Raw genomic sequence first — 107948 nt, 5'->3', positions numbered from 1 at the left:
GTAATGCGTCTGCCGCCCCTCGTGGCGGTCGAGCACCAGCCCGGCCTGCCGAAGCACGCCGAGATGCTTCGACACCGCGGGTTGCGAGATTCCGGCGCCGCTGGTCAACGCGGCGACGGTCTGTTCGCCATCGAGGCAAAGCCGCTCGAACAGGCCGCGCCGGGTCGGGTCGGCAAGCGCCCTGAACAGAAGGTCGGGAGATGCGGTCATAATCCATAACTCCATGGCTATGGATTATTCATAATCGTATAGTTATGAATAAGTCAAGCGCCCGCGTCAGGCCGTGTCATAGGTCCGCCGCCCGCGCGTCGCGGTCATCCGATGCGAGTTCGTCAGCTTGAGGTCATGCATGCGCACCGGCGCAACGCTGTGCCAGTCGGCGGTTATGCGATCGGGCGTCAGCGCGACGGTCGCATAGCCGCGATCCTGGGTATTCGCCCAGCGGAGCTGCGGCGACGAAGCATGCAGCGCCGAAACGCGCCTATTGTCGGATATGCCGGGAGTATAGGCCTCGAACCCCGGCGAGGTGACGCTCTGCCCGCCGACCTCGACCCCCGCCGGCCGGCCGTCGTGCGCGAGATCGAACGCCCAGGCGTTGTGGCTATCGCCCGACAGGGTGACGAGATCAGCGTCGGCGCGCTGCGCGGCGGCGAGCAGACGGTCGCGCGCGATGGGATAGCCGTCCCAGCTGTCCATGTTGAGCGGCAGCCCCGCCTGCGCGGCGAGCTGCGCCACTTCGACGCGGCGCTTCACATAATCGGGCTGGTCGGCACCGAACCAGTCACGCGACTCGGGCGGCGTGAACAGCGATCCCATCACGATCTGCTGTGCGCAGACCTGCCAGCGCGTCCCTGCCTTCACCGACCTGGCGAAGCCGTCGAACAACCATTTTTCCTGCTCGGCGCCCATCAACTGGCGCTGCGGGTCGCGATAGGCGGTTTCGGCGAAGGTCTTGAGCGTCGCCGCGACGTCGCCCTTTCCTTCCAGCAGCGCGCCGAGATCGAACGGCTCGTCGCGCGCGGTAACGCGTGTTTCGGGAAGGAAGATCGTCGCGAGGTCGCCGACCTGATAGTCGCGCCAGCGGGTCTCGGCGACCGGCATCCATTCGCTGTGGGCGCGCTCGGCGGCCGCCTTGCGATCTTCCCAGCTTCCCTCGCCCGCATTGTGATTCTCCGCCCCGCCCTTCCAGGTGTCGTTGGCGAATTCATGATCATCCCACTGGGCGATCATCGGGAAGAGCTGATGTAGCCGCTGCAGATCGGGATCGGCGCGATAGGCGGCATAGCGGAGCCGATAGTCGGCAAGCGCGATCAGTTCCTGCGGCGGCTGCACCAGCCGTCCTGGCACCGCTTCCTTCGCCGTGGGATAATCGCCGGCCCGATATTCGTAGAAATAGTCGCCGACATGCGCGACGAGATCGATGTCGCCGCGCGCTGCGGCATGGCCATAGGCGTTGAACCAGCCGAAGGGCATGTTCGCGCACGAAAAGAGCGCGAGCGTGAAGGCGCTCGCCGGCCCCTGCGGCAAAGTGCGGGTGCGGCCGATCGGCGACGTGGTGCCGTCGGGCGCGATGAAGCGGTAGAAATACCAGCGACCCGGCGCGAGCCCGTCGACGGTGACCTTGGCGGTATGGTCGCGCTCGCCCTCGGCGGTGACGCTGCCGCCGCCCGCCACGGCCGTGAAATCGGGCGTCGCGGACAGCTCGACCGTCAGCCGCGTGTCCGACGGCGCGGCGTAGCGGGTCCAGAGCAGGATGCTGTTCGCGCCCGGCTCGCCGCTCGCGACGCCGTGGGTAAAGCCCTGCGCCGCCATCGCCTTCGCTGCGCCGGGCAGCGCCATCGCCGCAAGCCCCGCGGTGCCGAGCTTGATGAGCAGGCGGCGGTCGATTTCGCCCCAGAGCTGGTGCATCGCATGTCTCCCTTTGCCGGGTCTTTGCCCGATCCGCGTTACAACTCCTCGTCAGCCGGCGGCGCCGAGCGCGAGCAGCAGCAGCATGAACATGATCACCGCGAACAGGCTGAAGAGCAGCAGCAGGCTCGTTCGCGCCAGCGCCCCGATCCGCGACGATCGATAGGCACCGCGAAGCTGGCGATACATGTGGAAAGGCGCATAGAACAGCGCGGCAAAGGTCGCGAGTTCGCCGAAGATCGTCAGGTTGAGCAAGCGCACGACCACGAACATCAGCAGCATGAAGCTGATCGAATAGGTCACGAAGACGAAATGGTCATAGGTGTGAAAGCGCCGGCTGAACGGATAGAGCAGCCACATAAAGGGCAGCGACAGCGGGATCAGCGCCCAGGCGAATTTATAGGCGTTCGCCTGCACCTTGTAGAGAATCAGCGCCGGGTTCGCGAGCGCCTTTTCCATGCCGTGATCGATGAAGGCGATGCCGGTATCACTCTTGTTGCGCGCGATGAAGGCGGCGCTCGTTTCGATCTGGTCGGTCGGATCGCTCAGCACCGGCGGCCCCAGCGCGCGCTCGGCATCGCGCTCGGCCTTGCTCCGGCTGCGCGCGACACCCAGATAGCCGGCGCTTTTCTGGAGCGTGTCGCGCTCGGCCTGTAATTCGCCGCGCCGCGCCGCGGGCAAGTTTTTTTTCGCCAGTTCGATGTCGATCCGGTCGACCTCGTCCTGCATACTGTCCTTGATCGCCGCCGCGCGCGTCTGTTCGGCGGCCGCCTTGTTCAGCTCCTGGCCGAGACCGCCGCCCGCGCCGACCATCGCGAGCACCGCATAGGTCAGGAACACCGCGAAAAGGAATAGCGCCAGCGGTGAGATGAAGCGCGCGCGCTCGCCATGAATATAGCGGCGCGTCAGATCGCCCGGCCGCCACGCGAGCAGCGGCAGCGTGTTCCACAGCTTGCCCTCGAAATGGAAGATCGCGTGGACGAGGTCGTGCCCGATCGCGCCGAAGCTGCGATGGACATCGGCCTTCTGCCCGCAGCGGTGGCAATGCGACCCGACGAGGCTCGTCCCGCAATTGAGACAGCGTTCGCCGCCGTGCCCGCCGGTGCCGCCGTGCCTCGGCTCGACCGCCGAGCCCGCCAGCCCAGCCGTGATCGCCGCTCCGATGCTTTCGATGTCCCCGCTCATGCGCCCCTGCCTAGTGGGGCATCGCGGTCCGCGCAACGGGGCTTTCGGGAGTCACGCGAAACGTGATACGGGCCGCGCCATGAACGCCGAAGCCCTCACTCCGCCGCGCCCTGCCGACGCCGACGCGCTGATCGCCGATATGGGCGCGCGCGCGCGCGCCGCGGCGAAGCGGCTCGCGGTCGCGACCACCGCCGAAAAGGCGGCGGCGCTGCACGCGGGCGCGGCACAGCTTCGCGCGCAGGCGGCGGCGATCCTCGACGCCAACGCCCGCGACATGGAGGCCGGGCAGGCCGGCGGACTGACCGCGGCGATGCTCGACCGGCTGCGGCTCGACGAGGATCGGCTGAGCGCGATCGCCGATGCGGTCGATGCCGTCGCGGCGCTCCCCGATCCGGTCGGGCGCGAGATCGACCGCGCGGTGCGTCCGAACGGCATGGAACTCAGCCGCGTTCGCGTGCCGCTCGGCGTCGTCGGCATCATCTATGAAAGCCGTCCGAACGTCACCGCCGACGCCGCCGCGCTTGGCCTGATGTCGGGCAATGCGGTGATCCTGCGCGGCGGCAGCGAGGCGGTGCACAGCAACCGCGCGATCCACGCGGCGCTTTCCGCCGGGCTCGCGGCGAGCGGCCTGCCCGCCGACGCGGTGCAGCTCGTGCCCACGCAGGACCGCGCCGCCGTCGGCGCGCTGCTGCGCGCGCAAGGCCTCATCGACATCATCATCCCGCGCGGCGGCAAGGGGCTCGTCGCGCGCGTGCAGGACGAGGCGCGCGTGCCCGTGCTCGCGCATCTCGACGGGATCAACCACCTCTATATCGACGGCGCCGCCGATCCGGCGAAGGCGCTGCCGCTGGCGGTCAACGCCAAGATGCGCCGCACCGGCATCTGCGGCGCGACCGAGACGATCCTGATCGACCGCGCCTATCCCGCGCCGCTCGCCATCGTCGACGCGCTGATCGCGGCTGGTTGCGAAGTGCGCGGCGACAAGGATGTCGCGGCGCTCAGCCCGCATGTCGGCCCCGCATCGGCGGGCGACTGGGACAGCGAATATCTCGACGCGATCGTCTCGATCGCCCTGATCGACGGCCTCGCGGGCGCGCTCGCGCATATCGACGCGCATTCGAGCCGCCACACCGACGCGATCGTCACCGAAGACAAGTCGGCGGCCGAGCGCTTCCTGTCGGAAGTCGACAGCGCGATCGTCATGCACAACGCCTCGACCCAGTTCGCCGACGGCGGGGAATTCGGCCTCGGCGCCGAAATCGGCATCGCGACGGGGCGACTTCATGCAAGGGGGCCGGTCGCGCTCGAAGGACTGACCACCTATAAATGGCTGGTGCGGGGGAATGGCCAGACGCGGCCTTGAATCATTTGTATACAAGTGATACGCTAGCCGCATGACCAAACCGACCGTCATTTCCACGCGCGTAACGTCCGATCTTTCGGCTCGAATCGACACACTAGCAAAAGAACTGGATCGCAGCCGGGCATGGGTGATTGCGAAAGCCATCGAACGCTATATCGAAGAGGAATTGGAGTTCATCGAATTCGTCCGCGAGGGCGAACGTGACATCGAGCAGGGCCGCTATTTCACACAGGAACAAGTTGAGGCCATGTTCGCCGAAAAGCTGGGCAAGCGCAACGCCGCATGAAGCGGGTGATCTGGGCCGAAGCGGCTATAAACGACCTCCACGCCATCGAGAGATATCTGGTGGAAACCTATAGTCCCGTCTTCGCACGACAGATCATTGCCAGCTTGATCGAGGCGGCGCACTGGCTGTTGGATCACCCTCATGGTGGATCGCCGCTGCAAATTGAGGGCTGGCGCAAGTGGCGGCCGCGTAAAAGTCGTCACATCCTGATTTATCGGACAGCGAATGACGGAATAGAAGTGTTGCGTGTGCGTCACGAGCGCAACGATTGGCGCCTGGTCCCTCAAGATTGATCACCACCGGCCTCCTCGGCGGCAGCTTCAACCCGGCGCATGGCGGGCACCGCGCGATCAGCCTCAATGCGATCGAGGCGCTGGAACTCGACGAATTGTGGTGGCTCGTCTCGCCGGGCAATCCGCTGAAGCCCGCGAAGGGCATGGCGCCGCTTCCGGCCCGTCTCGCATCGGCGCAGCGCATGGCGCGGCGTTCGCCGATCCGCGCGACCGCGATCGAGGCCGAACTCGGTACGCGCTATACCGTCGACACGCTCCGGAAACTCGTGCGCCGCTACCCCAACCGTCGCTTCATATGGATCATGGGGGCCGACAATCTGGCCCAATTGCCCCAATGGCGCGACTGGCGGGGGATCGCGCGATTGATGCCGATTGCGGTGATCGCGCGTCCGGGCTATAATGGCCGCACCCACGCTGCACAGGCGATGGGTTGGCTGCGGCGCTTTGTCCGGCCCGCGGACCAGAAACGTCAATGGACGGACTGGAGACCGCCTGCCCTCGTGTTCCTGCGTTTTTCGCCCGACGTGCGATCCGCAACTGCAATACGGCAGGCCGACCCCCGCTGGTTCGAGAGCTATGCAGGCCGCGCCTTGCGCGACCCGCTGACGCATTTGCGCCTGACCATGGATGAAAGGAATGAAACCGCTTGATAGCCGCCAGTAAGGATGCCGCGCCCGGCGCCGCATCCCCTTCAAAGTCTTCGGACTCCAGCGTGGACGCGCTCCACGCGCTGATCCTCCACCAGCTCGACGAGGATCAGGCCCAGGAAACCATCTCGATCCCGCTTGCCGGCAAAAGCAGCATCGCCGATCATATGGTGATCGCGAGCGGCCGGTCGACGCGTCACGTCTCGGCGATCGCCGACAAGCTGGCGCAACGCATCAAGCAGGAAGCGGGCCGCACCGTCCGCGTCGAAGGCCTCCCCAACGCCGACTGGGTCCTGATCGACGCCGGCGACGTCATCGTCCACCTGTTCCGTCCCGAGGTTCGCAGCTTCTACAACCTCGAACGCATGTGGTCGTTCGGAGACGCCCCGCCGGTTGCCGCGGTAAATTGACGCCTTTGCCTCGCTAACGTAGGCGAGGCGTCATGTTGCTGCACATCATCGCGCGCGGACGCATCGGGCGGGGGCCCGAGGCCGAGCTGGTCGAGCGCTATATGAAGCGCGTGACCTGGGCGCAGAAGATTTCGGAGCTTCCCGACACCGGCGGGCGCGTTCCCGCCGCGGCCGACAACAGCCGCACCCTATTGCTCGACGAGGGCGGCGAACAGCTTTCGTCGCTCGAATTCGCCAAATTGCTCGAAAAGTGGCGCGATGGCGGGGTGCGCGAGGCGCGCTTCTGCCTCGGCGCCGCCGACGGCTTCACCCCCGCCGAGCGCGAAGGCGCCGACCGGGTCATCGCCTTCGGCCGTGCGACCTGGCCGCACCTGATGGCACGCGCGATGCTCGCCGAACAATTGTGGCGCGCGACGAGCATCATCGCGGGGCACCCCTATCATCGCGAGGGCCGGCAATGAGGCGCTGGGCCTTTCCCCTGGCGCTGGGCCTTGCCGCCATCGGCACCACGTTGGCGGTCGCGCAAAGCGACGATGTCTTCGACCCTCAGGCGATCGCCGCGCGCGAGCGCGAGCAGCTCCTGACCGCCAAGCGGCAATCGGCCGACGCGATGGCGCGCAGCGCCGCGCTCGAGGCACAGGCGACCGCCGCGCACGACGAGGCCGAGCAGCTGAAGAAGCGCAGCGCAGCGCTCGCCGCGCGCATCCAGTCGGCCGAGGCCGACATCAACGCCGGCGAGGCGCGCGTCGCACTGGTGACGCGGCGGCTCAAGGCGCAGGACGCCCGGCTCGCCGAGCAGCGACAGCCTTTGCTCGAACTCACCGCCGCATTGCAACAGCTCAGCCGCCAGCCGCCGGTGAGCGTTCTTGCCCAGCCCGGATCGCTGACCGACATGGTCCACGCGCGCGCCGTCATCGACGCCGCCATGCCGGTGATCCAGCAGCGCACCGCGGGGGTGCGGCGCGAGCTCGCCGAACTGCGCACCGCGCGGCAGCAGCAGGGAATCGCGTTGCAGGCGCTGGCCGCGAGCAAGACCGAACTCGCCCGGCGCCGCGACGCGCTGACCCGGCTCGAAAATGAAGGCCGCCTGCGCTCGCGCGAGTTGATGAGCAGCGCCCAGCTCGAGGCCGACCGCGCGCTCGGGCTCGGCGAGAAGGCGCGCGACATCGTCGAACTGATGGACGCGCTCGAAACCGACGGCGCGGTGCGCGGCGAACTGGCCCAGCTTGCCGGACCGATTGCGCGCCCGCGCGATCCGACGAGCCCGGTCCTGCAGGCCGCGCCGCCCGCACCGGCCGAGGCCGAGCTCAGCCGCGGTGTCTATCGCCTGCCGGTCGTCGGGCGCATCGTCGCGGGGCTGGGCGAGGTCAATGACAGCGGCGTGCGCTCGCGCGGGATCACCATCGCGGCGCGCCCCGGCGGGCAGGTCGTCGCGCCCGCGCCGGGACGCGTCAGCTTCGCGGGCGATTATCGCGGTTACGGCAAGATCATCATCATCGACCATGGCGGCGGCTGGATTTCGCTGGTCACCGGAATGATCGCGCTGTCGGCGGGGGTCGGCGACACACTGGACGCCGGAGCGCCGATCGGCCGCGCCGGGTCCGACGACAGCCGGATCACCGTCGAACTGCGCCGCGCGGGACGGCCGGTGGACATCGCCCGGATGCTGGGATGATGTCATACCTCTGTCCTGGAACTCGCGCTTGACGCTCCCAAAATTCCGTAGGACGATGGCGCGCCGGGGATTATAAGGCAGGTTCACGCCTGCGCGATTGAAAGATGACCATGACCGAATCGATCCAGACTGCCTCCGCTTCCCGGCGCCGCTTCGCGCTGTGGCAGGGCGCCGCGGCGCTTTCGACCCTTGCGCTCGTCCCGCTCGCGACCGGGGCGATGGCGACCGTCGACGCCTCGACGCAGCAGGAAATCGCCCGCTTCATGGATGTCTTTCTCGAGGTCAAATCCAACTATGTCGAGCCGGTCAGCGACGACAAGCTGATCGAGGGCGCGATCAACGGGATGCTCGCCAGCCTCGACCCGCATTCGGGCTATCTCGACGCGCGCGACTATTCCAATCTGCGCACCCAGACCGACGGCGAATATGGCGGGCTGGGCCTGTCGGTCACGATGGAGGACGGGGTCGTCAAGGTGATCGCGCCGACTGCCGACACCCCCGCCGACCGCGCCGGGGTCAAGGCCGGCGATTATATCACGCACATCAACAAGCAGTTGATTTTCGGGATGACGCTCGACGAGGCGGTCGAGCAGATGCGTGGGCGTCCCGGCACCCAGATCGAGATCACCGTCGTGCGCGAAGGCCAGGACAAGCCGATCGAGATGACGCTGACCCGCGAGATCATCGACGTGAAGCCGGTCAAATGGGAAGTGAAGGACGATGTCGGCGTGCTGACCATCGCCAGCTTCTCCGCCGACGCGACCCGCGACCTCAAGGCCGCGATGATCTCGGTCGAAAAGTCGCTCGGCCACAAACCGCGCGGCTGGGTGCTCGATCTGCGCTCGAACCCCGGCGGGCTGCTCGACGAAGCGGTGGGGGTCAGCGACATTTTCCTCGACCGCGGCGAGATCGTCTCGCAGCGCGGGCGCAAGAAGAACGACATCGAGCGCTATTTCGCCGAACCCGGCGACCTTGCCGGCGGCGCGCCGATGATCGTGCTGATCGACGCGGGCTCCGCCTCCGCTTCCGAAATCGTCGCGGGCGCGCTGCAGGACCAGCACCGCGCGGTAATCATGGGCGAACGCAGCTTCGGCAAGGGATCGGTGCAGACGGTGCTGCCGCTGACCGACACCACCGCGCTCCGCCTCACCACCGCGCGCTATTACACCCCGTCGGGACGCAGCGTACAGGAAGGCGGGATCGAGCCCGACATTCGCGTGCCGCAGCTTTCGGACCCCGATTACAAGGACCGCCCGCGCTTCCGCGAAAGCGACCTGCGCCGCCATCTGATCAACGAGAAGAAGGTCGACAACAGCCTGCTCGAAAAGGATGAGAAGGACGATCCGCGCTTCACCGCAACCGCCGAGGAGTTGAAGGCCAAGGGCATCAAGGATTATCAGCTCTATTATGCGCTGCAGACGATCGGGCGGATCGGTCCGGCGACGCCGCGCATGGCGCAGGGCGGCAAGCCGCCCGCGAAGCCCGCCGCGCGCAACTGATTTGTTCAATCCGTCGTCCCGGCGAAGGCCGGGACCTCGCCTTCTGTATCTGACGCACCGGCGAGATTCCGGCCTTCGCCGGAATGACTATAGTTCAAGGTAAGTGTTGATGCTCCAATCCCGCCTTGCCGCGCCGCTCGTCGCGCTCGCCGCCCCGCTGCTCCTCTATGGCGGCGCGCTCGTGTCGCAGTTCGGCTTCGGCCTCCATCCGTGCGAGATGTGCTATTGGCAGCGCTGGCCGCACCAGGCAGCGATCATGCTGGCGCTGCTCGCGCTGCTCCTCAATCGCAACGACAAGGCGATGCGGTCGCTGACCTGGCTCGCTGCGATTGCCATCGCGATCAGCGGTCTAATCGGGATCTTCCACGCCGGGGTCGAATATGGGCTGTGGGAAGGGCTGACGACGTGCAGCACCAGTCATAGCGGCCCGATTTCGCTCGACGAGATCATGGCGGCGCCGATCATCCGCTGCGACGTCGCGCAGTGGCGGCTGTTCGGCATCTCGCTCGCCGGCTTCAATGCGATCTTCTCGCTCGCCGCCGCCGCGCTCGTCTTGACCTTGCTGCGCCGCCGGACCACATCGGCGGCATGAGCAAGCACCGCACCGCCTCGATGATCCGCGTCGACCAGGCCGGCGAATATGGCGCGACGCGCATCTATGCCGGCCAGCTCGCGGTGATGGGCGACCGCCACCCGATGGCGCGCGAGATCGCGCATATGGCCGAGCAGGAAGAAAGACACCGCGCCTTCTTCGACGCGATGGTCGCGCGCCGCGGGGTGCGGCCGACCGCGCTCCAGCCCATCTGGAACGTCGCGGGCTTCGCGCTCGGCGCGGTGACCGCCGCGATGGGGCCGCGCGCCGCGATGGCCTGCACCGCCGCGGTCGAGACCGAGATCGACCGGCATTACCGTCACCAGATCGACGAACTCGGCGACAGCGACCCCGAACTCAGCGCCGCGGTCGAGGATTTTCGCGCCGAGGAGCTCGAACACAAGGAAGCCGCGCTCGCCGCAGGGGCCGAAAGCGCACCGGGCTATCCGCTGCTCAGCCTCGCGATCCGCGCGGGCTGCCGCGCAGCCATCGCGCTGTCCAAGCGTATCTGATAAAGAATATCCCTCGTCCTCGCCGGGTGCGACGGATGACGGGATGTTCATGGACTATGCAGAGAGCGCGTGCCATTCCGGCCGAAACGCAATGAAGGAAAAAGTGATGACCCGCCTGCCGTTCGCCGCGCTGTTCCTCGCCAGCAGCCTCGCCGCTTTCCCTGCCGCCGCGCAGGAAACCAACACGGTGAACGCCGACAAGATCAACCAGGTGATCATCTATGGCGACGACAAGTGCGAGCAGTCGAGCCCTGACGAGATCGTCGTCTGCAACCGCCTGCCCGAACAGGACCGGTATCGCGTCCCCCAGATTTTCCGCGGTGGCGATCCGCTCGACCCGCGCAATCAGGCGTGGCTCAACCGCGTGACTTCGATGGAGCGCGTCGGCCGTTTCGGCACCGACAGCTGCTCGCCGGTCGGGCTCGGCGGCTTCACCGGCTGCACGCAGGCGCTCCTCGCGGGCGCCAAGGCCGAGCGCCAGGCAGCCGACAAGACCGACTGGCAGGCGATGATCGCCGACGAACGCGCCAAGCGGCTCGCCGGTATCGACGCCGCGGCGGACGAGGTCGAAGCCGCGGTGGTCGCCGAGGAGAAAGCGCTCGCCGAACGGCAGAAGGCGGCCGAGGAGCTCGAACGCCAGGCCAGCGGACAAGCTCCGGCGCCAGAGACGCCCGATGTTGACGCGGGCGACCTGCCGGTTCCGCCGAAGAAATAAGCGAAAAAGTAGCTGTTCCCCCGCGAAGGCGGGGGCCCATCTCCGGTCGGCGCTATTTTGAACCAGCGGGAGATGGGTCCCCGCCTTCGCGGGGACACGGTTGATTTAGGAAACCGGGCCGCTCACCCCTCGCGCGGCGTCCACGGCGCCGGGCCGCGTCCCTTCCACCAGCGCAGCAACAGGCCGAGCGCGACGCCGACGCCAATCGCGACCGTCAGGTCGGCGAACACCGTCAGCACCAGCGTCAGCACGAGCAGCAAGAGTTCGTCGCGCGGCAGCGCGAGGTGACCGCGCCATTTCTCGACCTCCGCCATGTTGAGCGCAGTGACGAGCAGCACCGCCGCGAGCGCCGGCAGCGCCAGCGCGCCGGCGAGCTTTCCCGCGACGAGCAGCACCGCGAGCATCACCAACGCGTGCACCATCCCCGCGATCGGGGTGCGCCCGCCGGCGCGGACGTTGGTCGCGGTGCGCGCGATCGCGCCGGTCACCGGCAGCCCGCCGAACAGTGGCGAGACGATATTCGCATAACCCTGCGCGAGCAGTTCGGCGCTCGGGCGGTGATGGCCGCCGAACATGCGATCGGCGACGATCGCCGACAGCAAGGATTCGACCCCCGCGAGAAAGGCGATGGTGAAGGCCGAAGGCAGCAGTTCGATCAGACGATCCGCCGTCACCTGCGGCCAGTGCGGCGCCGGAAGCCCCGATGGCAGCGCGCCGAAGCGCGATCCCACCGTATCGACCGGCAGGTGAAAGGCGGCGACCGCCAGCGAAGCAAGGCCGACCGCGATCACCAGCACCGGCCAGCGCGGACGCCAGCGCCGCAGCAGCAGGATCGCGGCGACGGTCGCCGCGGTGACGCCCAGCGCCGCGGGGCTGAGCGTCGCGCGCGCCGCCCATAGCGCCTCGATCTTCGGGATCATGTCGGCGGGAACCTTGCCCGCCGACAGGCCGAGCGCATCCTGAAGCTGGCTGGCGGCGATAATCGTCGCGATGCCGATGGTGAAGCCGTCGATCACCGGTTCGGGCACCAGCGCGATCAGCCGGCCGGCGCGGAAGAAGCCGGCGATCGTCAGAATAATTCCCGCCATGATCGTCGCGACGATCAGCCCGTCCATCCCGTGATTCTGGATGACGCTATAGACGACGACGATGAAGGCGCCGGTCGGCCCGCCGATCTGCACCCGGCTGCCGCTCGTCGCCGAGATGATGAAGCCGCCGATGATCGCGGTGACGAGCCCGACGAAGGGCGTGCTGCCCGACGCAATGGCGATCGCGATGCAGAGGGGTAGCGCCACGAGCGCGACGCTGACCCCGGCCAACGCATCGGCGCGAAACAGCGGCCAGCTGTAATCGCGCATCGTATCCAGCAGCTTGGGCCGGCGCATCGCATCTCCTTGAGCAAGGGTCCGCCCGATGCGCTAGGCCCCGGCCCGCGCCGGGGTCAAGCGTCAGTTCAGCAGATATTGCTTCCAGAAGAGCAATGAGGCCCAGAAGGTGTAATCGACATTCTCCTTCTTGCCCCACTGATGCCCCTCGTTGGTCGCGACCAGATGCCAGGCGGTGCCGCCATTTTTTCGCACGGCGGCCACGACCTGCTCGGCCTCCGATGCCGGGACGCGCGGGTCGTTGGCGCCGGTAACGACGAACAACGGCTTCTTGATGTCGGCGACGCGGGTGAGCGGCGAGATTTCCATCAGCTTCGCCCGCTGCGCGGGATCGCGCTCGTCGCCATATTCGACGCGGCGCAGGTCGCGGCGATATTCCTGCGTATTCTCGAGGAAGGTCACGAAGTTCGAAATGGCGACGACGCACAGGTTCGCGCGCAGCTTGTCGGCGAAATGCGTCGCGGCGGCATAGCACATATAGCCGCCATAGCTGCGCCCGGTCAGCCCGAAGCGCGTCGCGTCGAGCCCCGGATCCTTCGCGAGCGCGTCGAGAAACACGCCCATGTCCTTGACGCTGTCCTCGCGCTTGAACGGCCCGTTGTCGAGGCCGACGAAGCGCTTGCCATAGCCGGTCGAGCCGCGGACGTTGGGGTAGAAATAGGCGACCCCCAACTCGTTGACGATATAATTGGTGCTGCCCAGATACTCGGGGCGCCACTGGCTTTCCGGCCCGCCGTGGACATGCATGATCAGCGGGCGCTTGCCGGGGAATTTCGCGGGGTCGGGGCGATAGAGGAAACCCGACATCTCGAGCCCGTCGAAGCTCTTGATCGTGACCAGTTCGGGCTCGATATTGCGCGCGGCGTCGAGGCCGCCGGTCTCGCTTTGCGTCCAGCGGGTCACGGCGAGCGTTTCGGGATCGACGCTATAGGCGTCGGCGGCGCTGCGCGCCGAGGTGAAGCCGATGCCAATCGCGCCCCACGGCGCGATCTCGAGATGGCCGATCACGCCCGCGGGCAGCGCATCGACCGTCCGCGCGGCGCCGCTCGCGACATCGAGCACGCGCAACCGGCTCACCCCCGCCTCGTTGATCGCATAAGCGATGAAGCGCCCGTCGGGGGAGATGTCGAACGCCTCGACGTCCCATGTCTCGGCCGGGCCGCGCGGCGTGAAAGCGCCGGTCTTCGGGTCGAGGGTGCCGAGGCGCAGCACGTCGCTGCCGGCGTCGCTCGTGGCCCAGATCGTGCCGTCGGGCGCGAAGGAAACGCCCTCGAAAGCGATCTTCTTCTTGTGATCGCCGATCGGGGTCATCTTGCCGCTCGCGAGGTCGAGGCGGAACAGGTCGGTCTTTTCGATCGAGGCCGATCGCGTGGCGAGCGCCCAGCTCTTGTCGGGCGCAAAGCCGGCGACCGACCAGCCGTTGCTGTCGACCTGCGCCGCCAGCCGTGTAGACGCCGGATCGCGCGGGTTCATGACGTAAATATCGTTGTCGCGGCCGTTACGCCGCGTCGAGGTGAAGGCGACGAGGCTGCCGTCCTTGCTCCACGCGTCGAGCGAATTGCGGCTCTTGCCGTCGGTGAGCAGGCGAAGGCGCCCGTCCTTCATCGCATAGATCTGATAGAATTCGCTGCCGCCGACGTCCTTCTGGACCAGCATCATGTCGCCGCTCGACGGCGACCAGCCGCCATGCGCCACCGGTTCCGCCTCGAAGGTCAATTGCTCGCGCGCGGCCATCGGGCGGGCGACACGGTGAAGCTGCGTCGTGTTGCCGAAGCGCGTCGCGATCAGCATCGATTTGTCGGCGGGGTTCCAGCCGACGAAGGCGGCGCCGCGATATTCCATATAGGGACGCGTCGCGGCGGTCAGCTCGGCGGGCACCGCGGGCACGCCGTCGGCGACGAGCGCCGCGGGCTTCGGTTCGACCGCCGCGTCGCCCTCGGCGGCGATCGCCGGCGCGAACGGAAGGGTCAAGGCGGCGAGAGCGGCCAGATAACGCATCGGTGATTTTCCCTATTGCTGAAAGACGAGCGGCAAGACTTACCCGCCCAGCCATTCGATGCAAGGTTTCGACGGAAACCGGTTCACCAGCGGCCAGCCAGCGCCATCCATCGCGAAATGGTCATAAAACACGACGAATGACGCCGATATGGCAGCGATTCAGGCACTCCAACCCGGATTCGTGGCGAATCCGCGACGAAGCGAATGCAAAAATTAACGAATCGCTGGCAGAGTGTCTTGACTTGGGAATTTTTGGGGCAAAACGTGGCGTTTCTGGGAATCGCCAGCCGGAGGGGCTGAAAACATGGCATCGACGTTCGGACCGCGCCTCTGGCGCCGATCGACTGCAAGCGTACCGCCTGCGCGCAGCTTGGGCCGCCGCATGACCGTTCACGCCGCCGCCGCCCTCATCGCCTTTGCCGCCTTGCAGATCTGGCTCGTGACGAGCGCGGTCGCCGCCGGAGCGCCGTCGGCGCTGATCGCGGTGGCGCTCGTCATGCTCCTCGCGCTCGCCGTCCCGATCGCGCGGATGACCGAACGCCATTGGTATCACCTCAGCCGCCAGGCGCTGGCAAGCTGGGGCCTTCACGCGCGTTTCCGCCGCGACGTCCGCCGCCTGTGGGCCGCCGCGCTGACTTTGCCCTTCCTGTGGGTCAGCGGCGCGATGGCCGCGACCGACGCCATCGCCGCGATCGCGCGCTGACTCCATCTTTGCTTTCGTCATGCCGGACTTGATCCGGCATCCATTCACGCGACGCCGCTTATAATGGACCCCGGATCAAGTCCGGGGTGACGAAGGGAAATCGGTTCGACGCCCTTCGGTTTGCCGACATAGATTTTGACGCTGGCCCGCGCGCCGTATAGGGCGCGGACATGCTGACCGTTTCCGAAGCCCTAGACCGCGCGCAGATGCTCTGCGACGCCGCGACCAAGGCTGGCGCCGATGCCGCCGACGCGCTCTATTACTGCAATGCCGCCACCTCGGTCTCGATGCGCCTCGGCGCGCTCGAGGATGTCGAGCGGTCCGAAGGGCAGGACATATCACTGCGCGTCTTCGTCGGCCAGCGCAGCGCCAGCGTGTCGACCGCCGACATGGATGCCGGCGAACTCGCGAAACTGGTCGAGCGCTGCGTCGCGATGGCACGCGAGGCGCCCGAAGACCCCTATGCCGGCCTCGCCCCCGAGGACCGGCTCTTCCGCGGTCCGGTCCCCGATTATGATCTCGACGACGGCAGCGAAGCCGATCCACAGGCGCTGCGCGAAGCCGCGCTGGCAGTCGAGGAAGCGGCGCGCGCGGTCGCGGGGGTCACCAACAGCGAGGGCGGCAGCGCGAGCCACAGCCGCACCCGCTTCGCGCTCGTGACCAGCCACGGCTTCGCCGGCGGCTATGGATCGAGCGGGCACAGCCTGTCAGCGAGCGTCATCGCAGGCGAAGGCGCGGCGATGCAGCGCGACTATGGCTGGCACAGCGCGCACCACCTGTCCGACCTCGAAAGCGTCGAAGACATCGGGACGCGCGCGGGCACCCGCGCCGTGGCGCGACTGAACCCCGGCAAGGCGCCGGTCGGCAAGGTGCCGGTGCTGCTCGACCCGCGCGTCAGCGGCGGCATCGTCGGCCATCTTCTCTCCGCGATCGCCGGACCCGCGGTCGCGCGCGGAACCAGCTTCCTGCTCGGCAAGGAAGAGCAACAGCTTTTCGACCGCGCCATCGTCATCCGCGACGACCCGCACCGCCCACGCGGCCTGCGCAGCCGCGCTTTCGACGGCGAGGGTCTGCCGACCGCGCCGCGCGATATCGTGACCGGCGGCCGGATCACCGGCTGGCTGCTCGACACGGCGTCGGCGAAACAGCTCGGCCTCCAGCCCACCGGCCATGCCAGCCGTGGCGGCGGCGCGGCGGGGGTGACCGCGAGCAACCTCCACCTCGCGGCGGGAACGCAAAGCCCCGAAGCGCTGATGGCCGACATCGAGGAAGGCGTCTATCTGACCGAGCTGATCGGCCAGGGCGTCAATCCGGTCACCGGCGACTATAGCCGCGGCGCGTCGGGCTTCCTGATCCAGGGCGGCCGGATCGCCGGGCCGATCGCCGAGTTCACCGTCGCGGGCAATCTGGTCGATATGTTCGCCGCGCTCGTCCCCGCCGACGACCTCGAATTCCGCCACGCGGTCAACGCGCCGACGCTCCGCATCGACGGCATGACCGTCGCGAGCGCCTAGGGCGCTCCGCCGTGCCCGGCCGCAACCTCGAAGCCGTGATCGCCGCGACCCGCGAGGTCGGCGACATGGCGATGGCGCGCTGGCGCGGCGAGGGCAAGGCGGTCAGCGTCTGGAACAAGTCGCACGACAATCCGGTCAGCGACGTCGACCTGGCGGTCGATGCGCGGCTGAAGGCGGTGCTCGGCGCGATCGAGCCGCGCGCCGGCTGGCTGTCCGAAGAGACCGCCGACAATGAAGACCGCCTGGCGTGCCGCGCGATGTGGTGCGTCGATCCGATCGACGGCACGCGCGACTTCATCCGCGGCCGCCCCGGCTGGTGCGTGTCGGTTGCGCTCGTCGTCGACGGTGCGCCCGAACTCGGCGTCCTCTATGCCCCCGCGCTCGACGAATTGTGGGTCGCGCAAAAGGGGCATGGCGCGACGCTCAATGGCGAGGCGCTGCGCGCGAGCCGGCGGATGATCTTCGACGGGTCGCGCGTTCCCGCCGACAGCCTGCCCAAGATCGACCGCGACCTGATCATGGTCACCAAGCCGAACAGCATCGCGCTGCGCATGGCGCTCGTCGCCGACGACCGGGCCGACCTGGTCGCAACGCTGCGCTGGGGCTTCGAGTGGGACGTCGCCGCCGCAGCGCTGATCGCGACCGAGGCGGGGGCGATCGTCACCGATGCCTTCGGCAAACCGCTCGCCTTCAACACCCCGCGCGCACAAGCCTTCGGCGTCATCGCCTGCGCCCCCGGAATCCATCGCGCCGTGGTGAGCCGCTTGCACGACCGCGCGGTGGCGCTTACATCGTCGTCCTGACCGTCGATCACCCCGCGCGAACCGCCGCAGTCCGCTTGACTTTCGGCCCGACTCACCTTAGTTGCGCATCCATTCCAACAGCCTGACCGGACGGCGAAGCGCGGCAAGCGCATTCGTGGTCCGTTTTTTGCGTTGGAAATCAGACGCTTTGAGATAGGACTCGTCTGCCAGCGAGTCCTGTGGAGCAGGAGAAAGAACAGCATGGCACGTATCGCGGGCGTCAACCTGCCCACCAACAAGCGCGTTATCATTGCGCTCACCTATATCCACGGCATCGGCCGCAAGACCGCCGTCGACATCGCCGACAAGCTGGGCATCGACCACAGCCGTCGCATCCAGGATCTTTCGGACGCCGAAATCCTCCAGATTCGCGAAACGCTAGACGCCGACCATACGGTCGAGGGTGACCTTCGCCGCAACACGGCGATGAACATCAAGCGCCTGATGGACCTCGCTTGCTATCGCGGCCTGCGTCATCGCAAGGGCCTTCCCGTTCGCGGCCAGCGCACGCACACCAATGCGCGCACCCGCAAGGGCAAGGCGAAGCCGATCGCCGGCAAGAAGAAGTAAGCCGGTTTTTCCGCGCCGGTGGCCGCCCTTTGACGGCTGCGCCCCGGCCCGCTTTACGGATTTAGGACAGGATTTCATCAATGGCTCGTGAACCGCAGCGCCTTCGTCGGCGCGAACGCAAGAATATCTCGTCGGGTGTGGCCCACGTCAACGCGACCTTCAACAACACGATGATCACCATCACCGACGCGCAGGGCAATGCGATTGCCTGGTCGAGCGCCGGCATGATGGGCTTCAAGGGCAGCCGCAAGTCGACCCCTTACGCCGCGCAGGTCTGCGCCGAGGACGCGGGCAAGAAGGCCGCTGAGCACGGCGTCCGCACCCTCGAAGTCGAGGTCAAGGGCCCCGGTGCCGGTCGTGAATCGGCGCTCCGCGCCCTGCAGGCGGTCGGTTTCCACATCACGTCTATCCGCGACGTGACGCCGATCCCGCACAATGGTGTCCGCCCGGCCAAGCGCCGCCGCGTCTGACGCCTTTTCGGGCGCACCCCGCCGGGGTCCGCCCGCACCAAATCTCTCGCTGGATGGGTAGCCGACCCCTGCCCGTCCCGCCCAAAGCAAAGGGAAGTCCATGACTGTCAATATCCGGAACTGGCAGGAATTGAAGAAGCCCAGCAACCTGGAAATCAAGGCCGGCGGCGACGGCAAGCGCAAGGCGACCTTCGTCGCCGAGCCGCTTGAGCGTGGTTTCGGCCTGACGCTCGGCAACGCGCTGCGCCGCGTTCTGCTCTCGTCGCTCCAGGGTGCGGCCATCACGTCGATCAAGATCGAGAACGTCCTGCACGAATTCTCGAGCCTGGCCGGCGTGCGCGAGGATGTCACCGACATCGTCCTCAACGTCAAGCAGATCGCGCTCAAGATGGAAGGCGAAGGCCCGAAGCGGCTCCAGCTTTCGGCCACCGGCCCCGCGACCGTCAAGGCCGGCGACATCATGGTGTCGGGCGACATCAAGGTGATGAACCCGAACCATGTCATCTGTCACCTCGACGACGGCGCGACGCTGAACATGGAACTCGTCGCCGACAGCGGCAAGGGCTATGTCCCCGCGACCGCCAACCGTCCGGCCGACGCGCCGATCGGCCTGATCCCGGTCGACTCGCTCTTCTCGCCCGTCCGCCAGGTCGCCTACAAGGTCGACAATGCGCGTATCGGCCAGGAACTCGACTTCGACAAGCTGAGCCTGACCGTCGAAACCGACGGCACGGTAACCCCGGAAGACGCCGTCGCTTACGCCGCGCGCATCCTCCAGGACCAGCTTCAGGTCTTCGTCCACTTCGAAGAGGCGATGAACGACAGCGGCATGATCGGCATGGCGGCGCCGTCGACCACCGCCGACGAGTCCGACGTCAACCAGCTCAACCGCTTCCTTCTCAAGAAGGTCGACGAACTCGAACTGTCGGTCCGCAGCGCCAACTGCCTCAAGAACGACAACATCATCTACATCGGCGATCTGGTCCAGAAGACCGAAGCCGAAATGCTTCGCACCCCGAACTTCGGCCGCAAGTCCCTGAACGAAATCAAGGAAGTGCTGTCGTCGATGGGCCTGCGCCTCGGCATGGATATCCCCGGCTGGCCGCCGGAGAATATCGAGGAAATGGCGAAGAAGCTCGAGCAGGAACTGCTTGGGTGAAGATAGGCGTCGCCCCAGCGAAAGCTGGGGCCGCTATCGCGGTGAGACACCGCTAGCGATTCCGGCTTTCGCTGGGATGACGATTTCGGGAAATGGGTCGGCCCGCAAATCGACCTGGTCTGGGCTACCTCACACGGGCCCTTAACGAACGAAGGACAAAATCATGCGTCATAAATCGGGTGGCCGGAAGCTTCAGCGCACGAGCGCGCATCGCACGGCCCTGTTCCGCAACATGTCGGCCTCGCTCATCAAGCATGAGCAGATCACGACGACCGTCGCCAAGGCGAAGGAACTGCGTCCCTATATCGAAAAGCTGGTCACGCTCGCAAAGCGTGGCGGTCTGGCCAATCGCCGTCTGGCGATGAGCCGCCTGATGGACGACACGCAGCTCGTGAAGCTGTTCGACGTCCTCGCCGAGCGCTACAAGGACCGCAACGGCGGCTACACCCGCATCATCAAGGCCGGCATCCGCGCCTCGGACGCGGCGCCGATCGCGATCATCGAATTCGTCGACCGCGACGTCGATGCCAAGGGCCAGGATTCGGGCCCGGTGTTCAGCGACGAGGAACTGGAAGACGCGTAAGACGCGGATTTCCAGCGACACAGGATCAAGGGCGGTGCCGCGAGGCGCCGCCCTTTTTCTTTGCGGAACGCAGCGACAGGACCGGCATCAAATCCGCTTGCCCCACCCTTTTCCATCCTTACAGTGCGGCGCACGAATATTACTCCGACGATGAGGATCGCCTTGCCATGCCCCCTGCCCCTTTTCGCGCGCCGCTGGCGCTGGCCCTGCTGATGACCGCGCCCGGCGCCGCCCACGCAGCCCCCCTCGCAGCCGATGCCGCGGCCGCCGCCGCGCCGGCGCCCGCGCTTGTCTATCCGGCCACCACGCGCGGCGACACGGTCGATCCGCAGTTCGGCGTCGATGTCGCCGATCCCTATCGCTGGCTGGAGGATGATGTCCGTGTCGACCCCAAGGTTGCGGCGTGGGTCGCGGCCGAAAACAAGGTCACCGACGCCTATCTGGCGACGCTGCCGGGGCGCGAGAGCTTTCAGAAGCGGATGACCGAGCTTTATAATTACGAACGCTTCGGCCTGCCGCGCAAGGCGGGGACGCGCTATTTCTACAGCCGCAACGACGGGCTGCAGCCGCAATCGGTGCTGTTCGTCCGCGACGGGCTGAAGGGCGAGGGCCGGGTGCTGATCGATCCCAACGGCTGGGCAAAGGACGGCGCCACCGCGCTCGCCGAATGGGAGCCGTCGGAGGACGGCACGCACCTCCTCTATTCGGTGCAGGACGGCGGCACCGACTGGCGCATCGTCCGCGTCAAGGACGTCGCGACCGGCGAGGATACCGGCGACGAAATCCGCTGGGTGAAATTCTCGGGGCTCGCTTGGGCCAAGGACGGCAGCGGCTTTTACTATTCGCGCTTCCCCGAACCGAAGGAGGGCGAGGCCTTTCAGTCGCTCAACGAAAATCACGCGGTCTATTTCCACCGCCTCGGCACCGCGCAGAGCGCCGACACGCTGATCCACGCGACCCCCGGCAAGCCGAAGCTCAACAACAGCGCCGAGGTAACCGACGACGGCAAATATCTGCTCGTCACCGGGTCCGAGGGCACCGACGAACGCTATGCGCTGACGCTCTATCCGATCGGAGCGAAGGGCGCGGGCAAGCCGATCGCGCTCGTCGACGATTATGCGAACAATTGGGAATATGTCGCCAACCAGGGGACGCGCTTTACCTTTCTGACCAACAAGGATGCGCCGCGCGCGCGGCTCGTCTCGATCGATATCCGCAAACCCGGCGAGCTGACCGAGCTGGTCGCGCAGCAGGAGGCGACTCTGGTCGGCGCATCGCGGGTCGGCAATCGCATCATCCTCTCCTATCTCGGCGACGCGAAGTCGGAAGCCGAGATGATCGGGCTCGACGGCAGGCCGATTTCGGCGATCCACCTTGCCGACATCGGGTCGGCTTCGGGTTTCGGCGGCAATCCGAAGGACCCCGAAACCTTCTATGCCTTTTCGAGCTTCGCGACCCCGACGACGATCTATCGCCTCGATACCGTCACCGGGAAAAGTGACGTGTTCGCCGCACCCAAGCTGACTTTCGACCCCAAGCAATTCTCGGTCGAGCAGCGCTTCTACAAATCGAAGGACGGCACCGAGGTGCCGATGTTCATCGTCATGAAAAAAGGCCTCGACCGATCGAAGGGATCGCCGACCCTGCTCTATGGCTATGGCGGCTTCAACGTGTCGATGACGCCCGGCTTCTCGCCGACCAAGCTCGCGTGGATGGACGCCGGCGGCGTCTATGTCGTCGCGAATCTGCGCGGGGGAGGCGAATATGGCAAGGCGTGGCACGACGCCGGGCGGCTCGACAAGAAACAGAATGTCTTCGACGATTTCATCGCCGCGGGCGAATATCTGATCGGCGAGGGGATCACCGGCAAGGGCGAGCTCGCGATCGAGGGCGGCTCGAACGGCGGCCTGCTGATCGGCGCGGTCACCAACCAGCGCCCCGACCTGTTCGCCGCCGCGCTGCCCGCCGTCGGCGTGATGGACATGCTGCGCTTCGACCGCTTCACCGCGGGACGCTATTGGGTCGACGATTATGGCTATCCGTCGAAGGAGGCGGATTTCCGCAATCTTCTGTCCTATTCGCCCTATCATAATATCAAGGGCGGCACCGCCTATCCGGCGATCCTCGTCACCACCGCCGATACCGACGACCGCGTCGTGCCGGGCCACAGCTTCAAATATACCGCCGCGTTGCAGCACGCGGACATCGGCCCCAAGCCGCACCTGATCCGCATCGAGACGCGCGCCGGCCATGGATCGGGCAAGCCGACCGACAAGATCATCGCCGAAGCGGCCGACAAATACGCCTTTGCCGCGAAATGGACCGGGCTGGCGGTCGAATAGACTGCGGGGCGGCGGCTGGTTGGCCGCCGCCACCAAGCTCGCTTATTTGGGAGGCAGGCGGTCGCGGATCTCGCCCAGCCGGTCGTTGATGCTGAAGATCACCATGTAGATCTCGATGACGATGCGCCAGACCAGCGCGCCAAAGGCGAGCGCGATGATCGACAGGATCAGCGTGCCGAGACCGGTGGCCGCCGAATAGGACATCATCGAGATGGCGCCGATAATCGACATGAGGCAGGCCAGCGCGATACCGATCAGCCCCAGCCAATAGACGATCTTCAGCACCGTCGGTGCGACCATCTTGTCGAACTTGAAAAGATCACCGATTTCAAAACCGTTCATTATCTTCTCCCCTACTCCGACACCAGCATCGCGGCCCCTGCCCCGATGCCCCAACCCAAGCTTGCACGTTTTCCGCCGAATAGGAAGCCCGGGACGAAATCGGGGAATGTCGTTGCAAAACGCCCCTCGCACCCCGACATAGGCGGCATCATGTCCTATGCCCTGTCGTTCACCGCCACCGATCCCGCCGCACTCTGGGCCGAGGCCGCCGATGCCGCCGCCGCGCTCGTCGCCGGCGAACCCGACGGCATCGCGAACATGGCGAATGTCGCGGCGCTGATCTGGCAGGCGATCCCCGATCTTAACTGGGCGGGCTTCTATCGCTTCGACGGCACCGAACTCGTCCTCGGCCCCTTTCAGGGCAAGGCCGCATGCATCCGCATCGCGCTCGACAAGGGCGTCTGCGGCGCCGCGGCGCGGCTTCGCGAGACCCAGCGCGTCGAAGATGTCTTCACCTTTCCCGGCCACATCGCCTGCGACGCCGACAGCCGCAGCGAACTGGTCGTGCCGATCGTCGCGGACGGACGGCTGATCGGCGTGCTCGACCTCGACAGTCCGCACCCGTCGCGCTTCACCGCCGACGATCAGGCGGGGGCGGAGGCGCTGGTCGCCAGGATCGCAGCCACGCTCGCGTCCTGACCCAAATTGGCCTGACCCAAATTGGGACGCCAAACTCAGGGTTAACGGATTCGCGAAAATCGGCCCGATTTGCTAACAGGCTGTTAACCAATCGCTTGTCGTCGCGCTGCGCGGGCGACCGGCCGGGGTAGCAGGGAGTTGGGTATGCGGACGATTGTGCTTCTGGGCCTGGCGGCGGGAACGCTGCTGCTTGCGAGCCACGCGAACAGCGCCGAACCCACGGCCGACGAAACCCGTCTCGATTACGGCAGCCCGGCGACGCCCGACGCGCGCGTCTATACCGGCTATCCAGACCGCGTCCCGAGCGAGGTCGACTATCGCCAGGTGAACGGCACTTATGATGCCGAGGGCCGCTGGACCGGCACGTGGAACGGCACTTATGAAGCGCCCGACGGCCGCCGCTACGACGGCAGCTATGAAGGGACGGTCGAGGGCCGCCCGGGCACCGCCTATCCGCCGCCGCCCGAATATGATCGGGCTTATCGCGGCCCCTATCATGGCGGCTATGACGCGCGGGATGCGGAGATGGCGCGGCGCTGTGGCCGGGGGGGCACGGCGACCGGAGCGGTTGTCGGCGGAGTCGTGGGGGGCGTCGTCGGCAACCGTGTCGCCGGGCACGGCGACCGCGCCGCTGGAACGCTGATCGGCGGCGGTCTCGGCGCACTGGCCGGCGCCGCGGTCGGCAGCGCCGCCGACAAGAAGGCCTGCGACGAATGGTGGGCCAGCCGCGACCGCTATCGGCATGACGGATATCAGGGCGGATATTATCAGGGCGGATATGCCCAGAGCTACAGCTATGGCGGCTATGGCTATTATACGCCGGGCGTCGTCGTCACGACGATCATCCCCGGCGCGCCGGTCGTGACCGAACGGGTCGAGACCAGCACCCGCACCTATTATGAGACCGTGCCGGTGCGCAAACGCACGGTCGCCAAGCGCAAGTGGAAGCCGCGGCCCAAGCCGCGCTGCGCCTGCTGATTGCCCGGACAGGTCTGGTCGACTCATCTGGTCCTGATAGGCCCGTCGTCCCTCGGGATGGCGGGCCTTTCGCTTTATCGCGCCCCGATAACGGTTCAGCGCCGCGAAAGCATGGGGCGCCTAGAGCGGCGGGATTGCGGGCCGGATCGTCCTGGACCCCGCACGTGGGAGTGCCCCCTCGATGCGTAAATTCACCAGCTTTGCGACCGCGACGGCGATCATCCTGTCCTCGGTGGCCGCGGTTCCGGCCGAAGCGCGCGGCCGCTATGGTCATGGCGGCTGGGGCTATCGCGACCGCGATCATGTCAGCACCGGCGAAGTGATCGGCGGCCTGCTGGTCCTCGGCACCATCGCCGCGGTGATTGGCGCCGCGAGCAAGGACAAGGCCCAGCCCCGCGACCGCGACTATCGCTATGAGCCGCCCTATCGCGAGCCGCGCCAGGATGCGCCGAACTACGAACCGCAGGGCAATGACGATGGCGGCGCCTATGGCGCCGATACCACCGAGGTTCGCCCCTATGGCGACGGTGAGGCCGAAGCGCGGGCGTCCGATGCGTGCAGCTGGGCGGTCGAGGGCGAGATGGGCGACGACGCGCGCGTCGACAGCATCACCGGCACCGAGCCGAACAATGGCGGCTGGTATGTGACCGGCACCGCCTCGCGGCTCGGCGGCGAGGTGAAGAGCTTCGGCTGCAGCTATCGGAACGGGCGGGTCGTCGACGTCAGTTTCGGCTGAGGAACCGCTTGTTATCGCAAAAAGGCCCTTCGCGTCCGCGAGGGGCCTTTCCTTTATGAACCCCGCCAAAACCAAGGCTGAACCCCAGATAAGCGGGGGGTTCAGGACCGCGTCACGGCCGAATCGGTAAAAGGGCTCCAACAGGCCGCACGGGCGTGCCTGCGCTTATTGGAGACCGAACCATGGCTATGAAAACTTCCTTCACCAAGGCCGCGATGGGTGCGGCCACCGCCGGCGCGATGCTGGTCAGTGCCGCGCCCGCCGCAGCGCGCGACCGCTACGATCGCGACGGGATCGGCGCGGGCGAGATCATCGCGGGCGCCGTCGTGCTCGGCGGCCTCGCCGCGATCCTGTCGAGCGGCAACAACGACCGCTATGATCGTTACGACGATCGCTATCGGGGACGCTATGACGACCCGCGCTACGGATATGGCTATGACTATAATCGTTATGGCAACAGCCGCAGCGCCGTCAGCCAGTGCGTGCGCGCAGTCGAGCGCGGGACGAGCCGTTACGGCCGCACCGACGTCACCCAGGTGACAAGCATCGACCGCAAGCGCGACGGCTACAAGGTCAAGGGCCGCGTCGTCGTCCGCGACGGTTATGGCGGTCGCTGGGGCCGCGGCGGTTCCTATGACAAGGGCAAGTTCAGCTGCGACATCCGCTATGGCCGCGTCGTCGATATCGACTATTCGGGCCTGCGGTAAGAACGTCTCAACGCCCCTCCTCTTTTAGAGGAGGGGCTTTTCTTTGACCGCGTCGCGGGGCATGAAACCCCATGCTTCGTCACACCCTTGCAGCCGCGCTGCTTCTCGCCACCCCGACCATCGCCGTTGCCAGCGACGAAACCCCCGCCGCCGATCCGGCGCGGCTGAAGATGCTGGTCGAGAAACTCGTCTCGTTCGGCACACGCCATACGCTATCCTCCACGACCGATCCCAAGCGCGGCATCGGCGCGGCGCGCAATTGGGGCGCCGCCGAATTCGCGCGGCTGTCGAAGGCGTGCGGTGGCTGCCTGACCGTCGAGCGGATCAGCGACCGGTTCGAGGGACCGCGCGCGCCCGACGGCGTCATCGTCGAGGATGTGCTGGCGATTCAAAAGGGCAGCGACCCCGACCGCGTCATCATGATCGCCGGCCATATCGACAGCCGGGTGACCGACGTCATGAACATCACCGCCGACGCGCCCGGCGCCAACGACGACGGGTCGGGCACCGCGCTGGTGCTGGAGGCCGCGCGACTGCTGTCGCAGCACCAGCATCGCGCGACGATCGTCTATGCGCTGCTGTCGGGCGAGGAGCAGGGCCTGTGGGGCGGCAAGCTGCTCGCGCGCCATGCCAAGGAAAAGGGGTGGCAGGTCGTCGCGATGCTCAACAACGACATCGTCGGCAACACCCGCGGCACCGACGGCACGGTCGTCGACAACCGCGTCCGCGTGTTCAGCGAAGGCATCCGCGCGTCGGAGGATCTGGCGGCACAGCTCGCGCGGCGCGGCATCGGCGGCGAGGACGACGGCCCGTCGCGCGCGCTCGCCAAGGCGGCGGTGCGCGCCGCCGAGCGCCATCCCGCGATCGGGCTCGAGGTGCTCGCGGTGCGGCGCCCCGACCGCTTCCGCCGCGGCGGGGATCACTCGCCGTCGCTCGAACTCGGCTATCCGGCGATCCGCTTCACCGTCGGGATCGAGAATTACGACCGCCAGCATCAGGATCTGCGGACCGAGAACGGCCGCACCTATGGCGACACCGTCGATGCGATGGACTTTCCCTATCTCGCGAGAGTGACCGCGCTCAACGCTGCGCTCATTACCGAGCTGGCCGACGCGCCGCCCGCGCCGGCGCAGGTCGGGATCGACGGCGCGCTCAGCGCGAACACCATGGTGCGCTGGACGCCGGTCGACGGCGCGGCCGCCTATCGCGTCTATTGGCGCCGCGGCGACCGCCGCGACTGGTCCGATTCGCGGCTCGTTCCGGCGACGGCGGGAACCGAGCTCAATCTGCCCGGTGTCGTCGTCGACGATAATTTCTTCGGGGTTTCCGCGCTTTCGGAGGACGGTAGCGAAAGCATCGTGACCTTCGGCGGGCTTCCGCTCGTCCCATAAGGATCGAATACGCTATACGAAAATTTACCTTCCTGCGCTAAGACGCGGCAGGGACCAAAAGAACCGGCTCGCGTGGGGGTAGCCGGAGTTGATGGGTCGCACCATGCCAAGTCCCGAGGCCGCCGCCTCACCCACTCCGACCGAAAAGCGCCAGCCGCGCCAATCGCGGCTGGTGAAGGCGACGCTCAGCTGCAAGCGGCTCGGCGCGTTCGACGTCACGATCCGCAACGTCTCCGAAACCGGGCTCGGCGGCCAGGGCCCGCATGTCCTGCAGATCGGCGAGCGGATAACGGTGTTGCTGTCGGGCCATGAAGCGATGGCGGGCACGGTCCGCTGGGTCGCGGGCAAGCGCTTCGGCATCGAAACCGACCGGCCGATCGAAACCGCCAGCCTGCGCGCGGCGCGCGGCGACGACCTACGCACCGCCGACAGCACCGCCGACTTCCAGATCGTCCCCGCGCCCAAGCTCGATACCTGGCGGCCGGGACTGACGCAGGTGAGCCGGCTGCCCGGACATTATGGGCGGAAGCGGTGAGGCGTTAGCGACGCCCTGTTTGTGGAGAACTGCCGTGCCTTCGTTCGTCATCGCGGCCTGAAACTGGGGTCTGGTCGGCGCGAGGACTGCGCAATCATTCCAAAGTTCAGGAAAGTTCAGCCTACTGCATCGCCCCGACGTGGTCTCGCAGCGTGTTGGACGCACCCGGCACGCCTCGCCGTTGCTGCCTCCGAAAACTGGGCCACGACCGCCTTTATCCACCGAATGAAAGAGCCGGATGAAGGCTGGCATAGCCGGATAATGTAGGAAAGGCTTATTTGAAGGCGAGGTCGGCTTTTGGGGTAGGGAGTTGCCGTTCTTTTCCTTCGTCATCCCGGACTTGATCCGGGATCCCTTCATCCGGCGCTGAGAGAATGGATCCCGGATCAAGTCCGGGATGACGATACAAGTTAGGTCCGCTTCCGGTCGACAACCGTCATCCGTTCCCGCCCACTCGGCACGAAAAACCGGCGCGGATCGCTCCGCGCCGGCTCTCGGGTATAACTCGCGTCGGAGCTATGACTGGTGCATCAGGCGACCCGGCGCACTTCGTTGCCGTCGTCGTCGATGTCGCGCAGCACATAACCACGGCCCCAGACCGTCTCGATGTAATTTTCGCCGCCGCAGGCCAGCGCAAGCTTCTTGCGCAGCTTGCAGATGAAGACGTCAATGATCTTAAGTTCAGGCTCGTCCATGCCGCCGTACAGGTGGTTCAGGAACATTTCCTTGGTCAGCGTCGTGCCCTTGCGGAGCGAAAGCAGCTCCAGCATCTGATATTCCTTGCCGGTCAGATGGACGCGGACGCTGTCGACCTCGACCGTCTTGGTGTCGAGATTGACCGCGAGCTTGCCGGTCTTGATGACGCTCTGGCTGTGGCCCTTCGAGCGGCGGACGACCGCGTGGATGCGGGCGACCAGTTCGTCGCGGTGGAAGGGCTTGGTGACATAATCGTCGGCGCCGAAGCCGAACGAGCGCACCTTCGAATCCATTTCCGAAATGCCCGACAGGATCAGCACCGGCGTCTGCACCTTCGCGGTGCGGAGCTTCTTGAGCACGTCATAGCCGTGCATGTCGGGCAGGTTCAGGTCGAGCAGGATGATGTCGTAATCATAGAGCTTGCCCAGATCGAGGCCTTCCTCGCCCAGATCGGTCGTATAGACGTTGAAGCCCTCGGTGGTGAGCATCGTGTCGATCGCCTTGGCGGTCGTCGGCTCGTCCTCGATCAGCAGTACGCGCATTGGGCACCCCTTGATTCTATTCCCACGATGATCCCGCGACCCGTCCGCGCAACCCTCGCTGGATGTCGCCGACGCGCCCCTGTTGCAGGACTGCCGGAACATTAACCATGAAACCAATGAAGGGAAAAGGTTAATTTTGATTTAACCCGCAGGAATCCACGAGTCGCGACAGGCGTCGCATCGCCGCTCCGGCCGTTTCAACCTTCGCGCAGCGCCAGAAATCGTTCGTGTGCGCCGGTGCAGGAGGGCTTGAGCGTCTCGACAAGATAGTCCGAAAGCGCGCGCACGCGCGCCGGCCGCAGCCGCGACGGCGGCGACAGCAGGTGGAGATGCGCCTGCGGCAGCGACCAGTCGGTGAGGATCGGGACGACCGCCCCCGACGCCAGTTCCTCGGCCGCGATGAAGTCGGGCAGCACCGCGATCCCGCCGCCCGCGACGACCAGCGGCACCGCGATGTCGCCATTGTTCGCGAACAACGGCCCGGTCGGCAGCACCGTCGCCTCCTCGCCCTTGCGGTGGAAATGGAGCGGCGTCGCGCGCTGGCGGTGGCCGTAACCGATCAGCCGGTGCCCCGCGAGGTCGAGCGGGTGCTTCGGCACCCCATGTTTTTCGAGATAGGCGGGGCTCGCGATCACCGACGCCGCGACCGGCGCGATCGTGCGCGCGAGCAGGCTTGAGTCCGCAAGCGGTGCAATCCGCAAGGTCAGGTCGATCCCCTCGGCGACCGGATCGTTGCGCGCGTCGCTGAGCAACACCTCGATCTCGACCGCCGGGTGCCGGTCGAGGAAGGCCGCGAGCGGCGGGCCGAGCACCTTGATCCCGAAGCTCATCGGCGCCGCGAGGCGGATCGGACCCGCAAGATCGAGCCGGTCGCCGCGCGCCGCCTCGGTCGCCGCGGTCGCCGCCGCGACCATCGCGCGCGCCTCGTCGATCAGTCCCGTCCCCGCGGTCGACAGCGTCACGACGCGCGAACTGCGGTGGAGCAAGGTGATGCCCAGTGACGCCTCGAGCCGCGTCACCGCCTTCGAAACGCTCGCCTTCGACAGGCCGAGCGCGGCGGCGGCGGCGGTGAAGCTGCCGCCGTCGGCGACCGCGACGAAACAGGCCCAGCCTTCATAATCGGGAAGCGCCATGAATAGCCTTTCTTTACGTCATTGCGAGCGAAGCGAAGCAATCTCCAGCTATTGTCCGGCGTAAGGTCGATAGCTGGAGATTGCTTCGCTTCGCTCGCAATGACGCTCTATATGGAAACAATGGTTTTCCATCTACGCTATTTCAGAAACGATCCCAACGCCTATCTTGTCCTCAACAGATGAGCGCCGCCGGGCATGCAGCCCCGGGCGCGCCAAGAGAAAGGACAAGGTCGATGATCGACATTCGCAAATTCGACACGCTGGGGCACGCCGACCATGGCTGGCTCGACGCCCGTCATCATTTTTCGTTCGCCAACTATTATGACGAGAGCCGTATGGGCTGGGGTGCGCTGCGCGTCTGGAACGACGACGCCATCGCGGCGCAGGCCGGCTTTCCCCCGCATCCGCACCGCGACATGGAAATCATCACCTATGTTCGCAGCGGCGCGATCACCCACCGCGACTCCATGGGCAACACCGGCCGCACCGCGGCGGGCGACGTCCAGGTGATGAGCGCCGGCACCGGCGTGACGCACAGCGAGTTCAACCTCGAGGATGAGGAAACGACGCTGTTCCAGATCTGGATCATGCCCGACCGGAACGGCGGCAATCCCGGCTGGGGCGCGCGCCAGTTTCCCAAGGCCGACCGTTCGGGTCAGTTCGTGACGCTGGCGAGCGGAATCGAGGGCGATGAAGCGCTGCCGATCCGCGCCAACGCCCGTGTCGCGGCCGCGACGGTGAACGCCGGCGAGCAGATATCCTATGACCTCGAAGACGGGCGTCATGCCTATCTGGTCGCCGCCAAGGGCCGCATCCGGGTCAATGGCACGGACGCCGATCCCCGCGACGGCATCGCGCTTCGCGATGTCGGCACGATCGAGGTCGAAGCGCTCGACGACGCCGAACTGGTGCTGGTCGACAGCCTCTGAACCTCTCCCTCGGGCCGCCGCCGTCCCCCTCCCTCCCCGGCGGCGGCCCACCCCTTCTTCCTCCGCATCCAAGGAGCCCGAGATGAGCCACATTCTTCGCATCGACGCCAGTGCCCGCAACGCCGGGTCGACCACCCGCGCGCTTGCCGATCAGCTCGAACGCCGCCTGGTCGAACAAAACTATGGCGCCACTGTCACCCGCCGCGACCTCCATGTCGCGCCGCCCGCCTTCCTGAACGAGAATTGGGTCGGCGCCAATTTCACCGACGAGGCCGAGCGCAGCGACGAGCAGCGGGCACTGCTCGCTGCCTCGGAAGAGCTGATCGCCGAGATCGAGGCCGCCGACACGATCGTCATCACCGCGCCGATCTATAATTTCTCCATTCCCGCCGCGCTCAAGGCCTGGATCGATCAGGTAACGCGGGCGCGCCGCACCTTCCGCTATACCGATGCCGGCCCCGAAGGGCTGCTCACCGGCAAGCGCGCCTATATCGTCTTCGCCTCGGGCGGCGTTCCGCTCGGCAGCCAGGTCGATTTCGCGAGTGGCTACCTCAAGCATATCCTCGGCTTCATCGGCATCACCGACGTGACGATCGTCGCCGCCGACGGCCACCAGCGCGACGGCGAGGCGATCGCCCGCGCCGCCCAGGCGATCGACGGGTTGCAGCAGGCGGCCTGATCGCTCTCCCCCCGGGCCGCCGCCCTTCCCCCTCCCCCGGCGGCGGCCCACCCCCTTCTTCCCCATTCACCAAGGAAAGGACGACATGATGGCAAAGGTTCTGGTGCTCTATTATTCGAGCTATGGTCATATCGAGCAGATGGCCGACGCGGTCGCCGAGGGCGCGCGCGCCGCGGGCGCCGAAGTCGACATCCGCCGCGTCGCCGAGACCGCACCGGCGGCGGTGGTGCAGGCGGCGGGTTTCAAGACCGACACCGCGCACCCGCTGCTGAGCGATCCGAACGAGCTCGCGACCTATGACGCGATCGTCGTCGGCACCCCGACGCGCTTCGGCCGCATGGCGAGCCAGATGGCGAGCTTCTGGGACACCGCCGGCGGCGTGTGGGCGCAGGGCAAGCTCAATGGCAAGGTCGGTGCCGCCTTCACCTCGACCGCGTCGCAACACGGCGGACAGGAAACGACGCTCTTCTCGATCCTCACCAACCTGCTCCACTTCGGGCTGACGATCGTCGGGCTCGACTATGGCTATGCCGACCAGATGGGTGTCGACGAGGTCAGGGGCGGCGCGCCCTATGGCGCGACGACGATCGCGAACGGCGACGGATCGCGCCAGCCGAGCGCAGCCGACCTCGGCGGCGCGCGCTATCTGGGCGAGCGCGTCGCGCGGACCGCGGCGAAGCTGATCGCCTGATCCGATGCGCCGTCTCCCGAGCCTTTTCGTTTCGCACGGCTCGCCGATGATGGCGCTCGAGCCCAGCCCGGCGCGGACCTTCCTCGCCGGGCTGGGTGCCGATCTGCCGCGTCCGCGCGCGATCCTCGTTGTGTCGGCGCATCACGACGCGGCATTCGAAGGCGGCCGCGCGACCGTCACCGCATCGCCCGCGCCGCCGACCATTCATGATTTCAGGGGTTTTCCCGACGAACTGTTCGCGATGCGCTATCCCGCGCCAGGCGATCCGGCGCTGGCCGAACGCGTCATCGCGCTTGTCGCGGGACACGGCCTGACCGTCGCCGCCGACCCCGAACGCGGGCTCGACCATGGGGCCTGGGTGCCGCTGTCGCTGATCTATCCCGCTGCCGACATTCCGGTGGTCCAGCTTTCGATCGCCTCGAACGCTTCGCCCGAATGGCATTATGCGCTGGGTCAGGCGCTCGCGCCCTTGCGCGACGAGGGCGTGCTGATCATCGGTTCGGGGAGCATCACGCATAACCTCCGCGCCTATTTCACCACCCGCCCACCGATCGACGCCCCCGCGCCGGCGTGGGTGAGCGATTTCACCGACTGGATCGCCGACCGCCTGGCCGCGGGTGCGATCGACGACGTGCTCCACGCTGTCGAACGCGCACCGCATGGCCGCGACAATCATCCGACGCCCGACCATATCCTGCCGCTGTTCGTCGCAATGGGCGCGGGCGCCGAAGCGGACGGCCTCGCGGCAAAGCGGCTCCACGCCAGCGTGACCTATGCCGTGCTGGCGATGGACGCTTACGCCTTCGGCAGCAGCAGGCTCGCGTCGCCATAGCTGTAGAAGCGATAGCCGCCCGCGATCGCGTGGGCATAGGCGGCCTGCATCGTCTCCAACCCCATCAGCGCGCTGACCAGCATGAACAGCGTCGAGCGCGGCAGGTGGAAATTGGTCATCAACCCGTCGATCGCCTTGAAGCGATAGCCGGGGGTGATGAAGATCGCGGTGTCGCCTTCGAACGGCGCGATGACATCGTCGTCGCGGGCCGCGCTTTCGAGGAGGCGCAGGCTGGTGGTGCCCACCGCGATCACCCGGCCGCCCCCGGCGCGCACCGCGTTGAGCCGGTCGGCGGTCGCGGGGTCGATGCGGCCCCATTCGGCGTGCATGACATGGTCGTCGGTATCGTCGGCCTTCACCGGCAGGAAGGTTCCGGCGCCGACGTGGAGCGTCAGCGTCTCGGTCGCGATCCCCGCCGCATCCAGTGCGGCCAGAAGTTCGGGGGTGAAATGCAGCGCCGCCGTGGGGGCCGCAACGGCGCCGTCCTTCTCGGCGAACATCGTCTGATAATCGCTGCGGTCGGCGTCGTCGGTCGCGCGCTTGCCCGCGATATAGGGCGGCAGCGGCATCGTGCCTGCGCGTTCGAGCAGCAGTTCGACCGGCTCGTCGCCCGCAAAGGCGAGGACGAAGCTGCCGTCGGCGAGGCGCTGTTCGGCGACCGCCGCGACCCCAGAACCGAAATCGACCGTCTCCCCCGCGCGCAGCCGCTTCGCATTGCGGATGAAGGCCTGCCAGCGGCGGAGATCGATGCGCTTGTGGAGCGTCGCGCCGATCTTCGCCTCTCCGCGATGGCCCTCGAGCTGCGCGGGGATGACGCGGGTGTCGTTGAAGACGAGACAATCGCCAGCGCGCAGCAAGGCAGGCAGGGCGCGAACGCCCTTGTCGCTTATGGTGCTTCCTTCGACGACGAGCATCCGCGCCGCATCGCGCGGGCGCGCGGGACGGAGCGCGATGCGCTCGGGCGGCAGATCGAAATCGAAGGCGTCGACGCGCATGGAGGTTCGCGCGTCCCTTGGCGCTTAACGCTTGATCGGGGCGTTGAGCTCGTCGGCCGAGACCACGGGCGGCGCCACCGGCTGATCCTCGACCAGCGCAGAGGCGGGCGGCATCGGCTTGTTGTCGGCAGCGACCGACATCTGGACGATGCGCGACATCACCGCGGGCGGCTCGCCCTTATGGATCGCGTCGATATATTGCATCCCCGACACGACGCGCCCGAAAGCGGTGTAGCGATGGTCGAGGCTGAAGCGCGGCTGAAGCATGATGAAGAACTGGCTGTTCGCGCTGTCGGGGCTTTCGGCGCGCGCCATCGACAGCGTGCCGCGCAGGTGCGGCGTGTCGTTGAATTCGGCCTTGAGGTCGGGAAGCTGCGATCCGCCCTGCCCGGTCGCGGTCGGGTCGCCCGTCTGCGCCATGAAGCCGTCGATCACGCGGTGGAACTTGATCCCGTTGTAGAAGCCCGCACGCGCAAGCTGCTTCAGCCGCTCGACATGGTTCGGCGCGACATTGGGATAGAGCTGGACGACGACGCGCCCGCCCGTCGAAAGGTCGAGATCGAGCATATATTCGGGGTTATTGATATATTGGTCGGGCGTCATCGCCGGGACCGCGGGCGCGGCCTCGGCCGCAGGGGCCGCTTCGCCCGTCGCGGGCGCAGGCGCCGGCGTCTCGACCGGCGGCGGCGCGGGCTCGGCCGGTGCGGGCGCGGGCGGCGGGGCTTCGCTGCCCTGCGGCGCGGGCGCGGGGGGCACTTCCTGCGCGGCGGCCGACGCCGCGAGGCCGATCGCCATCGCCGTCAGGATCAGGGGGCGGAAGGAAAGTTTCATGCTGGATCGGCCTCTTGTCGAATCTGAATATGCGCCCCGCAGGCCGCGACCTAGCGGGAAAAAGCTGAACGCTCAATGATTGGGATGATACGCCGGATCAGGCTTCGCCCTGACGAAGGCCGCGTTCGTCGATCCGCGACACCACCGCATCGCGCACCGCAGGGGTCACGAACTTGCGGATATCGCCGCCGAAGATCGCGATTTCCTTGACGAGGCGCGAGGCGATCGGCTGCAAGCCGACGTCGGCCATCAGGAATACCGTCTCGATGCGGTCGTTGAGTTGCTGGTTCATCCCCGCCATCTGATATTCATATTCGAAATCGGCGACCGCGCGCAGCCCGCGCACGATGACGGTGGCGCCCTCGCGCTCCGCGAAATCCATCAGCAGCGAGTTGAAACCGACGACGCGGATGTCGCCGTCGATCGACGCGACCTCGGCCCTGACCATCTCTATGCGCTCATTGTCGTCGAACAAAGGCGATTTGGTGATATTCGTCGTCACCCCGATCACCAGCCGGTCGACGAGCTTCGCGCCGCGCCGGATGATGTCCATATGGCCGAGCGTGATCGGATCGAACGTCCCCGGATAAACCCCCACCCGCATCAATGATCCCTTTCCACCACATAGCGCGCGATTGCGCGCAGCAGCGCCGCCTCTTCGCCGAAACCGGCGAGATGCGCAATCGCCTGATCGACGAGCAGCCGCGCCTGCTCGCGCGCGCGGTCGAGCCCCATCAGCGTGACGAAGGTCGCCTTGCCCGCCGCGTCATCCTTATGCAGCGCCTTGCCCGCGAGCGCCTCGTCGCCTTCGACATCCAATATGTCGTCGGCGATCTGGAAGGCGAGCCCGATGTCGCGGGCATAGCCGCGCAGCGGCCGGCGCCCCTCGGCGGGAACGCGCGCGAGGATCGCCCCCGCCTCGACCGAAAAGCCGATCAGCGCGCCGGTCTTGAGCTGCTGAAGCCGGGTGACGGTCGGCAGGTCGAAATCGGCGGTCTCGGCGACCAGGTCCATCATCTGCCCGCCCGCCATGCCCGACGGTCCCGCAGCGCGCGCGAGTTCGCAGCAAAGCTCGGCGCGCACGAACGGGTCGCCGTGCGTCGCGGGGTCGCAGAGCCATTCGAAGGCGAGCGCGTGGAGCGAATCGCCCGCGAGCACCGCGCTCGATTCGTCATAGGCGCGGTGAACCGTCGGCTTGCCGCGGCGCATGTCGTCATCGTCCATGCACGGCAGATCGTCGTGGATCAGCGAATAGACGTGCATCGCCTCGACCGCCGCGCCGACGCGCAGGCTGGACGCGCGATCGACATGGAACAGATCACCCGCCGCGCGGACGAGCAAGGGGCGGAGCCGCTTGCCGCCCGCGATCGCGGCGTGGCGCATCGCCTCGTAAAGGCGCGCGCGCGGATCGGCGGGGATGGCGAGCAGCCGGTCGAACAGCGCGTCGATCCCGGCGGCGACCTCCTCCTGCGCGGCGGGCAACAGATGCGCCGCCTGGGTCGTATCGCCGTCGGCGAGAGCCACCCGGCTCAGCTTTCGCCGAAGGGCGTGGTTCCCGCCGGCTGGCCGTCGGCGCCCAGGCTGACCTGTTCGATCCGCGCCTGCGCCGCGGCGAGCCGCGCTTCGCAATGCTGGCGCAGCGCATGGCCGCGTTCGTAGAGCGCGACCGATTCCTCGAGGCTGACGTCGCCGCTTTCGAGCCGGCGGACGATGGTTTCGAGTTCGCCCATCGCGGCCTCGAACGACATTGGAGCGATCGGGGCGGTAATCTGCGGTGCGGGGGTGTCCGTCATGCGTCTGCTTTGGCCCCTTCGGCCCCCCGCGGTCAAGTGCGGTGACGCTTGACGCCGCCGTACGCTACGATAGCATCGCCTGCATGTTCATCGGCCATTTCGCCCCTGCCCTGATCGCCGCCACGCGGCCGAGGGCGGCCGGGCTCGGCACTTTGTTCGTCGCCGGACAGCTTGTCGACATCGGCTTCGCCACGCTGCTGATCCCGGGGGTCGAGGCGATGCGGATCGTTCCCGGCATCACCGCGATGAACCCGATGGACCTTCACCACATGCCCTATACGCACAGCCTGCTCGGCGCCGCGCTCTGGGCCGCGGCGTTCGGTCTGCTCGTCTGGTTCGGCACCAGGCGGCGCGAGGCCGCGATCGGCGCGGCGATCGTCGTCCTCTCGCACTGGTTTCTCGACCTGATCGTCCATATCCCCGACCTCACCCTGTTCGGGGCGCCGCCGAAGCTCGGGTTCGGCCTCTGGAACCATCCGCTGGCCGAAATGCCGCTGGAAATCCTGTTGACCTTCGGCGCGCTGCTTTATTATGCGCGGCGCACCGCGGCGCCCTCGGGTTCTATCCGGCTCTGGGTGCTCGCCGGACTGCTCGCGCTGGTGCAGGCGATCGACTGGTTCGGATCGAAGGAGCCCGTCTATTCGATCTCGATCCCGGCCACGATGCTCGCCGCCTATGCCGTGCTGGCGGGCGTGGCATGGTGGGCGGGCGCAAACCGGCGGCCTATCATCGGGGCATAAAAGCCATCAAGGGTCTGTTCCTATCGCGCGCGCGCGGCTAAAGGCGCGCCATGACTCAGACAGCAGCCGCGCCCGCCTCCGTCATCACTCCCGAGATCGTCGCCGACCACGGCCTCTCGCCGGAAGAATATGAGCGCGTCCTCGCCGCGCTCGGGCGCGAGCCGAACCTGGTCGAACTCGGCATCTTCTCGGTCATGTGGTCCGAGCATTGCAGCTATAAAAGCTCGCGCATCCATCTGAAGAAGCTGCCGACCGAGGCCCCCTGGGTGATCTGCGGCCCCGGCGAGAATGCCGGCGTCATCGACATCGGCACCGGCGCGGACGGCAAGAAGCTCGCCGCCATCTTCAAGATGGAGAGCCACAACCACCCCTCCTACATCGAACCCTATCAGGGCGCGGCGACCGGGGTCGGCGGCATTTTGCGCGACGTCTTCACCATGGGCGCGCGGCCGGTCGCGAACCTCAACGCGCTGCGCTTCGGGCGTCCCGACCATCCGAAGATGAAGCACCTCATCTCGGGCGTCGTCCACGGCATCGGCGGCTACGGCAATTGCGTCGGCGTCCCCACGGTCGGCGGCGAGGTCAATTTCCACAAGGCCTATGACGGCAATATCCTGGTCAACGCGATGACCGTCGGCGTCGCCGAGCAGGACAGGATCTTCTATTCGGCCGCGAGCGGCGTCGGCAATCCGATCGTCTATGTCGGATCGAAAACCGGCCGCGACGGCATCCACGGCGCGACGATGGCGTCGGCCGACTTCGGCGAGGATGCCGAGGAAAAGCGCCCGACGGTGCAGGTCGGCGACCCGTTCACCGAAAAATTGCTGATCGAGGCGTGCCTCGAACTGATGGCGTCGGACGCGATCGTCGCGATTCAGGACATGGGCGCCGCGGGCCTTACTTCCTCGTCGGTCGAAATGGCATCAAAGGGCGGCGTCGGGCTGCACCTGAAGATGGACGATGTGCCGCAGCGCGAGACCGGCATGACGGCGTATGAGATGATGCTGTCCGAATCGCAGGAACGCATGTTGATGGTCCTGAAGCCCGGCCGCGAGGATTTCGCCGCCGCGATCTTCCACAAATGGGAACTCGACTTCGCGGTCATCGGCACCGTCACCGACACCGGCCGCATGGTGCTGGAGCATAAGGGCGAGATCGTCTGCGACATCCCGCTCGCCCCGCTCGCCGACGACGCACCGCTCTACGATCGCCCGCACGTCCCGACGCCGAAGGCCGCGCCGCTGACGAACGTGCCCGAAACCAAGGACGTCGCCGCCGACCTCAAGACGCTGATGGGCACCCCCGACATCGCCAGCCGCCGCTGGATCTGGGAGCAGTATGACAGCCAGGTCGGCGCCGACACGGTGCAGACCGGCGGCGACGCGGCGCTCGTCCGCATCCATGGCACGGGCCGCGCGCTCGCGATGAGCACGGATTGCACCCCGCGCTATTGCTATGCCGACCCGGTCGAGGGCGGCAAGCAGGCGGTCGCCGAAACGTGGCGCAACATCACCGCGGTCGGCGCGACGCCGCTCGCGATCACCAACTGCCTCAATTTCGCCAACCCGCAGCGGCCCGAGATCATGGGCCAGATCACCGGCTGCCTCGACGGCATGGGCCAAGCGTGCCGCGCGCTCGACTATCCGATCGTGTCGGGCAACGTCAGCCTCTATAACGAGAGCAAGGCAACCGGCGGCGGCAGCGCGATTCTGCCGACCCCCGCGATCGGCGGCGTAGGGGTGATCGACGACCTGTCGAAAGCCGTCGGCATCGGCTTCAAGCGCACCGGCGACATCGTGCTCGCGGTCGGCGAACGCATGGGCCATCTCGGCCAGTCGGTGTGGCTACGCGAGATTCACGGCCGCGAGGAAGGCCCGCCGCCGCCCGTCGACCTGCGCGCCGAGAAACGCACCGGCGATTTCATCCGCCACGCGATCAATGCGGGCTGGATCACCGCCTGTCACGATGTGTCGGACGGCGGCGTCGCGGTGACGCTCGCCGAAATGGCACTGAAGTCGAACATTGGCGTGCTGGTCAGCGAGGAACAGCCGTTCGGCATCGCCGAGAGCTTTTTCGGCGAGGATCAGGGGCTGTATCTGGTCACCGTCTGCGACACCTGTCTCGCCGACTTCCTCGACGCCGCGAACCACGCCGACGTGCCGGTCGATCCACTCGGCCGCACGATCAAGGATCGCATCGTCTTCGAACTGCCCGACAGCGACCATCAGGTGACGCTGGCGGAATTGCGCGCGGCGCATGAGGGATTCTTCCCGGCGCTGATGGGGGCCGACGCGGCGCTCGCCTGAGACTCGCACAAAGCCACGAAGCCACAAAGAGGGCGCGTAGCTGCGACGTCGACATGCGCCGATAGCGCGCAGCATTGTAACGGACGCCCTTTGCAAAGGGCGACGAACGTCTGAGCGGCGCACCCTCTTTGTGGCTTCGTGGCTTTGTGCGAGACAAGGAAATCAGCACAGTCCTTCGCGGGAGACAAGCGAGCCATGAGCATCCACATCGGCATCGGCGGCTGGACTTTCGAGCCGTGGCGCGGCCCCTTCTATCCCGCCGGCCTGGCGCAAAAACGCGAGCTCGAATATGCCGGCCAGCATCTGACGGGGATCGAGATCAACGGCACCTATTATGGGAGCCAGAAGCCCGAAACATTCGCGAACTGGGCGGCGGCGGTGCCCGACGGCTTCCGATTCAGCGTCAAGGCATCGCGTTTTGCGACCAACCGCAAAGTGCTGGCCGAAGGCGCGGCCTCGATCGAGAAATTCCTGACGCAGGGGCTGACGCGGCTCGGCGACCGGCTCGGGCCGATCCACTGGCAGTTCATGGCGACGAAAAAATTCGAGCGCGACGATTTCGCGGGCTTTCTCGACCTGCTGCCCGACACGCAGAACGGCCTGCCGCTGCGTCACGCGATCGAGGTGCGGCACGAGAGCTTCCGCGATCCGGCCTTTATCGAGTTGCTGCGCGCGCGGAACATGGCGCTTGTCTATGCCGACAGCGACGAATTTCCGTGCATCGACGAGCAGACCGCGGACTTCACCTACGCCCGGTTGCAGCGCAGCCAGGAAGGCGTCGAAACGGGCTATGATGACAAAGCGCTCGACGCTTGGGCAAAGCAGGCCAAGGCGTGGGCCAAGGGCGGCCGCGACGTCTATCTCTTTTTCATCGCGGGAGCGAAATTAAGAAACCCAGCCGCAGCGATGGCGCTAATAGATCGGTTGAAAGCGAGTACGGAATGACAGCCGAAGGAAAGCCAGAAGCGAAAAGGCCGTCGCGGAAGCGCGCCGATGATATCAAGCAGTTTCGCTGCAAGAACCTAATCGCCGTTATCGAGGATCCGCAAAACCCGCGGAATATCGGAACGGTCATTCGAAACGTGAATGCCTTGGGCGTTGAGAAGGTCTATGTCGTCGATCCTCGAGGCGTCTTGTCCGACGACTGGCATGAACTGCGTGAGGAGCCGAAGCTCGCTAAGCTATCGGTATCTGCGGTGAAATGGACTTTCGTAAAGCGATTCGACAGCACCGAAGACTGCCTCGCCCACCTCGAAAAGAACCGATTCGTCTCGATCGTCACATCGCCTCACGTGAAAGGTAAGACCAACATATTCCTTCACGAAGGCGATTTTGCTGAACATGCAAAACTCGCCGTCTGGTTTGGCAATGAGACGAGGGGAATTAGCGATCTTGCTATCGAGCGTAGCGAGATGTGCGTGAGCATTCCGATGTTCGGAATGATTGAGAGCCTCAACCTCGGAACCAGCTCGGGAATCGTGTTGTACGAGATCGCGAAGCAAAGGCGCGAATATCAAAGCAAATACAGGTTGCGGGATCGAAGAGGAAAGCGGCAGACCGTCCTCCCGACGGTGATGACGCCCTCCCCTTAATGCGAGCGTAACTCTGGATAGATTTATCGCGGGCGCGAAGGTGCGCAATCCGGCCGCCGCGCAGGCACTGATCGCAAAGCTATAGATCCTCCCCATCGCTTCGCGATGGAGAGAATCTGGTTCAGGCCATCGCAGCCTTGGCCGCGAGGAAGTTGTATGGGTCGATGCCGCGGTTGCGGTAGGCGCGGTGCGCTTCGTGATAGAGCGTCGGCTCGCCGATCCCCAACCGCGCACGCGCGGCGTCGAGCGGTTCGGCGAGCAGCGAGCGGATGTCCTGCTCGATGATCGCCTTGGCGACCTTGCCGTTGCGCTGGCCCTGGCGGATCGCGCCCATCACCGGCGCGTCGCTCTTGATGCTCCGCTTCACTTCATAACCGCCGGCATAGGCGATGAAGAAATTGCCGTAATTGCCCGTCTGGCCATAGGTGAAGCCGAGGACGCATTGTTCGCCGAGCGCGTCGCGGCCATAGCCGGTCAGGATGTGGAAGAGGTCGTGCGTGTCGCGCAGGCGGTTGGCATACCATTGGAGCTGGTCGTCGAACTGCGGCCGGCCCATCTTCTCGCTTTCGGCGACGAGCCCCGCGGCGGACAGGCCTTCGCGGCGCATGAAGGTGACATAGGCGTGGCCGACGCTGCCCTCGGGCAGTTCGTCGATCCAGCCATGATCGTCGAGCAGGTCGGGGAGATAGGGTTCGCTGGCCATCAGGCGCTGGCCGAGGTTGCTTGTCACAAAGGCGCGCGCGTCGTCGACGAAGCCCTTGCGCGGCAGATTTTCGAAGATGTGAAAGACCTGTTCGGTATCTTCCTTGTCCTTGATCAGCTTGCGGAAGTGCGACAGCGCCTTGAACGGGCGGAACTTCGCGGGCTTGCGGTCGGGGTGGGAGAAGATGGTCGGGGTCATAGCGGCTCTCTGGCGAATCATCTGATGAGGAGGAGATAGCATTACTGACATATATGTCAATAGTAGCTTAAGATACGACGTTGAGATAAACGCCAGCGCGTCCCCGCCCTTTGACGCCGCCTGCGGCGGCGCTCAGGATAAACTGCCCCTTCGGGGCAGGCGGGGACCCATCTACTGCCGGTTAAAACCCGCCCCGACCGGAGATGGGCCAGTATCGGGTTGACCATGCCCCGCATGGACAAGGATCGTCCGGAGGACGATCCGGCCCGATGCTCCTCCGCGGGGGCACACGGCTTTTCCTTGAGGATGGCGCTGGACGCTCCTCGCCGCGCCCCGTAACAGGCGCATAATACAGCGAGGGCTCATGAGCGACGACGGCAGAACGGAAAGCGCACGGCTGGTCACGCTCGATGCGCTGCGCGGCTTTGCGGTGATGGGCATATTGGCGATGAACATCGTCGCCTTTGCCATGCCCGAAATGGCCTATGTCTCGCCGCGCGCCTATGGCGGCGACACCGCGGCGGATCTGGTGGCGTGGGGGCTGGCGTTCGTGCTGGTCGACGGCAAGACGCGCGGGCTTTTTTCGATCCTGTTCGGGGCCAGCCTGATCCTGATCGTCGATCGCGCCGAAAAATCCGGGAAAAACCCTGCGTCGGTGCATTATCGCCGCATGGCGTGGCTCGCGATCTTCGGACTTTGCCATTTCTTCTTCCTCTGGTGGGGCGACATATTGTTCCTCTATGCCGCGGTCGGCTGCATCGCCTTCCTGTTCCGAGCCTGGGAGGCGCGGCGGCTGATACGATGGGCGGCGGGGCTGTTCACGCTCGGCGTCCTGCTGATGTCGCTGCTGTTCGGCGGCCAGCTCCTCCTCGCCGCATCGGTCGACGATCCCGGCGCGACGACGGCGCGGGTCGAGGCGGGTGAGGCGATCCGCGACGAATATGCAAAGATTGACGGCGAGGTGCAGCACGAGCTGGCGCTGTATCGCGGCGGTTATCTGCCGATCCTCGATCATCGGCTGGACGATGCCGCCGCGCCCTTTGCGATGCTGTTCTTCAACCTGCTCGAAACGCTGCCGCTGATGATGATCGGCATGGCGCTGTTCCGCAACGGCTTCCTGACCGGGACGTGGGAGGCGCGCGCCTATCGCCGCGTCGCCAGGCGCTGGCTGCCGCCGGGATTGCTGCTGACATTGCTCGTCCTCTGGCTGATGCGCGAAGCGCGGTTCGATTATCTCTTCTCGCTCACCGCCTTCCTCGCCTGGGCGCAGCCGGGGCGGCTGATGATGACGATCGGCTATGCGGCGCTGCTCGTCCTGTTGATCAAGCATCACGCCGCCAGCCCGTGGATCGGACGCGTCGCGGCGGCGGGGCGGGCCGCTTTTTCCAACTATCTCGGCACCAGCATCGTGATGACGACGATCTTCTATGGCTATGGGTTGGGGCTGTTCGGGCGGGTCGACCGCGCGCCGCTCTATCTGTTCGTCGTCGCCGCGTGGGCGGTCATGCTGCTGTGGTCGAAGCCGTGGCTCGACCGCTTTCGCTATGGGCCGCTCGAATGGCTATGGCGCAGCCTCGCGCGCGGCAGGGTGCAGCCGATGCGGAAAGAGGCGGAGCTTCAGTAACCGACGGCGCGGCCGAAGCCCGCGGGCTTGCGCTGGACGAGCGGATTCGCCTCGCGTTCGAGCGCCGCGAGCGTTTCCTCGAACAGCGCGCGCAAATTGACGACGCGCGGCAGATATTCCTCGGGGCTGACCTGCGCCTCGACACAGTGGCGCGCGAACATCTCGATATCCTCGGTGAGCGCGCCGAGCCGCTCGGCGCCGAACTGGCGCGCTTCGCTCTTCAGCGTGTGCGCGGGCATCACGAGTCCGCGCGCGTCGCGGGCACGCATCGCCTCTTCGATCGCGGCGACCGACTTGGTACCGTCCTCTCGGAAATAGCCAAGAATGCGCACGAACGCCGCGCCCAACTGGGTGCGAGTCGCGCGGAATTCATCCCAATCGACCAGGATCTCGTCCAATGCCCTGTCCCTCGGTGTTCCAATCGCTCGGTGGTCCCGAAGCCGCCATGCCCGAAGCTGGTAAAAAAGCCGTTACGATGGCCGGGACGTGCGACGAAAGCCGCCCCATTTCGGGTCAGTCGCGGCGGACGCGCCAGCCGCCCTCGGCGTCGTTCGTCAGCGTCCAGCCCTGCTCGCCCGCCAGCGCGGCGACTTCGCGCGCCGCCTGCGGATCGTCGGCGAGCAGCAGCACGTCCGCTGCCTCGCGCATCGCGCGCGCAAGCCGCAGCGCCGGCCACGGGCAGCGCATTCCGCGCGCATCGACGACGAGCGCCGCCGCGCCCGCCTCATTCGTCATAGGGGTTGCGCGTGTTGCGGAAATTGAGGCGGATCGGCACGCCCTGGAACCCCAGTTCCTTGCGCATTCCGTTCATCAGATAGCGCTGGTAGCTCGCGGGAAGCGCGTCGGTGCGGCTGCCGAAGACGACGAAGGTCGGCGGCCGTGTCCGCGCCTGCGTCATATAGCGCAGCTTGATCCGCTTGCCGCCCGGTGCAGGGGGCGGATTGGCCTCGACCGCGCGCTCGAACCAGCGGTTGAGCTTCGCCGTCGAGACGCGGTTGGTCCAGATCGCGCGCTGTTCGAAGGCGACGCGCACCAGCGTGTCGATCCCCTTGCCGGTCGCGCCCGAAATGCTGAGCAAAGGGACGCCCTTGATCTGCGACAGCCCGTCGTCGAGCGCCGCGCGCACGCCATTGAACAGCGACGAGGGATCTTCGGCGACGTCCCATTTGTTGAGCGCGACGATCAGCGCGCGGCCCTCGTCGAGCACCCGGTCGGCGATGCGCAGATCCTGCGCCTCGAGCCCCTTGGTGGCGTCGAGCAGCAGCACGACGACCTCGGCAAAGTCGACCGCGTGCATCGCGTCGGCGACCGACAGTTTCTCGAGCTTGTCCTGCACCTTCGCGCGCTTGCGCATCCCGGCAGTGTCGAAAAGCTGGATCGGCTGGACCTCGCCGTCCTTTTCCCATTGCCAGTCGACGCGGATCGAATCGCGGGTAATCCCCGCCTCGGGCCCGGTGATCAGCCGATCCTCGCCGATCATGCGGTTGATCAGGGTCGACTTGCCGGCGTTCGGCCGGCCGACGATCGCGAGCTTGAGCGGGCCGAGCGGTTCCTCGTCGCCCGCTTCGGCGTCGGCCGCATCCTCGGCGGCCTCCATGAAGGGTTCGACGATCGGGCGCAGCGCATCGAACAGATCGACCACGCCCTCGCCATGCTCGGCGCTGAGCGCGATCGGACTGTCGAAGCCGAGCGCATAGGATTCCATCAGGCCGGTTTCGCCCTGCTTCCCCTCGGCCTTGTTGACGACGAGGATGATCGGCGTGTCTTCGCTGCGCAGCCAGCGCGCGATTTCCTCGTCGAGCGGCGTGACCCCGGCGCGGCCGTCGATCATGAACAGCGCCGCGTCGGCCTCGCGCACCGCTTTCTCGGTCTGGACGCGCATCCGGCCGGGCAGCGTCGCGGCATCCTGATCCTCGAACCCCGCGGTATCGACGATCAGGAATTCGAGTCCGAGCAGTTTCGCATCGCCCTCGCGCCGGTCGCGCGTCACCCCCGGCTGGTCGTCGACGAGCGCGAGGCGCTTGCCGACCAGCCGGTTGAACAGCGTCGATTTGCCGACATTGGGCCGGCCGACAATGGCGATCGTCGCGGATCGCGCCATCTGCTTTTCCTTCGATAAATAGGGACTGTCCCTATTTAAATTTAAATGGGGACTGTCCCTATTTATCAGCGGCCCGGACGCCTCAGCGCCAGGCCGTGATGGTGCCGTCGTCTGCCAGAATATACAAAATATTGTTTGCGACCACCGGCGCCTGCGACAGCGACGTCTTGAACTCCGTCGTCGCGAGCGTCGAGCCGTCAGTCGGCGAAAATTCGACGAGCTGGCCTTCGCTGTTCACCGCGATCAGGCGCCCGCCGGCGAGGATCGGCCCGGTCCAGCGGATCGGGTCCTTCTTCTTCTTTTCGGTCTCGACGCGATAGCGCGCGAGCTGCTGGAGCCAGCGCACCTTGCCGCTGGTCCGCGCGACGCACAGCAGCTTGCCGTCGTCGGTCATCGCATAGACCCATTCGCCGACGACATAGGGGGTCGAGATGCCCGCGATCGATATTTCCCAGCTGCGCTGGCCGGTGACGAGTTCATAGCTCGCCATGCGGCCGCCCTGGCCGAGCGCGAAAACGCGGCCGCGGTCGATCACCGGATCGGCGTCGACGTCCGACAGCGTCGAGACCGACAGCGCCATCGAGGTGCGCGCGAGCGCATCTTCCCAGAGGTCGCGGCCATTCTCGTAACGATAGGCCTGAACTTCACCCGACGAATAGCCCGCGACGATCGTGCCCTGCCCCGCCGCCGGCGAGGCCGCACCGAAGACGCTGCCCGGCTCGAGCGAGGCGGTCGCCTGCCACTGCACCGCGCCATTGGCCTGGTTCAGCGCAAAAATCTGATTGTCCTGGCTGATCACATAGACGCCGCCGAAGGCGATCGTCGGCGCGCCGCGCAGCGGACCCGCAGGCTTCGCCTTCCAGACTATGCTGCCGTCGGTGACGTTGAGCGCCGCGACATCGCCCGATCCGCTCGTCGCATAGACGACATCGCCATCGACCCCCGCGCCGCCGCCGAACAGCGAATCGCGGTAATCCTTGGCGGTGCTGCCGATCGACGCGCTCCACAGCTTCGCGCCCGTATCGGCCGCATAGGCGGTGACGACCGCGTCGGTATCGACGACGAACAGACGGTTGTCGGCAATCACCGGCGAGGAGGCGAGCCGCTGCTTCTTGGTGCTGCCCGCGACGCGCGCTTCCCACAGCTTTGTCCGCGTCGCGGCAAGCGCGGGGTGGCCCATCGATTTCGATGCGTTGCCGCCCGACTGCGCCCAATTCGCGTTGACCGCCGGTTCGGGCAGCACGACCGCAACCGCCTCGATCGCCGGATCGACCTTGATGCTGTTGTCGTTCGACAGGATCGATACGCGCTGGCCGACCGTCGGCGTCTTGGGCCCACCCTTACCCTTGAGGGCGCCGCAACCGGCGAGGGGCAAAGCGAGCAGCACCGCGCCCATCACAAAATGGCGTTTCCGCATGTTACTTGGCTTCCTCATTTTTCGCGGCCGCCGCTGCGCCCGGCGTGCCTTTCTGGTCCCCGGCGGCCGGAGCCGCGTCGGCTGCGCTTGCGGCGGCGCGCGCACCCTCCACTTCCGCCTTCAGGCTTTCCGCCGCACGGTCGGCGACGGCATCGACGCCCAGCATTCCCGCCATCTGGACGCTGCGCGATTGCAGCGTCTTGGCGACGTCGGGCAGCTTCGCGATCCGGCCGTAAAGCTGGCCGGCCTGATCATATTTTCCCTGGCTGTAATAAGCCGCGGCGCTGAGCTCGGCAGCGCTCGCGAACCAGCTCGACGCCGGGTCCTTGGCATCGACGATCGGCTTCAGCCGCGCGATGATCGCCTCGGGCTTCAGCGTGTCATATTCGAGCGCGGTCTGCCGAATCAGCGCCATGTCGCGCAGCGACTGGTCGAGCTTGGTATCGGCCGCGACCTTGGCGATCAGCGCGGCCGCCGCCTTGAGGTCGCCGCTCTTCGCCTTCAGGTTCGACTGCTCGATCAGCGCCGCGGCGCGATAGGCGGGATTGCCTTCGCCTTCGAGAGTCTTGAGATCGGCGGTCGCGGCGGTCGGCTGCCCGGCCTTGATCTTGTCGAACGCGGCGATCAGCGCCTCGGCCTTTTCGCCGCGCGCGATTTCCTGTCGGTGCCCCCAATAGAGATAGCCGCCGAACGCGAGCAGCGCGGCGACCGCCCCGCCGAGAATCCAGCGTCCATAGCGCTGCATGATATTGTCGAGCTGGTCCTTGCGGACGGCTTCATCGACTTCCTGCAGAAACGCGTCGTTGCTGTTCGTCGGGCTCAGCGCCAATCAAACCTCCATCACATTCCATTGGCCCCGGACGATATCGGCTGGCCGGCCGCTTCCTTAGCGATGGCGCCGGAAAAGGCCAAGCGATTCACTTGCGCGCGCCGCGGGTCTTCACCCCGAGTAGATCTGATCGGCTGTCGGGAATGAACGGGCCCTGACTTCGTCGGCATAATCCTTGACCGCGCCGCTGACGACGCCCGCCATATCCTGGTAGCGCTTGACGAATTTGGGCACGCGTTCGAACATGCCGAGCATGTCGTCGGTCACCAGCACCTGGCCGTCGCACCGGGCCGATGCGCCGATGCCGATCGTCGGGCAATCGACCTTTTCCGTGATCTCGATCGCGATCGATTCGAGCACGCCTTCGATGACGATCGAAAAGGCGCCGGCCTGCGCGACGGCAACCGCATCCTCGACGATCGAGCGCGCTTCCGCCTCGCTCTTGCCGCGCACGCCATAGCCGCCGAGGATGTTCACCGCCTGCGGCGTCAGCCCGACATGACCCATCACCGGAATGCCGCGCTGGGTGAGGAATTCGATCGTCGGCGCGAGCACCTTGCCGCCTTCGACCTTCACCGCCGCGGCGCCGGTTTCCTTGAGCAGGCGCGCGGCGTTGTTGAACGCCTGTTCGGGGCTGCCCTCATAGCTGCCGAAGGGCATGTCGACGATCACCGCGGCATGATAGCTGCCGCGCACCACTGCGGCGCCGTGGAGCGCCATCATGTCCATGGTGACGCCGACGGTGTGCGGCAGACCATAGATCACCTGGGCGAGCGAATCGCCGACGAGCAGCATGTCGCAATGCGGGTCGAGCAGCTGGGCCATGCGGACGGTGTAGGCCGTGAGCATCACGATCGGCTCGCCACCCTTGCGCTGGCGGATGCGCGGCACCGTCAGGCGCTTCATCGGCTGCGGCGTCGGGTTGGCGCGGCTGGTGGAGGTGTCGAGGGTGAGCGTCTTGGGGAGCGTGGACATGGCGCGGGGGTCTAGCCCGTCCCATCGCCAAGCGAAAGATCGAACTCGGTCTTCGCGGCCTCATTGTAAAATTATCTTGACTCAATGTTCGTTATATTTAACATTAAGTCATCAAGAACGAACATGCGGAGAGTCGTCCCGATGACCTATACCGAGAAAAAGGCCTGGCTGACGCTGGTCGCGATGCTGCTGGCCTACAGCCTCTATTTCGGGCTGATCCTTGCCGGCCATCCCGCGGGGAGCGAGCGTTTCGCGATGCTGTGGCTGTTCGGGACGATCGCCGCGACGCAGGCGGTGGTCGTGATCATCGGCCATGTCTGGCTGGCGGTTGCGGCGCGCAAGCTTCCCCGAGCGCGCGTCGACGAACGCGACCGCGCGATTGCCGCGCGCGGCACGCGGGTCGGCTATTACGTCCTTTTGACCGGCACGATCGTCGTCGGGGTCGTCATGCCCTTCACCGATCCGCCGATGCACATCGTCAACAGCGCCTTGTTCGCGATCGTGGTCGCCGAAACGGCCGGATTGCTGGTGGTCGTGACGAGCTATCGGAGGGGTTGGCATGGCTAAGCCTCCTTTCAGCAACGACATCCGCACCCTGCGCTTCCTGGCAGGCGAGATGACCCAGGGCGAACTGGGCGACCATGTCGGGGTAACGCGGCAGACGATCGCGGCGATCGAACAGGGCAAATATTCGCCGTCGCTCGAAGTCGCGTTCCGCATCGCGCACGTCTTCGACAAGCCGCTCGAGGCAGTGTTTCAATGGGAGGGGGATTGAACCGGGGAGTCTGCTTTGGGGTGGGGGAGCGGACTGTCGGTTTTTGGATAGCTGGAACGGATATTGGTCGCTCAATCTGCCCGAACTGGTTCGATCCCTAGATCAATACCGAGACGTGCGAGGCCGGAGAGAAGCGAGCAATCAAACATCTCTCCCCGTTCTCCGACAGTCCATGTGATGAAGAGATTGATCGAGCCTCCAGTCGCCCGCAAGCCAAGAAGGAAATCCTGCTTGGGGACAAGCGTAGCGACAATCGCTCGAAGCCGTTCCGCCAACTCGCCATCATCACCTGCGCCGAGATCAAACGCGCAATAAGATGCGTCTCGATGTCCCGACAACGCTGTGCCACGCGGTGTGGAACGGGGTTCCCCTGCTGCCCAGCTTCGCTTCACCGGTAGGCCCACACCGCGAACGATGTCGTTCGGATCGGCGTCAGGGTGGCGCACCTGTAGCGAGATATCGTAGCTAAAGCTCATGGAGCAAATAGACGCGATTTGGTCAGCGTCCGCAATCGGCAACCGTAAGACCCGGTCGGAATGTCTACCATCGGTCGTAACCCACCCTGACGAGGTTCACCCCCGTCCGGCATCGTTCAACGCCGCAAGCTGCTCGGCGGTCAGCGTCAGCGTCTCGCTTCCCAATATCTCGTCGAGCTGGCCGACACTCGTCGCGCTCGCGATCGGTGCAGTGACGCCGGGCTGCGCCGCGACCCAGGCGAGCGCGATCTGCGACAGTGTCGCGCCGGTCTCGCCCGCAATGCGGTCCATCGCCGCCAGCATCGCCGGTCCCTTGCCCTCCAGATAGGCCTTGGCGCGCGCGCCGCGCGGGCTTTTGCCGAGATCGTCGGCGCTGCGGTATTTCCCCGACAGATAGCCAGAGGCGAGACTGAAATAGGTGATGACGCCCAGGCCCTCGTCGATGCAGAGCGTCTGGAGCGGCCCTTCATATTGCGCGCGGTCGAGCAGGTTGAGCTCGGGCTGCACGACGGTGAAACGCGGCAGGCCCAGTTCGTCGGCGGTGCGCAGCGCCTCGCCCAGCCGCTCGGCGGAATAGTTGGACGCGCCGATCACGCGCACCGTCCCCGCGTCGACCAGTTCGGCAAATGCGCCGAGTACCTCGCCCAGCGGCACGTCGGGATCGTCCTTGTGCGCGAAATAGAGGTCGATGACGTCGATACCGAGCCGGTCGAGCGAGCCCTGCACGGCCTCGCGGATGCGGTCGGGTTTCAGGCCGCCGGGCATCATCCCGACCTTGGTCGCGACCAGCACCTTGTCGCGCGCGCCGCTCGCCTTCAGCCATTGGCCCATCATGGTTTCGGACTCGCCGCCCTTGTGCCCGGGCACCCACGCCGAATAGACGTCTGCGGTGTCGATCATTCCGCCGCCGCGTTCGACGAAGCGGTCGAGGATCGCGAAGCTCGCCTTCTGATCGGCGGTCATGCTGAAGACATTGCCGCCGAGTACGAAAGGCCGGATCGACAGGCCGCTTTTGCCGAGCGCGCGTTCGGTCATCGGGATGCTCCTTCCTTCACCGCCGGCACCGCTTCGCGCGGGTTATCGCTGAACAGCCCGTCGATGCCGGTCCTCAGATAGGTTTTGATCTCGGCCGCGAGATCACCGTGCCCCGCCGGATTGAGCCCGCCCTTGTCGGCAAGCGGCAGGAAATAATTCTCGCGGCGAAAGGTCCAGGGATGAACCTTGAGCCCCGCGGCATGGGCGTCGTGCACCAGCGCGGTCGGATCGCCGAGCGTTCCGATCGCCCCGCGCGGGATGATCATGTCCTTGTTCGGCCCGATGCCGTCGGCATAGGCCGCGACCGCTTTCAGCCCCGCCGGGGTCGCCATCATCGCATAGGTCGCTTTCGGATCGTCGGCGGGGCCGCCCGCACCGTCCATGAGCTGGATGAGCGGCAGGTCGCTCTTCGCGCGAATGGCCTTGAGATTGCCGACCTCGAAACTCTGGATGAACACCGGCGCGGCGCGACCGCGATAGCCGTATTTTTCGAGGATCGCGAGCAGGGGCGCCTCGTGCGGCAGGCCGATCGACGCGAAATAGCTCGGATGTTTGGTTTCGGGATAGACGCCGACCGGATGGTCGCGGCCCTTGTTCGCCTCGACCAGCAGGTCGAGGATTTCGACGAAGGTCGGGATCTCATATCGCCCGTCATGCGCGGTGCCGCGCAGCCGCGGAATGCGTTCCTTCGCGCGCAATGTCTTGAGTTCGGCGAGGGTGAAATCCTCGGTGAACCAGCCGGTCACCGTCTTGCCGTCGATCGTCTTCGTCGCCTTGCGGCCCGCGAACTCGGGATGATCGGCGACGTCGGTCGTCTCCGAAATTTCATTCTCGTGCCGCGCGACAAGGACACCGTCCTTCGTGAGCACCAGATCGGGTTCGATGAAGTCGGCGCCCTGCTCGATCGCGAGCGTGTAGCTCGCCAACGTATGCTCGGGCCGCTCGCCCGACGCGCCGCGATGGGCGATGACGATCGGCGGCTTGCCATCGAGGGTGGGCTGCGCGGCCATCGGCTCAGCCCCGCAGCCCGCGAGCGCCAGCAGCGCAAACGCCCCGCGCCACGCCTTCATGCCGCAAAGCGCTGCTGCCAGTCATCGGCCGAAAACCCCACGCTGAGCACGCCGTCGGCATCGACGAGCGGGCGGCGGATCATTGCCGGCTGTTCGAGCATCAGCGCCTTGGCCTTCACGGCGTCGAGTCCCTCTTTCTCCGCATCGGGCAATTTGCGAAAGGTCGTGCCGCTTTTGTTGAGCAGCTTTTCCCAGCCGAGCTTATCGATCCAGCCCTGAAGCTGCGCGGCATCGAGGCCGTCCTTACGATAGTCATGGAAAACATGGGCGACGCCATGCTCGTCGAGCCAGCGCCGCGCCTTCTTCACCGTGTCGCAGTTGGGAATGCCGTAAAGGGTCAGGGTCATGAATCTTGGTCGCTCTGCCGATTGGGAGGAAAGGCGGCGACCCTAGGGCAGGGGAGGCCGGTCGGCAATGCGGGCGTTGGCGCTCGCCAGCTTTCCGCGCAGTGCGCGGGCGAAGCCTTCGTGGAGTGCGGCGGCGACGTCGGGTTGGGCGGTAAGATAGGCGCGCAGCCCCGCGGCCGGGATGAACCACAGCCGCGAAGCGCTGGTCAGCACGACGGTGCCGGTCGCGTGGGCGCCGTCGAGCACCGTCGCCTCGCCGATCAGCGCGCCGTCGGCGACCGCGCCGACGTCCTGCCCGTCGCGGCGGACCGCCGCCGCGCCTTCGGCGAGGTAGAAGAGGCAGGGCGCCGCCTCATTCTCGCGGATCAGCACCTCGCCACGCCGCGCCGAAATCCAGTGCCCCTGATCGATCAGCGCGCGCGCCGCCGCCGGCCCCAACCCGTCGAAATGCCGGTCGCGCAACAGCTGCTCTTCGGCCGAGAAGCGGACTCGGCTCGCGCGGAGCCACAGACGCGCGATGAGGCCGAGATTGACGAGCAGGATGGCAAGGATGAGCAGGGTATAGCCCGTCCCGTGCCAGCCGAGGATGGCGACGGGCAGCGCAAGCAGCGCCGCGACCGCGAGCCCGAGCCGGACATGATCGACACGCGCGACGAGGCTCGCCGCCAGCAGCACAAGGAGCGCCCCATAACCGAACCAGGCCGGATCGAAACCGGTCATAGGCAGCCTTTTCGTATCGAGGCCCGAGCAGGGGCCATCAGCATCATGGCATCGTCGCCAATCCGATAACGTCACCGATTGTCCAACGCCTTGGCCGCAACGACCCATGCAGCCCGATTGTTGCAACAATTTATCAGTTTTTACCGATCAGGGAAAGCATAGGTGCGTAAAAGCCATTAAAATGCTAATTTTCCCTTTCCAAAGAATCGCATCCATTGCTTCGGCGGCGCATTCGCGCCATGGCGGCCCGCGATTCGACGCAGAATGAAGACAAGAGATATGACGCAATCATGGCAACCGCAGAGCTGGCGCACGCACGAAGCGCGGCAGCTTCCCACCTATCAGGACGCCGCCGCGCTGGCGGCTGCCGAAAAGGAGCTGTCGAGCTATCCGCCGCTGGTCTTTGCCGGCGAGGCGCGTGACCTGACCGCCGAACTCGGCCGCGTGGCGGAAGGCAAGGCCTTCCTGCTCCAGGGCGGCGACTGCGCCGAAAGCTTTGCCGAATTCCATCCGAACAATATCCGCGACACCTTCCGCGTCCTGCTCCAGATGGCCGTCGTGCTGACCTTTGCATCGAAAATGCCGGTGGTGAAGCTCGGCCGCATGGCGGGCCAGTTCGCCAAGCCGCGCTCCGCCGACATGGAAGACGTCGATGGCGTGTCGCTGCCCAGCTATCGCGGCGACATCATCAACGACATCGGTTTCGAGGCGGCGGGCCGCGAGCCCGACCCGGCGCGGATGATCAAGGCGTATAACCAGTCGGCGGCGACGCTCAACCTGCTGCGCGCCTTTGCCAACGGCGGCTATGCGAATCTGCACCAGGTCAACGCCTGGACGCATGATTTCATGGACCGCAGCCCGTGGGCGAAGAAATATCAGGAAACCGCGGGGCGGATTTCCGAAGCGCTCGCCTTCATGGAAGCGTGCGGGGTGACGCCCGAGACGGTGCCTCAGATCAAGGGCACGAGCTTCTACACCAGTCACGAGGCGCTGCTGCTCCCCTATGAGCAGGCGCTGACGCGGCAGGACAGCCTGACCGGCGGCTGGTACGACACCTCGGGCCATATGCTGTGGGTCGGCGACCGCACCCGCTTCGAAGGGTCGGCGCATATCGAATATCTGCGCGGCATTGGCAATCCGGTCGGCATGAAATGCGGGCCGAGCCTGGAGCCCGACGTGCTGCTGCGCCTGCTCGACACGCTGAACCCCGGCCATGTGCCCGGGCGCATGACGCTGATCACCCGCTATGGTCACGACAAGATCGAGGCGCATCTGCCGCGGCTGGTACGCGCGGTGAAGGAATCGGGGCATCCGGTGGTCTGGTCGTGCGACCCGATGCACGGCAATGTCATCAAGACCTCGACCGGCTACAAGACGCGCCCGTTCGAGCGCATCCTCGCCGAGGTGCGCGGCTTCTTCGCCGTGCATCGCGCCGAAGGGACGCACGGCGGCGGCATCCATATCGAGATGACCGGCCAGAACGTCACCGAATGCACCGGCGGCGCGATGGACGTGACCCAGATGGACCTTGCCGACCGCTATCACACGCATTGCGACCCGCGGCTCAATGCGGGGCAGAGCCTTGAACTGGCGTTCCTGCTGGCGGAAATGCTCAATCAGGAAATGTCGGACCGGGCGAAGCAGGCGGCGTAGGCAGCCTCTCCCATCGTCATTGCGAGCGAAGCGAAGCAATCCAGAGCGGTTTACGCCACTCTGGATTGCTTCGCTTCGCTCGCAATGACGAGGGAATTATTTCCCCGGCCACCGCTGCGTATCGGCGAACGCCCGGCCCAGCGCGACGTGCAGGTCGGCGTCCTCGGCCGCGCCGCCAAGCGGCACCTTGTCCGAAAACTCGTCGGCCGGCTCGTGATAGTCGCTGCCGAGGAATTTTTCGAGCAGCGCCATGTCCGAAAAGCTGCCGCCGACCATCAGCGAGGTCACGCCCTTGGCGCCGAGCGCCCAGCCGTCCTGCCGCTGGATGAAGGGATCGGCCTCGCCGTCGTCGTCGATCTTGCGGCCGAGTTCGCCCGCGACCGCGCGCACCACCGCATCATAGGCGGGCTTGCCGCGCCCGATCGTCGCGACCGGGGTGCCGCGCGGCGAAATGGCGACGGTGTCGATATTGAGCGCGACGGTGATGTCCGAGAGCGGCACGACCGGATGATCGGCAAACCAGTGCGCGCCGAGCAGCCCCTTCTCTTCCGATGTCGTCGCCATGAAGTAGATATCGCGATCGGGCCGTGCGCCGCCGGCGAGCCGCTTTGCGACCGCGATCAGCACCGCAATGCCGCTCGCATTATCGACCGCGCCGTTGCAGATGCGATCTTTCGGATCGTCGGGCGCGCAGATGCCGAGATGGTCCCAGTGACCGAGGAACAGCACCGCCTTGCCGTCGGGCTTCGCGCCGGGCAGCTTCGCGATGATATTGTTGCTCTGGTAGGCGCGCACGGTTGCCGTCGCGGTGATGTCGGCGGTCACAGGCAGCACGGCACCCTTGTAGCCCGCCGCCTTCGCTGCCGCGCCGAGCGCGGCGCCGTCCTGCCCCGCCCGCTGGAACAGGGCGGCCGCCGCTTCGGGCGACAGGAAGCCGGTGACCGGCGCGCCAGGCTTCGCCGACGCCAGCCGCGTCGTCTTGCCGCCCACCGCCTCGCGAAGCTGCCCCCACGGCACCGCGTCGGTCGCGATGACGAGCACCCCCGCCGCGCCCGCATCGGCGAGCATCTGCCGCCGTTCGCGATAGCGCGGCAAATCCTTGCCGAAGGGCGCGGCGTCGAAAAGCATGATCGCGAGCTTGCCTTTGACGTCCGCGTTCACCCTGCCCGCGCCGTCGATGCCGTAGCCCACGAAGACGACCGGTACGTCCACGAGCGACAGCGATGCATCGCGGCCGGTCAGGACGATACCGTCGTCGCCGAACGCCAGATCGCCGCCGCCGGCCTTGAACGTCGCGCTTCCCCTCGTTGCCTGCGTCTCGACCAGCGGCACCCCCTGGAGCCACGGCGTCGCGCTACCCGGAACGGGCTCGAGCCCCGCCTTTGCCCATTCGCCGACGATATAGGCGATGGTGCGATCCTCACCCTCGGTGCCCGGCCCGCGCCCCTCGAAGGCATCGCTGGAAAGAATGCGGATATGGTCCGCGAGTTCGGCCTCGGTGACCGGCGTATCGGCATCCTTCGCGTAACTTGCGGGCGCGATGGCGATCAGGGCGGCGGCCGCGATTGCGGCGCGGAATGTGAGGATTTTCATGGGCTCGCCGCATGGCATGGCCGGGGTGGGCAGGCAAGGCGCGTTCGTCGAACGACAGGCGGCGGTGCTGAATTGGATTCAGCGCAGAGAACGCAGAGATTGAAAAATCAACCGTGTCCCCGCGAAGGCGGGGACCCATCTCCGGCCGGTCCCACCTTGCACCGACCGGAGATGGGCCCCCGCCTTCGCGGGGGAACAGGATAGTGTAATTTCTCTGCGTCCCTGCGCGAATCCTGTTATTTTCTTCCCGCCCGTTCCAGCAGCGCGCGCGCCGCGGCGACGTGCATGTCCTCGATCATCCGGCCTTCGTGCCGCTGCGCGCCACCCGTCGCGGCCGCGACCAGCGCTTCGGCTGCGGCGATCTCGCGCAGCGAGGGGGCGAAGGCGGCGTTGCACGGATCGACCTGCGACGGGTGGATCAGCGTCTTGCCGTCGAAGCCGAGCCGCCGCCCTTCGGCGGCCTCCGCCGCGAAGCCCGCCGCATCGTCGATGGCGTTATAGACGCCGTCGAAGCACCAGACGCCGCCCGCGCGCGCCGCGAGCACGATCGCTTGAATCGCATGGCTCATCGCGCCGCGGTCCATGCCATCGGGCAGCTTCAGTTCGTGCGCAAGGTCGTTGAGCCCCGCGATCAGCCCGTGCGTCGCGGGATCGGCGGCGATGTCGCGCGCCGCATAGATGGCGGCCGGGGTCTCGATCATCGCCAGCAGCGGCACGCCGAGCGGGCGCGCCGGGTCGAGATCCGACGGCGCGTCGACCTTCGGCAGCACCACGGCATCCAGCGCCAGCCCGGCGACAGCGGCAAGGTCGTCGGCCTGATGCTCGCTGCCCGTTCCGTTGATCCGCACCGCGACGCGCTTGCCGGAAAAGCCCGCCGCGACCGCCGCGCGCATGGCGGCGCGCGCCTCCGCCTTGCGGTCGGCCGGAACCGCATCCTCGAGGTCGATGATCAGCATGTCGGCGGCGAGCCCCCGCGCCTTGTCGAGCGCGCGGGCGTTCGAGCCGGGAACATAGAGCAGCGAGCGGGGGGCAAAGTCGGTCATGCGCTTTTCTGTGGCGCAGCCGCCGCATTGCCGCAATAAGGAGATGAGGCTTTTGTGAAAGAGGGGACGATCGATGGAATTCGCGCTCGCGCTGGTGGTGCTGGCCCTGGTGTTCCTGGTCTGGGCGCTGACGCCGGTCCGGCAGGGCTATGCCTATACGATCGAACGCTTCGGCCGCTACACCCACACCGCGCAGCCGGGGCTCAACTTCATCATGCCGATCTTCGACCGCGTCGGGCGCAAGGTAAACATGATGGAGCAGGTGCTCGACATTCCGGGGCAGGAGATCATCACCAAGGACAATGCGATGGTCGCGGTCGACGGCGTCGTCTTCTTCCAGGTGCTCGACGCCGCCAAGGCGGCCTATGAGGTCAGCGACCTCTATCTCGCGATCATGAACCTGACGACGACGAACCTGCGCACGGTGATGGGATCGATGGACCTCGACGAGACGCTGTCGAAGCGCGACGAGATCAACACCCGCCTGCTGCACGTCGTCGACGATGCGACGACGCCGTGGGGGGTCAAGATCACCCGCGTCGAGATCAAGGACATCCGCCCGCCCGCCGACATTTCGAACGCGATGGCGCGGCAGATGAAGGCCGAGCGCGAGAAGCGCGCCAACATCCTCGAAGCCGAAGGGATGCGCGCTTCCGAGATCCTGCGCGCCGAGGGCGAGAAGCAGGGCCAGATATTGCAGGCCGAGGGTCGCCGCGAAGCCGCGTTCCGCGACGCCGAGGCCCGCGAGCGCGAGGCCGAGGCCGAGGCCAAGGCGACGCAGATGGTGTCCGACGCGATCGCCGGCGGCAATGCGCAGGCGATCAACTATTTCATCGCGCAGAAATATGTCGAGGCAGTGAGCCAGTTCGCGACCAGCCCGAACGCCAAGACGATCCTGTTCCCGGTCGAGGCGACGCAGCTCATCGGCACGCTCGGCGGCATCGGCGAGCTCGCCAAGGACGCGCTCGAACGCAAGGGGGGCTGAGATGGCGGACTGGTTGGCGAGCATGGAACCGCATTGGGCGTGGCTCTCGCTCGGCGTGCTGCTCGCCGCGGCCGAGATCGTCGCGCCCGGCTTCTTCCTGATCTGGCTCGGCGCCGCGGCGATCGTCACCGGCGTCTTTGCCTGGATCCTTCCCGGCGTCGCCGACAGCGTTCCGGCGCAGCTCGGCATCTTCGCGGTGCTGTCGTTCATCGCCCTCTACAGCGCGCGGCGCTGGCTGAAGGCGAACCCGATCACCACCGCCGACCCCAATCTCAACCAGCGCGCGGTGCGGCTGGTCGGCGAGGTGCTGACGGTGACCCGGGCGATCGAGGACGGCCGTGGCCGCGCCAGGGTCGGCGACGGCGAATGGCCGGTCCACGGCCCCGACGCCGCCGAGGGTAGCAAGGTCCGCGTCGTCAGCGCCGACGGCGGCGTGCTGGTGGTCGAGGCGGCTTAGAGCATCGAGCCTTAAATCTGATCCACCGTCCCGTTCGTGTCGAGCGAAGTCGAGACACCCATCCGGGCAGCGCAAGGCCGATGGGTATCTCGACTTCGCTCGACACGAACGGACAAGGGGCGTTGCAGATTAAGCGCACGCCGCTCTAGCCAAATCCGTCATTGCGAGCGGAGCGAAGCAATCTCCAGCTATCGACCTTGCGCAAGGTCGATAGCTGGAGATTGCCGCGTCGCCTTCGGCTCCTCGCAATGACGGTTCATCCCCCCTTGGGCCGCGAATAGATCGCCACGGCATGGCCCAGCGCATCGCTCTCGCCGATGCGGCGAAAGCCCAGCTTCGCCGCCACCCGTTCCGATGCGACATGGCCGGGGTCGATGATGCAGCGCACTTCCCTGGCATCGAGGTTCGCGTCGGCCCAGCCGAGCGCCGCGGTCATCGCTTCGGTCGCATAGCCCGCGCCCCAATGGTCGGCGTCGAACGCCCAGCCCGCCTCGGGACAATCCTCAAGCTCGGGAATGCCGCGGCAGAAATAGCTTAAGCCCCCCATGCCGACCAGCGCGTCGCTCGCCTTGTCGGCGAACACCCAATAGCCGAAGCCCATCACCGGCCACAGCCCCGCCGAGCTCAGAAACTTGCCCCAACTCACGTCGGGCGTGCGCGGTTCGCCGCCGATGAAGCGGGTGACGCGGGCGTCGGCCCACATCGCGATATGAACGTCCTTGTCGGCGAAGCGCATCGGGCGGAGGCGGAGGCGGCCGGTTTCGATGAGCGGAGGCGATGTGATCATCGCGCCGACATGCCGGGTGCATCGAGGCCGGTCAATCGGGAACGAGGAAATGGTCGAACAGGTCGTGCAGCACCGCGGTGCCGTCGACCTGCCGCTTGGCGCGCAGCACTGCGAGCGTGTCGACGCGCGCCAACATATCGGCATGCCGCAACACGACCTGATAATCGGGCCGGTCGGTGAAGCCGTGGAACAACAGCAGGCAGTCGGGCTTGCCGTGAACGATCGCCTGCAACAGGCAGGCGACGCGAAAGCGGCCGTCGATCAGCACCGCGTCGGGGCTGGCCGAAAGCTGGCGCCACACCTGCACATGATAGCGCGGCCAGTCCTGCATCCGGCCGCGATCGGCGGGATAGCCCCGGTCGCCGATCGGCCCGATGTCGGCATGGACAGGCGTGAAATCGATCGCCGCGCGGGCGAGATTGGCGCCGACCTCGGCCAGCCAGCCGGCATCGGCGTCGACGCAGACGATTGTCTGCGCCTGCCTTGCGGCGACAAGCGTGCTGTTGCCGCAGCCGAACTGAAGCAGCGAGGCGCGACCCGCAAGCTGCAGTTCGAGCTGCATGATTTCCGCCGCCGTCATCGGTTGCATGACGCCCCCTTCCCCACCGGACAAGGGATATGGGAGAGCGGCGGGCGCGTCTAGGTCCGGACTGCCCCCTCTTTTCGTCATTCCCGCGAAGGCGGGAATCCAGCTTTTCCTTCTTCGCGCCTTTGCCCCTTTGCGTGAGATTTTCAAAAGACTCACGCAAAGGGGCAAAGGCGCGAAGAATTAAGAGAGAAGGAAGCTGGATTCCCGCTTTCGCGGGAATGACGGGGGAATTTGAGGCGATTGATGCGCCCCGCAAAGGCAGGCTCGGAGGGGAGAGAGAAACCGGTCCGGGCGCCCGCCTTTGCGGAACCTCTGCGTCAGGCGGCCGCCAGTTCGGGCGCCGAGGAATGCGCGGGCATCAGCGCGTCGGCGTAGTCGCCTTCATATTTCTCGATCAGCGCGCGGTCGTCGTGGTTCCACGGATGAAAGCCCGGCATGAAATAGGACAGCCACGGCAGAAAGCTTTTGCGCAGGATGCCGGGCGAGCCGAGCAGATACCACCAGATGCGCGCCGTCACGCGCCAGCCGGTCAGCCCGTCCTGCTTCAGCAGCGCCTTCATCCCCTTGACGCGGCGCGGCCAGAAGCGGCTGGTGACGAGCAGCATCATCAGCGACTTCGCCTTCCACCGCTTCCAGCGGCTCCAGTCCTTCGTCGCGTGGAGCCAGGTGTCGTAGGCGACGCCCTTATGCTCGATCTCCTCGATCGCGTGCCATTTCCACAGGGCGCCCCATTCGGGCTCGGCACCCGCGTACATTTTCGGGTCCTTCAGCATCACCGCCGCCATCATCGCGGTATAATGTTCGAGCGCGATCGTCGCCATCAGGTTGACGATCGGCGGGCGCGTCTTGATGAGATCGAGGACGTGGCTGACGTCGGCATCGAGCTCGCTGAGATCATAGCCCGCTTCCGCCGCCTTCTTGTTGAAGACGACATGCTCGCGGCTGTGGATCACTTCCTGCTGGGTGAAGGCGCGGATTTCGCGTGCGAGCTTGTCGGGAACGCCGTCGCGGTGCGCCTTCACCGCCTCGATGAACATCGCTTCGCCGCGCGGAAAGGTGACCGACAGCGCGGTGTGGAAAGCCGACGCGATGGGATCGCCGTTCAGCCACCAGCGCCCCTGCCGGTCGTCGCGGCCGAAGCGCTTGTCGCGCGGGGTAATCGACAGATCGTCGGGGGTGGGAGAGCGGGAAAGGCTGGACATATGGTCTTCACCGTCGAAAAGGGGTTGCGGGACGTGGGGACGTCCCATGGGGCATGGTGTTAAAGGTTACTTACAGTGGTGTCAATATCAAGAAAGCGACTGAGCCCGGAGGAGAGCCGGGCGGCCGCGCTGGAAGCGGCCCGCGAAATCCTGATCGAAAGCGGTCCGCAGGCGGTGACGCTGAAAGCCGTAGCGGCGCGCGTCGACCGCACCCACGCGAACCTGCTCCACCATTTCGGCAGCGCCGCGGGGCTGCAGCAGGCGCTGATCGAGAAGATGGCGGCGTTCATCACCACGACGATCCGCGAGGCGGTGTTCCGCCAGCGCGCGAGCGAGCAGAATCCGCGCGAGGTCGTCGACCTGGCCTTCGACGCGTTCGACACCGGCGGCGCGGGGGCGCTGGCGAGCTGGATGATCCTGTCGGGCAATGAAAATGCGCTCGACCCGATCCTGAAGGCGATCCACGACCTGGTCGAGGAACTGCGCGAGGATCATGGCGAAGAAGAAGCGCCGATCGAGGACGAGACGATGCAGCTCGTGCTGATGGCGCTCGGCGACGCGCTGTTCGGCGGCCCGCTGTCGCGCGCCCTCGGCGTCCCGCGCAGCCGCGCGCGCGAGATCGCCCTCGAATCGATGCTGTCGCACGGGATCGGGCGGCGGGGGTGACGCCGCTATCGAATGAAGCACCGCAAAGGCCATCAGCGCGGTAATATTCATCGTCATCCCGGACTTGATCCGGGATCCATTCTCGCAGCGCCGGAATCATGGATCCCGGATCAAGTCCGGGATGACGAAGACAGGAGATCGGCGGCCCCTTCGCGAAGGCGACGAGCGCTGGCCAAATCGTGCCTTTCCCCCTAAAGGCCCCCGATGCATTTCCTCGACCAGGCCAAGATCTTCATCAAGTCGGGCGATGGCGGCCCCGGCGCCGTGTCGTTCCGGCGCGAGAAATATATTGAATATGGCGGCCCCGACGGCGGCAATGGCGGCAAGGGCGGCGACGTCGTGTTCGAGGCGGTCGCGGGCCTCAACACGCTGATCGATTTCCGCTACACTCAGCATTTCAAGGCGAAGCGCGGCACCCCCGGCGCCGGGCGTGACCGCACTGGCGCGGGCGGCCCCGACCTCGTCATTCAGGTGCCGGTCGGCACCCAGATCCTGGCCGACGACGACGAACGCAGCCTGCTCGCCGACCTCACCAAGGAGGGCGAGCGCATCCATTTCCTGCACGGCGGCGACGGCGGGCGCGGCAATGCGAGCTACAAGACCTCGACCAACCGCGCCCCGCGCCAGCACGGCCCCGGCTGGCCGGGCGAGGAGATGTGGGTGTGGCTGCGACTGAAGCTGCTCGCCGACGCAGGGCTGGTCGGTCTGCCCAACGCCGGCAAGTCGACCTTCATCAACGCGGTGACCAACGCGCAGGCCAAGGTCGGCGCCTATGCCTTTACGACGCTGCGCCCGCAGCTCGGCGTCGTCAGCCACAAGGGGCAGGAATTCGTCATTGCCGACATTCCCGGATTGATCGAAGGCGCTGCCGAGGGGGCCGGGGTCGGCGACCGCTTCCTGGGGCATATCGAGCGCTGCCGCGTGCTGCTGCATCTGGTCGACGCGAACGACACGGATGTCGCGACCAGCTATCGCATCGTCCGCGACGAGCTGGAGGCCTATGGCGCCGACCTGATCGACAAGCCGGTGATCGTCGCGCTCAACAAGATCGACACGCTCGACGACGAGCTGATCGCGGCACTGTCGGCCGAACTCGAAGCTGAAAGCGGTCATAAGGTGATGGCGCTGTCGGGCGCCAGCGGCGCGGGCGTCGGCGCGGTGCTCGACAAATTGCTCGAGGCGATCGGCCATCCCGAACCGGGAGAGGATGAGAGCGAGGATGCGGGCGGCGACTGGTCGCCGATCTGAACGATTCCTCCCCTTCTCCCGCTGGCGGGAGAAGGATAGCGCAGCTTGCCGCCGAATGGCGGCTAGCGAAGCTTGGATGAGGGTGGACGGGATGGCGATCACAAGAAGAACCAATCCCCACGCCCGCAATCTCCGCCGCAATGCCACCGACGCCGAACGCGCTTTCTGGTCCCGCGTCCGCAATCGCCAGCTCGGCGGCCATAAATTCCGCCGTCAGGTCAGTATCGGTCCCTATATCGTCGACTTCATCTGCATCGAAGCCGACCTGATCGTCGAACTCGACGGCGGCCAGCATACTCCCGAGGTCGACGCGGCGCGCACCGCCTTTCTCGAAGCCAAGAAATTCCACCTCATCCGCTTCTGGAACAATGACGTGCTTGCGAATATGGAGGGCGTCCTTTCCGCGGTGCTGGCCGAGCTCGACCGAAGGCTCAAGGCCGCGCCACCCTCACCCAACCCTCTCCCGCCAGCGGGAGAGGGCTAGAAGAATGCCATGACCCTGTTCGCTCCCGCCTCCTGCCCGCGCCTGATCGTCAAGATCGGATCGGCGCTGCTCGTCGATCCGGGCGGCGCGGTGCGGCGCGCGTGGCTGGCGGGGATTGCCGCCGACATCGCCGAGCGGACGAAGGCGGGCCAGCAGATCGCGGTCGTTTCGTCGGGAGCGATCGCGCTCGGCGCGCGGCGGCTCGGGCTCGCCAAGGGCGGGCGCGCGAGTCTGGAGGATGCGCAGGCGGCGGCGGCAACCGGGCAGATTGCGCTGAGCCAGGTCTGGGCCGAGGTGCTCGGCGCCGAGGGGCTGACCGCGGCGCAGATGCTCGTGACGCTGGGCGACCTCGAACATCGCCGCCGCTATCTCAACGCCGCGGCGACGCTCGACCGGCTGCTCGGGCTCGGCGTGGTGCCGATCATCAACGAGAATGACAGCGTCGCGACCGAGGAAATCCGCTTCGGCGACAACGACCGGCTCGCCGCGCGCGTCGCGCAGGCGGCAGGCGCGGGCGGCGTCGTGCTGCTCTCCGACATCGACGGGCTCTACGACCGCAATCCCGCTCTCCCCGGCGCCAATCACGTCGCACGCGTCGAGCGGATCGACGGCGCGATCGAGGCGATGGCCGACACCGGGTCGGCGTCGGGCATGGGATCGGGCGGCATGGTGTCAAAGATCGCGGCGGCGCGCATCGCCAATGCGGCGGGCGCGCACCTCGCCATCGCCTCGGGGCGGATCGAACGGCCGCTTTCGACCGACGCGCGCCACACGATCTTCGTTGCCGAAAAGGGCGCGAGCGCGCGCAAGGCGTGGCTCGCGGGCGGGCTTACCGCCAAGGGCCGCCTGACGATCGACGCCGGAGCGGTGAAGGCGCTGCGCGGTGGCGCGAGCCTGCTCGCCGCGGGGGTCACCGCCGCGACCGGCGCTTTCGTGCGCGGCGATATCCTCGACATCGCGGGCCCCGACGGACGCACCGTCGCGCGCGGGCTGTCCGAATATCCGGTCGCCGACGCGACCGCGATCCTCGGCCTCGGCCGCGACGCGCAGGAGGCGACGCTCGGTTATGCCCCGCGCGCCGCGATGGTGCACCGCGACCATATGGTGCTGCTGTGACGGCGCCGGTGCTGGCGATGACCGGAGCGACCGGCTTCGTCGGCCAAGCGACGCTGCGACAGGCGGTCGCCGCAGGCTGGCACGTCCGCGCCCTCACCCGCCGCCCGCAGGACGCGCGCGAAGGTGTCACCTGGATCGCGGGCGCGCTCGACCGGCCCGATGCGCTCGCCGACATGGCGGCGGGCAGCGATGTCGTGATGCATATCGCCGGCGTCGTGAACGTGCCGACGCGCGCCGATTTCGAGGCGGGGAATGCAGTCGCGACCGCGAATGTCGTCGCGGCGGCGGGCGGCGCGGGGGTGCGGCGCTTCATTCATGTCTCGTCGCTCGCGGCACGCGAGCCCGGCATCTCCAACTATGGCTGGTCGAAGGAGCGCGCCGAGGCGGTTGTCGAGGACAGCGGGCTCGACTGGACGATCGTGCGGCCGCCCGCGGTGTTCGGTCCCGGCGACAGCGAGATGCTCGACCTGTTCCGCATGGCGCGGCGCGGCATCGCGCTCGTCCCGCCGGGGCGGATGTCGGCGATCTATGTCGGGGAGTTGGCGCGCCTGCTCGTCGCGCTCGCCGCCGACCGCGCGGCGAGCATCGGGCAGGTTTATGAGCCCGACGATGGCCGCGCGGGCGGCTGGACCCACGGCGATTTCGCGCGCGCGGTCGGCGAGGCCGTGGGGCGGACGCATGTCCGCGCGTTGCCGGTTCCGGGCGCGGTGCTCAAAACCGCTGGACGGCTCGACACGCTGGTGCGCCGCAAGGCCGCAAAGCTGACGCCCGACCGCGCGCGCTATATCGCGCATCCCGACTGGGTGGCGACCGAGGGCGCGCGACCGCCTGCCATGCTGTGGAAACCGGCGCTCGATACCAAGGATGCGCTGGCGGAAACGGTGCGCTGGTATCGCAGCGAGGGGTGGTTATAAAGCTCGTCATTGTGAGCGAAGCGAAGCAATGACGAACCTGACACAAAGTCGTTCGCCCCCTCCCCGTCTCCCGCCCGTCGAAGCGTGCATTGCCAAGGGCGAGGCGCATCCCTAGGTTTGCGCGCATGACCGACACCACCGCCACGCCTCCCACCGACCCAGCCGGCCCCTGGGCCATCCCCGTCCGTCGGCCGCTGCCCGGCGACGACAAGCCCGGCGGGAGCACCAGCTTTCCGCGCAAGGTCTGGCACCTGCTCGTGGCGATCAAGGACGGGCTGGCGCTGATCTTCCTGCTGCTGTTCTTCGTGGCGCTTTTCGCGCTGCTCGCGGGGCGCCCCAATGCATCGCTGCCGGTCAGCGAGGGGGCGCTCGTGGTCGATTTCGACGGCGTCGTCACTGAACAGCCCTCCGACGTCGATCCGCTGGCGGCGCTGTCGGGCGGCAATCAGCTCAAGGAACTGCGCACCCGCGACATCGTCCACGCGCTCGAAACCGCGGCGACCGACAAGCGCGTCACGTCGGTCGTGCTCGACCTCGACCGCTTCCTCGGCGGCGGCCAGGTGTCGCTTGCCGAGATCGGCACCGCGGTCGACAAGGTGCGCGCGGCGAAGAAGCCGGTGCTCGCCTTCGCTACCGCCTATACCACCGACAGCTATCAGGTCGCGGCGCACGCCAGCGAAATCTGGTCGGATGCGATCGGCGGCGTGGCGATCGCCGGGCCGGGCGGGTCGCGCCTTTATTACAAAGGGTTGATGGACAAGCTCGGCATCACCGCGCACATCTATCGCGTCGGCACCTTCAAGAGCGCGGTCGAGCCCTATCTGCGCAGCGACCAGTCGCCCGAAGCGAAGGAGGCCGACCGCGCCTATGCCGGCGTCCTGTGGGAAAACTGGCTGGCCGACGTCAGGAAAGCGCGGCCTAAAGCCAAGATCGACGCCTTCATCGCCGACACCGCGGGCGCGGTGAAGGCGGCGGGCAACGACCTGTCGAAGGCAGGAGTCGAGGCCGGGCTGATCGACAAGGTCGGCAGCCGCATGGCATTCAGCGAACGCGTCGCCGAGATCAGCGGCGTCTATGACGACAGCCGCCCGTGGGAATATAACGCGATCCCGCTTGACAATTGGGTCGCGGCCAATCCGCCGGAAGAAAAGGGCGCGGCGATTGCCGTCGTCCCGGTCGTCGGCGAGATCGTCGACGGCGAAACGGGCGGCGGTTCGGCCGGCGGCGACACGATCGCCGAGCACATTCTCGACGCCGTCGCCGACAGCGGCACCAAGGCGATCGTGCTGCGCGTCGATTCGCCCGGCGGATCGGTGCTCGCGTCGGAACAGATCCGCCAGGCGCTGCTCCAGGCCAAGGCAAAGAAGCTGCCCGTCGTCGTCTCGATGGCGAATGTCGCCGCATCGGGCGGCTATTGGGTGTCGACCCCCGCCGACCGCATCTTCGCCGAGCCCGACACGATCACCGGCTCAATCGGCGTGTTCGGCATCATCCCCAGCTTCGATCAGGCGCTCGCGAAGATCGGGGTCAATGCCGACGGCATCGCGACGACGCCGCTGTCGGGCCAGCCCGACGTGTTCGGCGGCGTGAACGACGAGTTCAACGCGCTCGCGCAGGCGAGCGTCGAGGATATCTATGCCCGCTTCACCGGCCTCGTCGCCAAGAGCCGTAAGCAGCCGATCGAGAAGATTCGCGAGATCGCCGAAGGCCGCGTCTGGGCCGGCGGCACCGCGCGCCAGATCGGCCTTGTCGACCAGTTCGGCGGCCTGCCCGACGCGCTGGCGGCGGCGGCAAAGATGGCAAAGATCGACGGCGCTTATCATGCCAAATATTATGAGGAAGAGCCGAGCGAATTTTCCAAGATGCTCGCCAGCCTGACCGGCGCCGAGCAGGATCAGCAGGCGATGGCGCCGCGCGGCTGGTTCGGCATCGCGGCGATGAACCGCCAGCTTACCGAGCGGCGGCTGGCGCAGGATCTGACATTGCTCACCCGTTCGGGGTCGGTGCAGGCAAGCTGCCTCGACTGCCGCGCCTTCCTGCCCGCGGTGCCGCGGGCGCCGGAAGCAAAGGGATGGTTCGCCGCGTTGGCGCTGCTGCTGAAATAGATCATATCGAACAATAGCATGTGTCCCCGCGAAGGCGGGGCCCCAGAACGGCCTACCCAAATGTCGGCTTTATCACGCTCTGGCCCCGCGCCTTCGCGGGGGAACAGGATCTAGTTGCGCCGTCCTTTTTTTAGGCCGCGACCGCCACGCCCCGCGCATGCTCGGCAATCGCCCCCGTCAACGTATCGACGAGCGCGAGCGGCAGATCGTGCCCCATGCCGGGGATGGTCAGCAGCCGTGCGCCCGCGATATGCGCGGCGGTATCGCGCCCGCCCTCGATCGGCACGAGCGGGTCGGCCTCGCCATGGATCACCAGCGTCGGCGCCTTGATATCCTTCAGCATCGCGCGGCGGTCGCCATCGGCAACGATCGCCGCCATCTGGCGCGCGACGCCCTGCGGATACCAGCCGCGCTCGTAATCGCCGCGGACGCGGCGCTGGAGCCGCTCCTCCTCAGCGGGATAGCCGGGACTGCCGATCACCCGCGCGGCGTTCACCGAATAGGCGATCATCGCTTCGGCATCGCCGCTCATCGGCCGATTGGCGAGGACCCGCATCGCCTCCTTCTGCGCGCGCGGCAGGCGCGGATTGCCGGTGGTCGACATGATCGAGGTCAGCGACAGCACTCGTTCGGGATAGCGCGCCGCCATATGCTGGACGATCATCCCGCCCATCGACGCGCCGACGATATGCGCGCGGTCGATGCCGAGATGATCGAGCAGCGCCATGCCGTCGGCCGCCATGTCGGCGAGCGTATAGGCGCTGCTCACCGGCAGCCGCAGCGCCGCCTTGACGAACATCCATTTGAGATTGGGAACGCCCGCGGCGTCGAAACGCGTCGACAGGCCAACGTCGCGATTGTCGTAGCGGATGACGCGAAAACCGTGCGCGACGAGCGCGTCGACGAACTCGTCGGGCCAGAGGGTGAGTTGTCCCCCGAGCCCCATCACGAGCAGGATCGGCGGCGCATCCTTGGGCCCCTTGTCCTCATAGGTGATGTCGATGCCGTTCGCCGTCGCCTGTGCCGTGGTCATGCCGTCTCCCATATCTTTCCTTCCACCATGCCGCGAAGCGCGGTCCGGTCAAGCCGGGATGGAAAATCAGGCGAGGCGGCGGAGAAAGCGGCGGGTGCGCTGGCGACGCCATGGCGGCGCCTCAAAAGCCGCGCCACGGTCGATGCGATCAGCGGCAACAGGAAGATGATCAGCGACAGCCCGACGATCCAGCGGCCGGTCGCCGCCGGATCGCCGCACGCACTCGCGCAATCGGGCGCCTCGACCCCGGCGCCGAACGAGATCAGCAATGTCATCAAGATGGAAATGGTCCCCACGGCGCGCCTCTCCGCGCGCCCGAATCCTTAGCGGATCGATGTTAAGCCGGCGTTGCGGCTCGCTTAGGCCGCTGTTTACCGCGATTCGCGGGGGCCCTTATAGGCCGGGAGCGCCAATGACCAGCGAATTGCCGCGCCGCGCAGCATGAATCCGGCGCCCGCGCCCGCGATCGCCGCCACCGCCGTCCCGAGGCCCAGCCACAGCAGGACGAGATAGAGTCCCGACGCGAGCGCCGCCGCGGTGACATAGATTTCGGGCCGCATGATGATCGACGGCACCCCCGCCAATATGTCGCGGATCGTACCGCCGACGCAGCCGGTGATCACCCCCATCATCAGCGCGGGGACCGGCGGCACGCCCCAGGCAAGCGCTTTCGCGGTGCCGAACACCGCATAGGCGGCGAGCCCCACCGCGTCGGCCCATTCGAGCAGATGGCCCTGCCACCAGCGTTCGGGGGTCGCCCAGACGGTGAGCGCGATCGCGATGCACACCGCGGCGATCGCGCCGTCCTGCACCCAAAAGACCGGCGCTCCGATCAGCAGGTCGCGCACGCTACCGCCGCCGACCCCGGTCACCAACGCAAAGAAGCAGGCGGTGACCAATGTCTGGCGCAACCGCACCGCCATCAGCGCGCCCGACAGCGCGAAGACGCCGATCCCCGCGAGATCGAGCAGCCGGATGAGGGTCTGGGTGTCCATGATGCGAGGCGCTATCATTGCGGGCGGGGCGGCACAATGGGAAGGCGGGTGGCGCGCCGACGACCGCACAACTCTGCTCCCCCGCGAAGGCGGAGGTCCACCTTCTGCCGGTTCGGAATAGCGCCGACCGGAGATGGCCCCCCGCCTTCGCGGGGGAACAGGGCTGCTTTATGCCTCGCCGCAATCAGATGTGGATCGGCTTCCCCGTCACCGCCATCGCCGCTTCCTTGATCGCTTCGCTGTGCGTCGGGTGGGCGTGGCAGGTGTAGGCGATGTCTTCGGACGTCGCGCCGAATTCCATCGCCTGCGCCGCCTGCGCGATCATCGTGCCCGCGACGCTGGCGATGATCCAGACGCCGAGCACGCGGTCGGTCTTCGCATCGGCGATCACCTTCACAAAGCCATCGGGCTCGTGGTTGGTCTTGGCGCGGCTGTTCGCGAGCATCGGGAATTTGCCGACCTTGACCTCGCCTTTTTCCTTCGCAGCTTCCTCGGTCAGGCCGACGCCGGCGATCTCGGGCCAGGTGTAGACGACCGACGGGATGACGTCGTGATTCACGATGCCGGTCTGCCCTGCGATATTCTCGGCGCAGGCGATGCCTTCGTCCTCGGCCTTGTGCGCGAGCATCGGGCCGGGGATCACGTCGCCGATCGCCCAGATGCCGGGAACCGAGGTGCGAAAATCATGGTCGGTCTCGATCTGGCCGCGCTTGTTGACCGCGAGCCCCGCCTTGTCGAGCGCGAGCCCGTCGGTGTTCGGACGGCGCCCGATCGACACGAGCACGACGTCGGCCTCCAGCGTCTCGGCCTCGCCGCCCGCGGCGGGTTCGAGCGTCAGCACCGCCTTCTTGCCCTTGACTGTCGCGCCGGTAACCTTCGTCTTGAGCTTGAACTCGATGCCCTGCTTCTTGAAGATCTTGTTCGCTTCCTTGCGGACGTCGCCGTCCATGCCGGGGAGGATCTGGTCGAGATATTCGACGCAGGTCACCTTGGCGCCGAGGCGGCGCCACACGCTGCCGAGTTCGAGCCCGATCACGCCGCCGCCGATCACGACCATATGGCCCGGCACTTTCGCAAGCTCGAGCGCGCCGGTCGAATCGACGATGACGCCCTTGGCATTGTCGACCTCGACACCCGGAAGCGGGGTCACCGACGAGCCGGTGGCGATGATGATATTCTTCGCGCGCACCGCCTTGCCCGCGACCTCGACCGTGTCGGCCGACGTGAACTGGGCATAGCCCTTCAACCAGTCGATCTTGTTCTTCTTGAACAGGAACTCGATGCCGCCGGTCAGGCCCTTGACGGCGTCCTTGCGCTGGCCGTGCATCGTGCCGAGATCGAGTTCGGGCTTCACCTTGATGCCCATCGCCGCCATCGCGCCGCCGGCCGCGGCCTCATAATATTCCGACGCATGGAGCATCGCCTTCGACGGGATGCAACCGACGTTGAGGCAGGTGCCGCCCAGCGTCTCGCGCCCTTCGGCGCACGCGGTCTTGAGCCCGAGTTGCGCGGCGCGGATAGCCGCGACATAACCGCCGGGGCCGGCACCGATGACAAGGACGTCGTAGTCGTAATCAGCCATTATCAACTCCATTCGTCATCCCAGCGAAAGCTGGGATCGCTGGCGTCGATAGCGGCGCCAGGGGGATAGCGGCCCCAGCTTTCGCTGGGGCGACGGAACCTACAAATCGATCAGCAGCCGCGTCGGATCCTCGATCGCTTCCTTGATCGTCTTCAGGAAAGTCACCGCCTCGCGGCCGTCGACCAGCCGGTGATCGTAGCTGAGCGCAAGATACATCATCGGACGGATGACGATCTCGCCGTTCCGCACGACCGGGCGGTCCTCGATGCGGTGGAGGCCGAGCACCGCCGACTGCGGCGGGTTGATGATTGGGGTCGACATCAGGCCGCCGAAAACGCCGCCGTTCGAGATGGTGAAGGTGCCGCCGGTCATGTCGTCCATCGTCAGCGTGCCGTCCTTGGCGCGCTTGCCGAGGTCGGCGATCGCTTTCTCGATGTCCGCGAAGGACAGGCTGTCGGCGTTGCGGACGATCGGCACGACGAGCCCGTTGGGCGCGCTGACCGCGACCGAGACGTCGAGATAGTCGTGATAGACGATCTCGTCGCCGTCGATCCGCGCGTTGACCGCCGGAATGTCGTGCGCCGCGAGCGCGACCGCCTTGGTGAAGAAGCTCATGAAGCCAAGGCGAACCCCATGCTTCTTCTCGAAGCTGTCGCGATATTTGTCGCGCGTCGCGATCACCGCCGACATGTCGCAGTCGTTGAAGGTGGTGAGCATCGCCGCGGTGTCCTGCGCCGACTTCAGCCGCTTGGCGATCGTCTGGCGCATCCGCGTCATCTTGACGCGCTCTTCGCGGCGGCCCGGCGCACCGCTCGCGGCGGGGGCAGCCACAGGGGTCGCAGCAGGCGCGGGCGCCGCCTCGGGCGCGGCATTGGCGGCGGCGAGCACATCTTCCTTGGTCAGGCGGCCATCCTTGCCGCTGCCCTTGATCTTGGTCGGGTCGACGCCGTGCTCGAGCACGAGGCGGCGCACCGCGGGCGACAGCGTCTGGACACCGTCGCCGCTTTCCTCGGCCGGTGCCGAAGCGGTCGCCGCGGCGGGCGCCGGGGCGGCGGCTTCCTTGGCGGCGGGCGCGGGCGCCGCGCTCTTTCCGTCACCCGCTTCGATCGTCGCGATCACCGCGCCGACATTGACCGTTTCGCCAACCGCGACGACCTGCTGGCCCATCACTCCGGCAACCGGCGACGGCACTTCGACCGCAACCTTGTCGGTTTCGAGGCTGGCAATCGGCTCGTCGACCGCGACGGCATCGCCCGGCTGTTTCAGCCATTCGCCGATCGTCGCTTCGGTGACGCTTTCGCCCAGCGTGGGAACTTTGACTTCGGTGCTCATCGTCTCTTCTCTCTCTGTTCCCCCGCGAAGGCGGGGGTCCATCATCTGACGTTCGGAAGATGGGCCCCCGCCTTCGCGGGGGAACACCTAACTTATGACTTGGCCTTGGCGCGGCGGATTTCGGCGCGGACCGACAGGCCGAGCGCGTCGGCGACGAGCGCCGCCTGCTCGGTCTGGTGGCGGCTCATCAGCCCGGTCGCGGGCGAGGCGGCGGCGGCGCGGCCGGCATAGCGCGCACGCATCCCCTTGTGCCCCGCCTCCTTCAGCGACTCCTCGATCAGCGGCTCGACGAAGAACCAGGCGCCGTTGTTGCGCGGCTCCTCCTGCGCCCACACCACCTCTTCGAGATTCTTCATCCGCTTCAGGCGGACGGCCAGCGCCTCGCCGGGGAAGGGATATATCTGCTCGATGCGGACCACGGTCGTGTCGGTCAGTCCCGCCGCGTCGCGCGCTTCCATCAGATCATAGCCGACCTTGCCCGAACAGAGGACGACACGCTTGACCTTCGCGTCCTCGGGCGGGGTGCGGTCCGACATGATGCGGCGGAAATGCGCGTCGCCAATGAAGTCGCTGCGCTGCGACACCGCCAGCTTGTGGCGGAGCAGCGACTTGGGCGTCATGATGATCAGCGGCTTGCGGAACGAGCGCAGCATCTGGCGACGCAGGACGTGGAAATAGTTCGACGGGGTCGAGATATTGCACACCTGGATATTGTCGCCCGCGCAAAGCTGCAGGAAGCGTTCGAGGCGCGCCGAGCTATGCTCGGGTCCCTGTCCTTCATAGCCGTGCGGCAGCAGCAGCACGAGGCCGTTGGCGCGCAGCCACTTCGCCTCGCCCGCGGCGATGAACTGGTCGATCATGATCTGCGCGCCGTTGGCGAAGTCGCCGAACTGCGCTTCCCACAGCACGAGGCTCTTCGGATCGGCCATCGCATAGCCATATTCGAAGCCGAGCACGCCATATTCGCTCAAGGGGCTGTCGAGCACCTCGAAGCGGCCGTGCGGAACGGTCGTCAGCGGGATATATTTATGCTCGTCCTTCTGGTCGACCCAGACGGCATGGCGCTGACTGAAGGTGCCGCGCCCCGAATCCTGGCCCGACAGGCGCACCTGATAGCCCTCGCTGAGCAAGGTTCCGAACGCGAGCTGCTCGGCGGTCGCCCAATCGAATAGCTCGTCGTCCTTCTTGTTGGCGAACATCGCGGCGCGCGCGTCGATGACCCGGCGCAGCGTCTTGTGGACTTCGAGGTCGTCGGGAATCGTCGTCATCGCGCGGCCGATCGCGTCGAACAATTTGTCCGAAACGCCGGTCGCGATGTTGCGGCGCGCATTTTCATGATCGGCGGGGGCGTGCAGCCCCGACCAGCGGCCCGCGAACCAGTCGGCCTTGTTCGGTTTGTAGCTTTTCGCGCCCTCGAATTCTTCCTCGAGGTGCGCGACGAACTCGCTGCGGTGCGTATCGGCCCAGCCGGCATCGATCACGCCCTCGGCCTCCAGCTTCGCGGCACAAAGCTGCGACACCGGCGGATGCTGGCGGATGCTGGCATACATCAGCGGCTGGGTGAACGAGGGCTCGTCGCCTTCGTTGTGGCCGAAGCGGCGATAGCACCACATGTCGATCACGACGTCGCGCTTGAAGCGCTGGCGGAAATCGATCGCCAGCTTGCAGGCAAAGGTCACCGCCTCGGGATCGTCGCCGTTGACGTGCAGGATCGGCGCCATCACGCCCTTCGCGACGTCCGACGGATAGGGCGACGAGCGCGCGAACTGCGGGCTGGTCGTAAAACCGATCTGGTTGTTGACGATGAAATGGATGCAGCCGCCGGTATTATAGCCGCGAATCCCCGAGAAGCCGAGGCATTCCCAGACGATACCCTGCCCCGCAAACGCCGCGTCGCCGTGGATCAGCACGGGCAGCACCTGCTCATGCTTGCCAATGTCGTCGCGCACCACCTGTTGCGCGCGCGCCTTGCCGAGCACGACCGGATCGACCGCCTCGAGGTGCGAGGGGTTGGGGACGAGCGACATATGGACCGAAATGCCGTCGAACTCGCGGTCGGTCGAGGTGCCGAGGTGATATTTGACGTCGCCCGAACCGCCGACGTCGTCGGGGTTGGCGCTGCCGCCCGAAAATTCGTGGAAGATCACCTTGTACGGCTTCGCCATGACGTTCGCGAGCATATTGAGGCGCCCGCGGTGCGCCATGCCGTAGATGATTTCCTTCACGCCATACTGGCCGCCATATTTGATGATCGATTCCATCGCCGGGATCATCGATTCGCCGCCGTCGAGACCGAAGCGCTTGGTGCCGACATATTTGCGCGCGAGGAATTTCTCCCACTCCTCGGCCTCGATCACCTTGTTCAGGATGGCGCGTTTGCCCTCGACCGAAAATTCGATGATCTTGTCGGCGCCCTCCATCCGCTCCTGCAGGAACTGGCGTTCGACGATGTCGGCGATGTGCATATATTCGAGGCCGACCGCGCCGCAATAATTGGCCTGAAGGATCGCCACGATCTCCCGCACCGTCGCCTTTTCGAGGCCGAGCGTGCCGCCGAGCCACACCGGCCGATCGAGCGCCGCGCCGGTGAAGCCGTGATATTCGGGGGTCAGGTCGGCAGGCAATTCACGCGTGCTGAGCCCGAGCGGATCGAGCTTCGCGGCAAGGTGCCCGCGCACACGATAGGTGCGGATCAGCATCATCGCGCGGATCGAATCGTCGGCCGCGCGCTCGACCTCGGCATTCGACAGCGGCGCGCCGGCCTTGGCCGCGGCCGCCTTCACCGCGACCTGCATCTGCTGCGGATCGAGCGCGGCGGTCAGGTCGTCGCTGTCGATCGGCGGCCAGTTCTTCGGCGCCCAGCTCGGGCCGGCCTGCGGTTCGTCGATGTCGAAGCTTTGTCGTTCGAGGTTCATTTCACTAACCTATCCGTGCCCCTGCGAAGGCAGGGGCCCATCTCCTGGGGGCACAATATGGAACTGGCGGAGCCGATTTCCATCAGCCCTGAATCTCGAACCACAAATCCCGCCATTCGGGATTCGTTTCCTCGATCATCCGCACCTTCCAACTTCTTTTCCATCGCTTGATCTGCAATTCGCGCAAACGCGCCTGTTGTAGATCCTCATGCACTTCGAACCAAACCAGCCTCACGCAGCCATGAGTCTTCGTGAAGCCTTCGATCGCCATCTCGCGGTGCTGATAAACACGCTGCACCAGTTTCCATGTCGATCCGGTATAGATGGCACCGTTCTTGCGGTTCGCCATCATGTAGACTGCGCCGCTCTTCATTCATCGCCCGGTCGGGTGATGGGCCCCTGCCTTCGCAGGGGCACGGGCGAAGAGCGGCGCAGAAAAATCAGACGCGTTCCTTGAGCACTTCGGCGAGCGTCGTGCCGAGTTCCGACGGGCTCGCCGACACGGTGATGCCCGCCGCCTCCATCGCCGCGATCTTGCTTTCGGCGTCGCCCTTGCCGCCCGATACGATCGCGCCGGCGTGGCCCATGCGGCGGCCCGGAGGCGCGGTGCGGCCCGCGATGAAGCCGACCATCGGCTTCTTGCGGCCGCGCTTCGCCTCGTCGATCAGGAACTGCGCCGCCTGTTCCTCGGCGTCGCCGCCGATTTCGCCGATCATGATGATCGACTTGGTCGCTTCGTCGGCGAGGAAGAGTTCGAGGACGTCGATGAAGTTGGTGCCGTTGACGGGGTCGCCGCCGATGCCGACCGCGGTCGTCTGGCCGAGCCCGACGTTCGAGGTCTGGAACACCGCCTCATAAGTCAGCGTGCCCGAGCGCGAGACGACGCCGACGCTGCCCTTCTTGAAGATGCTGCCGGGCATGATGCCGATCTTGCATTCGTCGGGGGTCAGCACGCCGGGACAGTTCGGCCCGATCAGGCGCGATTTCGAGCCCGAAAGCGCGCGCTTCACCTTGACCATGTCGAGCACCGGAATGCCCTCGGTGATCGCGACGATCAGCTCGATCTCGGCATCGATGGCTTCGAGGATCGAGTCGGCGGCGAACGGCGGCGGGACATAGATGCAGCTCGCGGTCGCGCCGGTCGCGGCCTTGGCTTCCTCGACCGTGTTGAAGTTCGGCAGGCCGATATGCGTCGTGCCGCCCTTGCCCGGCGTCACGCCGCCGACCATCTTGGTGCCGTAAGCGAGCGCCTGTTCGGTGTGGAAAGTGCCGGTGGCGCCGGTCATCCCCTGGGTGATGACCTTGGTATTCTTGTCGATGAGGATGCTCATGCGTTTCGTTCCATCTTCCGTGCCCCTGCGAAGGCAGGGGCCCATCTCCAAATCTATCGGTCACCCGCCGCCCGATCTTTCGAGCGCAGGTGATGGACCCCTGCCTTCGCAGGGGCACAAGCTATTTACGCGAGGCTCGAATCCAGCGCCTTGCATGCGTCGAGCAGTTCCTTGACCGCGTCGACCGAGACCTGCAGGCCCGCCTTGTCGGCATCGCCCAGTTCAATCTCGACGATCTTCTCGACGCCGCCGGCGCCGATCTGCACCGGAACGCCGACGTAGAGGCCGTCGACGCCATATTCGCCGTCAACATAAGCGGCGCAGGGCAGGATGCGCTTCTGGTCGCCGAGATAGGCTTCGGCCATCGCGATGCCGCTCGCGGCCGGGGCGTAGAAGGCCGATCCGGTGCCGAGGAGCGCGACGATCTCGCCGCCGCCGCCGCGGGTGCGCTTGACGATCGCGTCGATCTTCTCCTGCGTCGACAGGCCCATCTTGACGAGGTCGGGAACGGGGATGCCGTTGATCGTCGAATAGCGGACGACAGGGACCATCGTGTCGCCGTGGCCGCCGAGCACGAAGGTGTTCACGTCCTTCACCGACACCGCGAATTCATCGGCGATGAAGTGGCTGAAGCGCGCCGAATCGAGGACGCCGGCCATGCCGACGACCTTGTTGTGCGGAAGCCCCGAGAACTCACGGAGAGCCCAGACCATCGCGTCGAGCGGGTTGGTGATGCAGATGACGAACGCGTCGGGGGCGTTCGCCTTGATGCCCTCACCGACCGCCTTCATGACCTTGAGGTTGATGCCGAGCAGGTCGTCGCGGCTCATGCCCGGCTTGCGGGCGACGCCGGCGGTGACGATGATGACGTCGGCGCCCGCGATGTCCTTATAGTCGTTGGTGCCGGTGATCTTCGCGTCGAAACCCGCGATCGGGCCGACCTGCGATAGGTCAAGCGCCTTGCCCTGTGGCACGCCTTCCACGACGTCGAACAGGACGACATCGCCGAGTTCCTTCTGCGCGGCGAGCAGCGCCAGCGTTCCGCCGATATTCCCGGCTCCGATCAATGCGATCTTCTTGCGTCCCATGGCGCGCGGCACTCCCTTCCTGGCAAGCCCGGCAAAGGTTCACGGACCGCGGGGGCACGGGCCTGACGCCCCGCTCCGGTCCCAAGACTGGCGACGCCCCTACGCTGATTCCCCTAAGGAAACAACCGCCAAAAGGATGAAATTCCGCCTTTTTTTGCAAATGGTTCGCAATACCAATAAGACGGGAGCCAAGGTATCGAAATGCGGTTCCAAGGCCGCATGGCCGTTCTTCATGACTCGTCATTGCGAGCGCAGCGAAGCAATCCAGAGCCCGCGTAAACCACCCTAGATTGCTTCGCTGCGCTCGCAATGACGAAACCAACGGATACAGCCGCTCCCGCGCTGTCTATCCAGCGTTGTCCTGGCCATGGCCGAGCGCCAGATAATCGTCGGACTGCATCTCGGCGAGCCGGCTCGCGGTGCGTTCGAACTCGAACGCCCCGTCGCCCGCCACATAGAGCGCGTCGGGTTCGGCCGCGGCGCTTGCGAGCAGCTTGACCTTATATTCGTAGAGCGCGTCGATCAGCGTCACGAAGCGCGCCGCTTCGTTGCGGTTCTCGGGCCCCATGCGCGGAATGCCGACGATGATCACGGCGTGAAAATGACGCGCGACCGCCAGATAGTCCGCCGCTCCGCGCGCTTCGCCGCACAGGCGCTTGAACGAAAAGACCGCGACACCCTTGAGCGCCTTCGGAACGTGCAGCATCCGCCCGCCGCCGACATCGAGATCGAGCGTCGGAACATGCGCGCGATCCTCGGGCGGATAGTCGGTGAGGCGGAAGAAGGCGGCGGAGAGCGCCGCGCTCGCCGCATCGTCGGCGGGAACGAACCAGCGCTTGCCGTCGCCGAGCCGGTGGCGGCGGTAATCGGTCGGGCCGTTGAGGCTCATCACATCGAGCTTCGCCTCGACGAGCGCGATGAAGGGCAGGAAATGCTCGCGGTTGAGTCCGTCCTTGTAGAGGTCGGACGGCGGCCGGTTCGACGTCGCGACGACGGTGACGCCGCGGTCGATCAGCGCGGTGAACAGGCGCGAGAGGATCATCGCGTCGGCGCTGTTGTTGACGACCATCTCGTCGAAGGCGAGGCAGCGGATATTCTCGACCAGCGCCGCGGCGACCTGCGGGATCGGGTCGCCGCTCTCGGTCTTGCGCACCTCGCGCATCCGCGCGTGAACCTCCTGCATGAAGGCGTGGAAATGGACCCGCCGTTTCCGCTGGATGCGGAGCTGGTCGTAGAAAAGGTCCATCAGCATCGACTTGCCGCGCCCGACCGCACCCCAGAGGTAGACGCCGCGCGGCGCCTCGGGCTTGCGGCCGGCGATGCGCCAGAGCAGACTGCCGCGCGGCGGCGAAGCCTCAAGCTCCTCCTGCAAATGGTTCAATCGCTGCGCAGCGGCACGCTGCTCAGGGTCGAGCTTCAATTCGCCGCCCGCGACCAGCGCGTCATAGGCCGCGAGAACGTCGGTCATTTCCGGCTCGCCTTGCGGATCGTCCCGGCGAAGGTCAGCACGATATGCTCGTCTCCCTCGCCCTGCACCACCAGTCCGCGCAGGAAGATCAGCCGGCCGGTCTCGCGCACCAGCTCGACGATAGCGTCGAGCGGCTCGCCGACGCGCCCCGCGCCGACGAACTGCGTCGAAAGGTCGAGCGTCACCGAATGCCCCGCCTCGAGCGATCCGAACTGGTGCGACGCCGCGAACAGCGCGACGTCGACGAGCGCGAGGCTGACCGCGCCGTGGACATTGTCGCCGAGATTGCTGTGCCGACGTTCGGGGAGCATCCGCACCCGAGCGCAAGGACGGCCGTCCCCGGTCGGGTTTTCGCTGCGCACTGACAGCGGCTCGATGAACGCGTTGAAGCGGTCCTTGTCCTTGAGATTCCAGCTGATCCAGCCGTCCGTCAGTTCCTCGGCGCTGAAATTCTCGCGCCGCTTCGGTTCCTCGATACCGTCGTTCATGCCGTATAATATCCGTCCAGGGTTCCGCCGCGGATCAATCCGCCATAAGAATCGACCATAGCCCGCACGCGGGGGCCATCGTCGTCGATCCACCGCGCTGCACTGGCCGTCCAGCTCCCTCAAGCCCGCCCGCGCCCCGCGCGCAAGCGATAAAATCGCCAAAGCCCTGCCGCCAGCCATCGAGTCCGGCCATCGTCATCGCCGGGATCATTTCGTGAAACGCAACGGCGTGCAGAGGCCGGTCAGCGACAGCGGGTAGCTGGGGTCCTTCGGAATCTTGATTCCCAACCCCTCCGTCCCCGCCTGCATCGCGTACCCCGCGTTCAATCGTATCGACTTGTCGAGCGCCCGTGCGCTCAGGATCAGGCCGCGCAACCGGTTCACCTCCTCCGGCGACAGACGGGTAGCGCTGTCATAGGCGAGCAGCCCGCGCCACACCTCCATCTCCATCGTCGCGAGTTGCAGGTAGCCGGCCGACATATCGGAGAGATAGGCATAGACGCTGCGCTGATCGAGCGGGATGCGATTGGCGACGCCGTTCGCCCCCATCGGCCAGATCGTATTCGCCGGTGGATAAGCGAGCGGCCGGCCGATCTCGCCCTCGATTCCGCTGCCCTTGCCGTCGCGCCAGTCGCGCTGCCATGCCTCGAGCTGGTCCAGCCGCCGCTTCGTGCAGTCGGCCTGTTTCAGCCGCTCGCGATATTGGGCGAGGTTGCCGGCGATCTCCTCGTCGAGCGCGGCGCGGAATTCGATCGTGTCGTTGCGGTTGTTCCACCAATCCGCCGCCTGCTGCGCTCCGAGCGCGAGCAGGATACCCAGGACGACGACGACGAGTTCGGTGAAGAAGCTGGGCCAGCCGTGGGCCGGCGACAGCCGTCCGAGCCGCCCGCGCCATGCCGGCGGCGAAGTGGGTGGAGCGGCCGGAGCCGGAGCCTCCGGTTCAGACAATCCGCTCGGCTTCCAGCTTCTTGATCTCGGCGATCGCGCGCGCCGGGCTCAGACCCTTGGGGCAGGCGTTGGCGCAGTTCATGATCGTGTGGCAGCGATAGAGGCGGAAAGGGTCTTCCAGCTCGTCGAGCCGCTCGCCGGTATATTCGTCGCGGCTGTCGGCGAGCCAGCGATAGGCCTGGAGCAGGATCGCGGGGCCCAGGAACTTGTCGCTGTTCCACCAATAGCTGGGGCAGCTCGTCGAGCAGCAGGCGCACAGGATGCACTCGTAAAGACCGTCGAGCTTTTCGCGCTCTTCGGGCGACTGGAGGCGTTCCTTGCCGCTCGGCGTCGTCGTCTTGGTCTTCAGCCACGGCTCGATCGACGCATATTGCGCATAGAAATGCGTGAAATCGGGAACCAGGTCCTTGATGACTTCCATATGCGGCAGCGGGGTGATCTGGATATCACCCTTCAGATCCTCGATCGCGGTCGTGCAGGCGAGGCCGTTCTTGCCGTTCATGTTCATCGAGCAGCTGCCGCAGATGCCCTCGCGGCACGAGCGGCGGAAGGTCAGCGTGCTGTCCTGCTCGCCCTTCATCTTGATCAGCGCGTCGAGCACCATCGGACCGCATGTGTCGAGATCGATCTCGAACGTGTCGAAATGCGGGTTCTGGCCGCTGTCGGGGCTATAGCGATAGACCTTGAACGTCTTGACGTTCGTCGCCCCCTCGGCCTTGTGGACCGTGCCGCCCTTTTGGATGCGGCTGTTCTTGGGCAGGCGGAATTCGGCCATGTCGCAGGTTCCCCTATATGCAATTGGGGCCCGACTAGACCCGATTGGCGGAGTCGGCAAGAGGGTGAGACGCGAAAGCCGCTGGCGGGCCGGCGCGCTTGCCGCTAGGGGCGCGAGCGATGAGCGAAGAGACCGCCCAACCCGCCGTCACCAGCCGCAGCGTCGCGAAGGGACTCGGCACGACCGTGCTCGCGCGGCTGGGCGCGGTGGTCGAGATCGTCGCGCAGCCGCTCTATGTCCTGATGTTCGGGCTCGCGGGTTACGGCCTCTATGCGGTGCTCTGGGCGACGGTGAACCTGCTCGAGAATATCTTCGACATGGGGATGACGAGCGCGATGCAGCGCACCGTGCCGCAGTCGGCGAGCGATGCCGAGGCCGCAGGCGCGCTGCGCACCGCGATGCTGTTCGGGATCGGCCCCTGCCTGATCGTCGCCGCGCTGATCGCGGTCTTTGCCGCCGAACTCGCGCCCTTCCTCAACGTCGCCGATCACGACCGACCGCTCGTCGTGCCCGCGATCCGCCTGTTCGTCTGGGCGTTGCCGCTGTGGGCCTTCGTCGAGATTGCGACCTCGGCGATGCGCGCGCGGATGGTGTTCGGTGCCGAAATCCGCCTGCGGATCGTCTGGGAGCAGATCATGCGGCTGGTGTTCGCGGGGCTGTTCTTCGCGGGCGGACTGGGGCTCAAGGGGCTGTTCATCGCGCATCTTTGCTCGCTCGGCATCACCGCCATCCTCTGCGTCCGCCTGCTCGCCCGCTATTATAATTTCGCCGATCTGCTGCGCGGCGGGCGCGGCGGCGCGGTCGAGCGCAATACCTTCTGGGCGGGCCTGTCGATCCTGCCGTCGAACATCATCGCGCGGCTGTTCGGCGACGCACCGGCGCTGATCCTCAACCTGCTGCTGCCCGGCGCGGCGGGCGCGGCGGCGGCGGGACTGTTCACGATCGCGCGCAAGCTGTCGAGCGTCGTCCAGCTCGTCCGCATTGCCTTCGTCTATGTGATGGCGCCGCTCGCGGCGAGCGCCGAGCGCGAGGACCGCGCGCAGGTCGCCGACATCTACGCCTATGCGACGCGGCTGATCTCCGCCATCGCCCTCCCCCTTGCGGCGGTGCTCGCGGCGGGGAGTTCGTCGCTGCTCGGGCTGTTCGGCCATCAGGCGCATGTCGCGCAGGGCGCGGTGATCATCCTGCTCTTCGCACGCGCGCTCGAAGCGGTGCTCGGCATTTCGCAGCCGGTGCTTCAGGTCGTCGCGGCCTTTCGCCACCAGCTCACCGCCGCGATCCTGGGCGTCGTCGTCGCGCTCGCGTCGGGCTGGCTGATCCTCGGCCATCTCGACGCGCTGACCGGGGTCACGCTGGCGATGTCGATCGGGCTGGTCGTGATGGCGGGCATTCCGATGGTGCAGCTGGCGATGGGCGAGCGGCTGCATCCCTTCGACCAGCGCTTCCCGAAGGTCGCGCTTCGCGGCCTGCTGGTCACGCTCGCGGCGGGGGCGCTGGCCCTGCTCGTCAGCCGCCTGCCCGACGCGGCGGCGCTGCCGCTGATCACCGTCATCGCGGCGGGCGCGATCTGGTCGTCGCTGCGCTTCGCGCTGCCCCACGCCGACCGGGCCTCGCTGGGGAAGACGGCGCGGAAGCTGCGGCTGGTTTAGCCTTCTCCGTTCGTCATGCCGGACTTGATCCGGCATCCATAATCACGATCGTTGCATGGACTCCGGATCAAGTCCGGGATGACGAAGAAGGAACTGGTCTTATTTTGGCCGCAAAATTTGCTAGAGGGGGCGACTGATTTTTCGCCGCGAAGGGTTTGACCTCCCGCGGCCAACAGGCGGAACTCGATGTACCAGCAAGAACTCGCCCGCAGCGGCAAGCGCCTCTTCTTCATTCGCGGCACCTATATCTACATCACCATCGCGATCTCGGTGCTGATCGCCTGGTGCAGCAAGGATTGGGGTCCGTTCAACAGCGCGGCCGGCGACTGCGCCTGGTTCTGGCTGTCGCTCGGCGTCGCCAGCGCGGGCGCGATCGTCCGCGTCTTCACCAGCGGCTGGGCCGCGCTCGGCACCTCGGGCCGCGCCAAGGTCGCCGCCGAAGCGAGCGAACTCAACACCACCGGCCCCTACAGCCTGGTGCGCAACCCGCTTTATGTCGGGCGCATCCTCAATTTCACCGGCCTCGCGATGCTGTCGGGAAGCTGGGTGTTCGGGGCGATCGTCTTTCTGCTTGGCGTTCTGATCTACGAGCGCATCTCGATCTATGAGGAAGAGTTCCTGCGCGAAAAGTTCGGCGCGGCGCACGCCGAATGGGCGAAGGACGTCCCCGCGCTGCTTCCCCGCCTCACCGGCTGGGTGAAGCCCAAATATCCCTTCTGGTGGAAGCGGATGATCTGGCGCGAGCAGAACAAGCTGTTCCTGCTTGCAACCACCGTCTTCCTGACCTGGTTCGCGCGAATGGACTTCAACTTCGACGCGCTGAGCCCGGCCCAGTGGAACTGGGTTTATGCTTTCGGCGCGCTCGTCGTCGTTCGCTTCTTCATCGGCGGGCTGAAGATGATCGGCTTCTTCAAGGAACTGAGCTGACCAAATGGGGGGCGATCTCGCTCCCCTGATCGCGCCCGAGGAGCGATTAGCTCCTCTAATCGCAGTGGTCGGCAGCGACGGGTCGGGCAAGTCGACCCTGTCGGCCGACCTGCTGGCGCATGTGCAAAAGACGCGCGCGGCCGAGAGCGGTTATCTCGGCCTCGGCTCGGGCGAGCAGGGACGGCGCATCGGGCGCTGGCCGATCGTCGGCCCGCCGCTCCACCGCTTCCTCGACGGCATCGCCGACAAGCTGCGCGAGCCGGGTGAGCCGATTCCCGGCAGGCTCGCGGCGCGCTACGCGCTGAACAAGTCGAAGAAACGCCGCGCGAAGTTCGAGCAGCTTCTGGAGCGCCGCCGCGCGGGCGTGACGATCGTCACCGACCGTTATCCGCAGATCGAGGTGCCGGGCCTGCATGACGGCCCGATCCTCGCCGGGCGCGCGACCGGCCCGCGCCTTGCCGCGATGCAGGCCGAGGAACGCGCGCTCTATGCCGAGATGGCGGCCCATATCCCGACGCTCGTCATCCGGCTGCACGTCGATGTCGATACGGTGATGGCGCGTAAACCCGACCATGACCGCGCGCTGATCACGCGCAAGGTCGAGACGGTGCCGCTGCTGGCGATGGGTGGCGCGCCGATCGTCGATATCGACGCGACCATTCCCTATGAGGAAGAATTGGCGCTGGCGATCGCGGCGGTGGATGCGGCGCTGGCGGAGGCCTGACGTCTGCCGTCATTGCGAGCGCAGCGAAGCAATCTCCAGCTATCGATGCGGCGCGACGATAGCTGGAGATTGCTTCGTCGCCTTCGGCTCCTCGCAATGACGATCAGCTTGCGTTCCGCTCCGCCATGATCCGCTCGATCAGCACGATGTCGGCGGGCTTGTCGGCGTCGATGCAGGCCTCACCCTCGGACATCGGCACGACCTTCGCTTTGAGCCCAAAGCGCAGCCCGGCGCGCGCGATGCCCTGGTGGATGGTGAACAGCCGCAGCAGCGCCCCCATCAGCAGCCACGGCCCGAACGCCGCGACGATCTTCAGCCCCTTTTTGCGGTCGCGCTCGATCCGCCCCCAGAAATCGAGCAAAGGCAGCGCCCGCCGCCCGCGCAGGCGGAACAGGTTCGCGCCCGACCACCAGCCGCCGCGGAACTTGAGCCACGTCCGCTGCGATTCGGGATAGCGCGCGAGCAGCACTTGCCGCTCGACCATCGCGACCGCGACATCGCTGTCCTCGGCGCCCGCCAGAAATTCGGCGATCATCGCGGGGGTGAGCAGGACATTGTCGGCGGTCGTCACCAGCACCGGCGCGTCCCCCTCGGGAAGCGCGGCGGCGAGCGAAGCGCTGATCCCCTGCCCCGAATCCGCGAAATGGAGGTCGGCAAGGCCGGCCAGCCCCGGCTCGGCGGCCAGTTCGGCGCTGTTCTGCGCCAGCACGGTAATCGGCCCGACGCCCGGCGCGGCGCGGAGCGCGCGCACGACATGGACGAGCATCGGCGTGCCGGCGATCGGGAGCAGCGCCTTGGTCGAAACCCCGGTGCCCGAAAGCAGCGGGTCTGGTCCGGGACGGCTCCCGGCCATGACGATCGCCGGGACAGGCGCACTCATCGCGCGGCCTCGACGCGGCGGCCGGTCACGCCGCGCAGGAAGTCGCTCGCCTCGTCGAGCACCGGCCCGCGCGAACGGAAGGGCGCCGACAGCGCCATGACGATGCCGGTGTGCCCGACGCCGGGATAGAGGCGCAGCGTCGCCGAACCGCCCGCCTTTTCGATCGCGGCGGCGAGGTTCTGGCTGTTGCGCGGACGCACCGTCGCATCTTCGTCGCCGCTCGCCAGCCACAGGGGCGGGGCGTCGCCGCGCGCATAGCTAATCGGCTGCGTCTTCTCCGCGGGCTTCACCTTGCCCATCGCCCTTTCGGCAAGCCCGCCCTTTTCCATCGGCAGGAAATCATAGGGACCGGCCAGCCCCGCGACGCCGCGCAGAATCGCCGGATCGCTTTTCACCGCGCGCAGCCAGGTCGGATCGAGCGCGAGCATCACCGCGTTATAGGCGCCCGCCGAATGGCCCATCAGCGCGATGCGGTCGGGATCGCCCGCAAGGCCATCGATATAGCGATGCGTCCAGGCGACCGCCGCGGCGCTGTCTTCCAGGAAATCGGGCCAATGCGCCTTGGGCGTCAGGCGATAGTCGGGAATGACGACGACGAAACCCTTCTGCGCGAGCGCGCGGCCGACAAAGCCATAGCTCGCGCGCTCGCCGCTGTTCCAGCCGCCGCCGTAGAAGAAGACGATCACCGGCAGCCGGTCGCCCTGCTGCGCGGTGTCGGGCGCCCAGATGTCGAGCATCTGGCGCGGGCCGTTGCCATAGGGCTGACCCGCGAGCAGCAGCCGCGCGCCGCCGCCCGAACCGAGCAGCTTGTCGGCCATGTCGAGCGATTTCGCGCCGCCCGCGACCACCGCCTTCGCGCCGCCGCCGAAAAAGAGCAGCAGGAGCACCGCCACGATGAGGAATTTGATCAAACGCCGTCCCTTGACTTCGCGCCCCGCAGGCCCGCGCCCTACAGGGGTGGAGGGCGGGGAACAAGCAGTGGAGAGCAAATATCGGCCGAGAATAAACAAATGTGCTCCCGCGAAGGCGGGAGCCCATCTCCTGCCGGTGCAAAATGGAACCAACCGGAGATGGGTCCCCGCCTTCGCGGGGACACGATGGTTTTTGGATGGAATGGGGCACCTTTGCCCATCTTGCGCGTAAGAAGGCCCATGACCCGCGCCTTCTCCCGCCCCGCCCTGATCTGCAACAGCCAGAGCGGCAGCCACGATCCCACGATCCGCGAGGCCATCGAAGAGGCGTGCCGGGCGGCGGGCAAACCAATCGCCGCGACCTTCGAACTGCCCCACGACGAGATTCCCGACGCCGCGGCCCTCCGCGCGAAAGACATCGATCTGCTGATCGTCTGGACCGGCGACGGCACCATCAACGCCGCGGCGACCGAGGCCGCGGGCTGGGACGGCGCGATCCTGCCGCTGCCCGGCGGGACGCTGAACCTGCTCTCCAAGGCGCTGCACGGCGACCGGCCCGCGCCCGAGATCCTGGCCGACGCGCTCGGCGGCAGGGTGCGGCGGCGCCCGGTCCCGATCGTCCGGGCGGAGAGTGGAACCGCCTTCATCACCATCGTCGCGGGGCCCGCGACGCGCTGGGCCGAAGTGCGCGAGACGATGCGGCAGGACGGAATCGTCGAGGCCAGCCGCGCCGCGCCCGACGCGCTGGAGACGATGCTGAATGCGCCGGGGGTCCGCGTCGCGGGGCAGGACACGGCCTATCCCGCGATCATTCTGACCCCCACCGAGACCGGCCTTCGCGCCGACGGCATATTGACCGAAGGCAGCATGGACGTGCTCCGCCACGGCCTCGCCTGGCTGGGCGGCGATTTCCGCGACGGGCCGAGCGAGGAGGTCGCGCGCGCAGAGACGATCATCCTCGAAAGCGAGGCGCCGATCAGCCTCGAGTATGACGGCGAGCTCGCCGAGACACCGTCGCCCGCGCGTTTCGCGCTGGGGATGAGCACGATCGATTTCGTCGCGACGGCATGATCCGGCTGTTCCACGCCAGCGACCTGCATTTCGGGCTGGAGGATCCCGCCGCGCTCGGCTGGTTCGCCGATTGCGTGCGCCGCGAGGCGCCGGCGGCGGTGCTGATCACCGGCGACCTGACGATGCGCGCGCGATCGCATGAATTCGCTGCTGCCTGCGACTGGATCGGCGCGCTGGGTGCGCCGGTGACGGTCGAGGTCGGCAACCACGACCTGCCCTATTTCAACCCCTTCGCGCGCTTCTTTCGCCCCTATGCGCGGATTCGCCGGATCGAGCGGCTTGTCGAGCGCGAGCTCGACCTGGCCGAGGTCGCGGTCGTGCCGCTCAAGACCACCGCGCGCGCGCAGGCACGGCTCGACTGGTCGAAAGGCTGGGTGACCCGCGCGGCGCTGGACAGGACGCTCGCCGCGATCGACGCCTTGCCCAAGGCGACCGCCACGCTCGTCACCGCGCACCATCCGCTCGTCGAGGCGGGAACGAAGGGCCGCGCCTTGACCCGCGGCGGCGAGGCGGCGCTGACCGCGCTCGCCAGTCGCGGCGTCGCCGCGGTGCTGACCGGCCACGTCCACGACGCCTTCGACCTGACCAAGCAGACCCCGGCCGGCCCGATCCGCATGATCGGCGCGGGCACGCTGTCGAAGCGCATCCGGTCGACCCCGCCGAGCTTCAACGAGCTTACGCTTGCGGACGGCCGGATCGACGTCCGCGTCCGCAATCTCGAACACGTCCCGACCCCGGCGATGCAGATCGACGATGTCCCGCCTGACGCCCTCCCCCCGCGCGAACCCGGCGAGCCGGTCGCCCCCGTCGGCGCGGTGCCGCCGGTCGATCCGCCAGTGCATTGACGCGGCGGCGCTTCCCGTTAGGTTGCAAGAAAAAACGGGATGAGGAACAATGCTGACAAAAGGCGATGATTTTCCGGTGCATCAGACCAGCGAGCCGATTGCGTTCGCGGGCACCGACCGCAACTTCTACGACCGCTATTTCTTCAACGGCTATAGCCCCGACGGGTCGATCTTCTTCGCCGCGGCGATGGGTTTCTATCCGCAGCTCGGCATCGTCGACGCGAGTTTTTGCGTCATCGTCGATGGCGTGCAGCATAATCTGCGCGCCAGCCGCCGCTCGGGCGGCGAGCGGCTCGACCTGTCGGTCGGCCCGATCGCGATCAGCATCGACGCGCCGCTGGAGACGATGACGCTGCGGATCGCGCCGAACGATGGGCCGCTGACCGCCGAACTCACCTTCACCGGCCGCCATTTCCCGATCGAGGAGCCGCGCTTCATCCGCCGCAACGGCACCCGCCTGTTCATGGACTATACGCGGCTGACCCAGAACGGCCGCTGGTCGGGCTGGCTGGCGGTCGACGGCCAGCAAGTCGCGGTCGATAGCGCATGGACCGGCACCCGCGACCGGAGCTGGGGGGTCCGCCCGGTCGGCGCCAGCGAACCACAGCCGCCGCCCGAAGGCAATTTCAACCAATTCTTCTGGCTCTGGACGCCGTGCAATTTCGGCGATCGTTCGCTGTTCTTCCACAGCAACGACGACGGCGCCGGCAATCCATGGAACCGCCGCGCGGTGATCGTCGGCGATGGCGGGACAGAGCAGCATTTCGACGCCGCGACCTTCGCCGCCGACTGGCAATCGGGATCGCGGCGAATCGCGCGCATGACTGCCGACCTCGGCAGCGGCCGATCGCTGACGCTGACCCCGACCGGCCCGGTCTTCGCGATGAGCGGGCTCGGCTACACCCATCCGGTCTGGGGTCACGGCCTCGACCATGGCGCCGAGCTTGCCGTCGCGCACGACAGGCTTTCCGAAGCCGAACGCGGCTGGGGCAATCCGCTCGCCATGCATATCCAGGCGCTCGTCACCGCCGAACTCACGGGCGGCGGCGGCACGCATCGCGGCGCGGGGGTGCTCGAACAATTGTTCGTCGGTCCGCACGCGCCCACCGGCCTCTCCGGGCTGATGGACCCCGCCGCATGAGCTTTCCGACGACGCCGGAGGCGATGAGCCCGGCCTGGCTGGCGGAAAGACTGGGGCAGCGCGCCGACGCGCTCCGCGGCTTCACCGTCGCCAAGGTCGGCACCGGCCAGATGTGCGACAGCTTCCGCCTGACGCTCGACTGGGCCGATGGGGTGGCGGCCCCCGCCACCGTCGTCGCCAAATGCCCGAGCCACGACGAGGCGAGCCGCAACATCGCCAAGCTCACCGGCACTTACGTCAAGGAAGTGAGCTGGTATCGCGAGCTTGCGGCGGGGAGCAGGGTCGCGGCGCCGCACTGTTACCACGCCGAGATCGCCGACGACGACGTCGACTTCGTGCTGATCCTCTCCGACCTCGCCCCCGCGCGGCAGGGCGATCAGCTCACCGGGCTGGGGCTCGACGGCCTCGCGCCCTGCATCGATGCCGCCGCCGGGCTGCACGCACTGCTCTGGAACGATCCGCGACTCGATACGCTGCCGTGGCTCGCGCGCGACAATAGCGACGTGATCCGCGCGCTCTTCCCGCAATTCTATACCGGATTTCGCGAGCGCTACGCCGAACGCCTCGCGCCCGAAGTGCTCGACCTCGGCGCGGGGATCGTCGAACGGATCGACGCCTATCTCGCGCGCCAGAGCGCGGCGCGGACGATCGTTCACGGCGACCTCCGGATCGACAATATCCTGTTCGCGCCGGGCGGCGCGCGCTGCTGGCTCGTCGACTGGCAGACGCTGGGGCGCGGCAGCGGCGCGAGCGACCTCGCCTATCTGATCGGCACCAGCATCGCCGACCCCGCCGAGCGCGCCGCCGCCGACCGCCCCGCCTTCGACCAATGGCTCGCCGCGCTGCGCCGGCATGGCATCGACCCCGACGCGGCGGGGCTGTGGGACGATTATCGCGTCGGCGCCCTCAGCGGCTATTTCATGGCGGTCTTTGCGTCGATGAGCGTCGAGCGCACCGCGCGCGGCGACGAGATGTTCGCGGTCATGGCCGAACGCCCGGCGCGGCAGGCGCTGATGCTGGGGAGTCTGGACCTGCTGTAGGCGGATAGGGCGTGTCGGGTTTCGACCGAACTCCGTCATCCCGGCGAAGGCCGGGATCTCGCCGGTGCGTCATTACGATAGGGTGAGATCCCGGCCTTCGCCGGGATGACGAAAGTGGCTGGCAACGTCCGCTTCCCACCCCAAGACCGCCGTTCGCTGTAACGTCGGCATAGAAAAAAGGCGGCCCGTTGCCGGACCGCCCTTTCCTTCTCCGCCCGTCGGCGGAAGAAACTTAGCGCTTCGAGAACTGGAAGCTGCGGCGGGCCTTCGCCTTGCCGTACTTCTTGCGCTCGACCGCGCGGCTGTCGCGGGTCAGGAAGCCGGCCGCCTTGACCGGGCCGCGCAGCGCGGGTTCGAAGCGGGTCAGCGCCTGCGCGATGCCGTGCAGCACGGCGCCCGCCTGGCCCGACAGGCCACCGCCCTTGACGGTCGCGACGACGTCATACTGGCCGGTGCGCTCGGTCAGGCCGAACGGCTGGTTGATGACAAGGCGCAGCGTCGGACGCGCGAAATAGACTTCCTGGTCGCGGCCGTTGACGGTGATCTTGCCCGTGCCGGGCTTGACCCACACGCGGGCGACGGCGTCCTTGCGGCGGCCGGTCGCATAGGCGCGGCCCTGCTTGTCGACGATCTTTTCGCGCAGCGGCGCGGTCGGCGTTGCCGGGGCGACGGTGCCTTCGACGGCGCCGGCGAGATCCTTGAGATCGGTCATGGTCTGTTCGTCAGCCATTATGCACCCACCTTGTTCTTGCGGTTCATCGACGCGACGTCGATCACTTCGGGGCTCTGCCCTTCATGCGGATGTTCAGCTCCGGCGAAGATGCGCAGGTTGCGCATCTGCTGGCGGCCGAGCGGGCCGCGCGGAATCATGCGTTCGACAGCCTTTTCGAGCACGCGCTCGGGGAAGCGGCCTTCCAGCACCTTCTGCGGGCTGGTTTCCTTGATGCCGCCGGCATAGCCGGTGTGCTTGTAATAGCGCTTGTCCTGCAGCTTCTTGCCGGTGAACGCCACCTTCTCGGCATTGATGACGATGACATTGTCACCGCAATCGACGTGCGGGGTAAAGCTCGGCTTGTGCTTGCCGCGCAGGATGTTGGCGATGATCGAGGCGACGCGGCCCACGACGAGACCGTCGGCGTCGATCAGCACCCATTTCTTTTCGACCGTACCGGCATTCGCCGACTCGGTCGTCTTGGTCAGCGCCTTCATGGCACGCTCCTTGACAGATATGGACCGGAGCGCGAGCCGCCCCGAAACAGGTACGCCGCCTGTCCCGAAAGGACGAAGCGGCGCTTCGGAGCGGGCCAATGGCGCCGAATGCAGGAAAAGTCAACTCTGCGGCGGCTTTGCTGACGGGTATCATAATACCTTACCGCCTAATCCTCCGCGGCGAGCGCGCGGATGCGCTCCTCGACGAGCGTGCGTTTGTCGGCCCCCGCAGCGGCGATCCACGTCCGGCGGCGCTCGTTCACGACAAGCCCGGTCGTCGTGTCGATCGTCCAGGCCGTATCGATCTCGATCGGCTCCTTCCCCTCCGCGCCGGCCTTGACCGCGGCCGTTTCGGATTTCGTCACGGTGCGCAGGGTCCCGGTCTGCCCAGCGGAAAGCCCCGGAGAGCCATGCTCGATCGCCGGATTCGCCGCCGCGACAAGGGCGCGAACATCCGCCGTCGCGAGCTTTTCGCGCTCGGCCGGCGGCAGCGCCGCCAGCAGGCCCGCCATCTGTTTTGCCTCGCCCTGCGCAGCGCTCGCGCCCAGATCGTGCGCGCGGCCGAGCACCTGCTGCCACAGCGCTTCGGGATCGACGAGCGTGATGCCGCTGCCGTCGGGCGCGATCAGATAGGTCACCGGCTGATCGATCAGCGGGCCCAGCATTCCGGTCACCGCCCGCGCGACTTGGGGCGCTGCGTCGGATTCGATCGCGCGCAGCGTCGCCACCAGCCGCACGCCGCGCCCTGCCCGGCTCCACTGGAGGTCATAGACGAGCGTATAGCTCGCCATCGAACCGTCGCGCGCGCGGCGCCGCGTGGTGACGCGATAGACCATCGGCCGATCGGTCGGCGGAGCGAACTGCGCGGGCGCGGCCACAGAGGGCGCCGCCGGCGACGGCACGAAGGACTGGGGGGCGGAAGGCAGGGGTTGCGCCGCCAGCAACAGCAGCGCCGGGCCGATCATGCCGCCGGACGGCCCAGCCGGTGCAGCGATGCCGCCGTCACCGCGACGAGGATCGCGCCCGTCACCTGGTGCAGCGCCGCGATCTCCATCGACACGCCGGTCACCACGGTCAGGATGCCAAGGCTCATCTGCGCCAGGACGACAAGGAGCAGGAGCTTCGGCTCGATCCGCGCACCGCGGCGTGCGAGCATCCGCGCCAGCCACAGCAGCGCAGCGGCCGCGACCCACGACCACCAGCGATGGAGGAAATGGATCAGGAAAGGATCGTTGGTGAAGGCGAACCAGGCGCCGCGCGACCAGTCGATCCCATCGGGAACGAAACGGCCGTTCATCGACGGCCAGGTGCTCGCGACATAGCCGGCGTTGAGCCCCGCAACCCACGCGCCGAGGAGCAACTGGAAGAACAGGATCGCGAACAGCAGGATCGCCGTCCCGGTCAGCCTTGCCCGGGACGCGCCCGGGTCGCGCGCCATCAGCGCGAAGTCGCGCGCGGTCCAGACGAGCGCGACGAGCAGGAAGAGCGCGGTCAGCAGATGGGTCGCGAGCCGGAAGTGGCTGACGTCGGTGCGGCCCGCGAGACCCGAGACGACCATCCACCAGCCGATCGCGCCCTGCAGCCCGACGAGCGCCACCAGCCCGGCGAGCCGCCAGCCGTAGCCCGCCGGGATAGCACGGCGCCAGGCATAATAGGCCAGCGGCACGAGCAGCGCGAAGCCGACGAGCCGGCCAAGGATGCGGTGCAGCCATTCCCAGAAGAAGATGCCTTTGAACGCCGCGAGCGACATGCCGAGATTAATCTCCCGATATTCGGGAATCTGCTTGTATTTCTCGAACTCGGCCTGCCACGCGGCATCGCTGAGCGGCGGCAGCACTCCCGACACCGGCTTCCATTCGGTGATCGACAGGCCCGATTCGGTCAGGCGGGTGATGCCGCCGACCGCGACGATGGCGATCACGAGCAAGGCCACGATCCAGAGCCAGCGAGCGAGTATTGCGGGGCGGGGATTGGGGTGCGACATGGCCGCCCTATCGGCGCTTGCCGGGCGATAGGCAAGAGGGGCGAAGCGGCGGCTGTGACACCGTTTGAAAAGCGCGATGTGATTTTGCGTTCCCGTCACCCCGGACTTGATCCGGGGTCCCGCTTGTCACCGCCCGAAAGCGGGACCCCGGATCAAGTCCGGGGTGACGAGGAGGGTAATCGAGGCTTCCAAAGCCAGACCATGGCATAACCAAGCCGGGCACGCAGTGAAATTCATGGCCGCGACAGGCGGCGCTTGATAAGCGGCGGCGATGCGACCGCTGCTTGTCTTCGCCCCGATCCTGCTCGGCATCCTTTTGCCGCCCGCCACCGCGTCCGCCGCTGAGCCCTCGCCCTATACCGAGCTGGCGGCGCTCGAAGGCCGGGTCGCGGCGATCGGCTTTCGCCTGACCACCGCCAATGCCGCCTGGTGCCCGACGGTGCAGCCGCAGTTCGGCTGGATCTGGGGCGACCCGCGCCTCTACGGCGAAGCACAGCGCGCCGAAGCGCTTGTCGCCTATCATGCCGCCGATGTCGACGCGCCCTATATCGCGGCGGTCGCGGTGGGATCGCCCGCCGATCGCGCGGGCCTGCGTGTCGGCGCGCCGGTGCTGGCGATCGACGGCAAAGCGGTTCCGGCGAGCGAAAGCGCCGACCCCTTCGCGCGCATTGCGGCGGTCGAGACGCTGCTCGCCGCGCTGCCGCCGCGCGGCATGGTAGAGATTTCGGGCACGGCGGGCGCCAAGACCGCGGTCGCCCTCGTCCCTGGCTGCGCGAGCGATTTTCGCGTCGATGCACGCGACCGCCCCGGAGGCACCGCCGATGGCCGGCTGGTGGTTATCAGTAGCGGGCTGGTCCAGTTCGCGACCAACGACGACGAGCTCGCCGCCGCGGTCGCGCACGAGCTGGCGCACAATATCCTCCGCCACCGCGCCCGCCTCGACGCCGTGGGGGTCGATCGCGGGCTCGGCAAGCAGTTCGGTCGCAGCGCGCGGCTGTTCAAGCAGACCGAGGTCGAGGCCGATCGGCTGTCGGCCTGGCTGCTCGCGGGCGCGGGCTACGATCCGCACGCCGCGATCCGCTTCTGGACCCGTTTCGGCCAGCGGGAAGGCCGGCCGCTGTTCCAGGCAGGCACGCATCCGCGCTGGCGCGACCGGGTCGCGTCGATCGAGGCCGAAGTGCGCGCGATCGACGCCGCGCGCGCCGCGGGCCGCCCGCTCGAACCACCGCTGATCGCCGACCCGCCGCCCTTGGAATGAAGCGGCGGCAGTCCTATCTAAACGGCATCTCTCCCCTTCCCCGACAAAGGAGCCTGCCATGACCCGTGACACTGCAATATTGGCCGGCGGCTGCTTCTGGTGCACCGAAGCCGTGTTCCAGTCGCTCGACGGCGTCGATGGCGTCGAAAGCGGCTATATCGGCGGCACCCTCGCCAACCCGACCTACAAGCAGGTGTGCGGCGGCGACACCGGCCATGCCGAGGCGATCCGCATCAGCTACGACCCGGCGGTGATCTCCTATGGCGACCTGCTCGACGTCTTCTTCGCGACGCACGACCCGACGCAGCTCAATCGCCAGGGCAACGACATCGGCACCCAGTATCGCAGCGCGATCTTCCCGCTGGACGAAGCACAGGAAGCCGCGGCGCGCGATGGCATCGCGCGGGCGGGCGCGGATCGGCCCGCCCCGATCGTCACGACGATCGAACCCGCATCGGCCTGGTATCCCGCCGAGGATTATCATCAGGCCTATTGGGAGGGCGAAGGCCAGCGCAATCCCTATTGCATGGCGTCCATTCCCCCCAAGCTCGCAAAATTGCGCAAGGGCTTTGCCGATCGCGTGCGCACGGACGGATAGCCAGGCGGCGCGCGACAACGCCTCGACTGTTGCATTATGGCCGCATGACGTCACTTTTCCTTGACTTTGCGGCACTTTAGACTAGCGGACACCCCCGCGCCGGGGCAGGATGCCTGCGCGCGCTTGGGGGTCGCTTCACGGTGCTGGTTTCGCTTCTTCTGATCGGATCGTCGCTCACGACACCGCAGATGGCGGTTCAGGCCGCCAGCCAGACGATCGTCGAAAACAGCGCTGAAGGCGTCACCAACGGCGTCAACCGCATTCTCGGCGGCATCATCAGCTATGCGCGCTGGCCCGCGTCGTCGCCGGGCACGCCGCACGGCCTGTGCCTTGTCGGTGCGCCGCGCCTCACAGGCCGCATCGCGCCCATCGTTCCGGGCGGGCAGGCGGTCGCGGTGCGCCGCACCACGGCAGCAGGGGCGACCAGCGGCGGCTGCGACATCATCTTTCTCGGTCATATGCCTATTGCCGACCGTCAGCGGCTGATCGGCTGGGTACGCGGCCGCCCGGTGCTGACGATCACCGACGACGATCCGGACTGCAGCTTCGGCGCCATGTTCTGCCTGAACGGCGGCCGATCGAAGATCAGCTTTTCGGTCAATCTCGACGCCATCGGCCGCGGTCCGCTGCGCATCGATCCGCGCGTGCTGAAAATCGGCAGCGACGATGGAGAGGCGCGATGACCGCCCGCCCGCCCGAACGCGAAGGACCGCGCCGGACGCTGCAAAAGCTGCTGTCGCGCTTTCATTTCGGCATTACGCTCTTCGCCGTCGCGCTGTCGGGGATCACGATCCTGCTGGCCGGAATCACCACGCTGCGCAGCTATGCCGACCATAATATCGAGCTTGCGGCGCGCCTCGGCGCCTATGGCGCCGAACCCGCGCTGGTGTTCAACGATCCGCAGGCCGCGCGCGAGGGGCTCGAGCCGCTGATGCATCTTCCCGGCATCGCGCGGCTCCGGCTTCTCGACGATCGCGGGCGCCCGCTCTACCAATGGACGTCGCCGCTGGGCGACCCGGCCCCTTTCCTGACCCGCGTCTTTTTTCCGCGTCCCTTCGCGGCCATGGTCCAGCGCAACGGATCGGTGATCGGACGGATCGAGGTGTGGGGCGACAGTTCGACGCTGATCGACTATGTCCGCATCGGCGCGCTCGCCGGTCTCGGCTGCCTGCTGGTCACCGCCTTCGGCACGATCATCCTCGCGCGCCGTTTCGAATATGAGCTGGTGAAACCGCTGGGCGAGATCGCCACCGTCGCGCACGACGTCCGCCTCCACCGTCGCTTCGACAAACGCGTCCAGTCGCTGGGGATCGTCGAGCTCGACCGGCTGGGCGGCGACATCAACGCGCTGCTCGACGAATTGCAGGGCTGGCAGGGAACGATGGAAAGCGAAAACGCGCTTCTCGCGCACCGTGCCTCGCACGATATGCTGACCGCGATGCCCAATCGTGCCGCGTTCGACGAACAGTTGCGGCAGCGGATCCAGACCGCCCAGGCAAAGGAGCAGCGCTTCGCTCTGCTGTTCATCGACGCCGACAATTTCAAGGCGGCGAACGACAATCACGGCCATGCGGCGGGCGACGCCGTGCTGGTCGCGCTGTCGGAGCGGATCAAGAACACGCTGCGCAAGGGGGATTTCGCGGCGCGGATCGGCGGCGACGAGTTCATCGTCATCGTCGACCCGCTCGACGGCGCGATCGATCCCGGCGAACTCGCCGACCGCATCCGCGCCGGCGCCTCGCAGCCGGTCGCGCTGCCCGGCGGCCAGCACTACCGGCTGGGCATCAGCGTCGGCGCGGCCGTCTATCCCGACGACGGTGCCGATGCGCGAACCCTGCTGACCGCCGCCGACGCCGCCATGTACGCCGACAAACTCGTCAAGCGCCCCACCTGAAGCGGAGAGATATCGTGACTCACCCCCTGCCCCTTTCGCTCCGGCAGCTTTTCCTGATCCCGCTCCTGGCGCTGCTCGCGGCCTGCCAGAGCGTGCCGCCGCCGGCCAAGGGGTTCAGCCCCGAACAGGTCGCCGCGCTCCAGGCCGAGGGCTTCGTCGAAACGGGTGACGACTGGACGCTCACCATCAACGAACGGCTGCTGTTCCCGTCGAACGAAAGCGGCCTGAAGTCCGAGCAGATCGGGCGGCTGGGCGAACTCGCGCGCCATCTCGTCGCGGTCGGCATCCCGACGGCGCGCATCGAAGGCCATACCGATTCGACCGGCGCCGCCGCCTACAACCAGGCCTTGTCGGAAGCGCGCGCGCAAAGCGTCGCGATGCCGCTGCAGGCGAACGGTATGCGCTTTACCGCCGATCAGATCATCGGCCGCGGCGAGACGATCCCGCTTTCGTCCAACGCCACGCCCGAGGGGCGGCAGGACAATCGCCGCGTCGTGCTGATCGTCTCGCCCGCCGAATGACGGGCGGGGCTTCTTTTCCTGTTCATAAAAGCCCGCTAAGCCCGCGCGCATGAAACCGATCCGCAAAGCCGTCTTTCCCGTCGCAGGCCTCGGCACCCGCTTCCTGCCCGCGACCAAGGCGATTCCGAAGGAGATGCTGCCGGTGGTCGACCGGCCGCTCATCCAATATGCGGTCGACGAAGCGCGCGAGGCGGGGATCGAGCAGATGATCTTCGTCACCGGGCGCGGCAAGAGCGCGATCGAGGATCATTTCGACATCGCCTTCGAACTCGAAAAGACGATGTCGGAGCGCGGCAAGGACCTGTCGGTGCTCGAACCGACGCGGCTCGGCCCCGGCAATTGCGCCTATGTCCGCCAGCAGGAACCGATGGGGCTTGGCCATGCCATCTGGTGCGCGCGCGACATCGTCGGCGACGAGCCTTTCGCTATCTTCCTTCCCGACGAATTCATGCACGGCTCGCCCGGCTGCATGAAACAGATGGTCGATGCCTATGCCCAAGTGGGCGGCAATTTGATCTCGGTGCTCGAAGTGCCGCGCGAGCAGGTGTCCAGCTACGGCGTGATCGCGCCGGGCCAGACCGACGGCGCACTGACCGAAGTCACCGGGCTGGTCGAGAAGCCGCCGGTCGACAAGGCGCCGTCGAACCTGATCATCTCAGGCCGCTACATCCTCCAGCCCGAGGTGATGCGCGTGCTCGAACATCAGGGAAAAGGCGCAGGCGGTGAGATTCAACTCACCGACGCGATGGCGACGATGATCGGCCGCCAGCCTTTCCACGCGGTGACCTTCGACGGCGCGCGCTACGACTGCGGATCGAAGGCCGGCTATATCCAGGCCAATCTGGCGGTCGCGCTCAAGCGGCCCGACATGGCGGACGAGGTTCGCGCCTTCGCGATCGACCTTCTGAAATAGGAACCGGCGGAGACCGTCTCCCCGCCGGTCCGGTTCCCTATTCGCCCTCGATATTGGGCTTGGGAAAGCTGTCGGCGCCCAGCGTCTTGTAGAGCCAGCCGCCGACGGCGCCGCCGATCAGCGGCGCGACCCAGAAGAGCCAGAGTTGCTGGAGCGCGAGCCCGCCGACGACGAGCGCCGGGCCGGTGCTGCGCGCCGGGTTGACCGAGGTGTTCGTGACCGGGATCGAGATGAGGTGGATCAGCGTCAGCGCCAGGCCGATCGCGATCGGCGCGAAACCCGCGGGTGCGCGCCCGTCGGTCGATCCCATGATGATCCACACGAAAAAGCCGGTCAGCACCATTTCGATGATCAGCGCCGACCAGACGTCGTAATGGCCGGGCGACCCGTCGCCGAAGCCGTTCGCCGCCAGCCCCTTCGCGATATCGTAGGTCGGGCTGCCCTGCGCGATATAATAGAGCAGGAAGGCCGCGACGATCGCGCCGAGCACCTGCGCGACGACATAGAGCGGAATGTCGCGCGCCGCGAAGCGCCCGCCCGCCCACAGGCCGACCGTCACCGCCGGATTGAGGTGACAGCCCGAGATATGGCCGATCGCATAGGCCATGGTGAGAACCGTGAGCCCGAAGGCCAGCGCGACGCCGAGAAAACCGATGCCGAGGTCGGGAAAACCGGCCGCGAAGACCGCGCTGCCGCAACCGCCGAAGACAAGCCAGAACGTGCCGATGAACTCGGCCAGACCCTTTTGCATGTTCGTCATAGGACCCTCCTGCCGCCCGGCGGTCATGACGCCCCCGGCGCGCGCGCACCCTAACACAGCCGAAAGGACCGGCAAGTCTTTGTAAACCATATGTCCCGCGACGGGATTCGCCCCTCAGGCGGCGGCGACCGCCTCGACGAACTGACTCGCCCGCTGGTGCAGCGACAGCGCGGCGCGCGTCAGCCCCGACGACAGCTCGCCGAGCGACACCGCGCCCTGCCCGACCGCCGTCGCGCCGCGGCTGATATGATGCACGCGCCCGTCGATCTCCTGCCCGGCGGCGACCGCCTGTTCGACATAGCTGGCGATCAGCAGCGTCGTTTCGCTCTGCCCGTCGACCGCCGCATCGACGGCGTCGGAAAAGCCGTTGTTCGCGTCGATCGCGCGCTCGACCTCGCTGAAACCATCGGCGACCTGCGCGACGATGGCGCGAATACGCTCGATATAGGGGGTGATGTCGCCCGCGGCGCTGCGCGTCTGGTTTGCGAGGCTCTTCACCTCGCCCGCGACCACGGCGAAGCCGCGCCCGGCATCGCCGGCGCGCGCCGCCTCGATCCCCGCGTTGAGAGCCAGCATGTTGGTGCGGCTCGCCATGTCGATGATCAGGCGCAGCATCTCCTCGATCGCATGGCTCGCCGCCTGCAGCGCGGCGGCGCGTTCGGCGGCCTGCCGGACCTTGTCATGCGCGTCGCGGCGGATCGCCCGGGCGCGGGCGCCGTCGTCGACGATCCGCGTCATGCTGGCCGCAAGCGCGCGCCCACGATCGCCCAGTTCATGCAGCCCGGTCAGCGTCTGCGCCGTCGCACCGGCGACCGATACGGCGTCGCGACCGGTCTGCTCGGCGCGTTCGGCAAGCGTCTGCGAGACATGCTCGACTTCGCGCGCCATTTCCGAAAGCGCGCTCGTCAGCGCGGCGATATCCTGCTGGAAGCAGCGCCCGGCCTCTTCAGCGGCGGCCGCGCGCGCGCCGCGTTCCTGCGCCAGCTCGACCTCGCGCAGCATCGCCAACCGGGCCAGTTGCGCGCCGTCGAGGGTTTCGACGAAGCGGCCGTCGTCGACCAGGACCAGCGCCTCCTGGTCTTTCGACCGCGCCGCGATGCGAAGCAGGCTTGCAGTCGTTTCGCCGATGTCCGCGGTCGGGCAAGGCTCGATCATCGATTCGATCGATCCCCCGATCGACGGATTCTGCATCAGCGAGAACCAATAGGGACAGAAGAGCAGTTCGCGTACTCGCTGTTCGCGGATGATTCCCACCGGCGCAGCCGCCCGGTCGACGATGGTCAGGACGCGGAGCTCAGGCCGGGTCCGGAAAATGTCGATCACTTCGGAGAGCGGCGCATCGGCGCCGATCGCCACCGAATGGCCGGAAGCGGGAGACAAAGCGGAATCGACAGGGATCATCATGCTCTCTTGGCGGATCGACGAGTGACGAACGCCGACCTAGCCAAACAGGGTAAAGAGAAATTTAACCATTTGTTTCAGTGATATGACACATGCCCCTTTCCCCGCCTCCTTCCGTCGCAATATCCTGTTCAGCCAAGCGCGCCTATGCGACAAGGCGGCACCGGTGAGGAGAAAGAAGATGCGGGTCCTGATCATCGCGGCGCTGGCCGCCCCTGCGCTCGCCGGCTGCGTGAGCACCGTCAAATCGGTCGTCACCGCGCCGGTTAAGGCCGTCGGACAGGTCGCCGACTGGTCGACGACGAGCCAGGACGAAGCCGACCGCAACCGCGGCCGTGCGATGCGCGCGCGCGAGGAAAAGCTCGGCAAGCTGACGCGCCAGCGCGACAAGGCGGCGGAGAAGTGCCGCAGCGGCCAGCAGGATCAATGCCAGCGCGCCGAGGTGCTCGATCACGAGATCGAAGCGGTGATGGCCGAACAGATATAGGGTTCGGCAAGCCCTGGTTCGTCACCGCACCCGCCGCCCCGTCCACACCACGCGGCCGACCAGCCGCACCGCCGTCATCGGCAGGTCGTCCCAGCTTCGATATTGCGGATTGTCGCTGATCACCGAAATCCGTCCCGGCCCCGGCGCGCGAGACACGCGCTTCACCATCAGCACATCGTCCATGCGCAGCACGTAGATGCCGTCGCGCAGCCGCGCCGCGGCGTCGCCGCCGTCGACCAATATATCGTCGCCGTCGTTCAGCGTCGGCGCCATCGAATCGCCCTCGACGCGGATGATGCTGAGCGCGCGCGGGTCGGCCCCCAGGTCGCGCAGCCATTTGGGATCGAAGGCGACCTGACCCTCGACCGGCTCGCCGTCGATGCTGGCGCCTGCCCCCGCCGAGGCGCCGATCGCGAGCTTGGGCACCAGCACCATGCCGCCCCCGCGCGGCCGCGCCGGCGCCGCTGCGGCGACGCGCCGATCGGGCCCGCCGAGCAGGGCTTCGGACACGCCGAGATAGGCGGCGATGCGCGCGCGATCCTCCTCGGCCAGCCGCCGCGGCGTGCCGCGCTTGATATATTGCTGGATATAGGCGGGATTGCGCCCGATGCGCGCCGATAGCTGAGCATAGTCGATGCCCTTTTCGGTCAGGAGCCGGTCGAGCGCAGTGCGCGGATCAAGGTCGAATATGGTCAAGCGAATGATCCTTCCTATTTCGTCCATAGCGATAGGAATTTTCCTAGACAAGTAGGAAAACACCTATCAGATAGGAAATATCCTATTGGACGAGTCGTCCGATATCGGGGGCAAAGGAGGATGGAATGGAGCACAGCCTGCTGCAACGGATCGAGCGCTTTCTGCGCGAATCGCATATGCCGCCGAGCGTCTTCGGCCGCGCTGCGGCGCATGATCCGCGGCTGGTGAGCGATCTGCGCGGGGGGCGCGAACCGGGCCGTCGGCTGAGTTGCCGTGTGGAACATTTCATGAACAAATGGCGCGCCGATCGTCACGCGGGGCGGGTCGCGCCGTGCGGCGACCGCCGCCGCGCCGGAGAGCGCGGATGATGCGCTGGTCACCCGCTGCCCCGGCCCGCCCGGCCTGTCCGCACCGCCGCCTGACCCGGCTGCTCGCCGCCGAACTGGGCGGCGACATCACGATCGGCGCATCGACGCTGCGCCCCTGGGCCAGCGCCAATTTCGTCGGCGCGCGCCATCTTTTTCCCTGCACGGGAGACCAATCGGCGAAAGCACTTCAAGACAGGCTGGTGACGACTGAATGGCGACTGCCCGGTCATATCGTCGCCGACGTGGCGATCGAACCGGGCGACGGCACGGCCTTCACGATCGAAATTTTGACCGTCGAGGACTGATCTTTTTCGAAAAGCATCCGCCAGAAAGTCGTGTGTCCCCGCGAAGATGGGGACCCATCTTCTGTCCGTTCAAAATGGCGCCGCCTGGAGATGGGCTCCCGCTTTCGCGGGAGCGCGCGGCTTATTCACTTGAAGCTAGCTGGGCTCTAACCGGCGGTCGACCGATTCATCCGTTGCAGCGTGCTGAGCGCCGCCTCCAGCGCGAAGTCGATTTCGCCTTCGCTGTCGGCATCGGTCGCCGCCGCGGGCACCGGAATGGCCGGAGCGGCGGCCGATTCGGGGCGGCGGCGCGCAAGCCCCGCCTCGAAGCGCGCGACCATCGCGCCGAGCGAATTGTCCGCGGGATCGGGCAGAGCGGGACCGGCGCGGTCGACCGGCTGCAGCCAGGGTTCGGCGCCGGGCTCGTCCATTTCGACGGGTGCGAGGTCGGCGAGAATCAACTCATCCTCCTCGCTTTCCTTGATCATGCCCGGGACGGCGGCTTCGCCCGTCGCGTCAATCGGCCCCAGTCCCTGCGCGGGAAGGTCGCGGCCGGCGCGGATCGGCGGGCGCGGCGGGTCGTCGGGGTGCAGGTCGGCGCGGCGGCGGCGAACCGGCGCCTCCGCGTCGGCATCGTCATCGACACGCTCGTTCCGCCGCATCCGGCGCCCGAGCGCGGCGAGCCCCGATTGCTCGGGCTCGGCGATGAGCAGCGCGATGAAGGCCGCGATCAGGGCGGCGACGGCGGCCATACCGAACGCCAGCACGAGCCGCGCGGCATTGCCGACCGGCGGCACGAAGAAATCGGACAGCCGATCAAGGTAGAGATTCCAGCTGATTCCGGCGACCCACGCCATCGGCATCACCGCCGCGAACAAAAAGGTCAGCGCGGCGGCGCCGATCACCGCAGGCACGGCCGGGCCCAGCGCGCGCAGCACCGCAAGGATCCGGCTGGTTTTCGGCGCTTCGCTTTCGTCGTCCATATAATTTCCGAATCTCGTCACGCGGCGGCCCGGAGCAGGCGTTGGTAAACCGGCTCGTAACGCAAAATGTTTGACGACCAGTTACGATGCGTCTCGACGAAGGCACGCGCCGTCCGCCGCCGTTCGTCCCACAGGTCGCGCCGTTCGAGCAAGCCCGACAGCGCAACGGCTATCGCGACCGGATCGTTGGGCGCGAACAGCGTCCCGGTCGTCCCGTCCTCGATCAGTTCGCGGTGCCCGCCGACGTCCGACGCGGCGACCAGCTTGCCCTGCGCCATCGCCTCGAGCGGTTTCAGCGGGGTGACGAGGTCGGTGAGCCGCATCTTCTTGCGCGGATAGGCGAGGATGTCGATCAGCGAATAATAGAGCTCGACCGCTTCGTGCGGCACGCGGCCGACGAAATGGATCCTGTCGGCCACCGGCGACGCGGCCGCCTGCGCCTTCAGCGCGACTTCCATCGGGCCGCCGCCGACGAGCAGCAGCCGCGCGCCCGGCTGCGCGGCGACCAGCGCCGGCATCGCCGCGATCAGGTCGTCGATCCCCTCATAGTCGTAGAAGCTGCCGATAAAGCCGATCACCGCGTCGCCTGGCCCAATGCCAAGCTCCGCCGCCAGCGCCTCCTCACGCGGCAGCGGGCTGCCGAACAGATCGAGGTCGACACCGTTGGGCGACACGATGATCTTTTCCGGGTCGACGCCGCGCGCGATCAGGTCGCCGCGCAGCCCCTCACAGATCACCGCGACCGCGTCGGCCGATTTGACCGCATGGCTTTCGAGCCACCGCGTCAGCCGATAGCGCGCGCTTCCCTCGCGCCCCGTGCCGTTGCCGACCGCCGCGTCCTCCCAAAAGGCGCGGATTTCATAAAGGACCGGGATGCCGAGCCGCTTGCCCGCGCGCAGCGCCGCGAGCCCGTCGAGCACCGGCGAATGCGCGTGGAGCAGGTCGGGCTTCCAGTCCCGCGCCAGCGCTTCGGCGCGCGCCGCCAGCGCCGCGATCTCGCGCCATTCGCGGATCGGCGAGCGCACCGGCGCGATCGGCGGCGTGCGGTGAAAGGTCAGCCCGTCGATGGTCTCGACGTCCGGCCCGGGGTTCGGATGCCGCACCCCGGTCACTCCCGCGACCTCCCAGCCCTTCGCGATCTGCGCCTTCATCAACGCGCGCGTGCGAAAGGTGTAGCCGCTGTGCGCGGGCAGGCTATGGTCGAGGACGTGAAGAATGCGGGGCAAGCGGGTCATGGGGTCAGTGCTTTGACATATAAGCCTTAACGCGGCGTCAACCCCAATAGCATAGGGCCCGTACCAATATGGTCGACAATTTCTCCATTGGCTTGACGCATCTGCTGATCGCGATCGCGCTGTGGCGCCTGCTCTATCGCGACGACCTCGATCATGAGGTGAGTCCGCGCAAGCTGTGGCAGCAGCGCCGTAACGCCGAAGCCGGGGCCGAAAACGCCGCAAGGGATGTGTCGGACGATGCGTGACATTGCCCTTGTCGTCTTTCTGTTCGCCTTCATCGGGGTCGGCTTCAGGAAGCCGTTCCTGTTCGTCCTCTGCTTTTGCTACATCGATATCGTCGCGCCGCAGCGGCTGAGCTATTTCCTGATCAACTCCATCCCGATCTCGCTGATCGTCTTCGGGCTCGCGATGGGCGGCTGGCTCGTCTTCGACGACAAGCGCGACACGCGGTGGTCCGGACGGCAAATCCTGCTCATCCTGCTCCTCCTCTATTGCGGGATCACCACCATCCAGGCCGATTTCCCGGTCGAGGCGCAGGACAAATGGAGCTGGGTGTGGAAAGCGCTGGTCTGGGCGATTTTCCTGCCGCTGACCCTGCGCACCAGGCTGCGCATCGAAGCGCTGGCGCTCATCATGCTGTTGTCCGCCGCCGCGATCGCGATCGCAGGCGGGATCAAAACCGCCGCGGGCGGGGGCGGCTATGGCGCGCTGCAACTGCTGCTCAACGAGAATTTCGGCCTCTACGAAGGGTCGATCATGTCGACCGTCGGCATTTCGATCATTCCGCTGATCCTCTGGTACCGTCGCCACGGAACGATCTTCCCGCCCGACTGGCGCGTATCGCTCTTCTGCTTCGCGCTCTGTTTCGCCTGCATATTGCTGCCGGTGGGGACACAGGCGCGCACCGGGCTCGTATGCCTTGCCGTGCTGGCGATCCTGTCGCTCCGCGCGGTCAAGCACCGAATCCTCTATATGGTCGGCGGCGCCCTGTTCGTGGCCGCCGCGATTCCCTTTCTGCCGCAAAGCTATACCCAGCGCATGGAAACGATCGAGGGTTACCAGTCCGACGAATCGGCCTCGACCCGCGTCGCGGTGTGGAAATGGACGTGGGACTATGCCAAGGACCACCCGTTCGGCGGCGGATTTAACGCCTATCTTCAAAACCATGTCCGGGTCCACATGGCCGCGGGCAGTTACGATCCCGATGCGCCGCAGTCCGCCGAACCGATCGTTTATGAAGATCAGGCGCGCGCCTATCATTCGAGCTATTTCGAGATGCTCGGCGAACAGGGCTATCCCGGCCTCGCGCTCTGGCTGCTGCTGAACGGCGTCGGCATCGTCCAGCTCGAACGGCTGCGGCGGCGCTACAGACACACCCGGCGCGCCGAGGAGCAATGGATCGC

117 protein-coding genes (2 of these 117 cut by a window edge) are annotated in these 107948 nt (G+C 66.8%); 63 read left to right on the top strand and 54 right to left on the bottom strand.

Translation table 11 applies throughout. The features are described from left to right. The 3 genes from VHO04_RS02585 to VHO04_RS02575 form a co-directional block, all read right to left on the bottom strand. Positions 1-210: the 5' portion of an ArsR/SmtB family transcription factor gene (locus VHO04_RS02585; RefSeq protein WP_257544504.1), read on the bottom strand. It extends 114 nt beyond the left edge of the window; 210 of the gene's 324 nt are visible here — the first part of the coding sequence; its start codon is at positions 208-210; its stop codon lies off the left edge, out of view. A gap of 66 nt (positions 211-276) precedes the next feature. Further along, positions 277-1908 carry an alkaline phosphatase D family protein gene (locus VHO04_RS02580; RefSeq protein ID WP_329626904.1) on the bottom strand — a complete coding sequence of 544 codons (1632 nt, stop codon included), beginning with the start codon at positions 1906-1908 and terminating at the stop codon, positions 277-279. A 51-nt stretch (positions 1909-1959) separates the two neighbouring features. Beyond that, on the bottom strand, positions 1960-3093 hold the full coding sequence (locus tag VHO04_RS02575) for a DUF3667 domain-containing protein (RefSeq protein ID WP_329626903.1): 1134 nt from the start codon (positions 3091-3093) through the stop codon (positions 1960-1962). Between the two features lie 79 nt (positions 3094-3172). Between VHO04_RS02575 and VHO04_RS02570 the strand changes: the two genes are divergently transcribed. From VHO04_RS02570 to VHO04_RS02520, 11 genes are all read left to right on the top strand, one after another. Then, positions 3173-4456: a glutamate-5-semialdehyde dehydrogenase gene (locus tag VHO04_RS02570; RefSeq protein WP_329626902.1), complete on the top strand. Its 1284-nt coding sequence runs from the start codon at positions 3173-3175 to the stop codon at positions 4454-4456. Between the two features lie 31 nt (positions 4457-4487). Beyond that, positions 4488-4742 (top strand): CopG family ribbon-helix-helix protein, encoded by a 255-nt coding sequence (locus VHO04_RS02565; protein WP_257544514.1) that lies wholly within the window; start codon positions 4488-4490, stop codon positions 4740-4742. Further along, positions 4739-5035 (top strand): type II toxin-antitoxin system RelE/ParE family toxin, encoded by a 297-nt coding sequence (locus VHO04_RS02560; protein WP_329626901.1) that lies wholly within the window; start codon positions 4739-4741, stop codon positions 5033-5035. Before VHO04_RS02565 ends, VHO04_RS02560 begins: the two co-directional genes overlap by 4 nt. Beyond that, on the top strand, positions 5032-5685 hold the full coding sequence (locus tag VHO04_RS02555) for a nicotinate-nucleotide adenylyltransferase (RefSeq protein WP_329626900.1): 654 nt from the start codon (positions 5032-5034) through the stop codon (positions 5683-5685). The genes VHO04_RS02560 and VHO04_RS02555 overlap by 4 nt, the downstream gene beginning before the upstream one ends. Further along, a complete protein-coding gene (rsfS, locus tag VHO04_RS02550; RefSeq protein ID WP_414713077.1) occupies positions 5685-6092 on the top strand; it encodes a ribosome silencing factor in 408 nt (135 codons plus the stop codon). The genes VHO04_RS02555 and rsfS overlap by 1 nt, the downstream gene beginning before the upstream one ends. A 32-nt stretch (positions 6093-6124) precedes the next feature. After that, the gene (locus VHO04_RS02545; protein WP_329626898.1) at positions 6125-6553 is read left to right on the top strand and encodes a 23S rRNA (pseudouridine(1915)-N(3))-methyltransferase RlmH; all 429 of its coding nucleotides are present in this window, start codon (positions 6125-6127) and stop codon (positions 6551-6553) included. Beyond that, a complete protein-coding gene (locus tag VHO04_RS02540) occupies positions 6550-7767 on the top strand; it encodes a murein hydrolase activator EnvC family protein (protein ID WP_329626897.1) in 1218 nt (405 codons plus the stop codon). Before VHO04_RS02545 ends, VHO04_RS02540 begins: the two co-directional genes overlap by 4 nt. 110 nt (positions 7768-7877) lie before the next feature. Beyond that, positions 7878-9266: a S41 family peptidase gene (locus VHO04_RS02535; RefSeq protein WP_329626896.1), complete on the top strand. Its 1389-nt coding sequence runs from the start codon at positions 7878-7880 to the stop codon at positions 9264-9266. 109 nt (positions 9267-9375) lie between these two features. Next, positions 9376-9858, top strand: a complete 483-nt coding sequence (locus VHO04_RS02530; protein ID WP_329626895.1) for a disulfide bond formation protein B — start codon at positions 9376-9378, stop codon at positions 9856-9858. Then, a complete protein-coding gene (locus VHO04_RS02525; protein ID WP_329626894.1) occupies positions 9855-10370 on the top strand; it encodes a demethoxyubiquinone hydroxylase family protein in 516 nt (171 codons plus the stop codon). Before VHO04_RS02530 ends, VHO04_RS02525 begins: the two co-directional genes overlap by 4 nt. A gap of 106 nt (positions 10371-10476) precedes the next feature. Further along, complete coding sequence (locus tag VHO04_RS02520) at positions 10477-11085, top strand: hypothetical protein (protein WP_329626893.1); 609 nt, start codon at positions 10477-10479, stop codon at positions 11083-11085. Positions 11086-11207: 122 nt separating this feature from the next. Here VHO04_RS02520 and VHO04_RS02515 read toward each other — a convergent pair whose 3' ends face one another. Together VHO04_RS02515 and VHO04_RS02510 are read right to left on the bottom strand one after the other, a co-directional pair. After that, positions 11208-12470, bottom strand: a complete 1263-nt coding sequence (locus VHO04_RS02515) for a SulP family inorganic anion transporter (protein WP_329626892.1) — start codon at positions 12468-12470, stop codon at positions 11208-11210. 63 nt (positions 12471-12533) lie between these two features. Next, positions 12534-14468, bottom strand: a complete 1935-nt coding sequence (locus VHO04_RS02510; protein ID WP_329626891.1) for a S9 family peptidase — start codon at positions 14466-14468, stop codon at positions 12534-12536. 382 nt (positions 14469-14850) lie between these two features. Between VHO04_RS02510 and VHO04_RS02505 the strand changes: the two genes are divergently transcribed. The 8 genes from VHO04_RS02505 to VHO04_RS02470 all read left to right on the top strand — a co-directional run bounded on the left by VHO04_RS02505 (position 14851) and on the right by VHO04_RS02470 (position 22612). Next, the gene (locus tag VHO04_RS02505) at positions 14851-15171 is read left to right on the top strand and encodes a hypothetical protein (protein ID WP_297661337.1); all 321 of its coding nucleotides are present in this window, start codon (positions 14851-14853) and stop codon (positions 15169-15171) included. Between the two features lie 170 nt (positions 15172-15341). Then, entirely contained in the window at positions 15342-16685 is a 1344-nt protein-coding gene (locus VHO04_RS02500) for a TldD/PmbA family protein (RefSeq protein WP_329626890.1), read from the top strand. A gap of 11 nt (positions 16686-16696) precedes the next feature. After that, a complete protein-coding gene (locus VHO04_RS02495; RefSeq protein WP_329626889.1) occupies positions 16697-17488 on the top strand; it encodes a 3'(2'),5'-bisphosphate nucleotidase CysQ in 792 nt (263 codons plus the stop codon). Positions 17489-17689: 201 nt separating this feature from the next. Continuing rightward, a complete protein-coding gene (rpsM, locus tag VHO04_RS02490; protein ID WP_184098428.1) occupies positions 17690-18058 on the top strand; it encodes a 30S ribosomal protein S13 in 369 nt (122 codons plus the stop codon). A gap of 80 nt (positions 18059-18138) precedes the next feature. Then, positions 18139-18528, top strand: coding sequence for a 30S ribosomal protein S11 (gene rpsK / locus VHO04_RS02485; protein WP_003040416.1), 390 nt, complete (start codon positions 18139-18141; stop codon positions 18526-18528). Positions 18529-18628: 100 nt separating this feature from the next. Next, complete coding sequence (locus VHO04_RS02480) at positions 18629-19687, top strand: DNA-directed RNA polymerase subunit alpha (protein ID WP_329626888.1); 1059 nt, start codon at positions 18629-18631, stop codon at positions 19685-19687. Positions 19688-19850: 163 nt separating this feature from the next. Next, positions 19851-20270 (top strand): 50S ribosomal protein L17, encoded by a 420-nt coding sequence (rplQ, locus tag VHO04_RS02475; protein ID WP_297661357.1) that lies wholly within the window; start codon positions 19851-19853, stop codon positions 20268-20270. A 167-nt stretch (positions 20271-20437) separates the two neighbouring features. Continuing rightward, a complete protein-coding gene (locus VHO04_RS02470) occupies positions 20438-22612 on the top strand; it encodes a prolyl oligopeptidase family serine peptidase (protein WP_329626887.1) in 2175 nt (724 codons plus the stop codon). A gap of 42 nt (positions 22613-22654) precedes the next feature. Here VHO04_RS02470 and VHO04_RS02465 read toward each other — a convergent pair whose 3' ends face one another. Next, on the bottom strand, positions 22655-22954 hold the full coding sequence (locus VHO04_RS02465) for a DUF4282 domain-containing protein (protein WP_257544587.1): 300 nt from the start codon (positions 22952-22954) through the stop codon (positions 22655-22657). 150 nt (positions 22955-23104) lie between these two features. On the opposite strand from VHO04_RS02465, the gene VHO04_RS02460 reads away from it, so the two are divergent. The 6 genes from VHO04_RS02460 to VHO04_RS02435 all read left to right on the top strand — a co-directional run bounded on the left by VHO04_RS02460 (position 23105) and on the right by VHO04_RS02435 (position 27940). Next, complete coding sequence (locus VHO04_RS02460; RefSeq protein ID WP_329626886.1) at positions 23105-23593, top strand: GAF domain-containing protein; 489 nt, start codon at positions 23105-23107, stop codon at positions 23591-23593. A gap of 144 nt (positions 23594-23737) precedes the next feature. Further along, positions 23738-24571: a glycine zipper 2TM domain-containing protein gene (locus VHO04_RS02455; protein WP_329626885.1), complete on the top strand. Its 834-nt coding sequence runs from the start codon at positions 23738-23740 to the stop codon at positions 24569-24571. 181 nt (positions 24572-24752) lie between these two features. Then, positions 24753-25307 carry a hypothetical protein gene (locus tag VHO04_RS02450; RefSeq protein ID WP_329626884.1) on the top strand — a complete coding sequence of 185 codons (555 nt, stop codon included), beginning with the start codon at positions 24753-24755 and terminating at the stop codon, positions 25305-25307. Between the two features lie 182 nt (positions 25308-25489). Then, on the top strand, positions 25490-26014 hold the full coding sequence (locus tag VHO04_RS02445) for a hypothetical protein (protein ID WP_329626883.1): 525 nt from the start codon (positions 25490-25492) through the stop codon (positions 26012-26014). Positions 26015-26085: 71 nt separating this feature from the next. Continuing rightward, positions 26086-27405, top strand: coding sequence for a M28 family peptidase (locus VHO04_RS02440; protein WP_329626882.1), 1320 nt, complete (start codon positions 26086-26088; stop codon positions 27403-27405). A 103-nt stretch (positions 27406-27508) separates the two neighbouring features. Then, positions 27509-27940, top strand: a complete 432-nt coding sequence (locus tag VHO04_RS02435) for a PilZ domain-containing protein (protein ID WP_329626881.1) — start codon at positions 27509-27511, stop codon at positions 27938-27940. A 530-nt stretch (positions 27941-28470) separates the two neighbouring features. On the opposite strand, the gene ctrA is transcribed toward VHO04_RS02435, so the two are convergent. Both ctrA and VHO04_RS02425 read right to left on the bottom strand, forming a co-directional pair. Then, positions 28471-29178 (bottom strand): response regulator transcription factor CtrA, encoded by a 708-nt coding sequence (gene ctrA / locus VHO04_RS02430; protein ID WP_257544603.1) that lies wholly within the window; start codon positions 29176-29178, stop codon positions 28471-28473. A gap of 197 nt (positions 29179-29375) precedes the next feature. Further along, positions 29376-30311: a LysR family transcriptional regulator gene (locus tag VHO04_RS02425; RefSeq protein ID WP_329626880.1), complete on the bottom strand. Its 936-nt coding sequence runs from the start codon at positions 30309-30311 to the stop codon at positions 29376-29378. Between the two features lie 233 nt (positions 30312-30544). Here VHO04_RS02425 and VHO04_RS02420 point away from each other — a divergent pair, with 233 nt between their 5' ends. From VHO04_RS02420 to VHO04_RS02405, 4 genes are all read left to right on the top strand, one after another. Then, positions 30545-31240: a pirin family protein gene (locus VHO04_RS02420; protein WP_329626879.1), complete on the top strand. Its 696-nt coding sequence runs from the start codon at positions 30545-30547 to the stop codon at positions 31238-31240. Positions 31241-31322: 82 nt separating this feature from the next. Further along, positions 31323-31919: an FMN-dependent NADH-azoreductase gene (locus VHO04_RS02415; protein WP_329626878.1), complete on the top strand. Its 597-nt coding sequence runs from the start codon at positions 31323-31325 to the stop codon at positions 31917-31919. A gap of 88 nt (positions 31920-32007) precedes the next feature. Continuing rightward, positions 32008-32610 carry an NAD(P)H:quinone oxidoreductase gene (gene wrbA, locus VHO04_RS02410; protein ID WP_329627014.1) on the top strand — a complete coding sequence of 201 codons (603 nt, stop codon included), beginning with the start codon at positions 32008-32010 and terminating at the stop codon, positions 32608-32610. 4 nt (positions 32611-32614) lie between these two features. Next, positions 32615-33442 carry a class III extradiol ring-cleavage dioxygenase gene (locus VHO04_RS02405; protein ID WP_329626877.1) on the top strand — a complete coding sequence of 276 codons (828 nt, stop codon included), beginning with the start codon at positions 32615-32617 and terminating at the stop codon, positions 33440-33442. On the opposite strand, the gene queA is transcribed toward VHO04_RS02405, so the two are convergent. The 5 genes from queA to VHO04_RS02380 all read right to left on the bottom strand — a co-directional run bounded on the left by queA (position 33406) and on the right by VHO04_RS02380 (position 37061). After that, positions 33406-34437 carry a tRNA preQ1(34) S-adenosylmethionine ribosyltransferase-isomerase QueA gene (queA, locus tag VHO04_RS02400; RefSeq protein WP_329626876.1) on the bottom strand — a complete coding sequence of 344 codons (1032 nt, stop codon included), beginning with the start codon at positions 34435-34437 and terminating at the stop codon, positions 33406-33408. The genes VHO04_RS02405 and queA overlap by 37 nt on opposite strands. Before the next feature lie 24 nt (positions 34438-34461). Further along, positions 34462-35268, bottom strand: a complete 807-nt coding sequence (locus VHO04_RS02395; RefSeq protein ID WP_329626875.1) for a peptidylprolyl isomerase — start codon at positions 35266-35268, stop codon at positions 34462-34464. Between the two features lie 97 nt (positions 35269-35365). Next, positions 35366-35872, bottom strand: coding sequence for a pantetheine-phosphate adenylyltransferase (gene coaD / locus VHO04_RS02390; RefSeq protein ID WP_329626874.1), 507 nt, complete (start codon positions 35870-35872; stop codon positions 35366-35368). After that, positions 35872-36792, bottom strand: a complete 921-nt coding sequence (locus tag VHO04_RS02385) for a polyprenyl synthetase family protein (RefSeq protein ID WP_414713072.1) — start codon at positions 36790-36792, stop codon at positions 35872-35874. The genes coaD and VHO04_RS02385 overlap by 1 nt, the downstream gene beginning before the upstream one ends. 5 nt (positions 36793-36797) lie before the next feature. Further along, positions 36798-37061 (bottom strand): exodeoxyribonuclease VII small subunit, encoded by a 264-nt coding sequence (locus VHO04_RS02380; RefSeq protein WP_257544623.1) that lies wholly within the window; start codon positions 37059-37061, stop codon positions 36798-36800. An 83-nt stretch (positions 37062-37144) separates the two neighbouring features. On the opposite strand from VHO04_RS02380, the gene VHO04_RS02375 reads away from it, so the two are divergent. The 4 genes from VHO04_RS02375 to VHO04_RS02360 all read left to right on the top strand — a co-directional run bounded on the left by VHO04_RS02375 (position 37145) and on the right by VHO04_RS02360 (position 41699). Then, the gene (locus VHO04_RS02375; protein WP_329626873.1) at positions 37145-37801 is read left to right on the top strand and encodes a hypothetical protein; all 657 of its coding nucleotides are present in this window, start codon (positions 37145-37147) and stop codon (positions 37799-37801) included. Between the two features lie 50 nt (positions 37802-37851). Then, on the top strand, positions 37852-40107 hold the full coding sequence (gene purL / locus VHO04_RS02370) for a phosphoribosylformylglycinamidine synthase subunit PurL (RefSeq protein ID WP_329626872.1): 2256 nt from the start codon (positions 37852-37854) through the stop codon (positions 40105-40107). 195 nt (positions 40108-40302) lie between these two features. Beyond that, entirely contained in the window at positions 40303-41052 is a 750-nt protein-coding gene (locus tag VHO04_RS02365; protein ID WP_329626871.1) for a DUF72 domain-containing protein, read from the top strand. After that, entirely contained in the window at positions 41049-41699 is a 651-nt protein-coding gene (locus VHO04_RS02360; RefSeq protein ID WP_329626870.1) for an RNA methyltransferase, read from the top strand. The genes VHO04_RS02365 and VHO04_RS02360 overlap by 4 nt, the downstream gene beginning before the upstream one ends. A 121-nt stretch (positions 41700-41820) precedes the next feature. Here the strand turns inward: VHO04_RS02360 and VHO04_RS02355 are convergent, their stop codons facing one another. Then, complete coding sequence (locus tag VHO04_RS02355) at positions 41821-42600, bottom strand: Coq4 family protein (RefSeq protein ID WP_329626869.1); 780 nt, start codon at positions 42598-42600, stop codon at positions 41821-41823. A gap of 364 nt (positions 42601-42964) precedes the next feature. Here VHO04_RS02355 and VHO04_RS02350 point away from each other — a divergent pair, with 364 nt between their 5' ends. Next, positions 42965-44224 carry a DUF418 domain-containing protein gene (locus VHO04_RS02350; RefSeq protein ID WP_329626868.1) on the top strand — a complete coding sequence of 420 codons (1260 nt, stop codon included), beginning with the start codon at positions 42965-42967 and terminating at the stop codon, positions 44222-44224. Here the strand turns inward: VHO04_RS02350 and VHO04_RS02345 are convergent. The 6 genes from VHO04_RS02345 to panB form a co-directional block, all read right to left on the bottom strand. Then, entirely contained in the window at positions 44218-44622 is a 405-nt protein-coding gene (locus VHO04_RS02345) for an Hpt domain-containing protein (protein WP_297662411.1), read from the bottom strand. The genes VHO04_RS02350 and VHO04_RS02345 overlap by 7 nt on opposite strands. A gap of 115 nt (positions 44623-44737) precedes the next feature. Further along, positions 44738-44959 carry a sulfurtransferase TusA family protein gene (locus tag VHO04_RS02340; RefSeq protein WP_329626867.1) on the bottom strand — a complete coding sequence of 74 codons (222 nt, stop codon included), beginning with the start codon at positions 44957-44959 and terminating at the stop codon, positions 44738-44740. Then, positions 44949-46325: a ribosome biogenesis GTPase Der gene (der, locus tag VHO04_RS02335; protein ID WP_329626866.1), complete on the bottom strand. Its 1377-nt coding sequence runs from the start codon at positions 46323-46325 to the stop codon at positions 44949-44951. The genes VHO04_RS02340 and der overlap by 11 nt, the downstream gene beginning before the upstream one ends. 82 nt (positions 46326-46407) lie before the next feature. Then, a complete protein-coding gene (locus tag VHO04_RS02330) occupies positions 46408-47742 on the bottom strand; it encodes a PQQ-binding-like beta-propeller repeat protein (RefSeq protein ID WP_329626865.1) in 1335 nt (444 codons plus the stop codon). A gap of 1 nt (position 47743) precedes the next feature. Then, positions 47744-48571: a tetratricopeptide repeat protein gene (locus VHO04_RS02325; RefSeq protein ID WP_329626864.1), complete on the bottom strand. Its 828-nt coding sequence runs from the start codon at positions 48569-48571 to the stop codon at positions 47744-47746. 111 nt (positions 48572-48682) lie between these two features. Next, complete coding sequence (panB, locus tag VHO04_RS02320) at positions 48683-49546, bottom strand: 3-methyl-2-oxobutanoate hydroxymethyltransferase (protein WP_329626863.1); 864 nt, start codon at positions 49544-49546, stop codon at positions 48683-48685. Positions 49547-49687: 141 nt separating this feature from the next. Between panB and VHO04_RS02315 the strand changes: the two genes are divergently transcribed. After that, positions 49688-50113, top strand: a complete 426-nt coding sequence (locus tag VHO04_RS02315; protein WP_329626862.1) for a hypothetical protein — start codon at positions 49688-49690, stop codon at positions 50111-50113. Beyond that, positions 50106-50321: a helix-turn-helix transcriptional regulator gene (locus VHO04_RS02310; RefSeq protein WP_329626861.1), complete on the top strand. Its 216-nt coding sequence runs from the start codon at positions 50106-50108 to the stop codon at positions 50319-50321. Before VHO04_RS02315 ends, VHO04_RS02310 begins: the two co-directional genes overlap by 8 nt. 71 nt (positions 50322-50392) lie before the next feature. On the opposite strand, the gene VHO04_RS02305 is transcribed toward VHO04_RS02310, so the two are convergent. From VHO04_RS02305 to VHO04_RS02285, 5 genes are all read right to left on the bottom strand, one after another. Further along, positions 50393-50797, bottom strand: coding sequence for a hypothetical protein (locus tag VHO04_RS02305; RefSeq protein WP_329626860.1), 405 nt, complete (start codon positions 50795-50797; stop codon positions 50393-50395). 96 nt (positions 50798-50893) lie between these two features. Then, complete coding sequence (locus VHO04_RS02300; RefSeq protein ID WP_329626859.1) at positions 50894-51832, bottom strand: aldo/keto reductase; 939 nt, start codon at positions 51830-51832, stop codon at positions 50894-50896. Beyond that, complete coding sequence (locus VHO04_RS02295; protein ID WP_414713071.1) at positions 51829-52902, bottom strand: glycerophosphodiester phosphodiesterase; 1074 nt, start codon at positions 52900-52902, stop codon at positions 51829-51831. The genes VHO04_RS02300 and VHO04_RS02295 overlap by 4 nt, the downstream gene beginning before the upstream one ends. Beyond that, positions 52899-53249, bottom strand: coding sequence for an ArsC family reductase (locus tag VHO04_RS02290; RefSeq protein ID WP_329626858.1), 351 nt, complete (start codon positions 53247-53249; stop codon positions 52899-52901). Before VHO04_RS02290 ends, VHO04_RS02295 begins: the two co-directional genes overlap by 4 nt. A 42-nt stretch (positions 53250-53291) precedes the next feature. After that, positions 53292-53969 carry a cyclic nucleotide-binding domain-containing protein gene (locus tag VHO04_RS02285; RefSeq protein WP_329626857.1) on the bottom strand — a complete coding sequence of 226 codons (678 nt, stop codon included), beginning with the start codon at positions 53967-53969 and terminating at the stop codon, positions 53292-53294. Positions 53970-54233: 264 nt separating this feature from the next. Between VHO04_RS02285 and VHO04_RS02280 the strand changes: the two genes are divergently transcribed. Continuing rightward, entirely contained in the window at positions 54234-55622 is a 1389-nt protein-coding gene (locus VHO04_RS02280) for a class II 3-deoxy-7-phosphoheptulonate synthase (protein WP_414713070.1), read from the top strand. A 96-nt stretch (positions 55623-55718) separates the two neighbouring features. On the opposite strand, the gene VHO04_RS02275 is transcribed toward VHO04_RS02280, so the two are convergent. Then, the gene (locus VHO04_RS02275; RefSeq protein ID WP_329626855.1) at positions 55719-57215 is read right to left on the bottom strand and encodes a M28 family peptidase; all 1497 of its coding nucleotides are present in this window, start codon (positions 57213-57215) and stop codon (positions 55719-55721) included. Between the two features lie 236 nt (positions 57216-57451). After that, positions 57452-58258, bottom strand: a complete 807-nt coding sequence (locus VHO04_RS02270) for a CoA ester lyase (protein ID WP_329626854.1) — start codon at positions 58256-58258, stop codon at positions 57452-57454. A 73-nt stretch (positions 58259-58331) separates the two neighbouring features. Here VHO04_RS02270 and VHO04_RS02265 point away from each other — a divergent pair, with 73 nt between their 5' ends. Next, on the top strand, positions 58332-59243 hold the full coding sequence (locus tag VHO04_RS02265) for an SPFH domain-containing protein (RefSeq protein WP_329626853.1): 912 nt from the start codon (positions 58332-58334) through the stop codon (positions 59241-59243). Position 59244: 1 nt separating this feature from the next. Further along, complete coding sequence (locus VHO04_RS02260) at positions 59245-59700, top strand: NfeD family protein (protein WP_329626852.1); 456 nt, start codon at positions 59245-59247, stop codon at positions 59698-59700. 256 nt (positions 59701-59956) lie between these two features. Here the strand turns inward: VHO04_RS02260 and VHO04_RS02255 are convergent, their stop codons facing one another. The 3 genes from VHO04_RS02255 to VHO04_RS02245 form a co-directional block, all read right to left on the bottom strand. Next, positions 59957-60487, bottom strand: coding sequence for a GNAT family N-acetyltransferase (locus tag VHO04_RS02255; protein WP_329626851.1), 531 nt, complete (start codon positions 60485-60487; stop codon positions 59957-59959). A 31-nt stretch (positions 60488-60518) separates the two neighbouring features. Next, positions 60519-61076: a hypothetical protein gene (locus VHO04_RS02250; RefSeq protein ID WP_329626850.1), complete on the bottom strand. Its 558-nt coding sequence runs from the start codon at positions 61074-61076 to the stop codon at positions 60519-60521. Positions 61077-61393: 317 nt separating this feature from the next. After that, positions 61394-62278: a metal-dependent hydrolase gene (locus VHO04_RS02245; RefSeq protein WP_329626849.1), complete on the bottom strand. Its 885-nt coding sequence runs from the start codon at positions 62276-62278 to the stop codon at positions 61394-61396. Between the two features lie 78 nt (positions 62279-62356). On the opposite strand from VHO04_RS02245, the gene VHO04_RS02240 reads away from it, so the two are divergent. From VHO04_RS02240 to sppA, 6 genes are all read left to right on the top strand, one after another. Beyond that, positions 62357-62944 carry a TetR/AcrR family transcriptional regulator gene (locus tag VHO04_RS02240; protein ID WP_329626848.1) on the top strand — a complete coding sequence of 196 codons (588 nt, stop codon included), beginning with the start codon at positions 62357-62359 and terminating at the stop codon, positions 62942-62944. A gap of 204 nt (positions 62945-63148) precedes the next feature. Continuing rightward, on the top strand, positions 63149-64192 hold the full coding sequence (gene obgE / locus VHO04_RS02235; protein ID WP_329626847.1) for a GTPase ObgE: 1044 nt from the start codon (positions 63149-63151) through the stop codon (positions 64190-64192). A gap of 91 nt (positions 64193-64283) precedes the next feature. Next, positions 64284-64676 carry an endonuclease domain-containing protein gene (locus VHO04_RS02230; protein WP_329626846.1) on the top strand — a complete coding sequence of 131 codons (393 nt, stop codon included), beginning with the start codon at positions 64284-64286 and terminating at the stop codon, positions 64674-64676. 9 nt (positions 64677-64685) lie between these two features. Beyond that, entirely contained in the window at positions 64686-65792 is a 1107-nt protein-coding gene (gene proB, locus VHO04_RS02225; protein ID WP_329626845.1) for a glutamate 5-kinase, read from the top strand. Positions 65793-65809: 17 nt separating this feature from the next. Then, the gene (locus VHO04_RS02220; protein WP_329627011.1) at positions 65810-66706 is read left to right on the top strand and encodes an NAD(P)H-binding protein; all 897 of its coding nucleotides are present in this window, start codon (positions 65810-65812) and stop codon (positions 66704-66706) included. Between the two features lie 125 nt (positions 66707-66831). Next, positions 66832-68811, top strand: a complete 1980-nt coding sequence (sppA, locus tag VHO04_RS02215; protein WP_329626844.1) for a signal peptide peptidase SppA — start codon at positions 66832-66834, stop codon at positions 68809-68811. 130 nt (positions 68812-68941) lie between these two features. On the opposite strand, the gene VHO04_RS02210 is transcribed toward sppA, so the two are convergent. From VHO04_RS02210 to VHO04_RS02150, 13 genes are all read right to left on the bottom strand, one after another. Next, entirely contained in the window at positions 68942-69844 is a 903-nt protein-coding gene (locus VHO04_RS02210; RefSeq protein WP_329626843.1) for an alpha/beta fold hydrolase, read from the bottom strand. Further along, complete coding sequence (locus VHO04_RS02205; protein ID WP_329626842.1) at positions 69841-70119, bottom strand: hypothetical protein; 279 nt, start codon at positions 70117-70119, stop codon at positions 69841-69843. The genes VHO04_RS02210 and VHO04_RS02205 overlap by 4 nt, the downstream gene beginning before the upstream one ends. 96 nt (positions 70120-70215) lie before the next feature. Then, positions 70216-70839 carry a trimeric intracellular cation channel family protein gene (locus tag VHO04_RS02200; RefSeq protein WP_257544753.1) on the bottom strand — a complete coding sequence of 208 codons (624 nt, stop codon included), beginning with the start codon at positions 70837-70839 and terminating at the stop codon, positions 70216-70218. Between the two features lie 184 nt (positions 70840-71023). Beyond that, a complete protein-coding gene (gene lpdA, locus VHO04_RS02195; RefSeq protein ID WP_329626841.1) occupies positions 71024-72421 on the bottom strand; it encodes a dihydrolipoyl dehydrogenase in 1398 nt (465 codons plus the stop codon). Between the two features lie 99 nt (positions 72422-72520). Then, complete coding sequence (odhB, locus tag VHO04_RS02190) at positions 72521-73753, bottom strand: 2-oxoglutarate dehydrogenase complex dihydrolipoyllysine-residue succinyltransferase (RefSeq protein WP_329626840.1); 1233 nt, start codon at positions 73751-73753, stop codon at positions 72521-72523. Positions 73754-73845: 92 nt separating this feature from the next. Continuing rightward, a complete protein-coding gene (locus VHO04_RS02185; protein ID WP_329626839.1) occupies positions 73846-76668 on the bottom strand; it encodes a 2-oxoglutarate dehydrogenase E1 component in 2823 nt (940 codons plus the stop codon). Between the two features lie 82 nt (positions 76669-76750). Next, the gene (locus tag VHO04_RS02180) at positions 76751-77020 is read right to left on the bottom strand and encodes a GIY-YIG nuclease family protein (RefSeq protein ID WP_329626838.1); all 270 of its coding nucleotides are present in this window, start codon (positions 77018-77020) and stop codon (positions 76751-76753) included. 88 nt (positions 77021-77108) lie between these two features. Next, positions 77109-77999 (bottom strand): succinate--CoA ligase subunit alpha, encoded by an 891-nt coding sequence (gene sucD / locus VHO04_RS02175; RefSeq protein WP_329626837.1) that lies wholly within the window; start codon positions 77997-77999, stop codon positions 77109-77111. Between the two features lie 125 nt (positions 78000-78124). After that, positions 78125-79087 (bottom strand): malate dehydrogenase, encoded by a 963-nt coding sequence (mdh, locus tag VHO04_RS02170; protein WP_329626836.1) that lies wholly within the window; start codon positions 79085-79087, stop codon positions 78125-78127. 346 nt (positions 79088-79433) lie between these two features. Continuing rightward, the gene (gene zapE, locus VHO04_RS02165) at positions 79434-80555 is read right to left on the bottom strand and encodes a cell division protein ZapE (RefSeq protein ID WP_329626835.1); all 1122 of its coding nucleotides are present in this window, start codon (positions 80553-80555) and stop codon (positions 79434-79436) included. Further along, complete coding sequence (locus tag VHO04_RS02160; protein WP_329626834.1) at positions 80552-81043, bottom strand: PaaI family thioesterase; 492 nt, start codon at positions 81041-81043, stop codon at positions 80552-80554. Before VHO04_RS02160 ends, zapE begins: the two co-directional genes overlap by 4 nt. A gap of 207 nt (positions 81044-81250) precedes the next feature. Beyond that, positions 81251-81991 (bottom strand): hypothetical protein, encoded by a 741-nt coding sequence (locus VHO04_RS02155; protein WP_329626833.1) that lies wholly within the window; start codon positions 81989-81991, stop codon positions 81251-81253. Beyond that, the gene (locus VHO04_RS02150; RefSeq protein WP_329626832.1) at positions 81984-82766 is read right to left on the bottom strand and encodes a succinate dehydrogenase iron-sulfur subunit; all 783 of its coding nucleotides are present in this window, start codon (positions 82764-82766) and stop codon (positions 81984-81986) included. Before VHO04_RS02150 ends, VHO04_RS02155 begins: the two co-directional genes overlap by 8 nt. A 119-nt stretch (positions 82767-82885) precedes the next feature. Between VHO04_RS02150 and VHO04_RS02145 the strand changes: the two genes are divergently transcribed. The 3 genes from VHO04_RS02145 (at position 82886) to VHO04_RS02135 (ending at position 86066) form a co-directional block, all read left to right on the top strand. Further along, positions 82886-84415, top strand: coding sequence for a lipopolysaccharide biosynthesis protein (locus VHO04_RS02145; protein WP_329626831.1), 1530 nt, complete (start codon positions 82886-82888; stop codon positions 84413-84415). Positions 84416-84601: 186 nt separating this feature from the next. Continuing rightward, positions 84602-85342, top strand: a complete 741-nt coding sequence (locus VHO04_RS02140; protein ID WP_329626830.1) for an isoprenylcysteine carboxylmethyltransferase family protein — start codon at positions 84602-84604, stop codon at positions 85340-85342. Positions 85343-85346: 4 nt separating this feature from the next. Next, positions 85347-86066 (top strand): nucleoside triphosphate hydrolase, encoded by a 720-nt coding sequence (locus tag VHO04_RS02135; protein ID WP_329626829.1) that lies wholly within the window; start codon positions 85347-85349, stop codon positions 86064-86066. A 103-nt stretch (positions 86067-86169) separates the two neighbouring features. Here the strand turns inward: VHO04_RS02135 and VHO04_RS02130 are convergent, their stop codons facing one another. Both VHO04_RS02130 and VHO04_RS02125 read right to left on the bottom strand, forming a co-directional pair. After that, a complete protein-coding gene (locus VHO04_RS02130; RefSeq protein ID WP_329626828.1) occupies positions 86170-86946 on the bottom strand; it encodes a nucleotidyltransferase family protein in 777 nt (258 codons plus the stop codon). Continuing rightward, positions 86943-87857: an alpha/beta hydrolase gene (locus tag VHO04_RS02125; RefSeq protein ID WP_329626827.1), complete on the bottom strand. Its 915-nt coding sequence runs from the start codon at positions 87855-87857 to the stop codon at positions 86943-86945. The genes VHO04_RS02130 and VHO04_RS02125 overlap by 4 nt, the downstream gene beginning before the upstream one ends. Positions 87858-88097: 240 nt before the next feature. On the opposite strand from VHO04_RS02125, the gene VHO04_RS02120 reads away from it, so the two are divergent. The 4 genes from VHO04_RS02120 to VHO04_RS02105 are packed head-to-tail and all read left to right on the top strand — an operon-like array spanning position 88098 to position 91954. After that, positions 88098-88928: a diacylglycerol/lipid kinase family protein gene (locus tag VHO04_RS02120; RefSeq protein WP_329626826.1), complete on the top strand. Its 831-nt coding sequence runs from the start codon at positions 88098-88100 to the stop codon at positions 88926-88928. Beyond that, positions 88925-89773: a metallophosphoesterase gene (locus VHO04_RS02115; RefSeq protein WP_329626825.1), complete on the top strand. Its 849-nt coding sequence runs from the start codon at positions 88925-88927 to the stop codon at positions 89771-89773. Before VHO04_RS02120 ends, VHO04_RS02115 begins: the two co-directional genes overlap by 4 nt. A 49-nt stretch (positions 89774-89822) precedes the next feature. Beyond that, the gene (locus VHO04_RS02110) at positions 89823-90914 is read left to right on the top strand and encodes a hypothetical protein (RefSeq protein WP_329626824.1); all 1092 of its coding nucleotides are present in this window, start codon (positions 89823-89825) and stop codon (positions 90912-90914) included. Then, on the top strand, positions 90911-91954 hold the full coding sequence (locus VHO04_RS02105) for a phosphotransferase family protein (RefSeq protein ID WP_329626823.1): 1044 nt from the start codon (positions 90911-90913) through the stop codon (positions 91952-91954). Before VHO04_RS02110 ends, VHO04_RS02105 begins: the two co-directional genes overlap by 4 nt. A 232-nt stretch (positions 91955-92186) precedes the next feature. On the opposite strand, the gene rpsI is transcribed toward VHO04_RS02105, so the two are convergent. The 4 genes from rpsI to VHO04_RS02085 form a co-directional block, all read right to left on the bottom strand. Further along, entirely contained in the window at positions 92187-92684 is a 498-nt protein-coding gene (rpsI, locus tag VHO04_RS02100) for a 30S ribosomal protein S9 (RefSeq protein ID WP_329626822.1), read from the bottom strand. Continuing rightward, positions 92684-93163 (bottom strand): 50S ribosomal protein L13, encoded by a 480-nt coding sequence (gene rplM, locus VHO04_RS02095; protein WP_329626821.1) that lies wholly within the window; start codon positions 93161-93163, stop codon positions 92684-92686. Before rplM ends, rpsI begins: the two co-directional genes overlap by 1 nt. Before the next feature lie 167 nt (positions 93164-93330). Then, positions 93331-94128: a hypothetical protein gene (locus VHO04_RS02090; protein WP_329626820.1), complete on the bottom strand. Its 798-nt coding sequence runs from the start codon at positions 94126-94128 to the stop codon at positions 93331-93333. Further along, the gene (locus VHO04_RS02085) at positions 94125-95147 is read right to left on the bottom strand and encodes a COX15/CtaA family protein (protein ID WP_329626819.1); all 1023 of its coding nucleotides are present in this window, start codon (positions 95145-95147) and stop codon (positions 94125-94127) included. The genes VHO04_RS02090 and VHO04_RS02085 overlap by 4 nt, the downstream gene beginning before the upstream one ends. Before the next feature lie 271 nt (positions 95148-95418). Between VHO04_RS02085 and VHO04_RS02080 the strand changes: the two genes are divergently transcribed. The 6 genes from VHO04_RS02080 (at position 95419) to galU (ending at position 100331) form a co-directional block, all read left to right on the top strand. Beyond that, positions 95419-96405, top strand: a complete 987-nt coding sequence (locus VHO04_RS02080) for a M48 family metallopeptidase (protein ID WP_329626818.1) — start codon at positions 95419-95421, stop codon at positions 96403-96405. A 58-nt stretch (positions 96406-96463) separates the two neighbouring features. Beyond that, entirely contained in the window at positions 96464-97003 is a 540-nt protein-coding gene (gene msrA / locus VHO04_RS02075) for a peptide-methionine (S)-S-oxide reductase MsrA (RefSeq protein WP_329626817.1), read from the top strand. A gap of 140 nt (positions 97004-97143) precedes the next feature. Next, entirely contained in the window at positions 97144-97686 is a 543-nt protein-coding gene (locus VHO04_RS02070) for a YfiR family protein (RefSeq protein ID WP_329626816.1), read from the top strand. Further along, positions 97683-98897: a diguanylate cyclase domain-containing protein gene (locus VHO04_RS02065; RefSeq protein ID WP_329626815.1), complete on the top strand. Its 1215-nt coding sequence runs from the start codon at positions 97683-97685 to the stop codon at positions 98895-98897. Before VHO04_RS02070 ends, VHO04_RS02065 begins: the two co-directional genes overlap by 4 nt. Before the next feature lie 14 nt (positions 98898-98911). Further along, positions 98912-99418, top strand: a complete 507-nt coding sequence (locus tag VHO04_RS02060) for an OmpA family protein (RefSeq protein ID WP_329626814.1) — start codon at positions 98912-98914, stop codon at positions 99416-99418. Between the two features lie 49 nt (positions 99419-99467). Beyond that, a complete protein-coding gene (gene galU / locus VHO04_RS02055; protein ID WP_329626813.1) occupies positions 99468-100331 on the top strand; it encodes a UTP--glucose-1-phosphate uridylyltransferase GalU in 864 nt (287 codons plus the stop codon). 37 nt (positions 100332-100368) lie between these two features. Here the strand turns inward: galU and aqpZ are convergent, their stop codons facing one another. Both aqpZ and VHO04_RS02045 read right to left on the bottom strand, forming a co-directional pair. Further along, positions 100369-101091 (bottom strand): aquaporin Z, encoded by a 723-nt coding sequence (aqpZ, locus tag VHO04_RS02050; protein ID WP_329626812.1) that lies wholly within the window; start codon positions 101089-101091, stop codon positions 100369-100371. Between the two features lie 114 nt (positions 101092-101205). Then, positions 101206-102495: a methyl-accepting chemotaxis protein gene (locus tag VHO04_RS02045; RefSeq protein ID WP_329626811.1), complete on the bottom strand. Its 1290-nt coding sequence runs from the start codon at positions 102493-102495 to the stop codon at positions 101206-101208. Between the two features lie 178 nt (positions 102496-102673). On the opposite strand from VHO04_RS02045, the gene VHO04_RS02040 reads away from it, so the two are divergent. Next, positions 102674-102979 (top strand): hypothetical protein, encoded by a 306-nt coding sequence (locus tag VHO04_RS02040; RefSeq protein WP_329626810.1) that lies wholly within the window; start codon positions 102674-102676, stop codon positions 102977-102979. Between the two features lie 21 nt (positions 102980-103000). Here VHO04_RS02040 and VHO04_RS02035 read toward each other — a convergent pair whose 3' ends face one another. Next, a complete protein-coding gene (locus VHO04_RS02035) occupies positions 103001-103702 on the bottom strand; it encodes a LexA family transcriptional regulator (protein ID WP_329626809.1) in 702 nt (233 codons plus the stop codon). A 98-nt stretch (positions 103703-103800) separates the two neighbouring features. Between VHO04_RS02035 and VHO04_RS02030 the strand changes: the two genes are divergently transcribed. Both VHO04_RS02030 and VHO04_RS02025 read left to right on the top strand, forming a co-directional pair. Beyond that, positions 103801-104043, top strand: a complete 243-nt coding sequence (locus VHO04_RS02030; RefSeq protein ID WP_329626808.1) for a hypothetical protein — start codon at positions 103801-103803, stop codon at positions 104041-104043. Continuing rightward, complete coding sequence (locus tag VHO04_RS02025; protein ID WP_329626807.1) at positions 104040-104348, top strand: hypothetical protein; 309 nt, start codon at positions 104040-104042, stop codon at positions 104346-104348. Before VHO04_RS02030 ends, VHO04_RS02025 begins: the two co-directional genes overlap by 4 nt. A 146-nt stretch (positions 104349-104494) precedes the next feature. On the opposite strand, the gene VHO04_RS02020 is transcribed toward VHO04_RS02025, so the two are convergent. Together VHO04_RS02020 and VHO04_RS02015 are read right to left on the bottom strand one after the other, a co-directional pair. After that, positions 104495-105310 carry a hypothetical protein gene (locus VHO04_RS02020; RefSeq protein ID WP_329626806.1) on the bottom strand — a complete coding sequence of 272 codons (816 nt, stop codon included), beginning with the start codon at positions 105308-105310 and terminating at the stop codon, positions 104495-104497. 17 nt (positions 105311-105327) lie between these two features. Next, positions 105328-106536: a TIGR04063 family PEP-CTERM/XrtA system glycosyltransferase gene (locus tag VHO04_RS02015; protein ID WP_329627010.1), complete on the bottom strand. Its 1209-nt coding sequence runs from the start codon at positions 106534-106536 to the stop codon at positions 105328-105330. 101 nt (positions 106537-106637) lie between these two features. Between VHO04_RS02015 and VHO04_RS02010 the strand changes: the two genes are divergently transcribed. Both VHO04_RS02010 and VHO04_RS02005 read left to right on the top strand, forming a co-directional pair. Beyond that, a complete protein-coding gene (locus VHO04_RS02010) occupies positions 106638-106790 on the top strand; it encodes a hypothetical protein (protein WP_329626805.1) in 153 nt (50 codons plus the stop codon). Further along, positions 106783-107948, top strand: the 5' portion of a protein-coding gene (locus VHO04_RS02005; RefSeq protein WP_329626804.1) for a putative O-glycosylation ligase, exosortase A system-associated. Its footprint extends 223 nt past the window's final position; only the first 1166 of its 1389 coding nucleotides appear in the window; its start codon is at positions 106783-106785; its stop codon lies off the right edge, out of view. The genes VHO04_RS02010 and VHO04_RS02005 overlap by 8 nt, the downstream gene beginning before the upstream one ends.

The organism is Sphingopyxis sp. (genome assembly GCF_036261875.1).
GTDB lineage: Bacteria > Pseudomonadota > Alphaproteobacteria > Sphingomonadales > Sphingomonadaceae > Sphingopyxis.
This window is presented reverse-complemented; position numbering and strand designations above follow the sequence as displayed.

What these genes read in the sequence shown, in the direction of transcription:
- VHO04_RS02200 (WP_257544753.1), bottom strand. Translation starts at nt 70,839, where the DNA reads ATGGACACCCAGACCCTCATCCGGCTGCTCGATCTCGCGGGGATCGGC.
- VHO04_RS02505 (WP_297661337.1), top strand. Translation starts at nt 14,851, where the DNA reads ATGACCGTTCACGCCGCCGCCGCCCTCATCGCCTTTGCCGCCTTGCAG.
- obgE (WP_329626847.1), top strand. Translation starts at nt 63,149, where the DNA reads ATGCATTTCCTCGACCAGGCCAAGATCTTCATCAAGTCGGGCGATGGC.
- VHO04_RS02145 (WP_329626831.1), top strand. Translation starts at nt 82,886, where the DNA reads ATGAGCGAAGAGACCGCCCAACCCGCCGTCACCAGCCGCAGCGTCGCG.
- VHO04_RS02515 (WP_329626892.1), bottom strand. Translation starts at nt 12,470, where the DNA reads ATGCGCCGGCCCAAGCTGCTGGATACGATGCGCGATTACAGCTGGCCG.
- VHO04_RS02455 (WP_329626885.1), top strand. Translation starts at nt 23,738, where the DNA reads ATGCGGACGATTGTGCTTCTGGGCCTGGCGGCGGGAACGCTGCTGCTT.
- rpsK (WP_003040416.1), top strand. Translation starts at nt 18,139, where the DNA reads ATGGCTCGTGAACCGCAGCGCCTTCGTCGGCGCGAACGCAAGAATATC.
- rplQ (WP_297661357.1), top strand. Translation starts at nt 19,851, where the DNA reads ATGCGTCATAAATCGGGTGGCCGGAAGCTTCAGCGCACGAGCGCGCAT.
- VHO04_RS02545 (WP_329626898.1), top strand. Translation starts at nt 6,125, where the DNA reads ATGTTGCTGCACATCATCGCGCGCGGACGCATCGGGCGGGGGCCCGAG.
- VHO04_RS02230 (WP_329626846.1), top strand. Translation starts at nt 64,284, where the DNA reads ATGGCGATCACAAGAAGAACCAATCCCCACGCCCGCAATCTCCGCCGC.
- VHO04_RS02580 (WP_329626904.1), bottom strand. Translation starts at nt 1,908, where the DNA reads ATGCACCAGCTCTGGGGCGAAATCGACCGCCGCCTGCTCATCAAGCTC.
- VHO04_RS02085 (WP_329626819.1), bottom strand. Translation starts at nt 95,147, where the DNA reads ATGTCGCACCCCAATCCCCGCCCCGCAATACTCGCTCGCTGGCTCTGG.
- VHO04_RS02185 (WP_329626839.1), bottom strand. Translation starts at nt 76,668, where the DNA reads ATGAACCTCGAACGACAAAGCTTCGACATCGACGAACCGCAGGCCGGC.
- rpsI (WP_329626822.1), bottom strand. Translation starts at nt 92,684, where the DNA reads ATGGCTGACGAACAGACCATGACCGATCTCAAGGATCTCGCCGGCGCC.
- zapE (WP_329626835.1), bottom strand. Translation starts at nt 80,555, where the DNA reads ATGACCGACGTTCTCGCGGCCTATGACGCGCTGGTCGCGGGCGGCGAA.
- msrA (WP_329626817.1), top strand. Translation starts at nt 96,464, where the DNA reads ATGACCCGTGACACTGCAATATTGGCCGGCGGCTGCTTCTGGTGCACC.
- VHO04_RS02340 (WP_329626867.1), bottom strand. Translation starts at nt 44,959, where the DNA reads ATGACGAATGAGGCGGGCGCGGCGGCGCTCGTCGTCGATGCGCGCGGA.
- VHO04_RS02560 (WP_329626901.1), top strand. Translation starts at nt 4,739, where the DNA reads ATGAAGCGGGTGATCTGGGCCGAAGCGGCTATAAACGACCTCCACGCC.
- VHO04_RS02300 (WP_329626859.1), bottom strand. Translation starts at nt 51,832, where the DNA reads ATGACCGAACGCGCGCTCGGCAAAAGCGGCCTGTCGATCCGGCCTTTC.
- VHO04_RS02275 (WP_329626855.1), bottom strand. Translation starts at nt 57,215, where the DNA reads ATGAAAATCCTCACATTCCGCGCCGCAATCGCGGCCGCCGCCCTGATC.
- VHO04_RS02460 (WP_329626886.1), top strand. Translation starts at nt 23,105, where the DNA reads ATGTCCTATGCCCTGTCGTTCACCGCCACCGATCCCGCCGCACTCTGG.
- aqpZ (WP_329626812.1), bottom strand. Translation starts at nt 101,091, where the DNA reads ATGACGAACATGCAAAAGGGTCTGGCCGAGTTCATCGGCACGTTCTGG.
- VHO04_RS02265 (WP_329626853.1), top strand. Translation starts at nt 58,332, where the DNA reads ATGGAATTCGCGCTCGCGCTGGTGGTGCTGGCCCTGGTGTTCCTGGTC.
- VHO04_RS02405 (WP_329626877.1), top strand. Translation starts at nt 32,615, where the DNA reads ATGCGCCGTCTCCCGAGCCTTTTCGTTTCGCACGGCTCGCCGATGATG.
- VHO04_RS02380 (WP_257544623.1), bottom strand. Translation starts at nt 37,061, where the DNA reads ATGACGGACACCCCCGCACCGCAGATTACCGCCCCGATCGCTCCAATG.
- VHO04_RS02330 (WP_329626865.1), bottom strand. Translation starts at nt 47,742, where the DNA reads ATGCGGAAACGCCATTTTGTGATGGGCGCGGTGCTGCTCGCTTTGCCC.
- VHO04_RS02140 (WP_329626830.1), top strand. Translation starts at nt 84,602, where the DNA reads ATGTACCAGCAAGAACTCGCCCGCAGCGGCAAGCGCCTCTTCTTCATT.
- VHO04_RS02035 (WP_329626809.1), bottom strand. Translation starts at nt 103,702, where the DNA reads ATGGACGAAATAGGAAGGATCATTCGCTTGACCATATTCGACCTTGAT.
- VHO04_RS02295 (WP_414713071.1), bottom strand. Translation starts at nt 52,902, where the DNA reads ATGAAGGCGTGGCGCGGGGCGTTTGCGCTGCTGGCGCTCGCGGGCTGC.
- VHO04_RS02270 (WP_329626854.1), bottom strand. Translation starts at nt 58,258, where the DNA reads ATGACCGACTTTGCCCCCCGCTCGCTGCTCTATGTTCCCGGCTCGAAC.
- sppA (WP_329626844.1), top strand. Translation starts at nt 66,832, where the DNA reads ATGACCGACACCACCGCCACGCCTCCCACCGACCCAGCCGGCCCCTGG.
- VHO04_RS02435 (WP_329626881.1), top strand. Translation starts at nt 27,509, where the DNA reads ATGCCAAGTCCCGAGGCCGCCGCCTCACCCACTCCGACCGAAAAGCGC.
- VHO04_RS02470 (WP_329626887.1), top strand. Translation starts at nt 20,438, where the DNA reads ATGCCCCCTGCCCCTTTTCGCGCGCCGCTGGCGCTGGCCCTGCTGATG.
- VHO04_RS02210 (WP_329626843.1), bottom strand. Translation starts at nt 69,844, where the DNA reads ATGACCACGGCACAGGCGACGGCGAACGGCATCGACATCACCTATGAG.
- VHO04_RS02575 (WP_329626903.1), bottom strand. Translation starts at nt 3,093, where the DNA reads ATGAGCGGGGACATCGAAAGCATCGGAGCGGCGATCACGGCTGGGCTG.
- VHO04_RS02025 (WP_329626807.1), top strand. Translation starts at nt 104,040, where the DNA reads ATGATGCGCTGGTCACCCGCTGCCCCGGCCCGCCCGGCCTGTCCGCAC.
- VHO04_RS02040 (WP_329626810.1), top strand. Translation starts at nt 102,674, where the DNA reads ATGCGGGTCCTGATCATCGCGGCGCTGGCCGCCCCTGCGCTCGCCGGC.
- VHO04_RS02115 (WP_329626825.1), top strand. Translation starts at nt 88,925, where the DNA reads ATGATCCGGCTGTTCCACGCCAGCGACCTGCATTTCGGGCTGGAGGAT.
- VHO04_RS02535 (WP_329626896.1), top strand. Translation starts at nt 7,878, where the DNA reads ATGACCGAATCGATCCAGACTGCCTCCGCTTCCCGGCGCCGCTTCGCG.
- VHO04_RS02360 (WP_329626870.1), top strand. Translation starts at nt 41,049, where the DNA reads ATGACAGCCGAAGGAAAGCCAGAAGCGAAAAGGCCGTCGCGGAAGCGC.
- rplM (WP_329626821.1), bottom strand. Translation starts at nt 93,163, where the DNA reads ATGAAGGCGCTGACCAAGACGACCGAGTCGGCGAATGCCGGTACGGTC.
- VHO04_RS02180 (WP_329626838.1), bottom strand. Translation starts at nt 77,020, where the DNA reads ATGATGGCGAACCGCAAGAACGGTGCCATCTATACCGGATCGACATGG.
- VHO04_RS02570 (WP_329626902.1), top strand. Translation starts at nt 3,173, where the DNA reads ATGAACGCCGAAGCCCTCACTCCGCCGCGCCCTGCCGACGCCGACGCG.
- der (WP_329626866.1), bottom strand. Translation starts at nt 46,325, where the DNA reads ATGGCGCGATCCGCGACGATCGCCATTGTCGGCCGGCCCAATGTCGGC.
- VHO04_RS02160 (WP_329626834.1), bottom strand. Translation starts at nt 81,043, where the DNA reads ATGAACGACGGTATCGAGGAACCGAAGCGGCGCGAGAATTTCAGCGCC.
- VHO04_RS02365 (WP_329626871.1), top strand. Translation starts at nt 40,303, where the DNA reads ATGAGCATCCACATCGGCATCGGCGGCTGGACTTTCGAGCCGTGGCGC.
- VHO04_RS02120 (WP_329626826.1), top strand. Translation starts at nt 88,098, where the DNA reads ATGACCCGCGCCTTCTCCCGCCCCGCCCTGATCTGCAACAGCCAGAGC.
- VHO04_RS02305 (WP_329626860.1), bottom strand. Translation starts at nt 50,797, where the DNA reads ATGAGCTTTAGCTACGATATCTCGCTACAGGTGCGCCACCCTGACGCC.
- VHO04_RS02440 (WP_329626882.1), top strand. Translation starts at nt 26,086, where the DNA reads ATGCTTCGTCACACCCTTGCAGCCGCGCTGCTTCTCGCCACCCCGACC.
- VHO04_RS02500 (WP_329626890.1), top strand. Translation starts at nt 15,342, where the DNA reads ATGCTGACCGTTTCCGAAGCCCTAGACCGCGCGCAGATGCTCTGCGAC.
- VHO04_RS02315 (WP_329626862.1), top strand. Translation starts at nt 49,688, where the DNA reads ATGACCTATACCGAGAAAAAGGCCTGGCTGACGCTGGTCGCGATGCTG.
- VHO04_RS02530 (WP_329626895.1), top strand. Translation starts at nt 9,376, where the DNA reads ATGCTCCAATCCCGCCTTGCCGCGCCGCTCGTCGCGCTCGCCGCCCCG.
- VHO04_RS02525 (WP_329626894.1), top strand. Translation starts at nt 9,855, where the DNA reads ATGAGCAAGCACCGCACCGCCTCGATGATCCGCGTCGACCAGGCCGGC.
- VHO04_RS02395 (WP_329626875.1), bottom strand. Translation starts at nt 35,268, where the DNA reads ATGAAACTTTCCTTCCGCCCCCTGATCCTGACGGCGATGGCGATCGGC.
- VHO04_RS02245 (WP_329626849.1), bottom strand. Translation starts at nt 62,278, where the DNA reads ATGTCCAGCCTTTCCCGCTCTCCCACCCCCGACGATCTGTCGATTACC.
- VHO04_RS02285 (WP_329626857.1), bottom strand. Translation starts at nt 53,969, where the DNA reads ATGACCGGTTTCGATCCGGCCTGGTTCGGTTATGGGGCGCTCCTTGTG.
- VHO04_RS02565 (WP_257544514.1), top strand. Translation starts at nt 4,488, where the DNA reads ATGACCAAACCGACCGTCATTTCCACGCGCGTAACGTCCGATCTTTCG.
- purL (WP_329626872.1), top strand. Translation starts at nt 37,852, where the DNA reads ATGACTCAGACAGCAGCCGCGCCCGCCTCCGTCATCACTCCCGAGATC.
- sucD (WP_329626837.1), bottom strand. Translation starts at nt 77,999, where the DNA reads ATGAGCATCCTCATCGACAAGAATACCAAGGTCATCACCCAGGGGATG.
- VHO04_RS02250 (WP_329626850.1), bottom strand. Translation starts at nt 61,076, where the DNA reads ATGCAACCGATGACGGCGGCGGAAATCATGCAGCTCGAACTGCAGCTT.
- ctrA (WP_257544603.1), bottom strand. Translation starts at nt 29,178, where the DNA reads ATGCGCGTACTGCTGATCGAGGACGAGCCGACGACCGCCAAGGCGATC.
- VHO04_RS02415 (WP_329626878.1), top strand. Translation starts at nt 31,323, where the DNA reads ATGAGCCACATTCTTCGCATCGACGCCAGTGCCCGCAACGCCGGGTCG.
- VHO04_RS02510 (WP_329626891.1), bottom strand. Translation starts at nt 14,468, where the DNA reads ATGCGTTATCTGGCCGCTCTCGCCGCCTTGACCCTTCCGTTCGCGCCG.
- VHO04_RS02150 (WP_329626832.1), bottom strand. Translation starts at nt 82,766, where the DNA reads ATGGCCGAATTCCGCCTGCCCAAGAACAGCCGCATCCAAAAGGGCGGC.
- VHO04_RS02355 (WP_329626869.1), bottom strand. Translation starts at nt 42,600, where the DNA reads ATGACCCCGACCATCTTCTCCCACCCCGACCGCAAGCCCGCGAAGTTC.
- VHO04_RS02540 (WP_329626897.1), top strand. Translation starts at nt 6,550, where the DNA reads ATGAGGCGCTGGGCCTTTCCCCTGGCGCTGGGCCTTGCCGCCATCGGC.
- VHO04_RS02065 (WP_329626815.1), top strand. Translation starts at nt 97,683, where the DNA reads ATGACCGCCCGCCCGCCCGAACGCGAAGGACCGCGCCGGACGCTGCAA.
- VHO04_RS02425 (WP_329626880.1), bottom strand. Translation starts at nt 30,311, where the DNA reads ATGGCGCTTCCCGATTATGAAGGCTGGGCCTGTTTCGTCGCGGTCGCC.
- proB (WP_329626845.1), top strand. Translation starts at nt 64,686, where the DNA reads ATGACCCTGTTCGCTCCCGCCTCCTGCCCGCGCCTGATCGTCAAGATC.
- VHO04_RS02520 (WP_329626893.1), top strand. Translation starts at nt 10,477, where the DNA reads ATGACCCGCCTGCCGTTCGCCGCGCTGTTCCTCGCCAGCAGCCTCGCC.
- odhB (WP_329626840.1), bottom strand. Translation starts at nt 73,753, where the DNA reads ATGAGCACCGAAGTCAAAGTTCCCACGCTGGGCGAAAGCGTCACCGAA.
- VHO04_RS02375 (WP_329626873.1), top strand. Translation starts at nt 37,145, where the DNA reads ATGTTCATCGGCCATTTCGCCCCTGCCCTGATCGCCGCCACGCGGCCG.
- coaD (WP_329626874.1), bottom strand. Translation starts at nt 35,872, where the DNA reads ATGCGGGTGGGGGTTTATCCGGGGACGTTCGATCCGATCACGCTCGGC.
- VHO04_RS02420 (WP_329626879.1), top strand. Translation starts at nt 30,545, where the DNA reads ATGATCGACATTCGCAAATTCGACACGCTGGGGCACGCCGACCATGGC.
- VHO04_RS02130 (WP_329626828.1), bottom strand. Translation starts at nt 86,946, where the DNA reads ATGAGTGCGCCTGTCCCGGCGATCGTCATGGCCGGGAGCCGTCCCGGA.
- VHO04_RS02290 (WP_329626858.1), bottom strand. Translation starts at nt 53,249, where the DNA reads ATGACCCTGACCCTTTACGGCATTCCCAACTGCGACACGGTGAAGAAG.
- wrbA (WP_329627014.1), top strand. Translation starts at nt 32,008, where the DNA reads ATGGCAAAGGTTCTGGTGCTCTATTATTCGAGCTATGGTCATATCGAG.
- mdh (WP_329626836.1), bottom strand. Translation starts at nt 79,087, where the DNA reads ATGGGACGCAAGAAGATCGCATTGATCGGAGCCGGGAATATCGGCGGA.
- galU (WP_329626813.1), top strand. Translation starts at nt 99,468, where the DNA reads ATGAAACCGATCCGCAAAGCCGTCTTTCCCGTCGCAGGCCTCGGCACC.
- VHO04_RS02020 (WP_329626806.1), bottom strand. Translation starts at nt 105,310, where the DNA reads ATGGACGACGAAAGCGAAGCGCCGAAAACCAGCCGGATCCTTGCGGTG.
- VHO04_RS02310 (WP_329626861.1), top strand. Translation starts at nt 50,106, where the DNA reads ATGGCTAAGCCTCCTTTCAGCAACGACATCCGCACCCTGCGCTTCCTG.
- VHO04_RS02110 (WP_329626824.1), top strand. Translation starts at nt 89,823, where the DNA reads ATGCTGACAAAAGGCGATGATTTTCCGGTGCATCAGACCAGCGAGCCG.
- VHO04_RS02220 (WP_329627011.1), top strand. Translation starts at nt 65,810, where the DNA reads ATGACCGGAGCGACCGGCTTCGTCGGCCAAGCGACGCTGCGACAGGCG.
- VHO04_RS02350 (WP_329626868.1), top strand. Translation starts at nt 42,965, where the DNA reads ATGAGCGACGACGGCAGAACGGAAAGCGCACGGCTGGTCACGCTCGAT.
- lpdA (WP_329626841.1), bottom strand. Translation starts at nt 72,421, where the DNA reads ATGGCTGATTACGACTACGACGTCCTTGTCATCGGTGCCGGCCCCGGC.
- VHO04_RS02030 (WP_329626808.1), top strand. Translation starts at nt 103,801, where the DNA reads ATGGAGCACAGCCTGCTGCAACGGATCGAGCGCTTTCTGCGCGAATCG.
- VHO04_RS02080 (WP_329626818.1), top strand. Translation starts at nt 95,419, where the DNA reads ATGCGACCGCTGCTTGTCTTCGCCCCGATCCTGCTCGGCATCCTTTTG.
- VHO04_RS02465 (WP_257544587.1), bottom strand. Translation starts at nt 22,954, where the DNA reads ATGAACGGTTTTGAAATCGGTGATCTTTTCAAGTTCGACAAGATGGTC.
- VHO04_RS02450 (WP_329626884.1), top strand. Translation starts at nt 24,753, where the DNA reads ATGCGTAAATTCACCAGCTTTGCGACCGCGACGGCGATCATCCTGTCC.
- rpsM (WP_184098428.1), top strand. Translation starts at nt 17,690, where the DNA reads ATGGCACGTATCGCGGGCGTCAACCTGCCCACCAACAAGCGCGTTATC.
- VHO04_RS02045 (WP_329626811.1), bottom strand. Translation starts at nt 102,495, where the DNA reads ATGATGATCCCTGTCGATTCCGCTTTGTCTCCCGCTTCCGGCCATTCG.
- VHO04_RS02445 (WP_329626883.1), top strand. Translation starts at nt 25,490, where the DNA reads ATGGCTATGAAAACTTCCTTCACCAAGGCCGCGATGGGTGCGGCCACC.
- VHO04_RS02090 (WP_329626820.1), bottom strand. Translation starts at nt 94,128, where the DNA reads ATGATCGGCCCGGCGCTGCTGTTGCTGGCGGCGCAACCCCTGCCTTCC.
- VHO04_RS02205 (WP_329626842.1), bottom strand. Translation starts at nt 70,119, where the DNA reads ATGACATTGCTGATCTCGTTCGGCGCCGGGGTCGAGGCGCCCGATTGC.
- VHO04_RS02260 (WP_329626852.1), top strand. Translation starts at nt 59,245, where the DNA reads ATGGCGGACTGGTTGGCGAGCATGGAACCGCATTGGGCGTGGCTCTCG.
- queA (WP_329626876.1), bottom strand. Translation starts at nt 34,437, where the DNA reads ATGCGCGTCGACGCCTTCGATTTCGATCTGCCGCCCGAGCGCATCGCG.
- VHO04_RS02280 (WP_414713070.1), top strand. Translation starts at nt 54,234, where the DNA reads ATGAAGACAAGAGATATGACGCAATCATGGCAACCGCAGAGCTGGCGC.
- VHO04_RS02480 (WP_329626888.1), top strand. Translation starts at nt 18,629, where the DNA reads ATGACTGTCAATATCCGGAACTGGCAGGAATTGAAGAAGCCCAGCAAC.
- VHO04_RS02255 (WP_329626851.1), bottom strand. Translation starts at nt 60,487, where the DNA reads ATGATCACATCGCCTCCGCTCATCGAAACCGGCCGCCTCCGCCTCCGC.
- VHO04_RS02135 (WP_329626829.1), top strand. Translation starts at nt 85,347, where the DNA reads ATGGGGGGCGATCTCGCTCCCCTGATCGCGCCCGAGGAGCGATTAGCT.
- panB (WP_329626863.1), bottom strand. Translation starts at nt 49,546, where the DNA reads ATGTCCACGCTCCCCAAGACGCTCACCCTCGACACCTCCACCAGCCGC.
- VHO04_RS02105 (WP_329626823.1), top strand. Translation starts at nt 90,911, where the DNA reads ATGAGCTTTCCGACGACGCCGGAGGCGATGAGCCCGGCCTGGCTGGCG.